Origin of the sequence: Streptomyces sp. NPDC018019 (assembly GCF_044327805.1) — a bacterium.
In the GTDB taxonomy this organism is placed as follows: Bacteria; Actinomycetota; Actinomycetes; order Streptomycetales; family Streptomycetaceae; genus Streptomyces.
Genome location: NZ_JBIRGD010000015.1, coordinates 1 through 113,489, shown reverse-complemented (window position 1 = coordinate 113,489; position 113,489 = coordinate 1). Strand labels below are relative to the sequence as shown.

Annotated in this window: 97 protein-coding genes and 2 tRNA genes (1 of these 99 running past the window's edge); 43 read left to right on the top strand and 56 right to left on the bottom strand. The window is 72.7% G+C overall.

From position 1 onward, the window contains the following. From ACH4FX_RS24425 to ACH4FX_RS24395, 7 genes are all read left to right on the top strand, one after another. Nucleotides 1-1,191, top strand: the 3' portion of a protein-coding gene (locus tag ACH4FX_RS24425; RefSeq protein ID WP_398482246.1) for a DUF6177 family protein. 228 nt of this gene lie to the left of the window's left edge; 1,191 of the gene's 1,419 nt are visible here — the last part of the coding sequence; its start codon lies off the left edge, out of view; its stop codon occupies nucleotides 1,189-1,191. Nucleotides 1,192-1,393: 202 nt separating this feature from the next. Further along, nucleotides 1,394-1,726, top strand: a complete 333-nt coding sequence (locus ACH4FX_RS24420) for a hypothetical protein (protein ID WP_398482244.1) — start codon at nucleotides 1,394-1,396, stop codon at nucleotides 1,724-1,726. A 48-nt stretch (nucleotides 1,727-1,774) separates the two neighbouring features. Then, nucleotides 1,775-2,086 (top strand): pore-forming ESAT-6 family protein, encoded by a 312-nt coding sequence (locus ACH4FX_RS24415; RefSeq protein ID WP_398482458.1) that lies wholly within the window; start codon nucleotides 1,775-1,777, stop codon nucleotides 2,084-2,086. Nucleotides 2,087-2,211: 125 nt separating this feature from the next. After that, entirely contained in the window at nucleotides 2,212-2,664 is a 453-nt protein-coding gene (locus tag ACH4FX_RS24410) for a DUF6507 family protein (protein ID WP_398482242.1), read from the top strand. Continuing rightward, nucleotides 2,661-4,901: a hypothetical protein gene (locus tag ACH4FX_RS24405; protein WP_398482240.1), complete on the top strand. Its 2,241-nt coding sequence runs from the start codon at nucleotides 2,661-2,663 to the stop codon at nucleotides 4,899-4,901. Before ACH4FX_RS24410 ends, ACH4FX_RS24405 begins: the two co-directional genes overlap by 4 nt. A 16-nt stretch (nucleotides 4,902-4,917) precedes the next feature. Further along, a complete protein-coding gene (locus tag ACH4FX_RS24400; protein WP_398482238.1) occupies nucleotides 4,918-5,307 on the top strand; it encodes a hypothetical protein in 390 nt (129 codons plus the stop codon). A gap of 148 nt (nucleotides 5,308-5,455) precedes the next feature. Further along, nucleotides 5,456-6,445, top strand: a complete 990-nt coding sequence (locus ACH4FX_RS24395; RefSeq protein WP_398482237.1) for a hypothetical protein — start codon at nucleotides 5,456-5,458, stop codon at nucleotides 6,443-6,445. A gap of 409 nt (nucleotides 6,446-6,854) precedes the next feature. Here ACH4FX_RS24395 and ACH4FX_RS24390 read toward each other — a convergent pair. From ACH4FX_RS24390 to topA, 6 genes are all read right to left on the bottom strand, one after another. After that, nucleotides 6,855-6,928 (bottom strand) — tRNA-Thr (locus tag ACH4FX_RS24390). Nucleotides 6,929-6,990: 62 nt separating this feature from the next. Further along, the gene (locus ACH4FX_RS24385; RefSeq protein ID WP_398482235.1) at nucleotides 6,991-8,592 is read right to left on the bottom strand and encodes an alpha/beta hydrolase; all 1,602 of its coding nucleotides are present in this window, start codon (nucleotides 8,590-8,592) and stop codon (nucleotides 6,991-6,993) included. Nucleotides 8,593-8,836: 244 nt separating this feature from the next. After that, nucleotides 8,837-10,066 (bottom strand): DNA polymerase III subunit delta', encoded by a 1,230-nt coding sequence (locus tag ACH4FX_RS24380; RefSeq protein ID WP_398482233.1) that lies wholly within the window; start codon nucleotides 10,064-10,066, stop codon nucleotides 8,837-8,839. Nucleotides 10,067-10,420: 354 nt separating this feature from the next. After that, nucleotides 10,421-13,747 (bottom strand): dTMP kinase, encoded by a 3,327-nt coding sequence (gene tmk, locus ACH4FX_RS24375; RefSeq protein WP_398482231.1) that lies wholly within the window; start codon nucleotides 13,745-13,747, stop codon nucleotides 10,421-10,423. Between the two features lie 159 nt (nucleotides 13,748-13,906). Then, the gene (locus tag ACH4FX_RS24370) at nucleotides 13,907-14,167 is read right to left on the bottom strand and encodes a hypothetical protein (protein WP_398482230.1); all 261 of its coding nucleotides are present in this window, start codon (nucleotides 14,165-14,167) and stop codon (nucleotides 13,907-13,909) included. A gap of 13 nt (nucleotides 14,168-14,180) precedes the next feature. Beyond that, a complete protein-coding gene (topA, locus tag ACH4FX_RS24365; RefSeq protein WP_398482228.1) occupies nucleotides 14,181-17,036 on the bottom strand; it encodes a type I DNA topoisomerase in 2,856 nt (951 codons plus the stop codon). A gap of 574 nt (nucleotides 17,037-17,610) precedes the next feature. Here topA and ACH4FX_RS24360 point away from each other — a divergent pair. Beyond that, on the top strand, nucleotides 17,611-18,057 hold the full coding sequence (locus ACH4FX_RS24360) for a DUF2752 domain-containing protein (protein ID WP_398482226.1): 447 nt from the start codon (nucleotides 17,611-17,613) through the stop codon (nucleotides 18,055-18,057). A gap of 134 nt (nucleotides 18,058-18,191) precedes the next feature. On the opposite strand, the gene ACH4FX_RS24355 is transcribed toward ACH4FX_RS24360, so the two are convergent. From ACH4FX_RS24355 to bldG, 7 genes are all read right to left on the bottom strand, one after another. Next, nucleotides 18,192-18,593 (bottom strand): hypothetical protein, encoded by a 402-nt coding sequence (locus ACH4FX_RS24355; protein WP_398482224.1) that lies wholly within the window; start codon nucleotides 18,591-18,593, stop codon nucleotides 18,192-18,194. A 196-nt stretch (nucleotides 18,594-18,789) separates the two neighbouring features. Then, nucleotides 18,790-18,981: a hypothetical protein gene (locus tag ACH4FX_RS24350; protein ID WP_398482223.1), complete on the bottom strand. Its 192-nt coding sequence runs from the start codon at nucleotides 18,979-18,981 to the stop codon at nucleotides 18,790-18,792. Nucleotides 18,982-19,106: 125 nt separating this feature from the next. Continuing rightward, entirely contained in the window at nucleotides 19,107-20,651 is a 1,545-nt protein-coding gene (locus tag ACH4FX_RS24345; RefSeq protein WP_398482221.1) for a methyltransferase, read from the bottom strand. Between the two features lie 272 nt (nucleotides 20,652-20,923). Then, on the bottom strand, nucleotides 20,924-21,505 hold the full coding sequence (locus ACH4FX_RS24340) for a small secreted protein (RefSeq protein WP_398482219.1): 582 nt from the start codon (nucleotides 21,503-21,505) through the stop codon (nucleotides 20,924-20,926). A 204-nt stretch (nucleotides 21,506-21,709) separates the two neighbouring features. After that, a complete protein-coding gene (locus tag ACH4FX_RS24335; RefSeq protein WP_398482217.1) occupies nucleotides 21,710-24,106 on the bottom strand; it encodes a sodium-translocating pyrophosphatase in 2,397 nt (798 codons plus the stop codon). A gap of 1,105 nt (nucleotides 24,107-25,211) precedes the next feature. Next, nucleotides 25,212-25,685: an ATP-binding protein gene (locus ACH4FX_RS24330; RefSeq protein WP_398482215.1), complete on the bottom strand. Its 474-nt coding sequence runs from the start codon at nucleotides 25,683-25,685 to the stop codon at nucleotides 25,212-25,214. Nucleotides 25,686-25,793: 108 nt separating this feature from the next. Further along, nucleotides 25,794-26,135 carry an anti-sigma factor antagonist BldG gene (bldG, locus tag ACH4FX_RS24325; protein ID WP_004571875.1) on the bottom strand — a complete coding sequence of 114 codons (342 nt, stop codon included), beginning with the start codon at nucleotides 26,133-26,135 and terminating at the stop codon, nucleotides 25,794-25,796. Between the two features lie 55 nt (nucleotides 26,136-26,190). On the opposite strand from bldG, the gene ACH4FX_RS24320 reads away from it, so the two are divergent. Next, nucleotides 26,191-28,641, top strand: a complete 2,451-nt coding sequence (locus ACH4FX_RS24320) for a DEAD/DEAH box helicase (protein ID WP_398482213.1) — start codon at nucleotides 26,191-26,193, stop codon at nucleotides 28,639-28,641. A 154-nt stretch (nucleotides 28,642-28,795) separates the two neighbouring features. Here the strand turns inward: ACH4FX_RS24320 and ACH4FX_RS24315 are convergent, their stop codons facing one another. The 8 genes from ACH4FX_RS24315 to ssd form a co-directional block, all read right to left on the bottom strand. After that, nucleotides 28,796-29,095 carry a cupin domain-containing protein gene (locus ACH4FX_RS24315; RefSeq protein ID WP_398482212.1) on the bottom strand — a complete coding sequence of 100 codons (300 nt, stop codon included), beginning with the start codon at nucleotides 29,093-29,095 and terminating at the stop codon, nucleotides 28,796-28,798. Nucleotides 29,096-29,254: 159 nt separating this feature from the next. Next, the gene (locus ACH4FX_RS24310; protein WP_398482210.1) at nucleotides 29,255-29,593 is read right to left on the bottom strand and encodes an Rv3654c family TadE-like protein; all 339 of its coding nucleotides are present in this window, start codon (nucleotides 29,591-29,593) and stop codon (nucleotides 29,255-29,257) included. Between the two features lie 22 nt (nucleotides 29,594-29,615). Then, a complete protein-coding gene (locus ACH4FX_RS24305) occupies nucleotides 29,616-30,047 on the bottom strand; it encodes a TadE family type IV pilus minor pilin (protein ID WP_398482208.1) in 432 nt (143 codons plus the stop codon). Then, nucleotides 30,040-30,276 carry a DUF4244 domain-containing protein gene (locus tag ACH4FX_RS24300; protein WP_398482206.1) on the bottom strand — a complete coding sequence of 79 codons (237 nt, stop codon included), beginning with the start codon at nucleotides 30,274-30,276 and terminating at the stop codon, nucleotides 30,040-30,042. Before ACH4FX_RS24300 ends, ACH4FX_RS24305 begins: the two co-directional genes overlap by 8 nt. 67 nt (nucleotides 30,277-30,343) lie before the next feature. Then, nucleotides 30,344-30,904 (bottom strand): type II secretion system F family protein, encoded by a 561-nt coding sequence (locus ACH4FX_RS24295; protein ID WP_398482204.1) that lies wholly within the window; start codon nucleotides 30,902-30,904, stop codon nucleotides 30,344-30,346. 373 nt (nucleotides 30,905-31,277) lie between these two features. After that, a complete protein-coding gene (locus tag ACH4FX_RS24290) occupies nucleotides 31,278-32,288 on the bottom strand; it encodes a type II secretion system F family protein (RefSeq protein ID WP_398482202.1) in 1,011 nt (336 codons plus the stop codon). Beyond that, nucleotides 32,285-33,508, bottom strand: coding sequence for a TadA family conjugal transfer-associated ATPase (locus tag ACH4FX_RS24285; RefSeq protein WP_398482200.1), 1,224 nt, complete (start codon nucleotides 33,506-33,508; stop codon nucleotides 32,285-32,287). The genes ACH4FX_RS24290 and ACH4FX_RS24285 overlap by 4 nt, the downstream gene beginning before the upstream one ends. Next, a complete protein-coding gene (gene ssd, locus ACH4FX_RS24280) occupies nucleotides 33,505-34,689 on the bottom strand; it encodes a septum site-determining protein Ssd (protein ID WP_398482198.1) in 1,185 nt (394 codons plus the stop codon). The genes ACH4FX_RS24285 and ssd overlap by 4 nt, the downstream gene beginning before the upstream one ends. Nucleotides 34,690-35,125: 436 nt before the next feature. Between ssd and ACH4FX_RS24275 the strand changes: the two genes are divergently transcribed. Further along, nucleotides 35,126-36,010 carry an HAD family hydrolase gene (locus ACH4FX_RS24275; RefSeq protein ID WP_398482197.1) on the top strand — a complete coding sequence of 295 codons (885 nt, stop codon included), beginning with the start codon at nucleotides 35,126-35,128 and terminating at the stop codon, nucleotides 36,008-36,010. A gap of 427 nt (nucleotides 36,011-36,437) precedes the next feature. On the opposite strand, the gene ACH4FX_RS24270 is transcribed toward ACH4FX_RS24275, so the two are convergent. Further along, nucleotides 36,438-37,259: an oxidoreductase gene (locus ACH4FX_RS24270; RefSeq protein ID WP_398482195.1), complete on the bottom strand. Its 822-nt coding sequence runs from the start codon at nucleotides 37,257-37,259 to the stop codon at nucleotides 36,438-36,440. 110 nt (nucleotides 37,260-37,369) lie between these two features. On the opposite strand from ACH4FX_RS24270, the gene ACH4FX_RS24265 reads away from it, so the two are divergent. Next, nucleotides 37,370-38,356 (top strand): ATP-binding protein, encoded by a 987-nt coding sequence (locus ACH4FX_RS24265; RefSeq protein ID WP_398482193.1) that lies wholly within the window; start codon nucleotides 37,370-37,372, stop codon nucleotides 38,354-38,356. A gap of 39 nt (nucleotides 38,357-38,395) precedes the next feature. Here ACH4FX_RS24265 and ACH4FX_RS24260 read toward each other — a convergent pair whose 3' ends face one another. Then, entirely contained in the window at nucleotides 38,396-39,685 is a 1,290-nt protein-coding gene (locus ACH4FX_RS24260) for a hypothetical protein (RefSeq protein ID WP_398482191.1), read from the bottom strand. 327 nt (nucleotides 39,686-40,012) lie between these two features. Here ACH4FX_RS24260 and ACH4FX_RS24255 point away from each other — a divergent pair, with 327 nt between their 5' ends. The 6 genes from ACH4FX_RS24255 (at nucleotide 40,013) to ACH4FX_RS24230 (ending at nucleotide 48,142) form a co-directional block, all read left to right on the top strand. Next, nucleotides 40,013-42,301 (top strand): SulP family inorganic anion transporter, encoded by a 2,289-nt coding sequence (locus ACH4FX_RS24255; protein ID WP_398482189.1) that lies wholly within the window; start codon nucleotides 40,013-40,015, stop codon nucleotides 42,299-42,301. Nucleotides 42,302-42,498: 197 nt separating this feature from the next. Continuing rightward, on the top strand, nucleotides 42,499-44,463 hold the full coding sequence (gene acs / locus ACH4FX_RS24250; RefSeq protein ID WP_398482188.1) for an acetate--CoA ligase: 1,965 nt from the start codon (nucleotides 42,499-42,501) through the stop codon (nucleotides 44,461-44,463). Between the two features lie 383 nt (nucleotides 44,464-44,846). Beyond that, complete coding sequence (gene nhaA, locus ACH4FX_RS24245) at nucleotides 44,847-46,241, top strand: Na+/H+ antiporter NhaA (RefSeq protein ID WP_398482186.1); 1,395 nt, start codon at nucleotides 44,847-44,849, stop codon at nucleotides 46,239-46,241. A gap of 43 nt (nucleotides 46,242-46,284) precedes the next feature. Continuing rightward, nucleotides 46,285-46,743: a phage holin family protein gene (locus ACH4FX_RS24240; protein WP_398482184.1), complete on the top strand. Its 459-nt coding sequence runs from the start codon at nucleotides 46,285-46,287 to the stop codon at nucleotides 46,741-46,743. Next, nucleotides 46,740-47,666 carry an alpha/beta fold hydrolase gene (locus ACH4FX_RS24235; RefSeq protein ID WP_398482182.1) on the top strand — a complete coding sequence of 309 codons (927 nt, stop codon included), beginning with the start codon at nucleotides 46,740-46,742 and terminating at the stop codon, nucleotides 47,664-47,666. Before ACH4FX_RS24240 ends, ACH4FX_RS24235 begins: the two co-directional genes overlap by 4 nt. Nucleotides 47,667-47,944: 278 nt before the next feature. Next, nucleotides 47,945-48,142: a hypothetical protein gene (locus tag ACH4FX_RS24230; RefSeq protein ID WP_398482181.1), complete on the top strand. Its 198-nt coding sequence runs from the start codon at nucleotides 47,945-47,947 to the stop codon at nucleotides 48,140-48,142. Between the two features lie 60 nt (nucleotides 48,143-48,202). Here the strand turns inward: ACH4FX_RS24230 and ACH4FX_RS24225 are convergent, their stop codons facing one another. The 3 genes from ACH4FX_RS24225 to nth form a co-directional block, all read right to left on the bottom strand. Then, complete coding sequence (locus tag ACH4FX_RS24225; RefSeq protein ID WP_398482457.1) at nucleotides 48,203-49,402, bottom strand: MarP family serine protease; 1,200 nt, start codon at nucleotides 49,400-49,402, stop codon at nucleotides 48,203-48,205. 13 nt (nucleotides 49,403-49,415) lie between these two features. Beyond that, nucleotides 49,416-50,120, bottom strand: coding sequence for an NUDIX hydrolase (locus ACH4FX_RS24220; protein WP_398482179.1), 705 nt, complete (start codon nucleotides 50,118-50,120; stop codon nucleotides 49,416-49,418). A 155-nt stretch (nucleotides 50,121-50,275) separates the two neighbouring features. Beyond that, on the bottom strand, nucleotides 50,276-51,265 hold the full coding sequence (gene nth / locus ACH4FX_RS24215; RefSeq protein ID WP_398482455.1) for an endonuclease III: 990 nt from the start codon (nucleotides 51,263-51,265) through the stop codon (nucleotides 50,276-50,278). 437 nt (nucleotides 51,266-51,702) lie between these two features. On the opposite strand from nth, the gene ACH4FX_RS24210 reads away from it, so the two are divergent. Further along, nucleotides 51,703-52,377 carry a Crp/Fnr family transcriptional regulator gene (locus tag ACH4FX_RS24210; protein WP_003981529.1) on the top strand — a complete coding sequence of 225 codons (675 nt, stop codon included), beginning with the start codon at nucleotides 51,703-51,705 and terminating at the stop codon, nucleotides 52,375-52,377. A gap of 228 nt (nucleotides 52,378-52,605) precedes the next feature. On the opposite strand, the gene ACH4FX_RS24205 is transcribed toward ACH4FX_RS24210, so the two are convergent. After that, nucleotides 52,606-53,766, bottom strand: a complete 1,161-nt coding sequence (locus ACH4FX_RS24205; protein ID WP_398482177.1) for an agmatine deiminase family protein — start codon at nucleotides 53,764-53,766, stop codon at nucleotides 52,606-52,608. A gap of 166 nt (nucleotides 53,767-53,932) precedes the next feature. Here ACH4FX_RS24205 and ACH4FX_RS24200 point away from each other — a divergent pair, with 166 nt between their 5' ends. Next, nucleotides 53,933-54,550 (top strand): TetR/AcrR family transcriptional regulator, encoded by a 618-nt coding sequence (locus ACH4FX_RS24200; protein WP_398482176.1) that lies wholly within the window; start codon nucleotides 53,933-53,935, stop codon nucleotides 54,548-54,550. Nucleotides 54,551-54,580: 30 nt separating this feature from the next. Here the strand turns inward: ACH4FX_RS24200 and ACH4FX_RS24195 are convergent, their stop codons facing one another. The 4 genes from ACH4FX_RS24195 to ACH4FX_RS24180 all read right to left on the bottom strand — a co-directional run bounded on the left by ACH4FX_RS24195 (nucleotide 54,581) and on the right by ACH4FX_RS24180 (nucleotide 57,231). After that, complete coding sequence (locus ACH4FX_RS24195) at nucleotides 54,581-55,411, bottom strand: MBL fold metallo-hydrolase (RefSeq protein ID WP_398482174.1); 831 nt, start codon at nucleotides 55,409-55,411, stop codon at nucleotides 54,581-54,583. Further along, nucleotides 55,408-56,442, bottom strand: a complete 1,035-nt coding sequence (locus ACH4FX_RS24190; protein WP_398482172.1) for an NUDIX hydrolase — start codon at nucleotides 56,440-56,442, stop codon at nucleotides 55,408-55,410. The genes ACH4FX_RS24195 and ACH4FX_RS24190 overlap by 4 nt, the downstream gene beginning before the upstream one ends. A 166-nt stretch (nucleotides 56,443-56,608) precedes the next feature. After that, nucleotides 56,609-57,073: a RidA family protein gene (locus ACH4FX_RS24185; protein ID WP_003981535.1), complete on the bottom strand. Its 465-nt coding sequence runs from the start codon at nucleotides 57,071-57,073 to the stop codon at nucleotides 56,609-56,611. Further along, nucleotides 57,070-57,231 carry a DUF4177 domain-containing protein gene (locus tag ACH4FX_RS24180; protein ID WP_003981536.1) on the bottom strand — a complete coding sequence of 54 codons (162 nt, stop codon included), beginning with the start codon at nucleotides 57,229-57,231 and terminating at the stop codon, nucleotides 57,070-57,072. Before ACH4FX_RS24180 ends, ACH4FX_RS24185 begins: the two co-directional genes overlap by 4 nt. A 163-nt stretch (nucleotides 57,232-57,394) precedes the next feature. On the opposite strand from ACH4FX_RS24180, the gene ACH4FX_RS24175 reads away from it, so the two are divergent. Continuing rightward, nucleotides 57,395-58,444 carry an ArsA-related P-loop ATPase gene (locus ACH4FX_RS24175; RefSeq protein WP_398482170.1) on the top strand — a complete coding sequence of 350 codons (1,050 nt, stop codon included), beginning with the start codon at nucleotides 57,395-57,397 and terminating at the stop codon, nucleotides 58,442-58,444. Further along, a complete protein-coding gene (locus tag ACH4FX_RS24170; protein ID WP_398482168.1) occupies nucleotides 58,441-59,904 on the top strand; it encodes an ArsA family ATPase in 1,464 nt (487 codons plus the stop codon). The genes ACH4FX_RS24175 and ACH4FX_RS24170 overlap by 4 nt, the downstream gene beginning before the upstream one ends. A gap of 456 nt (nucleotides 59,905-60,360) precedes the next feature. On the opposite strand, the gene ACH4FX_RS24165 is transcribed toward ACH4FX_RS24170, so the two are convergent. Continuing rightward, nucleotides 60,361-60,753, bottom strand: coding sequence for a WhiB family transcriptional regulator (locus tag ACH4FX_RS24165; protein ID WP_398482166.1), 393 nt, complete (start codon nucleotides 60,751-60,753; stop codon nucleotides 60,361-60,363). Nucleotides 60,754-61,261: 508 nt separating this feature from the next. On the opposite strand from ACH4FX_RS24165, the gene ACH4FX_RS24160 reads away from it, so the two are divergent. Continuing rightward, nucleotides 61,262-63,460 (top strand): transglycosylase domain-containing protein, encoded by a 2,199-nt coding sequence (locus ACH4FX_RS24160; RefSeq protein ID WP_398482164.1) that lies wholly within the window; start codon nucleotides 61,262-61,264, stop codon nucleotides 63,458-63,460. A 316-nt stretch (nucleotides 63,461-63,776) separates the two neighbouring features. On the opposite strand, the gene ACH4FX_RS24155 is transcribed toward ACH4FX_RS24160, so the two are convergent. Continuing rightward, entirely contained in the window at nucleotides 63,777-64,241 is a 465-nt protein-coding gene (locus ACH4FX_RS24155; RefSeq protein ID WP_398482162.1) for a GatB/YqeY domain-containing protein, read from the bottom strand. A 169-nt stretch (nucleotides 64,242-64,410) separates the two neighbouring features. Here ACH4FX_RS24155 and ACH4FX_RS24150 point away from each other — a divergent pair, with 169 nt between their 5' ends. The 3 genes from ACH4FX_RS24150 to ACH4FX_RS24140 all read left to right on the top strand — a co-directional run bounded on the left by ACH4FX_RS24150 (nucleotide 64,411) and on the right by ACH4FX_RS24140 (nucleotide 66,529). Next, nucleotides 64,411-65,349 carry a metallophosphoesterase gene (locus ACH4FX_RS24150; RefSeq protein WP_398482161.1) on the top strand — a complete coding sequence of 313 codons (939 nt, stop codon included), beginning with the start codon at nucleotides 64,411-64,413 and terminating at the stop codon, nucleotides 65,347-65,349. Between the two features lie 278 nt (nucleotides 65,350-65,627). Further along, on the top strand, nucleotides 65,628-66,443 hold the full coding sequence (locus tag ACH4FX_RS24145; protein WP_398482159.1) for a Pr6Pr family membrane protein: 816 nt from the start codon (nucleotides 65,628-65,630) through the stop codon (nucleotides 66,441-66,443). A gap of 12 nt (nucleotides 66,444-66,455) precedes the next feature. Continuing rightward, nucleotides 66,456-66,529, top strand: a tRNA-Pro gene (locus tag ACH4FX_RS24140). 95 nt (nucleotides 66,530-66,624) lie between these two features. Here ACH4FX_RS24140 and ACH4FX_RS24135 read toward each other — a convergent pair. Further along, nucleotides 66,625-67,653, bottom strand: coding sequence for an ArsR/SmtB family transcription factor (locus tag ACH4FX_RS24135; protein WP_398482157.1), 1,029 nt, complete (start codon nucleotides 67,651-67,653; stop codon nucleotides 66,625-66,627). A 269-nt stretch (nucleotides 67,654-67,922) separates the two neighbouring features. Here ACH4FX_RS24135 and ACH4FX_RS24130 point away from each other — a divergent pair, with 269 nt between their 5' ends. Then, nucleotides 67,923-69,101, top strand: a complete 1,179-nt coding sequence (locus tag ACH4FX_RS24130; RefSeq protein ID WP_398482155.1) for an alpha/beta hydrolase — start codon at nucleotides 67,923-67,925, stop codon at nucleotides 69,099-69,101. A 128-nt stretch (nucleotides 69,102-69,229) separates the two neighbouring features. Here ACH4FX_RS24130 and ACH4FX_RS24125 read toward each other — a convergent pair whose 3' ends face one another. The 4 genes from ACH4FX_RS24125 to ACH4FX_RS24110 form a co-directional block, all read right to left on the bottom strand. Beyond that, complete coding sequence (locus ACH4FX_RS24125; RefSeq protein ID WP_398482154.1) at nucleotides 69,230-69,916, bottom strand: class I SAM-dependent DNA methyltransferase; 687 nt, start codon at nucleotides 69,914-69,916, stop codon at nucleotides 69,230-69,232. Between the two features lie 67 nt (nucleotides 69,917-69,983). Next, nucleotides 69,984-70,754, bottom strand: coding sequence for a PIG-L deacetylase family protein (locus ACH4FX_RS24120; protein ID WP_398482152.1), 771 nt, complete (start codon nucleotides 70,752-70,754; stop codon nucleotides 69,984-69,986). Beyond that, nucleotides 70,751-71,488 (bottom strand): GNAT family N-acetyltransferase, encoded by a 738-nt coding sequence (locus tag ACH4FX_RS24115; protein ID WP_398482151.1) that lies wholly within the window; start codon nucleotides 71,486-71,488, stop codon nucleotides 70,751-70,753. The genes ACH4FX_RS24120 and ACH4FX_RS24115 overlap by 4 nt, the downstream gene beginning before the upstream one ends. Before the next feature lie 135 nt (nucleotides 71,489-71,623). Further along, complete coding sequence (locus tag ACH4FX_RS24110) at nucleotides 71,624-72,817, bottom strand: macrolide family glycosyltransferase (RefSeq protein ID WP_398482149.1); 1,194 nt, start codon at nucleotides 72,815-72,817, stop codon at nucleotides 71,624-71,626. A 94-nt stretch (nucleotides 72,818-72,911) separates the two neighbouring features. On the opposite strand from ACH4FX_RS24110, the gene ACH4FX_RS24105 reads away from it, so the two are divergent. Continuing rightward, a complete protein-coding gene (locus ACH4FX_RS24105) occupies nucleotides 72,912-73,655 on the top strand; it encodes a hypothetical protein (protein WP_398482147.1) in 744 nt (247 codons plus the stop codon). Beyond that, nucleotides 73,646-74,809: a beta-ketoacyl synthase N-terminal-like domain-containing protein gene (locus ACH4FX_RS24100; RefSeq protein WP_398482145.1), complete on the top strand. Its 1,164-nt coding sequence runs from the start codon at nucleotides 73,646-73,648 to the stop codon at nucleotides 74,807-74,809. The genes ACH4FX_RS24105 and ACH4FX_RS24100 overlap by 10 nt, the downstream gene beginning before the upstream one ends. A 119-nt stretch (nucleotides 74,810-74,928) precedes the next feature. Here the strand turns inward: ACH4FX_RS24100 and ACH4FX_RS24095 are convergent, their stop codons facing one another. The 7 genes from ACH4FX_RS24095 to fabF form a co-directional block, all read right to left on the bottom strand. Next, nucleotides 74,929-76,362, bottom strand: a complete 1,434-nt coding sequence (locus ACH4FX_RS24095; protein WP_398482143.1) for a class I adenylate-forming enzyme family protein — start codon at nucleotides 76,360-76,362, stop codon at nucleotides 74,929-74,931. 27 nt (nucleotides 76,363-76,389) lie between these two features. Next, on the bottom strand, nucleotides 76,390-76,857 hold the full coding sequence (locus ACH4FX_RS24090; protein WP_398482141.1) for a MaoC family dehydratase N-terminal domain-containing protein: 468 nt from the start codon (nucleotides 76,855-76,857) through the stop codon (nucleotides 76,390-76,392). 11 nt (nucleotides 76,858-76,868) lie between these two features. Then, the gene (gene speB, locus ACH4FX_RS24085) at nucleotides 76,869-77,894 is read right to left on the bottom strand and encodes an agmatinase (protein ID WP_398482139.1); all 1,026 of its coding nucleotides are present in this window, start codon (nucleotides 77,892-77,894) and stop codon (nucleotides 76,869-76,871) included. A gap of 1 nt (nucleotide 77,895) precedes the next feature. Further along, nucleotides 77,896-78,666: an enoyl-ACP reductase FabI gene (gene fabI / locus ACH4FX_RS24080; RefSeq protein WP_398482137.1), complete on the bottom strand. Its 771-nt coding sequence runs from the start codon at nucleotides 78,664-78,666 to the stop codon at nucleotides 77,896-77,898. A gap of 91 nt (nucleotides 78,667-78,757) precedes the next feature. Beyond that, nucleotides 78,758-78,844 carry a class III lanthipeptide gene (locus tag ACH4FX_RS24075; RefSeq protein WP_191094851.1) on the bottom strand — a complete coding sequence of 29 codons (87 nt, stop codon included), beginning with the start codon at nucleotides 78,842-78,844 and terminating at the stop codon, nucleotides 78,758-78,760. A 66-nt stretch (nucleotides 78,845-78,910) separates the two neighbouring features. Then, nucleotides 78,911-81,532 (bottom strand): class III lanthionine synthetase LanKC, encoded by a 2,622-nt coding sequence (gene lanKC / locus ACH4FX_RS24070; RefSeq protein ID WP_398482135.1) that lies wholly within the window; start codon nucleotides 81,530-81,532, stop codon nucleotides 78,911-78,913. Continuing rightward, entirely contained in the window at nucleotides 81,529-82,872 is a 1,344-nt protein-coding gene (gene fabF / locus ACH4FX_RS24065; RefSeq protein ID WP_398482133.1) for a beta-ketoacyl-ACP synthase II, read from the bottom strand. Before fabF ends, lanKC begins: the two co-directional genes overlap by 4 nt. 290 nt (nucleotides 82,873-83,162) lie before the next feature. On the opposite strand from fabF, the gene ACH4FX_RS24060 reads away from it, so the two are divergent. The 3 genes from ACH4FX_RS24060 to ACH4FX_RS24050 all read left to right on the top strand — a co-directional run bounded on the left by ACH4FX_RS24060 (nucleotide 83,163) and on the right by ACH4FX_RS24050 (nucleotide 85,773). Then, nucleotides 83,163-84,125 carry a ribonucleotide-diphosphate reductase subunit beta gene (locus tag ACH4FX_RS24060; RefSeq protein ID WP_398482131.1) on the top strand — a complete coding sequence of 321 codons (963 nt, stop codon included), beginning with the start codon at nucleotides 83,163-83,165 and terminating at the stop codon, nucleotides 84,123-84,125. Between the two features lie 88 nt (nucleotides 84,126-84,213). Further along, the gene (locus tag ACH4FX_RS24055; RefSeq protein ID WP_398482130.1) at nucleotides 84,214-84,459 is read left to right on the top strand and encodes an acyl carrier protein; all 246 of its coding nucleotides are present in this window, start codon (nucleotides 84,214-84,216) and stop codon (nucleotides 84,457-84,459) included. Between the two features lie 84 nt (nucleotides 84,460-84,543). After that, the gene (locus ACH4FX_RS24050) at nucleotides 84,544-85,773 is read left to right on the top strand and encodes a cytochrome P450 (RefSeq protein ID WP_398482128.1); all 1,230 of its coding nucleotides are present in this window, start codon (nucleotides 84,544-84,546) and stop codon (nucleotides 85,771-85,773) included. A gap of 90 nt (nucleotides 85,774-85,863) precedes the next feature. Here ACH4FX_RS24050 and ACH4FX_RS24045 read toward each other — a convergent pair whose 3' ends face one another. The 5 genes from ACH4FX_RS24045 to ACH4FX_RS24025 form a co-directional block, all read right to left on the bottom strand. Then, nucleotides 85,864-87,444, bottom strand: coding sequence for an MFS transporter (locus ACH4FX_RS24045; RefSeq protein ID WP_398482126.1), 1,581 nt, complete (start codon nucleotides 87,442-87,444; stop codon nucleotides 85,864-85,866). Then, nucleotides 87,441-88,343: an ACP S-malonyltransferase gene (locus ACH4FX_RS24040; RefSeq protein WP_398482124.1), complete on the bottom strand. Its 903-nt coding sequence runs from the start codon at nucleotides 88,341-88,343 to the stop codon at nucleotides 87,441-87,443. The genes ACH4FX_RS24045 and ACH4FX_RS24040 overlap by 4 nt, the downstream gene beginning before the upstream one ends. 32 nt (nucleotides 88,344-88,375) lie before the next feature. Beyond that, nucleotides 88,376-90,094: a thiamine pyrophosphate-binding protein gene (locus tag ACH4FX_RS24035; protein WP_398482122.1), complete on the bottom strand. Its 1,719-nt coding sequence runs from the start codon at nucleotides 90,092-90,094 to the stop codon at nucleotides 88,376-88,378. Then, nucleotides 90,091-91,332, bottom strand: coding sequence for an aldehyde dehydrogenase family protein (locus tag ACH4FX_RS24030; protein ID WP_398482120.1), 1,242 nt, complete (start codon nucleotides 91,330-91,332; stop codon nucleotides 90,091-90,093). Before ACH4FX_RS24030 ends, ACH4FX_RS24035 begins: the two co-directional genes overlap by 4 nt. Nucleotides 91,333-91,452: 120 nt before the next feature. Further along, on the bottom strand, nucleotides 91,453-92,748 hold the full coding sequence (locus ACH4FX_RS24025; protein ID WP_398482118.1) for an MFS transporter: 1,296 nt from the start codon (nucleotides 92,746-92,748) through the stop codon (nucleotides 91,453-91,455). A 185-nt stretch (nucleotides 92,749-92,933) separates the two neighbouring features. On the opposite strand from ACH4FX_RS24025, the gene ACH4FX_RS24020 reads away from it, so the two are divergent. After that, complete coding sequence (locus ACH4FX_RS24020) at nucleotides 92,934-94,205, top strand: helix-turn-helix domain-containing protein (RefSeq protein ID WP_398482116.1); 1,272 nt, start codon at nucleotides 92,934-92,936, stop codon at nucleotides 94,203-94,205. Between the two features lie 71 nt (nucleotides 94,206-94,276). Here ACH4FX_RS24020 and ACH4FX_RS24015 read toward each other — a convergent pair whose 3' ends face one another. Continuing rightward, nucleotides 94,277-94,996: a hypothetical protein gene (locus tag ACH4FX_RS24015; protein WP_398482114.1), complete on the bottom strand. Its 720-nt coding sequence runs from the start codon at nucleotides 94,994-94,996 to the stop codon at nucleotides 94,277-94,279. Between the two features lie 663 nt (nucleotides 94,997-95,659). Between ACH4FX_RS24015 and ACH4FX_RS24010 the strand changes: the two genes are divergently transcribed. From ACH4FX_RS24010 to ACH4FX_RS23995, 4 genes are all read left to right on the top strand, one after another. Next, nucleotides 95,660-96,172 carry a helix-turn-helix domain-containing protein gene (locus tag ACH4FX_RS24010; protein WP_398482113.1) on the top strand — a complete coding sequence of 171 codons (513 nt, stop codon included), beginning with the start codon at nucleotides 95,660-95,662 and terminating at the stop codon, nucleotides 96,170-96,172. A 77-nt stretch (nucleotides 96,173-96,249) separates the two neighbouring features. Continuing rightward, nucleotides 96,250-96,801, top strand: a complete 552-nt coding sequence (locus ACH4FX_RS24005) for a toxin (protein WP_398482111.1) — start codon at nucleotides 96,250-96,252, stop codon at nucleotides 96,799-96,801. Nucleotides 96,802-96,845: 44 nt separating this feature from the next. Beyond that, entirely contained in the window at nucleotides 96,846-98,129 is a 1,284-nt protein-coding gene (locus ACH4FX_RS24000; RefSeq protein WP_398482109.1) for an MAB_1171c family putative transporter, read from the top strand. Then, complete coding sequence (locus ACH4FX_RS23995) at nucleotides 98,126-98,584, top strand: NUDIX domain-containing protein (protein ID WP_398482108.1); 459 nt, start codon at nucleotides 98,126-98,128, stop codon at nucleotides 98,582-98,584. Before ACH4FX_RS24000 ends, ACH4FX_RS23995 begins: the two co-directional genes overlap by 4 nt. Nucleotides 98,585-98,634: 50 nt before the next feature. Here the strand turns inward: ACH4FX_RS23995 and ACH4FX_RS23990 are convergent, their stop codons facing one another. After that, nucleotides 98,635-99,624 (bottom strand): helix-turn-helix transcriptional regulator, encoded by a 990-nt coding sequence (locus ACH4FX_RS23990; RefSeq protein WP_398482106.1) that lies wholly within the window; start codon nucleotides 99,622-99,624, stop codon nucleotides 98,635-98,637. Between the two features lie 93 nt (nucleotides 99,625-99,717). On the opposite strand from ACH4FX_RS23990, the gene ACH4FX_RS23985 reads away from it, so the two are divergent. Beyond that, the gene (locus tag ACH4FX_RS23985) at nucleotides 99,718-100,116 is read left to right on the top strand and encodes a VOC family protein (protein ID WP_398482104.1); all 399 of its coding nucleotides are present in this window, start codon (nucleotides 99,718-99,720) and stop codon (nucleotides 100,114-100,116) included. A gap of 67 nt (nucleotides 100,117-100,183) precedes the next feature. Here the strand turns inward: ACH4FX_RS23985 and ACH4FX_RS23980 are convergent, their stop codons facing one another. From ACH4FX_RS23980 to ACH4FX_RS23970, 3 genes are all read right to left on the bottom strand, one after another. Next, complete coding sequence (locus ACH4FX_RS23980) at nucleotides 100,184-100,654, bottom strand: hypothetical protein (protein WP_398482102.1); 471 nt, start codon at nucleotides 100,652-100,654, stop codon at nucleotides 100,184-100,186. Between the two features lie 47 nt (nucleotides 100,655-100,701). Then, nucleotides 100,702-102,477 (bottom strand): cytochrome c oxidase subunit I, encoded by a 1,776-nt coding sequence (gene ctaD, locus ACH4FX_RS23975; RefSeq protein ID WP_398482101.1) that lies wholly within the window; start codon nucleotides 102,475-102,477, stop codon nucleotides 100,702-100,704. Between the two features lie 285 nt (nucleotides 102,478-102,762). Next, the gene (locus ACH4FX_RS23970; protein ID WP_398482099.1) at nucleotides 102,763-103,500 is read right to left on the bottom strand and encodes a response regulator; all 738 of its coding nucleotides are present in this window, start codon (nucleotides 103,498-103,500) and stop codon (nucleotides 102,763-102,765) included. A gap of 418 nt (nucleotides 103,501-103,918) precedes the next feature. Between ACH4FX_RS23970 and ACH4FX_RS23965 the strand changes: the two genes are divergently transcribed. The 5 genes from ACH4FX_RS23965 to ACH4FX_RS23945 all read left to right on the top strand — a co-directional run bounded on the left by ACH4FX_RS23965 (nucleotide 103,919) and on the right by ACH4FX_RS23945 (nucleotide 110,422). Beyond that, a complete protein-coding gene (locus ACH4FX_RS23965; protein ID WP_398482097.1) occupies nucleotides 103,919-105,373 on the top strand; it encodes a globin domain-containing protein in 1,455 nt (484 codons plus the stop codon). Next, entirely contained in the window at nucleotides 105,370-106,947 is a 1,578-nt protein-coding gene (locus ACH4FX_RS23960) for a protoporphyrinogen/coproporphyrinogen oxidase (RefSeq protein WP_398482095.1), read from the top strand. Before ACH4FX_RS23965 ends, ACH4FX_RS23960 begins: the two co-directional genes overlap by 4 nt. A 237-nt stretch (nucleotides 106,948-107,184) precedes the next feature. Continuing rightward, entirely contained in the window at nucleotides 107,185-107,559 is a 375-nt protein-coding gene (locus ACH4FX_RS23955) for a hypothetical protein (protein WP_398482094.1), read from the top strand. A gap of 203 nt (nucleotides 107,560-107,762) precedes the next feature. Beyond that, nucleotides 107,763-109,148 carry a cryptochrome/photolyase family protein gene (locus ACH4FX_RS23950; RefSeq protein WP_398482092.1) on the top strand — a complete coding sequence of 462 codons (1,386 nt, stop codon included), beginning with the start codon at nucleotides 107,763-107,765 and terminating at the stop codon, nucleotides 109,146-109,148. 248 nt (nucleotides 109,149-109,396) lie between these two features. Further along, complete coding sequence (locus ACH4FX_RS23945) at nucleotides 109,397-110,422, top strand: hypothetical protein (RefSeq protein ID WP_398482090.1); 1,026 nt, start codon at nucleotides 109,397-109,399, stop codon at nucleotides 110,420-110,422. A 79-nt stretch (nucleotides 110,423-110,501) separates the two neighbouring features. Here ACH4FX_RS23945 and ACH4FX_RS23940 read toward each other — a convergent pair whose 3' ends face one another. Next, nucleotides 110,502-111,347 (bottom strand): class I SAM-dependent methyltransferase, encoded by an 846-nt coding sequence (locus tag ACH4FX_RS23940; RefSeq protein WP_398482088.1) that lies wholly within the window; start codon nucleotides 111,345-111,347, stop codon nucleotides 110,502-110,504. A 69-nt stretch (nucleotides 111,348-111,416) separates the two neighbouring features. Here ACH4FX_RS23940 and ACH4FX_RS23935 point away from each other — a divergent pair, with 69 nt between their 5' ends. Continuing rightward, nucleotides 111,417-113,285 (top strand): prolyl oligopeptidase family serine peptidase, encoded by a 1,869-nt coding sequence (locus ACH4FX_RS23935; protein WP_398482086.1) that lies wholly within the window; start codon nucleotides 111,417-111,419, stop codon nucleotides 113,283-113,285. The last annotated feature ends 204 nt before the right edge of the window (nucleotides 113,286-113,489 follow it).

The following is a 113,489-nucleotide window of genomic DNA, read 5'->3' as shown; positions in this document are numbered from 1 at the left end:
CCCTACTGGTGGACCGAGGCCCGTGCCACCACCGGCGTCGAGGACGCCGAACGGCTCGCCGGTACCTTCGCGGCCCGGCTGGCCTCGTTGGCCGGCGGTTCCGCCTGGCCACCGGAGGCCGCCGGCTCCCTGGCCGTGGTGAGCACCGAAGGCATGAGCGTCGCGCCCGCGACCGACACCGGCCGGCCCGCCATCGACGTCCTGACCGACAAGGTCGCCGTCGTCATCCAGGACCGCCCGGTCGTGGCCATGACGGCCTGGCTCTCGGACGCGTTCCGGACGGCGGCCGAAGCCGGGCTGGGCCTCCAGATCGTCAGCCCGCCGGGCACCACGCTCTCCCCGGCCGCACGCGACCACCTCGGCACCTGGCCCGCACGTTGGATCGTCCGCGACGAGCGGGACGGCTATTACGACGGCCTGTCCGGAGCCGTACTGCGATGGCAGGACGGGATGTTCGCTCCGATGACGGCGGCCGACGCGACCCCCGACGACCCGCGCACCCCGGTGGCCGCCTCCTTCCAGGAGACCGCCCCCACCGGCGAGCGGCAGCTTGCCGTCACCTTCCGTACCGTCCACCCGGCCGACGACCGGCTGGTGATCGGCGATGCGCTGGAGTCCGTATGGCGCGAGCTCACCGGCGAACCCCCGGCGGGGTGGGGAACCGCCGAACCCGCCAACCTTCCCTGGTCCCCGCGCCAGGTGACCGACCTCGCCTTCGGGAGGACTCCCGAGCCGACCTGGCTCGTCGTGGTCGGCAGCCGGGCACGGCCCGGCCTGGCCACCGTGCGCGTCAGCCGTACGAAGGCAGGCGTGGAGGAACACGTCACGCTGATGTTCGGCTACGAAGCCGACGAGGAGCCACCGGTGCGGTCCCTGCCCGGGACCGCGGAGCTGCTCGCCACCCGCCACCACCTCCAGTCGATGCTCATACAGCTCCGGAAAGCCCGCCGCGACCTCGCGGTACCGCCCCGCTTCGAAGGACCCGGCGTTCCGGTGGCGTTCGTGCTCGGCGCGGAGGAGGTCCGCCGACTGCCCGACGACCGTGCCTTTCGCACCCCGCTGTCCGCGGAGCCCGTCCGCCTCGGCCCGAAGTCCCGTCCCGCGCTGTACTACCCGCTGCCCGGCGACCCGTCGGACCTGTCGGGCTGGCGGGACTTCGAGCAGCTGATGCAGCATCTCAAAGGCACCTGACCACAGGCGGCGCACAGCTCCGGCAGGGACCTCCGTACCCGGTACGCGACAGGCCGCGCCACACGGATCAGCCGTCATCAGCCGTCATCACCGAGCTGTTGTCACACCTTGGTCCTAGGATCAGGGATACGGATTGCACCACTGATATCCCGGTTGATAGGGATGCGTACACACGATCGACAAGTCTGGTGGGGGGAGCCCGATGAAGTTCGACATGGGGGCACAGACGCTCTCGACCCTGAGGTCGCAGTCGCAGGGTTCGAGTACGGAACTGGGCGCCTTGATCCGTCAGCTCATCCAGGCGGCACAGCCGTTGGAGAGCAAGTTCAACGGCGCGGGCAAGGTGGCCTTCGACTCGTTCAAGTCGCGCGCGGACGAGATCACGGCGGCGCTGAACAGCGCGCTGGCCGCGATCGTGGGCGGCCAGTCAGGGATGGAGACGGCCTTCAGCTCCGGTGACCAGGAGCAGGCCGACAACGCCCGCTCGCAGATGGCGGCGGCGAACTTCGACGCGGCCCGTTTCTCGGGCCGCTGACAGCCCGCAACGCGCGGAAACAGGCAGATCTCAGGGGGAGTGATGGCGATGGCCGGCGGTATGGACCGTCGTTCGTACGACACGGGTGCCTCGGCGGAGGCCCAGGGCAACATCCAGGCGGTGATCGCACGCCTGGAACAGGTGATCGCGGAGCGCGACGCACAGGTCAAGGCAGCGATGGCCGACTTCACGGCGGACGGCGTCGCGGACGAGTACCACGGCAAGGAAATGCGCTGGAACCGCGCGTCGCAGGAGGTCAGGAGCATCATCCAGCTGTTGAAGTCGACACTGGAGCAAAACGACGGCACCGCGCACCAGACGCTCGCACGGGCCAAGGCCGCGGTCGACAACATCGGCTAAACCGACCTTGGCGCCGGGGGTGGCAGTCACCCCCGAGGTGCGCCGACCGGTTGACGGGCGTAGTGCGACGGTGCCGCACGGGGAGTGGTGGCGGCGCCACGGATCGGCAGGCAAGGGGGGCGTTCATGGCGTCATGGGACATTCAGCCGCAGGGCGTTCAGGGCCAGTTGAAGGTCGTCGGCACACACGGCGACGACCTGGTGAAGGCTCTCGACACCATGCTCTCGGATCTTCAGAGGGCGGCCCAGGCGGCCGGTACGGCCGTGCCGGGCTCGCACGCCACGACGCTGCCGAACGGACAGCCGGTACTGACGGACTACAAACCGGTGGGACCGGTGTCGCCCGCCATGCTGCCGCAGAGGACGACGGGCCCGGTGGCCGCCGCGCTGGTCGAATACGCGACAGCACGCCGCCACGACATCAAGGCGATGGCCGAACGCGTCCAGGCCGCCGTCCTGGGCGCGGCCAAAGCCACCAATGAGTACGTCCAGGGAGACCTGGAGGCAGCCAGGAACGCGCAGCACGCGGCCCGCGCCGTCCAGTTGGACGCTCTCAAGGACTTCGGGGGGAAGCAGTGAGCGACGCGCCGGTCGATCCGGCCGAGGTACCGGTCTACACCGGCGACCTCGGTGTCCTTCAGACCCAGGTGCAGGCGCTGTCCCAGGACGGCGCCAAGATCGGAACCGCCGGTTCGGACGTCCACAAGTCCTTCGGCGGACTGGCCGCCTTCTACAAGGCGCCCGAGGCGGAGCAGTTGTTCGGAGTCACCGAGCCGGTGGCGCGCAAGGCACACGACCTGAGCGGCGACATGCAGGTCATCTCCAAAGCGCTGAGCACCTATGCCGACGAGATCACGCCTCTGGTCGCGCAGCTCGAACAGCTCAAGAAGGAAGCGGCCAGTTTCCGTACCGAGAAAGCCGCGGACGACGACTGGAACGAGGACGGTGACCTGGCCGAGGAGAACCTCGCCCGCCGCAACAAGATCGCCGAGGTCTGGACCGCCTTCCAGCGGGCGGAACGCGACTGCCACGGAAAGATCGTCGCCCTGGTGGGCGGCAAGCCGCTCAAGGTGAACGACGGCTCCAACCAGAAGAACATGTACGGCTACGACGCCGAAGCCCTCAAGCAGTCCAAGAGCCTGCCCTGGGGCGACGCGGTCGAGGAGTCCGTCCCCTTCTGGCAGGTGTGGGAGCACGCCTACGACTTCGGCAAGGGCTTCATCGTCGACGGTGTGTGGGGCACCATCAAGGGCCTGGGCACCCTGGTCGGCTTCGACGGCTGGGACGCCGCCGGCGAAGCCTGGGGCAACCTGGCCAAGCTCTCCACCGGACTCACGATCACCATGATCCCCGGCGTGGGCGCCCTCTACTTGACCGCCCCCGGCAGCATGCTCCCCTCCTGGCTGCGGGAGTCGCGGAAGACGATGGCCGAGACCGGCAAGGCGATGCTCGCCTGGGATCAGTGGGGTTCGAACCCTTCCCGGGCCGCCGGCGCGGTCACCTTCAATGCCGTCACCGCCCTGTTCACCCGTGGCGGCAGCGCCGCCGTATCGGGCGCGGGCAAGGCGGGCGCGGCGGCCAAGGCCCTGTCGGCCGCCGGCAAGGTGGGCCACGCCATCGACCCGATGACCTACGTCTTCAAGGGCGCCGGCACCGGCGTGTCGAAGATCGGCGACGTCATGGCCCACCTCAAGGCCCTGCGCGGCGTCGAGCTCCCCAAACTCCCCGACGAGGTGGTCGTACTCCCCGACGGCGCCACACTCGCAGCCGACGGCACCATCCACCTCCCCACGGGCAAGAAGATCCCGGACGGCTTCACCCGCCTCCCCGACGGCACCATCAAACCCCCACACGGAACCACCCCCCTCCCCCCGGGCACAGTCCGCCTCCCCACCGACGGCCCCCCACGCTTCCTGTCCGAGGACGGCACCATCTACCGCCTGGACGGCACCATCGACCAACATGCCGAAGCGGCGCCGAGGGACATACCGTCCAAGGCGGCGAACGAGGCTGATCAGTCTCGAACGAACGCGTCGGTCCCCCAGGAAAAACCGACACGGGTCGGCGTCGGCGGACGTGGTGACGCCGTCGCACATCTCAGCCCTGAAAGCTCGGGCCATCTCCGGGCGGGCGACGGTACCGCCGATACTGCTGCGCACGCGGGCAGCCACAGTGACGACCTCGCAACGGGGAGCGCCTCGCACGAGGGGGCCGCAGACTGGGGGCCCCCTCACGAGGAATCCACAGCCAGAGACCATGCGGCGGGCGGGTCCCCCGAAGACACCGCCCTGGCCGATTGGTTTCATGACAAGGGAAACCCGACGCCCAGCCCGCAGACACATTCACTGGGCGAGGAAAGGCCGGGCTTTTCCATCATGCACGAAACGGACCAGTTCTACAAAAATGCCCGCAGAGCGAACCCGCTGCCGGGCCACTATGACGTCGTAGCCCATGGAACCCCCCATGAGGCATTCATGCATTCCACTGACGGGCGGAAGATTTCCGCCCAAGAGATGGCAAACATCATCCGCAGGCGCCCCGACTACGCGCCAGGAACGCCGGTGCGGCTGCTTTCTTGCAACACCGGACACACGGACGGCACCTTCGCACGCCAGCTGGCCCAGAAAATCAAAGCACCGGTTATCGCTCCGGACGGGTACCTCTACAGTAGTCGGCATGGCTGGCTCGGAGTCGATCGTGAGTTGAGCCGCACGATTCGCCCAAGCCAGGTCCGCAAGCTGCCCGGAGACTTCTACCGATACAATCCCGACGGTACTGCAGAAAAGCTGGAGCGGTCCGAGTGGGCCGCCGATTAACGGAGGACGAATCTCCATGAAGATGCTTCCTTTTTTCGAGGAAGTTGAAGCAGAGAACCAGGCCTTGCCGCAACAGGTATCACTCAGACAACTGGCAGACCGGTTGGACCCCGCACTGCGTGAGCCTATGGCCAATTACCTGTCCGACTCTCACTCTCTTCTCGCCGCTGGCAATATTCAAGACCCCATGAATCCGGAAGCAGGGCCGGTTGCCCCCTTCGGGTACAGCACCGACGGAGAATGGACGTGGCCCTCATACTGGGGTTATTTCGTACGGGAGTACGGAGTGCGACCACCCGATGACTTCATTGAGCATGCTCGGAAGCGAAATTTCACCCCTCCCAACCTGACCGAAGAGGAACTGGACCAGGCCGAAGAGGAATTCGAACGACAGTTCTTCGACTGAACAACCCCGACGATTCAAGCATCGGAAGAAAACGCACCCGCAGGAGAACTCCGCAGCGCACGCCGCGCGAAACACGGAACCCTTTTCCGGTCGAGCGCGTTTCGGGGCAAGCAGGCACGCCCCGGTAAGTCCATCCCGGAGGAACGCGGTGATCACGAGTACGCCTGTCGCTCGTTGGACTTGGGGACGGGACGCGCATGGCGAGGACAAGATCGCCATGTGCCTCCGAGAACTGCTGGTCGCCTACACCGTGCTGCTCAAGTACCGCCTCGCGGTCGATGCACCCGAGGTTTCCGTGTCCGTCCATGAAGCCGGGCAGCCGAACACTTTCCTGTATCGGGGAGACTTGAGGTTCGATGCCACGTGGCCCGACCCCGCGCAGCAGTTGGCCGACGCGGTCAAAGCGGGGCTACGTTCAGGGAAGATCGGCTCCGTGTACGCCGATGCCAACAGTGCCGGGGTCATCGTTGACGGGGGCGAGGAGTTTCGTGAAGACGGGCTCTTCCAAGTAGGAGCTTCGGTACTACTCGACCACATCGGCGTCGATTTGGAGACTCCCTCCGACGCGTGGATGCCATACGACCTCAAGGGCCGCGCTCAGCCCTCCGTCCATGCGGCAAACGCACCCCGACTGTCTGCCGCTCTCCGTGATCTGTCGGAAACGCTTGACTCGGAGACCGACCCGGACGATCCCACATACTTCGGCAAGCCAACCGAAACGGGTGTCGACAATTATTTTGATGAAGGCGGCGCCGCGTCCGATGTGTGGTCTGGCTTCGAGATTCCCCGCCGGTACAGCGCATTCAGACACACACCCGGCTTCGGCCGCATCGGCTACAAGCGTTCGGTGGAAGGTGATGTCCAATACGTTCCCGTGCGGGACGAACAGCACGGGATGCTTGGGTACCTCTGGGTCTCCGATGCTCAGAACGGCGCGAGCTTCGAACCACAGGATCTTGACGACGAGGCAAAGTACAAGGCTTCACTCTCGTGGCTCGATCGGCTGGCCTCTGCCTACGACCGGGGTTTGTCTCCCGCACAGGCACTAGCAGAATTGGTCGACCTTGACGAGAACGAAAGACCTGGCGTGATCGAGCTGGACAGGCTGCGCGAGCTCGCGAGTGGAAACCGACCCTGAATGCGGGTGGGGCGATGTAAGCACCAAGGGAGCCCCGGGTGCCGGCGGGAGTGATACCGGGCGGATGGCAGCAAGGAGGCAACGGGCGGTGTCCAGCGGGGCCACAGTGTCACCTGGCAACTACCGTTCCTTCAGCTCACCGCGATCCCGCGGACCAGCCTGACAGCCGTCACGCCCTCTGCGCCAAGCTGCCCTTCTCCATGTTCCTGACCGTCGCCGATCTGAAGTCCACTGTCACCCGATCCAGGGCTGACAAACGCCAGCACTGATCGGGCCCCAGAGGCCCAGACGCCTCTGCAGCTAGCGGCCTGTCCGGGAACGACACGCCGTGGGAGACGCGCTCAGCCTCCGTATGCGGTGAATGAGAAAACCCCAGCTCAGACGAGGTCTGAGCTGGGGTTTCCAACTGAGCCGCCTAAGGGAATCGAACCCTTGACCTACGCATTACGAGTGCGTCGCTCTGGCCGACTGAGCTAAGGCGGCGTGGTGCGGAGCCCAGTCTACACATCGGTTGGGGGTGGTCCGAACCGGGTTTCGTCCGGGGTTCAGGTGCAGTGTTTGTCGGGGGGTGGGGGTGTGGATTCGAGGAGGTAGGTGTTGATGGCGGTGTCGATGCAGTCGCTGCCGCGGCCGTAGGCGGTGTGGCCGTCGCCGTCGTAGGTGAGGAGGGTGGCGGAGGAGAGCTGGGCGGCGAGGGAGCGGGCCCAGGGGTAGGGGGTGGCGGGGTCGCGGGTGGTGCCGACGACCAGGATGGGGGCGGCGCCCTCGGCGGTGATGCGGTGCGGGGCGCCGGTGGGCTTGACCGGCCAGTACGCGCAGTTCAGGGCGGCCCAGGCGAAGCTTTCGCCGAAGACCGGGGACGCCTCGCGGAAGGCGGGCAGGGCGGCGCGTACCTCGTCGGGGCCGGCGAAGGAGCCGGGGAGGTCGAGGCAGTTCACGGCGGGGTTGGCGAACATCTGGTTGGCGTAGGTGCCGTCCGGGTCGCGTTCGTAGTACGAGTCGGAGAGGGCGAGCAGGCCGCGGCCGTCGCCCTTCTGGGCCTCGGCGAGGTATTCGCGCAGGACGGGCCAGGCGCCCTCGTCGTACATGGCGGCCGTCACCCCGCTGGTGGCGAGGGATTCGGTGAGGGTGCGGGCGCTGCCGGTGGGGGCGGGGTGGGCGTCGAGCTGCTTGAAGAGAGCGGTGAGGCGGCGGCCGGCTTCTTCGGGGCCGTTGGTGCCGAGGGGGCAGCCGCGTTGTCTGGCGCAGTCCTTGGCGAAGGCGGTGAAGGCGGTGTTGAAGCCGGCGGTCTGGTCGCGGTTCATCGTTCGGGCGGGCAGGGACGGGTCCATGGCGCCGTCGAGGACGAGGCGGCCGACGCGGGAGGGGAAGAGGCCGGCGTACGTGGCGCCGAGGAAGGTGCCGTAGGAGGCGCCTACGTAGGTGAGCTTGTCGTCGCCGAGGACGGCCCGCAGGACGTCCATGTCGCGGGCCGATTCGGCGGTCGAGACGTGGCCGAGGCGGGCGCCGGAGCGGTGCCGGCAGCCCTGGGCGAAGGTGCGCAGGGCGGTGGTGAGGCGGTCGGCCTCGGCGTCGTCGTCCGGCGTCTGGTCGACGCGGGTGAAGTCGTCCATCTGGGCATCGGACAGGCAGGTGATCGGTTCGCTGCGGGCCACGCCGCGGGGGTCCATGGCGACCATGTCGTAACGGGCCCGGACCGCTTCGGGCTGCGGCGCGTACTGCTGGAGGTAGTCGATTGCCGAGCCGCCGGGGCCGCCCGGGTTGACCATGAGGGAGCCGAGGCGGCTGCCCGGGCCGGTGGCCTTCTTGCGGGAGACGGCCAGTTTCAGGTCGGTGGCGGCGCTGGGTTTCGCGTAGTCGAGGGGCGCCCGCATCGTCGTGCACTCGAAGCCGACGACTCCGCACTCGCGCCAGGTGAGTTTCTGCTCGTAGTACGGGCGGAGGGCCGCGGGGATGGCGGTGGGCAGGGGGTCGAGGGTGGCCGTCGCCGCGCCGGGGACCGCGCCCGGGGAGCCCGTACGGCCGTTGGTCGACTGCCCGGAGGCCGCTGCGCCGCGCGACGGACTGCCCGACGAGCAGCCGGAGAGGAACAGGGCGGTGGCCGTCAGGACGGTACCGGCGGTGCGGAGCAGGCGGCTGGTGGCCATGGGCGGTCCCTCGGTCCCTGAGTCGTCGGCAGCGGCAACGTGCAGTGGCAGTGGCACTTGCAGTGACCGTGACGGTGACTGCGACCACGGCTGCTGGTATGGGACGGAGCGTATCCGTGCCGAGGCGGAGCGTGGGGGTGGGTGCGCTCGTACGGGTGAGGGAGGGAGGGGGAACCGGAGGGGGCTGAGGGCAGGGGGCAGGGGGCAGGGCCGTCGTACGGCCGTGCCCTCACGGAGCGCTCCCTCACCCCTTCCGCAACGCCACCGTCATCGCCTCCACCGCCAGCAGCGGGGCCACATTGCGGTCCAGGGCCTGGCGGCAGGCGATGACGGCTTCTATCCGGCGAAGGGTGCGTTCCGGGGTGGAGGAGGACGCGATGCGGCGGATGCTGTCGCGGACCTCGTCGTTGGCGAGGGGGACCGTGGCGCCCAGTTGGACGGCCAGGACGTCGCGGTAGAAGCCGGTGAGGTCGGTCAGGGCCAGGTCGAGGCTGTCGCGCTGGGTACGGGTGGAGCGGCGCTTCTGCTTGTCCTGGAGGTCCTTCATGGCGCCCGCCGTGCCGCGCGGCAGCCGGCCGCCCGTGCCGGCGGCGGCGCCGAGCGCGGCGCGCAGCTCCTCCGTCTCCCGGGTGTCCACCTCCTCGGCGACCTGCTTGGCGTCCTCCGTCGCGGCGTCGATCAGCTCCTGGGCACCCTTGAGGCAACCGCCGATGTCGTCGACGCGCAGGGGCAGTTTGAGGACCGCGTTGCGGCGGGCGCGGGCCCGCTCGTCGGTGGCCAGGCGGCGGGCCCGGCCGATGTGGCCCTGGGTGGCGCGCGCGGCGGCAGCGGCGGCCTCCGGCTCGATGCCGTCCCGGCGGATCAGGACGTCGGCGACGGCGGCGACCGGCGGCGTACGCAAGGTCACGTGCCGGCAGCGGGAGCGGATGGTGGGCAGCACGTCCTCGATGGAGGGGGCGCACAGCAGCCAGACCGTGCGGGGCGCGGGCTCCTCCACGGCCTTGAGGAGCACGTTGCCCGCGCCCTCGGTGAGGCGGTCGGCGTCCTCCAGGACGATCACCTGCCAGCGGCCGCCCGACGGAGACATCGAGGAACGGCGGACCAGGTCGCGGGTCTCTTTCACACCGATCGAGAGCAGGTCCGTACGGACGATCTCGACGTCGGCGTGGGTGCCCACCAGGCTCGTGTGGCAGCCCTCGCAGAAGCCGCAGCCGGGGACGCCGCCGAGGGCGCGGTCCGGACTGACGCACTGGAGGGCGGCGGCGAAGGCGCGCGCGGCGGTGGCGCGGCCGGAGCCGGGCGGGCCGGTGAACAGCCAGGCGTGCGTCATCTTCGACGTGCCGGACTGCGCTATCGGGTCGGTGCCGTCCACGACCGCGCCCTCGACGGTGACCAGCGCGTCCGCGTCGCGTGCGGCAGCAGCGAGCTGCTCCGTCAGGCGTTCCTGCCCGACCACGTCGTCCCACACAGCCATGTCGCCGCCCGCCGTTCCTGTCCTGTCCGTCCTGCCCGTGCCGTCGTGCCGCATCCTGCGGCGCCCGGTGTGCCGCTGCGCGCCACCGCGGCACCGCACCGCCCGCGCTGCCGTGCCGTCACGCCGCGCCCCGCGCTCGTTCCATTGTGGGGCCTCCCACTGACAGCCCGGACGCCCCGGGCAACGGGCGGGCCCCGGCCGCCGCGATGCGTTCGCGCTGCCGGGGCCCGCTCCGGTCACCTCATCCGCCGTCGCACCGGTTGTTACGACAGTCGTTGCGTCAGTCGGCGCGTCAGCCGTTGCGTCAGTCGGCGCACCGGCCATCACACCAGCCGTCGCACCGGTCCGCCGGTCTCAGCCCCGGCGGCCCCGACGGCCGCGTCCCTGCTGCTCGTCCTCGTCCTCGCGCGGGCCGAGAAGCTCGTCGGCCAGCGTCGGCAGGTCGTCCAGCGGGGTCTCCTCCGCCCACGCCGGACGGCGGCGCGGCGCGGGCTCCACCGGCTCCCCGGTGGCCGGGTCGATCTGCGGCAGCTCCCTCGTCCGCTCCACGCCGGACGTGCCGGAGCCGGCGCGCGATCCCGCCGCACCCGGGTCCGTACGGGCGTCCCGCCGGTCCGTACGGGCAGCCGGCCGCTCCGTACCGCCGTCGCCCTCCTTGCGGAACATCCACGCCGGTACGCGCTCCGCCGGGTCCTCCCCGCGCCGCGCCTGCTCGCGCTCCCGCCAGTCCTGGTGGGCCTCGGGCCGTACGGGCGGCAGCACCGCGGTCTCGTCGGAGGCGCCCGGTGCCTCCCGGTGCTGCGGCAGGACGGCGGTCTCCTCGGCGTCAGAGGAGGAGGACGGAGACGAGGACGGAGACGAGGACGGCGGCAGGGACTGAGACGAGGGAGACGCGTCCGGTTCCGTACGGGCGTGCTGCTCCAGCCCGGGCATCGGCGTCTCGGTCGTGGGCGCCTCGGCGGCCTCCGCCGCCCGTGCCGCCTCTTCCTCGGCCCGGCGCGCTGCCTCCGCCTCTTCCTTGGCGCGCGCTTCCGCCTCGGCCTTGGCCTTGGCCTCCGCCTCGGCCGCCGCGGCCAGCCTCGCCTGTTCCGCGCGCAGCAGGGCCTCCTCGGCCTTGCGCTGCTTCTCCAGGCGGCGTTCCTCGGCCTCCCGGCGCAGCCGCGCCTCCTCCTCGGCACGCTTGCGCAACCGCTCCTGCTCGGCCTGCCGTGCGCGCTCCTCGGCCTCCCGGCGACGGCGCTCCTCCTCGGCGGCCTTGCGGGCCTCCTCGGCACGCTGCCGCGCCTCCTCCGCCTGGCGGGCGGCTTCGCGGGCCTTGGCCTCCTCGATCTCGCGGCGCTTGCGCTCTTCCTCCTCGGCGCGCAGCTTGGCGAGCTGCTCCTGCCGCTCGCGCTCCTTGCGCTCCTCCTCGGCCTTGCGCGCGGCCTCTTCCTCGGCCTTGCGCCGGGCCTCCTCCTCGGCGGCCTTGCGCGCCTCCTCCTGGGCCTTGATCTCGGCCTCGGACAGCGGCAGGACCTGGTCGAGGCGGTGCCGTACGACGGTGGTGACGGCCTCCGGGTCCTGGCCGGCGTCCACGACCAGGTAGCGCGCCGGGTCGGCGGCGGCCAGCGTCAGGAAGCCGGAGCGGACCCGCTGGTGGAACTCGGCGGGCTCGGACTCCATCCGGTCCGGGGCCTCGGTGAAGCGCTCGCGGGCGGTCTCCGGGGAGACGTCGAGGAGCACGGTCAGATGCGGTACGAGCCCGTCGGTGGCCCAGCGGGAGATGCGGGCGATCTCGGTGGGAGCGAGGTTGCGGCCCGCGCCCTGGTAGGCGACGGAGGAGTCGATGTACCGGTCGGTGATGACGACGGCGCCACGCTCCAGCGCCGGGCGGATCACGCTGTTGACGTGCTCGGCGCGGTCGGCGGCGAACATCAGCGCCTCCGCCCGGTCCGACAGGCCCGAGGTGGACACGTCAAGGATGATGGACCGCAGGCGCTTGCCGATGGCGGTGGCGCCCGGCTCGCGGGTCACCACGACCTCGTGGCCCTTGCCGCGGATCCACTCGGCCAGCGCCTGGACCTGCGTCGACTTGCCGGCTCCGTCGCCGCCCTCCAGGGCGATGAAGAAGCCGGTGGGGGCCGGCGCCTGGTCCGGGTCGCCGCCGCGCAGCGCCTCGCGCAGGTCGCGCCCGAGGGACACGCCCTGGCGGTCGTCGACCTTTCCGAGCACCCACGCGGCGACCGGCAGCAGCAGCGCGCCGACCAGCATCAGCGTGAAGGCCGCGCCGCCGTGCGAGAAGACGTTCTTGTCGCCCGCGAGGTGGTGCGGGCCGATGGCCCCGGCCAGCAGCGGCGCGACGATGACGGCCAGCGCGACGACGAGCCGGACGACCGCGTGCAGGTGCTCGGTCATCCGGGCGGCGCGGGGCTCTTCGGTCTCCTGGTCCAGGAGCGTGTGGCCGGTGTTGGCCGCGACGCCCGCCGCCACCCCGGCGAGCAGCATCAGCAGCACGACCGTCGTGGTGTCCGGGACCAGCCCGGCCGCCAGCAGGGCCAGGCCGGTGACGGCCACCGCGAGAGCCAGCAGACGACGCCGGGACAGCGCGGGCAGCACCTTGCGCGCACCCCGGATGCCCGCGACCGGGCCGCCGCTCAGGCCGAGCACCAGCAGTCCGAAGGCGACCGGCCCGCCACCGAGGTCACCGGCGTGCAGGACCGCCACCGAGACGGCCGCGGCGATCGCGCCGGCCACCGCCGCGCAGGCCGGCACCAGCAGCGGTACGGCACCCGTACGGCCCCGGTCGACACCCGCGTCGGTCTTGGGGCGGCGCAGGCCCTCCAGGGGAGAGCGGGGGCGCGGCGTCTGCGTACCGGGCAGTTCGAGGAAGTACAGGATCGAGACGGAGGCGGCGAAGAGGCCGGAGGCCACGTACGAGGCGAGCGCGGCCTGGTGGTCGGCGAACCAGTCGATGCCGTTGGCCAGCAGCTTGGCCACGAGGGTGACGACGATCAGCCCGGTGGCGGCCAGCGGCAACGACACGAAAGCGGTACGCAGCGACAGGCGGCGCAGCGCGTCCAGGTTGTCCGGCAGCGGCCGGACGGCCGGGCCCTCGGCCGGGGAGCCGCCCCGGTCGGCCGGGGCCGGGGCCGGGGGAGGCGCCGGCAGCAGTCCGGGCGCCGCGCTCTCCCGGGCCACGGTCCAGAAGCGTTCGGCCACGCCGGCGACGAAGACCGTCACCAGCAGCCAGATCAGCGCGCTGCCCGGCGTCCAGTCGATCCACAGCGGGGCCACGACCAGCAGCGCCAGCCGCACCCCGTCCGCGCCGATCATGGTCCAGCGCCGGTCCAGCGGGCCGGACGGCGCGGTCAGCGCGGACAGCGGGCCCAGCAGCACCGCCCCGGAGAGCAGGGTGGCCAGCATCCGGGCCGCGAAGACGGCGGCGACGGCGAGGGCCGCGCCCCGGTAGCCGCCGCCGAAGGCCGCCTGGCCGCCGGAGGGTACGTACAGCGCCGCTTGCAGCGTCAGCAGTACGAGCACCAGCAGGGCAAGGGCATCGCCGATCGCCCCGACGAACTGTGCGCTCCACAGCCGCTTCAGTGGGGGGAAGCGGAGCAGGGCTCGCACGGCGCGCTCGCGGGAGTCCGCGACGAGGGCGCCGGATGTGGGGGTCACGACCGTAGGGAGCTCGGCACGCGTCATTCCGCCAGCCTATCGGCCGGATATGACAGGTCCAGCTTCCACCCGAACACACGGACGGGTGGGTCCGGCGGACTTCTGCTGGATCTCCAGGGCCTCACGAGGCCCGGCACGCACCGGACGCCGCTCCGTGCTCCACGGAGCGGCGTCAGAAGAAACGCCCTAGTCCTCCAGCAGTATGTCGTCGAAGATCTCGATCACGACGATGACGAGCAGGCCGTGTGCGACGACGTACTCGATGAGGAGGCCCGGCGCCACCTGTGCCCTGCGGTCGTCCTCATGCGTGCCGACATGTGCCGTGGCTTTGTGATACGGGTCGAGGGCGAGCTTGGCCAGCCCGCGTTCGAGCATGTTCCGCCGCTCCGGCGCCATGGCGTCAGCGGTCGCCTTCGCCTCAACGGTGTAGGTGACGCGGTACGCCAACGTGCTCCCCCCCTCAGCTCTCCACGCTCTCAGCCGCCTTCTCCGCCGCCGCGGTCGTCTTCTTCGCGGCGGTCGTCTTCTTGGCCGCCGTGGTCTTCTTCGCGGTCGTCGTCTTCTTGGCCGCCGTCTTCTTGGCCGGGGCCTTCTTGGCGGTCTTCTTGGCCGTCGTCTTCTTGGCCGGGGCCTTCTTGGCGGTCTTCTTCTTCGCCGGGCCCTTGGCGCGCTTCTCGGCCAGCAGCTCGTACCCGCGCTCCGGCGTGATCGTCTCGACGTCGTCGTCCCGGCGCAGCGTCGCGTTGGTCTCGCCGTCGGTGACGTACGGGCCGAAGCGGCCGTCCTTGACGACCACCGGACGCTCGCTGACCGGGTCGGTGCCCAGCTCCTTCAGCGGCGGCTTGGCGGCGGCCCGCCCGCGCTGCTTGGGCTGCGCGTAGATGGCGAGGGCCTCGTCCAGGGTGATGTTGAAGATCTGGTCCTCGCTCTCCAGGGAGCGCGAGTCGGTGCCCTTCTTCAGGTACGGGCCGTAGCGGCCGTTCTGCGCGGTGATCTCGACGCCCTCGGGGTCCTTGCCCACGACGCGCGGCAGCGACATCAGTTTGAGCGCGTCGTCGAGGGTGACCGTGTCCAGGGACATCGACTTGAAGAGCGAGGCGGTGCGCGGCTTGACCGCGTTCTTGCCGGTCTTCGGGGTGCCCTCGGGCAGGATCTCGGTGACGTACGGGCCGTACCGGCCGTCCTTGGCCACGATCTGGTGACCGGTCTCCGGGTCCGTGCCCAGCTCGAAGTCGCCGCTGGGCTTGGCCAGCAGTTCCTCGGCGTACTCCACCGTCAGCTCGTCGGGCGCGAGGTCGTCCGGCACGTCGGCGCGCTGGTGACCCTCGGCGTCCTTCTCACCGCGCTCCACGTACGGGCCGTAGCGGCCGACCCGGAGCATGATGCCGTCGCCGACCGGGAAGGAGGAGATCTCCCGGGCATCGATCGCGCCGAGGTCGGTGACCAGTTCCTTCAGGCCGCCGAGGTGGTCGCCGTCGCCGTTGCCGGCCTCAGAGGCGGCACCGGCCGCCTCGCCCTCGCCGAAGTAGAAGCGGCGCAGCCACGGCACGGACTGGGCCTCGCCCCGCGCGATGCGGTCGAGGTCGTCCTCCATCTTGGCGGTGAAGCCGTAGTCGACGAGCCGCCCGAAGTGCTTCTCCAGGAGGTTGACCACGGCGAAGCTCAGGAAGGAAGGGACCAGGGCGGTGCCCTTCTTGAAGACGTAGCCGCGGTCCAGGATCGTGCCGATGATCGACGCGTAGGTCGACGGGCGGCCGATCTCCCGCTCCTCCAGCTCCTTGACCAGCGTCGCCTCGGTGTAGCGGGCCGGGGGCTTGGTGGCATGGCCGTCGGCGGTGATCTCCGTGGCGGACAGCCGGTCGCCCTCGGCGACCTGCGGCAGCCGCCGCTCGCGGTCGTCCAGCTCGGCGTTCGGGTCGTCGGCGCCTTCCACGTACGCCTTGAGGAAGCCGTGGAAGGTGATGGTCTTGCCGGAGGCGCTGAACTCGGCGTCCCGGCCGTCGGCCGCCCGGCCGCCGATCTTGACGGTGACCGAGTTGCCGGTCGCGTCCTTCATCTGGGAGGCGACGGTCCGCTTCCAGATCAGCTCGTACAGCCGGAACTGATCACCGGTCAGGCCGGTCTCCGCCGGTGTGCGGAAACGATCACCCGAAGGCCGGATCGCCTCGTGCGCCTCCTGCGCGTTCTTGACCTTGCCCGCGTACGAGCGGGGCTTGTCCGGCAGGTAGGAGGCGCCGTACAGCTGCGTCACCTGGGCACGGGCCGCGGAGATCGCGGTGTCCGAGAGCGTCGTGGAGTCCGTACGCATGTAGGTGATGAAGCCGTTCTCGTACAGCTTCTGCGCCACCTGCATGGTGGCCTTGGCGCCGAAGCCCAGCTTGCGGCTGGCCTCCTGCTGGAGCGTGGTCGTACGGAAGGGGGCGTACGGCGAGCGGCGGTACGGCTTGGACTCGACCGACCGGACCGCGAAGTCGGTGTTCTCCAGGGCGGCGGCCAGCGCACGGGCGTTGGCCTCGTCCAGGTGGAGGACGTCGCTGTTCTTCAGCTGTCCGTTGGGGCCGAAGTCGCGGCCCTGGGCGACGCGGCGGCCGTCGACCGTGGACAGACGGGCGGCCAGGGTGGACGGGTCGCTCGCGTCACCGGCGCGGCCGGTGGAGAAGGTGCCGGTCAGGTCCCAGTACTCGGCGGAGCGGAAGGCGATGCGCTCGCGCTCCCGCTCGACGACGAGGCGGGTGGCCACCGACTGCACGCGGCCGGCCGACAGCCGGGGCATGACCTTCTTCCACAGGACCGGCGAGACCTCGTAGCCGTAGAGGCGGTCGAGGATGCGGCGGGTCTCCTGGGCGTCGACCAGCTTCTTGTTCAGCTCGCGCGGGTTGGCGACGGCGGCCCGGATCGCTTCCTTGGTGATCTCGTGGAAGACCATCCGGTGGACCGGGACCTTGGGCTTGAGGATCTCCTGGAGGTGCCAGGCGATGGCCTCGCCCTCGCGGTCCTCATCGGTGGCGAGGAAGAGTTCGTCGGACTCGGCCAGCAGCTCCTTGAGCTTCTTGACCTGGTCCTTCTTGTCACTGTTGACGACGTAGATCGGCTGGAAGTCGGCGTCGACGTTCACGCCGAGGCGGGCCCAGGGCTCGCCCTTGTACTTCGCCGGGACCTCCGCCGCGCCGTTGGGGAGGTCGCGGATGTGCCCGACGCTGGCCTCGACCACGTAGCCAGGGCCGAGGTAGCCCTTGATCGTCTTCGCCTTGGCAGGCGACTCGACGATGACGAGTCGGCGGCCGCCGCCCTGTGCGGTCTCGCTGGTCGGGGACAACTTCGCTCTTCTCTCCGGTCGACGCTGGGGGTAACCCCCCGGGCCGGAGCTCTGGGGGACACTGCGGTGACGCTTGACGCTGCGGAGTGTGACGGTACATCCCGCCCTCATGTCAAACGGAAAAACCCCGCAACGCCACTCGAACGGTAACCCGACTACATGCCTTCATGCCGCCCGGACCGGACACGCGCCCCGCGGCGGGGCCGGCCCGGGACAGGTGCGCGGCGGAGCATCCGAGGCCGGTGGGGCTCCTGGCCGCCGCGCGGCGCTGGCAGGATGGACGGTGGCCGTATCCGTTCTCATCACGCACTCCGGGGGTCCGCGCACCGATGACGCATCCGTACGCGTTCCCTCCGGCGCCCCGGTGCGCGTCGCCGTCGCGCGGACGCCCCGGCGCAGGTCCCGGCGGCCGGAGCGGGCGGATGCGGGCGAAGACATACGGCGAAGGGCGCGATCGAGCCACGGTGATTGCGGGGCAATCGTCCGGGCAGGTCATGTTCGCCCCGGATCAGGGCGGCTGCTTTGTCCCGGATCGGGGCGACTACGCCAGGTCGCCGGGTACGCGAGCACCCCGATGAACGCACCCGGCGAGCCTCCCGCAGGCGGCCCTCCTGCCCCTGTCCCGTCCCCTGCCACCGTCCGGAACGCGACACTCCGCCGCGCGGCCGTCGCCCTCGTCGCCGGAGCCCTCGGTGCCGTCTATCTATGGCACACCAATCCGCACGAACCGGGGCATCTGCTGATTCCGTGCCCGTTCCGCTGGGCGACCGGGCTGCTGTGCCCGGCGTGCGGTGGGACACGTATGGCGTACGACCTGATGCACGGCGACCTCGTGGCGGCCTGCCACGACAACGCCGTCCTGCTGGTCCTGGGGGTGCCGGCCGCCGCGTACATGACCGGACGGTGGCTGTACGCGGGGCTGCGCGGGCGCCGCTTCCGGGCCCGCCTCGGGGCGCGCGGCAACGTGCTCGTCCTGGGGACCGCCGCGGTGTGGATGCTCGTGCGCAATCTCACTGGCTGACGCGCGGGGCCGGGCGCGCCGGAACGCCGGCCGGAGGGCATACGGGCGGCCCGTACGCCCGCGGCCCTTCCGGAGGTGCCGAGCCGGGGCGTACGGGCCGTGGCCGTACGGAATGCCGGGCCTTACGGTCCGCTTCAGCGCACCGTGACGGTGATCACCGGCGAGACCACGCCGCCGCCGGCCATGCGCAGCTGGTTGACGCCCTTGATGCCCAGCTTCACGCGGAGCGAGTAGGCACCGGTCTTGCCGACGCTCACGCTCGCGGGCAGCGAGACCCACTTGGCGCCCTGCTTCTGCTGGACGGTGACCTTGGTGCCGGCCTTGAGGCCGGTGGAGGTGCCGGAGATGCGGAACTCCTGCCACGCCTTGACCGTGCCGGTGCTCGCCTTGGCGGTGAGCGTGGCCTTCTGGGGGGCCTTGGCGGCGACGGTGTGGGCGACCGGGGCCGCGGGAGCTGCGGAGGCGGCGGCCGCGGTCCCGGCGACGAGAGCGGCGCTGAGAACACCTGCGGCGGCGAGGCGGTATGCACGGTTCATGACGTGTTCCTCCCTGTTGGGCCGGTTGATGGCCTTCACTCAGGAACACGGGCAGATGGCCGTTCCGGTTGCTTCCCCGGCGAGGCGATTTTCGGCTGGGGCGGAGGTGAACGGAGCGGCAATGCAAAGCAGTTGAGTACGCAACGAACAAGGCCGCCGCCACGAACGCCGGACGGCCGGCCACAGCGGCGGTCCGCTACAGCAGCAGCCGGCACCCCACCGCCAGGAACACCACCCCGAAGAGCAGCGCCAGCGCCGTGCCGGTCGACCGGCGCACCCCGTCGGCCACCGGCTCCCCGGACCGTACGCACACACCCGTCCACACCAGCAGGCCGGCGCCGAACAGCGCGAAGGCCACACCGGCGAACGTTTCGGGTCCACTCTCCATGCGGGCAGCGTGGCACCTGCGGACGGCGCACCGGCGAACAGCGGGTGAATGCCGCCCGCCCGGCGCCCGCGATCCTCCCGCTCACCCTCCTGGCCCGGTCACCGCCTCCCCTCCCCCGCTCGCCGTCAGCCCTGCGCCACCGGCTCCAGGAAGCCCTGCCCGACCAGCATCCGGATGGCTTCGGGCGTACGGTCGCGGAGCAACACCGGGTCCTCGCCGACCAGTTGCGCGATGGCGTCCAGGATGCGTCCGGCGGGCAGCGAGCCGTCGCACACCCCGGCGAAACCCGCACCGACCGTGTCCACCTTCGTGGCGCGCCGCATACCGCGGTTCTGCCGGAGGACGACGTGCTCCGGGTCCTCCGCGCCGGGCAGCCCGACCTGCTCCTGCACGACCTCGGGGGCGAGCCGGAAATGCCCGGCCAGCAGCGCCGCGTCGTCCGTCGCGCGCAGATAGTCCTGGCGGGCGAAGTGATCGACGACCGCGGCGCCGAGCGGCTGCTCGACCGGGTGCGGCCACTCCTCGATCGTGATCGACGGGTCCTCGGCGCCGGACTTGCGCAGCGTGATCCACCCGAAGCCGACGGCCTTGGTCTTGCGGGTCTCGAACTCCTCCAGCCAGGCGTCGTAGCGCGCCGCGTACTCCTCCGGGCTCGTCCGGTGGTCGCCGGCGTCCCGCAGCCACAGCTCCGCGTACTGCGTGATGTCCTGGACCTCGCGCTGCACGATCCAGGCGTCGCAGCCGCGCGGCAGCCACGAGCGCAGCCGGTCGCGCCAGTCCTCGCCCTCGACGTGCTGCCAGTTGGCGAGGAGCTGGCAGTACCCGCCGTCGTTCAGCCGGTCCGCCGCCTGCTGGACGAGGGTGCGGCACAGGTCGTCACCGCCCATGCCGCCGTCCCGGTAGGTCAGCCGGGCGCCCGGGGAGATCACGAAGGGCGGGTTGGAGACGATCAGGTCGTACGTCTCCTCGCCCACCGGGTCGAACAGCGAGCCCTCCCGCAGGTCCGCCTCGGGCGCCCCGGACAGGGCCAGCGTCAGGCGGGCGATCCGCAACGCACGCGGGTTCAGGTCCGTGGCCGTGACCTGGGTGGCGTACGGGGAAGCGTGCAGGGCCTGGATGCCGGAGCCGGTACCCAGGTCGAGGACGCCGGCGACGGGGGTGCGGACCGTGATGCCCGCGAGGGTCGTGGACGCGCCGCCGACGCCCAGCACCAGCTGCGCGCGGTCCACGCCCGCGGCCTCCTCGGCGGCCCGGATGCCGCCCGCGCCGCCGACCGCGCACCCCAGGTCGGAGACGATCCACCAGTCCTGGCCCTCGGGACCGCCGTACGGGCGCACGTCCACGCTCGCCCGGACCTCGTCGCCGTCGCGCACCAGCCAGCCGTCGGCGAGGCAGTCCGCCACCGGCAGCGCGGCGGCGGCGCGGTCGTACGGCACCGGGCGCTGGAGCAGGAACAGCCGCACCAGGGTGGACAGCGGGTCCGCGCCGCGGGTGGCGCGGAGCGCGGGGACGGTCTCGCTGCGGGCCAGCGCGGCGTAGGCGGGCGCGCCGAGCAGCTCCAGCAGGCCGTCGGCGGTGAACCCGGCGGCCCTCAGCGCGTCGCGCAGCCGGGCCGTGCGGGCGGCGGAATCGGGGTCTCGAAGATCAGCGGTGGGGAGGTGCGTACTCACCCTCCCATTGTCAGGCCAACCACTGACAAACGGCCACGGCCCGGCCGCGCCGTCGGCGCCGGATCGCGCCGACGGCGTGTCGGACACGGCCTCGGCGCACCTGACGGCCTGCCGGACGCGGCTTCGGCGTGCCTGACGGCGCGTCGGCCCGTGCCGAAGCCGCTGACGGTGGGCCGGTCCCGTACGCAGCCGCTGGCGGCGGGCCGGCTCCGTGCCGAGGCCGCTGACGGCGTGTCGGCCCGGCGCCGCGGCCGGCGTACGTCCCGAGCTACCTACTTCTTCGGCGCGGGCGACCCGCCGCCCTCCGTGGCCTTCTGGTTCTGGCAGCCGGGCTGCCCGGCCATCGCCTTGCCGACGTCGCCGGACTCCAGCTTCTTGAACGCCTGTTCGCTCTTCTTGTTGAGCTTGTTGATGCCGTCCGACAGCGCCCGCAGGCCGTCCGCGAACTTGCCCTTGTCGCCGGTGTCCAGGCCGTCGACCTGCTTCTTGAGGTCGGCGTAGCCCTTGGACAGGTCCTTGAGTTCCTTGACGGCGTTCTTCTGGGACTCCTCGCCGCCGTCGGCGGGCGGCGCGCCCGCCTGGTCCAGCGACTTGGCCAGCGACGCGTAGGCGTCGGAGATCTGCTGGAAGGCCTTGGAGTCGGCCTCCTGGACCTTCTTGGAGTCGGTGCCGCTGCTGTCGGCCGTCTGCATGGCCGTGTTGGCGTCCTGGATCTTCTTGAACTGGGCCTGGGCGGGGTCGCAGAACTTCTTGGCCCAGTCGTCGAGCTTTTTGTTGCCGTCGTCGCTGCAGCCGGTCAGCGCGAGCATCAGTGCCGCGCCGCCGGACAGCGCGGCCACAAGCGTCTTCTTCACCGGATTGGTCCCTTCCATGGCTCTCGGCCCCGGAACATACACGTCCGAAGGCCCCCGGCCACGAGCCGGTCGGCCCGTACGACCCGCATTGCAGCCATTTGCACCAAGCCCCGGCCCGCGGCCCGGCACACGGCGGGGCGGGTGGACGGCGCGCTCAAGGCACGCCGTCCACCCGCCCGTTGAGCGGTGCGGACGCCGGGTCCGTCAGGAGACCACCGCGGGATCGGCGGTCTGCGCCACCTTCCCCGAGTTGTTGTCTTCGTCACCCACCGCGATGCCGCGGCGCTTGGAGACGTACACCGCGCCGACGATGACCGTGACGGCCAGGACGGCGACCACGATCCGTACGCCGATGTTCTCGTCCGCGCCGTAGCTGAACTTCACGACGGCCGGCGCGATCAGCAGCGCCACCAGGTTCATGACCTTCAGCAGCGGGTTGATCGCGGGGCCCGCAGTGTCCTTGAACGGGTCGCCGACCGTGTCGCCGATGACGGTCGCGGCGTGCGCCTCGCTGCCCTTGCCGCCGTGGTGGCCGTCCTCGACCAGCTTCTTCGCGTTGTCCCAGGCGCCGCCGGAGTTGGCGAGGAAGACCGCCATCAGGGTGCCGGTGCCGATCGCGCCGGCGAGGAACGAGCCGAGCGCGCCGACGCCCAGCGAGAAGCCGACGGCGATCGGCGTGAGCACCGCCAGCAGGCCGGGCGTGGCCAGCTCGCGCAGCGCGTCCTTGGTGCAGATGTCCACGACCCGCCCGTACTCGGGCTGCTCCGTGTAGTCCATGATCCCGGGCTTCTCGCGGAACTGCCGGCGCACCTCGAAGACGACCGAGCCGGCCGACCGGGACACCGCGTTGATCGCCAGCCCCGAGAAGAGGAAGACGACCGAGGCGCCCAGCACCAGGCCCACCAGGTTGTTCGGCTGCGAGATGTCCAGGCTCAGGCCCATGCCCCGGGCGGCGTCGCCGACCTCCCGTACGGCCGTGGCGATCGCGTCGCGGTACGAGCCGAACAGGGCCGCCGCGGCCAGCACCGCCGTGGCGATGGCGATGCCCTTGGTGATGGCCTTGGTGGTGTTGCCGACGGCGTCGAGGTCGGTGAGGACCTGCGCGCCGTCGCCGGTGACGTCGCCGGACATCTCGGCGATGCCCTGCGCGTTGTCGGAGACCGGCCCGAAGGTGTCCATCGCGACGATGACGCCGACGGTGGTCAGCAGACCGGTGCCGGCCAGCGCCACCGCGAACAGCGCCAGCATGATCGAGGTGCCGCCCAGCAGGAACGCGCCGTACACGGACAGGGCGATCAGCACCGCGGAGTAGACCGCGGACTCCAGACCGACCGAGATCCCGGAGAGCACCACCGTCGCCGGGCCGGTCAGCGAGGTCTTGCCGATGTCCCGTACGGGCCGCCGGCTGGTCTCGGTGAAGTAGCCGGTGAGCTGCTGGATGAGCGCGGCCAGCACGATGCCGATGGCGACCGCCACCAGCGCCAGCGTCCGCGGGTCACCGCCGCGGGAGAGGATCGCGGGGTCCGAGACGCCGGACAGGTCGGCGTAGGAGGACGGCAGGTACGTGAAGACGGCGACGGCCACCAGGACCAGTGAGATGGCCGCGGAGATGAAGAAGCCGCGGTTGATGGCGGTCATACCGCTGCGGTCGGAGCGCCGGGGCGCCACCACGAAGATGCCGATCATGGCGGTGATCACACCGATGGCCGGGACCAGCAGCGGGAAGGCCAGACCGGAGTCGCCGAAGGCGGCCATGCCCAGGATGAGGGCGGCGACCAGCGTCACGGCGTACGACTCGAAGAGGTCGGCGGCCATGCCGGCGCAGTCGCCGACGTTGTCGCCCACGTTGTCCGCGATGGTCGCGGCGTTGCGCGGGTCGTCCTCGGGGATGCCCTGCTCGACCTTGCCGACCAGGTCGGCGCCGACATCCGCGGCCTTGGTGAAGATGCCGCCGCCGACCCGCATGAACATGGCGATCAGCGCGGCGCCGAGGCCGAAGCCCTCCAGGACCTTGGGGGCGTCGACCGCGTAGACGAGCACCACACAGGAGGCGCCCAGCAGGCCGAGGCCCACGGTGAACATGCCGACGACGCCGCCCGTACGGAAAGCGATCTTCATGGCCTTGTGCGCGACGGCGGTGAGATCCTTTTTCGCCTCGCCCTCGCCCGGTGTGGCTTCCCGGGCCGCGGCGGCGACCCGCACATTGCTGCGCACCGCCAGCCACATCCCGATATAGCCGGTGGCGGCCGAGAAACCGGCGCCGATCAAGAAGAAGACGCTGCGCCCGGCGCGCTGCGTCCAGTTGTCCGCGGGGAGCAGCATGAGCAGGAAGAACACCACGACGGCGAAAACGCCGAGGGTGCGCAACTGCCGGGCGAGATAGGCATTCGCGCCTTCCTGCACGGCGGCAGCGATCTTCTTCATGCTGTCGGTGCCCTCACCGGCGGCGAGCACTTGCCGCACCAGCACCGCCGCGACGGCCAGTGCCGCGAGCGCCACGACGGCGATCACCAGCACGATGCCGCGGTTGCCCGACGTCAGCGATGGCTCGGCCAGGTAAGAGGGGTGTTCCAGCAACTGAGGGGTGTAAGGCCCCGCCATTCGTCCTCCTTGACGTTTGGCACATGGGCGCGCGGATGCACGCTCAGGCGTCCTGAGCAAAGGTGTGGACGGATTGTAGGTAGCGGCACGGGATCAAAACAGGGCGCCTCAAAGGGAATTCGCCGGTGGCGGCCGAGATCGTTCGAAGAACGGACGGAGATCGGACAGAGATCAGGCGAAGAAGCAGCGAAGATCGAAAATAGCGCGGCCGTGGCGGCGTTGTCGCAATTCGCCTGGACGAATGAAAGCGAATAATTTGCTGACCGGTGAATGATGATCTCAGGGTCTTACCTGACGCCGCTGCTCACGGCAGCCGCGGACGGGTGCGGGGCGGGACGCGCACGGGCCCGTGACGGGGTGCCGTCGGCGTGGCGGACGGCAGAGCGCATGGGGGCGCGCACGGACGTACGCGTGCGCTCGGCCGCCCGGCGGGGTGCGGGCCCACGGCGGGCCCGCACCAGCGGCGGCGTACGGGCCGCGGCCTCCGGGCGGCACGGCCACCCCGCACCGCGACGGAAGTACGCACTCCGGTAGGAGCCACGCGGGTCTCCGGGCGACGGCGGACCGTACGCCCGGTACGGCCGGGTGGGGAGGCGGAGGGGGCCGGTACGCGGGGCCGGTGGGCCCGGGGAGCCGCGCGGGTACGGGCGTACGGATGTGGCCTGAAGAGAGGGGTGCGCGGAGTGAGGCCGGCCGGGGCCACGGAGGGAACATCCCGGCCACCGCAAGACCCCCGAAAGAGAAGGGGCGCGTACGGCTGAATGGGGGCGCGCGGGTGGGGTGGGGAGCGCTTAGGGGGGCGCCCGGGGGTGTCTGGGGTGGTGCCCTGGGCCGCTGGGGAGGCGCTTGGGGGTGCGTACGGGCTTACGACCGCTGTCGAGCATCGGTTCGTCGTGGGCGCCTGCCGCGCGCCGTGGAGACGGAAGAACGGCGCCGCACGAGCCTGTCGCCCGTCGCAGCAGCCCTTCGGACGCAAGTCGCCCGTCGCAGCAGCCCTTCGGACGCAAGTCGCCCGTCGCAGCAGCCCTTCGGACGCAATGGGCGAGTGCCGCTCCGCGTCCGGTCCTGCTGCCGCCCCGCTACGTGGGCGGCTTCACGAGGAGCCCTACGGCAGCACCGGCGCCGGCGTCGTCGGCCAGCTCATGCGGATGACACCGCCGCCCTCGCCGGAGGTCACCTCGACGTCGTCGACCAGCCCGCTGATGACCGCGAGCCCCATCTCGTCGTCGCCCTCCGCCGCGTCACCGTTGTCCGAGACGGGTCCGCCGGGCAGCGGCTCACCGTCGGCACCACGGACTCCGGGCACCGCGCCGGCCCCGGCCGGGCTGCCCGGGACCTCGTCGCCCACCTCGATGGAGAACTTCTTCTCGTCCTCGACCAGGGCGACCCGCACCGGGGCGGCGATGCCGTTGGTGCGGTGCAGCCCCACCGCACGGGTGCACGCCTCGCCCACGGCGAGCCGAACCTCGTCCAGCACGGCCTCGTCCACCCCGGCCCGCCTCGCCACGGCAGCCGCGACCAGTCGCGCGGTGCGGACGTGCTCGGGAAGGGCGCTGAAGCGGAGTTCGACGGTGGCCATGCCATCCCCCTCGGTATGCGGGCGTGCGACGCAGGGGGCCGGACCGCCAAGCCCGGTTCCCCCCACTGCTTCCGACCCCGCGCCCTCGGCGCGGGGCCCGGCAAGCCGTCAGTCGGTGGCTGCGACGGCTTCGTCGACCGAGGTGTGAATCGGGAACACCTTGGTCAGTCCGGTGATACGGAAGATCTTCAAAATGCGCTCCTGGTTGCAGACCAGGCGCAGCGAGCCCTCGTGGGCCCGCACCCGCTTGAGCCCGCCGACCAGCACGCCGAGCCCCGTGGAGTCCAGGAAGTCGACACGCTCCATGTCCACCACGAGGTGGTAGCTTCCGTCGTTCACGAGCTCGACCAGCTGCTCCCGCAGCTTGGGCGCGGTGTATACATCAATCTCGCCACCGACCTCGACGACCGTACGGTCGCCAACGGTCCGGGTCGACAGGGACAGGTCCACGGATCCTCCAGCACCTTGCTATCGAGCGGTCGCCCCCCATGGATCGGCAGCCGCGTTGGCATTCAATCACTTACCAGCAGGCGTGCACGACGCCTTGTGCGCATTGTCCGTCACACCGGTGACACACTCGGTGCCGATGGCCTCCAATCAGCTGCCCCCGGACGGGGGCACCAGCCCCTCCCCGCGCACGGTCCTGGACCGTCTCACCCAGGGGGCGTCCCGCGCTACGCGCATCACTCATACGGAGCACTTGCCCCCGCGCATCGGCAGCCATGCGGAATGGCCCGCACGGATCCGCCCGGAGGTGACCGCGGCCGTCCGCGCGGCCGGGATCGAGCGTCCGTGGGCGCATCAGGCCCGTACGGCCGAGCACGCGCTGCGCGGCGAGTCGGTCGTCATCGCCACCGGCACCGCGTCCGGCAAGTCGCTGGCCTATCTGGTGCCGGTGCTGTCCGGTCTCCTGGACGGCTCGGAGGCCCCCAACGGGCGCGGCGCCACCGCCCTGTACCTCGCGCCCACCAAGGCGCTCGCCGCCGACCAGCGACGCGCCGTCGGCGAACTCGCCGCGCCGCTCGGCAGCGCGGTGCGGCCCGCCGTGTACGACGGTGACACGCCGGTCGAGGAACGCGAATGGGTGCGCCAGTACGGCAACTACGTGCTCACCAACCCCGACATGCTGCACCTGGGCATCCTCCCGGCCCACCCGCGCTGGTCCTCCTTCCTGCGCGCCCTGCGGTACGTCGTCATCGACGAGTGCCACACCTACCGCGGCGTCTTCGGTTCGCACGTGGCACAGGTCATACGCCGCCTCCGCCGGGTCTGTGCCCGGTACGGGTCCGAGCCGGTCTTCCTGCTGGCCTCTGCCACCGCCGCCGAACCCGCGCAGGCGGCCGAGCGCCTCACCGGGCTGCCTGTGGCCGAGGTCACGGAGGACACCTCGCCGCGCGGCGAGGTGGTCTTCGCCCTGTGGGAGCCGCCGCTGACCGAGCTGCACGGCGAGCAGGGCGCCCCCGTACGCCGCACCGCCACCGCCGAAACCGCCGACCTGCTGACCGACCTCGCCCTCCAGGGCGTGCGCACCGTCGCCTTCGTACGGTCCCGGCGCGGCGCCGAGCTGATCGCCCTCATCGCGCAGGAGCGGCTGGGGGCGATCGACCGGACGCTGCCGGAGCGGGTGGCCGCGTACCGGGGCGGCTATCTGCCGGAGGAGCGGCGCGCCCTGGAGCGCGCCCTGCACACCGGTGACCTGCTCGGCCTGGCCGCCACCACGGCCCTGGAACTGGGAGTGGACGTCTCCGGTCTGGACGCGGTACTGATCGCCGGTTATCCGGGCACCCGCGCCTCCCTGTGGCAGCAGGCCGGCCGTGCGGGACGCGCCGGGCAGGGGGCACTCGCCGTCCTCGTCGCCCGCGACGATCCGCTGGACACGTATCTCGTGCACCACCCCGAGGCGCTGTTCGACCAGCCCGTCGAGTCCACCGTCCTGGACCCGGACAACCCGTACGTCCTCGCCCCGCACCTGTGCGCCGCTGCCGCGGAACTGCCGCTCACCGAAGCCGACTTCACGCTCTTCGGGCCCACGGCGCCGGGCCTCCTGCCGTCCCTGGAGACCCGCAAGCTGCTGCGCCGCCGCGCCAAGGCGTGGCACTGGACCCGCCGCGAACGGGCCGCCGACCTGGCGGACATCCGCGGGCAGGGCGGCTCGCCCGTACAGATCGTGGAGGCGGGCACCGGACGGCTGCTGGGCACGGTGGACGCCGCCGCCGCGCACACCACCGTCCACGACGGCGCGGTCCACCTGCACCAGGGCCGTACGTACCTGGTCAAGCACCTCGACCTGGCGGACGACGTGGCCCTCGTCGAGGAGGCCGACCCGCCGTATTCGACGACCGCCCGCGACACCACCGCCGTCTCCATCCTGGAGACCGAGACGGAGGCCCCCTGGGGCGACTCGCGGCTGTGCTTCGGCTCGGTCGAGGTCACCAACCAGGTCGTCTCCTACCTGCGCCGGCGGCTCATCACCGGCGAGGTGCTGGGGGAGACCAAGCTCGACCTGCCGCCGCGTACGCTGCGCACCCGGGCCGTGTGGTGGACCGTCACCGAGGACCAGCTCGACGCGGCCCGGGTCAACCCCGAACAGCTCGGCGGCGCCCTGCACGCGGCCGAACACGCCTCGATCGGGCTGCTGCCGCTGTTCGCCACCTGCGACCGCTGGGACATCGGCGGCGTGTCCCTCCCCCTGCACCCCGACACCCTCCTGCCCACCGTCTTCGTCTACGACGGCCACCCGGGCGGCGCCGGCTTCGCCGAACGCGCCTTCCGCACCGCCCCCGAATGGCTCGCGGCCACCCGCAAGGCCATCGCCTCCTGCGAGTGCGAGGCCGGCTGCCCGTCCTGCATCCAGTCCCCCAAGTGCGGCAACGGCAACGATCCCCTCCACAAGCGGGGCGCTGTTCGCCTCCTGACCGAGCTTCTGCGGCGGGCGCCTGGGGTGGGGGGTGGGTGAAGGGGAGTGCGGGCGCGGGGAGGGGCGTGAGGGCTGCCGTCGCCTTCTGCCTCTCCCCCCCCCCCGGGGGCCCCGCCCCCCCACCCCACCCCGCCTCCGCCACCCACCATTCGCTCCCCCGCCCCCTGCCTCCCCCTCGCCCCGCGTCGTACCGTCACGTCGCTTCGATGATCACCAAGGTGCCGCGGCTGCCCGCGCGGACCGCGTGCGGCGTATCCGCCGGGACCAGGTACACCTCGCCCGGCCCCACGGACACGGCCACGCCGTCCACCCACAGCTCCAGCCTGCCGTCGAGCACGAACAGCGCCTCGGCCACGCCGTGGACCTCCTCCTCCCCCGGCGCCTCGTTCATGCGCAGCACCTTCACGTCCGTCGCGCCCACCCGGCCCAGGGAACGGGAACTCCAGGCGTCCGGCAGCGCGTCCGCCGCCTTCCGCACGTCGATCGCCCTCATGGCATGCCTCCCCACGGGCCCCTCCGGTCCTGCCCGGAGGGGCCCGCACATCGCGTTCAGTGGATGTCCGAACGCTATGCGAGCAGGGACGGCGGGTGGTCGACCGTTGGGTAAAAGACCGTTCGGCAAAACCTCCTCCAGGCCGAGGGCGGCCATCGTTTACGTTCCGGAGGTGCCCAGGTCAGGTATGGGCTCCGCGCCCAGGGCCGTCGGCGGGCCCGCGCGGGCGCGGATGTCCGAGGCGAACGGGCCGGTACGGGCGCGGGCCGTGACGTCCGCGATATCGCCCCGTACGGTGCAGCGCACCAGCTGAGCGCCCTGGGCAGCCGCCACCCGGCGGGCGGCACCGCAGGCCGCCGTGGTGCTCTGGAGCGCCCGGTCCGCGGCGGCGAGCGCCGCCAAGTCCGCCGCGCCACCCGCCCGGTGACGCGCCACGACCACCTGGGCCATGGCGATCACCACCGCGAACACCGTGCACAGCGCCATCGCCGCGAACACCGCCCACACCGTGGCCGACCCCTCATCTCCCCACCGTTTCCTCCGCAAGGGCGGTCGCCTCCCCTCGGAGCGTCAGCGTGAGCGGGCCGAGACCGGGCGTCGCCGCGGCCACGCGCACCCGTACCAGGTCGCCCTCCCGCGACAGCGCCACCCGCGCTCCCCGAGGGGCCGCGCCACGGGCCGCCGCGTCGACGGCCGCGGACGGCTCCGACCGGGCCGCCGCACGGGCGCCGGCCCGCGCCGCGTCCACGCATTGGATCTGCGCGCAGGCGGCCATGAGCCCCCACAGGAGCGCTCCCGTGAAGACGACCAACACCGGGATCACCACGGCGGTCTCGGCCGTTACGTATCCTCCGTCTCCTCCGTCTCGTACCCGTACGTCTCGGGGTGCGCGGCTGCGTCCACCACCGTCCCCGCGTCCCTCACCGCGGTCCTCGTCGGCCTCGTCAGACATGGACGCCGAGGGCCTTCCCGATCACCGAGCGCAGCGCCGCTTCCACCGCGCCGCCCGACAACACCTTGTAGAGCACCGCCGCGGCCGCACATGCCGCCAGCGTCCCCACGGCGTACTCCGCCGTGGTCATACCGCGGTCCGCCGTGCCTCCGCGCCGGACCACCACGGCCACGGCCCTGCCTCGTCGGGCCACCGCGTTGAACCGCGTCAACCATCGTTGTACGGACATCGTTTCCCCCTTGGTCGTGTTGTGACAATGCGAATTGAGATGCGTGGATACGTCCGAGAGCCATGGATCAACCGCCCGCCATGAGCCCTTCGGCCAGACCGAGCAGGACCGGGACTACGCCGATCGCCAGGAAGGCCGGCAGGAAACACGCCGCCAGCGGAAGCGTCACCAACACGCCCGCTCTACGAGCCCGTTCGGCTGCCGCGCGATGCGCCGCCGCACGGAGCCCCGCGGCGACCCGGGAGACGCCCTCCACGGCCGGGACCCCCGATATGCCCGCCCGCTCCATGCAGCGGGCCAGTTCCCGCGCGCCGGGGAGCGCCCCGAAGCGTTGCCAGGTCGCCGACGGTTCGGCGCCGAGGCGGAGTTCAGCGGCCACACGCCTCAGCCGTTCACCGACCGGGCCGTCGAACGACCGCCCCACCGCATCGGCCGCCGCACGCGGCCCCGCACCCGCCGCCAGGCAGGCCGCCAGCAGGTCCGCGGCCGGAGCGAGTGCCGCGCGCAGGTCCGCCTCGGCCGCTCGCCGTGCTGCCAGCGCCTTCATACGGCGCTGCCGTCGGCCGACTCCGCACGCCACGGTGAGTCCCAGGACGACACCGATCGCTCCGCCGACGAGAATGGCCACGCCCGCCGCAACCGCCGCGGCCCCCGCCCACTCCCGAACCACCCCGTACCACTGTCTTCGCCCTGGAGCCCGATCCCGATCCCGCCGCGCCCGTTCCCAACCCCGGCCCCGAGCCTGTTCCCGGTCCCGACCCCAGCCCCAAGCACGCTCCCGCTCCCGTCGCCGCTTCGGCGGCGAGCGCCTGGCCCCGGCACCTCCTCCCCCGTCCTCCAGGTCATCCAGTAGCGCCCCCGCCCGACGCCGCGCGTTCCGCAGGCCGTGGACTTCCCGTACGGCCGTGAGCACGCACGCTCCGGCGACAAGCGTCGACAGAACAATCCCCAGGGTGTGGATAACATCCGGGCCGGCGCCACGCGCGGTGTCCCGAAGGACTTCAGCGGACATGTGCGCTCCCCTCCGCCCCCCTGATGATGCGGGCCGTCCAGGCGACCCCGCACCACTCCAGAAGGCCACCGACCAGCAAGCACGCCCAGCCGGCGGGTGTGTGCAGCAACACCCGGAGCGGATTCGCACCGAGGGCGCTGCCCAACGCGAGGCCCCCGGCCGGCAGCAGCGCGAGCATCAGAGCCGTGGCTCTCGGACCCGCCGACTGGGCTCGCAGGTCGTCGCGTTGATCGCGCTGCGCACGCAGCCCGGCGGCGATCCGCTCCAACCCGGTGGCCAGACCGGCCCCGCCCTCCACGGCGACCTGCCAGCAGGCCGCCACACCGACCAGCCCCTCCGCGCCCGGCAACCGCGCCGCCGCCCGCAAGGCCAGCGGCACGTCACCGCCGAACCGCGCTGCCGCCACCACCGCCGTACCCGCCTCGCCGAAGCCCGGAACACCGGCCGCCACGAGTGCCTGGCCGGGCTGGCGACCGGCGCGCAACTCGCCCGCCACCGCCTCGCACAAGTCGATCACCGCATCGCCCCGGCGCTCCCGCTCCCGCGCCCGTCCGCGGGTCCGAAGCCAGCGCCGGACCAGCACCAGCGCGACCACGGAGGCGACCACCGGCAGCACCGATCCGCCCAGCACCCCGAGGGCGATTCCAGCCGGCAGGCACCACAGCTCCCACGGCGCGCGGGCGGCCCCGCCATCGCCTGCCGGGCTTTCTCCGCCCCGCCGGTGGGCCGTTCGGTTCATCCAGCGGCACGCTGCCCGTCGCCTCAGCGTCTTGAGCATCTGTCCGAGTCGTACGGATACTTCGCCGGGCGGGGCCGGCCACGCACCGCTTCCCGAGCGCCCCCTGCCCTGCGGGCTCGTCCGCTCCCCGCCCACGAACAGCAGCCGCGCCCGTCGTACGTCGTCGTTCCGTCCGCCGGACATCCAGACCGCCGCCCCCGCACACAGCACCGCCGCGCACACCGGCACCGACCCGACCTCCGTCAACCCCAGCCCGCTCATTCCGCACCCCTCCCCCGCTCACAGAGACCGATCAACCGGCACCATCCGCCCGCCTCTTGGAAGCCGTCCGGCGCCCACACCGCGGCCGGTACGGTCACCACGAACCCGTCCCGGTCCCGCTCCAGAACGTCCACCTGCGCGAGTCGCCGCCGCCCGGCCCGGTCCCGTACGAGATGCAGCACCACCGACAGGGCAGCCGCCAACTGGCTGTGCAGCGCCGCCCGGTCGAGCCCGGCCGTCGAGCCGAGCGCCTCCAGGCGCGCCGGTACGTCGCACGGGGCGTTCGCGTGCACGGTCCCCGAGCCGCCCTCGTGGCCCGTGTTCAGCGCCGCCAGCAGGTCGGTGACCTCGGCGCCGCGCACCTCACCGACCACCAGCCGGTCCGGTCGCATCCGCAGCGCCTGCCGCACCAGGTCCCGCAGGGTGACCCGGCCGACGCCCTCCTGGTTCGCGGGCCGGGACTCCAGCCGTACGACATGGGGGTGGTCCGGTCTCAGTTCCGCCGAATCCTCGGCCAGTACGAGCCGTTCGGCCGGGCCGACCAGCCCCAGCAGCGAGCTGAGCAGGGTCGTCTTCCCGGAGCCCGTGCCGCCGCTGATCAGGAAGGAGAGCCGGGCGTCCAGCACGGCACGCAGCAGCCGGTCGCCGTCCGGCGGCACCGTGCCCGCCGCGATCAGCTCCGCCAGGGTGAAGGCGCGCGGGCGCAGGACGCGCAGCGACAGGCAGGTGCCTCCGACCGCCACCGGCGGCAGTACGGCGTGCAGACGGGTGCCGTCGGGAAGCCGGGCGTCCACCCAGGGGCGGGCGTCGTCCAGCCGCCGCCCGGCCACGGACGCCAGCCGCTGCGCGAGGCGGCGCACCGCGGCCTCGTCGGCGAAGCGCACGGTCGTGCGCTCCAGGCCGCCGCCGCGATCGACCCACACCTCGTCCGGCGCGGTGACCAGGACGTCCGTCACGTCCGGTGCGGTGATGAGCGGTTCGAGCGGACCGCTGCCGACCATCTCCGAGCGGAGGGCGGACACGACACCCAGCACTTCCGCGTCCCCGAGCAGGCGCCCCTCGGCGCGCAGCGCCATCGCCACCCGCGCGGGCGTCGGCTCCGCACCCGCCTCGGCCAGCCGCCCCCGCACCGCCTCCAACAGCCCGGCGCCGATCCCCGGCCCGCCAGTCCCGAGGGCTCCGTCACTCCCAAGGTCGCTCCCAACGCCGACCGTCCTCATTTCGGCACACCCCCGGCCCACTCACCGGGCCCCACACGACCGGCCCCCTGCTGGACCCGCGCCGCCTCTCGCGGCAGGACCCGTTCCCAGAACGCCGTGCCGAAGTGCCGCAACGGCCCCCGCGCGTCCGCTCCCGGCGGCACGCCGCGAGCCAGGTCGGCCGGAAGGCCGCATTCCCAGCCCAGTTCTCCGGCCAACGGGAGGTCCAGCAAGCGCGCGATCTCTTCGGGGTTCAGCTCGGTGGCGCCGCCGGCGCCCGTTTCCGGGCCGTCGCGCGCCACCACCCGCAGGTCCGGCAGCACCGTACGGACGCCTGCCGCCACCCGCCGGGCCGCCGCGACCGCCCGCAGCCCGGCGGGGACGACCAGCAGGCCCACATCCACCTGCGCGAGGGCTTCCGCGACCGCTTCGTCCAGCCGTCGCGGCAGGTCCACCACCACGGCGCCGCCCCGCCTGCGCGCCGCCGCCAGCACCGCGCGCATCGCCTGGGGCGGGATCGCCACCGCCTCGCCGCGGTCCCAGCTCAGTACGCGCAGGGAATGCAGCCGCGGCAGCGACTCCTCCAGGGCGCCACCGCCCACCCGCCCCCGCGACTCGGCGAAGGCGGGCCAGCGCAGACCCTCTTCCTTCTCGCCGCCCAGGAGTACGTCGAGGCCGCCGCCCAACGGGTCCGCGTCGATCAGGATCGTCCGCCCGTGGTCGCGGGCCGCCGTGACGGCCAGGGCGCAAGCCAGGGTGCTCGCGCCGGCGCCGCCGCTGCCGCCGATCACCCCCACCGTCACGGCCGCCGGCCCGACGCCCTCCACCGCGTCGGCGATCCGGTCCACCAGCCAGCTTTCGCCCCCGGGGAGCACCAGCACCCGTTCCGCGCCGAGGGCGACGGCCAGCTGCCACAGATGCCGCTCGTCCGCGCCCCTGGCGACGAGCACCACCCCGTCCCGGCGGCCCGCCCCGCACAGCCGGGGCGCGCAGTCGTCCCCGATGATCACCAGCGGCGCCGACGTCCAGCCCCGGCCCCGGCTGCGGGCCGTGCCGCCCCGCGCCACTTCCGGAGTCGTGCCGGCCGCCGCGCACAGTCTCAGTAGGTCGTCGAGGAGGTCGTCGTCCTCCGTGACGATCAACGGTCCGCCGGGGCCTTCACCGGCCCCGGGCGGTTGATCGGAAGTCATGCGTCCGGCCACGTTCCGTTCCCCTATCGCTACACAACTCACACATCCGCGAACTCGCGGAGTTTCACCGTGCAGCGATCCGGAAAATCCCGTGGATCTTGGTCCAAAACTGTGGACAACTCAATGGCTGTGAATATCCCAGTCACCTATACCGGCGACCTTGCGGGCTCCCTTAGAGCACCGATACGACTACCCTCAGTAACCTATAACAGGCGTCAGCAAGCCATGATCGAACCGGGAAGAGGAAGCAGCTGATCCGCCTCGGACGGGCAAAAACGCGTCCGGACATGCGACGACCCCCGCCGGGGGGGAGAGCGGGGGTCGTCCCCACGGCCGACTCGGGGGGGGAGGAGTCGGACCGGGTTAGCACGGTCGCGAACGATCCGTGACTTCCATGGTGTACCCGAGAGCCTTCTCAGGCAAACCCACGCGCCACACCTTACGCCGAATGGTGGGCGCCTATGCTCGCCTCGTGGAAAACCACTCCGTGCCCCACTCGGCGACTCACTCGACACCCCGCACAGCCGCGTTCTTCGACCTGGACAAGACAGTCATTGCTAAGTCGAGCACGCTGACCTTCAGCAAGTCGTTCTACCAAGGCGGCCTGATCAATCGCCGGGCCGTACTGCGCACCGCCTACGCCCAGTTCGTCTTCCTCGCCGGCGGCGCGGACCACGATCAGATGGAGCGGATGCGCGCCTACCTCTCGGCGCTCTGCCGGGGCTGGGACGTGGCCCAGGTCCGGGAGATCATCGCGGAGACGCTGCACGAACTGATCGACCCGCTCATCTACGACGAGGCCGCCTCGCTCATCGAGGAGCACCACACCGCCGGCCGCGACGTCGTGATCGTCTCCACCTCGGGCGCCGAGGTGGTCGAACCGATCGGCCGGCTCCTCGGCGCCGACCGCGTGGTGGCCACCCGCATGGTCGTCGGCGCGGACGGCCGCTTCACGGGGGAGGTGGAGTACTACGCCTACGGACCGACCAAGGCCCGGGCCATCAAGGAACTCGCCGCCTCCGAGGGCTACGACCTGGCGCGCTGCTACGCCTACAGCGATTCGGCGACCGACGTACCGATGCTGGAATCCGTCGGCCACCCGCACGCGGTCAACCCGGACCGGGCCCTGCGCCGCGAGGCCGCGAACCGGGGCTGGCCGGTACTCACCTTCAACCGGCCGGTCCAGCTCAAGCAGCGGGTGCCGTCCCTGAGCATGCCGTCGCGGCCGGTGCTGGCCACGGTGGCCGCCGTGGGCGCGGCCGCCGCGACCGCGGGCCTGGTCTGGTACGCGAGCCGGCGCCGCCCGGCTTTTGCCCGTATCGCCCGAGTTTGAAGGGAAAAGTAAAGAACTGCGGCGAGGGGTTCCGCTTCCCCCGCGCCAGGAGTACAAAGGACGTAACGGCCCGCGAGACCGAGGACATCCGAGAGGAAGACCTTCTACGCAGCAAGGCCCCACGGACCGGAAGCACGGAAGCCGGGCACCCACGCGACGCCGACCCGTCGATTACGGGCCAGCCGCACCAGGTAACGGACGAAGTTCTCCGACCTGATCGGCACATATCGAGCACGCTTGGTAACCCGACGGACGTGCCAGCGGCGGTACCAGAAGGATTGGGTACCGCCGCATCCCTTTGTCCGGAGCGGATCAGGCCGCGTACGGAGCGGACCAGGCCCCGCCCGATGCCGCCGCCCCGCCCGCAAGCGTCGTAGCCACGGTCCCTCCCGCACGCCGGCGCCGCGCCCAGGTCAGTTCCGGCGCCTCACGCCGCCCCGCGCTGGAGCGCCTCGCACACCGCCGTGCTCTCCCGCGCCCCCAGTTCCACCGCCCGGCCGCAGTGCGCGATCCACGCCGCCACGCCTTCCGGGGTGCCGGACACGTAGCCCTCCAGCGCCGCCACATAGGCGGCCCGGTCCTGTTCCGCGTGGCCGACCTCCGCCGGGCAGACCGACTTCGGGTCGAGCCCGCTGCCGACCAGCACGATGCGCTCCGCCGCCCGCGCGACCAGCCCGTTGTACGAACCGAAGGGCCGCAGCGCCAGGAGTTCGCCGTGCACCACCGCGGCCACCACCAGGGCAGGCGCCTCGCTGCCGGTCAGCAGCAGCCGCGCCAGCCCGTCCAGCCGCCCGGCGACCTCGTCGGCGTCCGGCAGCGGCAGCTCCACCAGGGGCTCGTCCACCGGCTCACCCGCCAGCCGGGGCCGCCCGACCGAGTCCTGCGACGTACCACCGCCCGCCGCCACCAGATGCAGCCGCGCCAGCACCCGCAGCGGCGACTGACGCCACACACTCAGCAGTTGCCCGGCCTCGGCGGTCAGCCGCAGTGCCGCACCGACCGTCCACGGCTCGCCCTCGACACCGAAGTCGGTACGCCGCCGCACCTCCTCCAGCGCCCAGTCGGCACCGGCCAGCGCCGCGGAGGCCCGCGCTCCGCGCAGTGCCGCCTCGGAGGTGACCTCGTTGCTGCGCCGCCGCATGATCCGGTGCCCGTAGACCCGGTCCACGCTCTTGCGCACGGAGTCCACGGAGTCGGTGACGCCCGGGAGCGAGGCCAGGGTCGCGAGCGGATCGGCTGTCGTACTCATGGGTACGACCCTACGCACCTCATGGGCGGCAAGGCCGAACCGCTCGAAGGAGTGGTCTTCTTCACCCGAACCTCTCACCCAAGGCAACCCGGCGATTACGCTTCGTGAACATGAAGATCGCGTTCGTGGGGAAGGGCGGCAGTGGGAAGACCACGCTGTCCTCCCTGTTCATCCGCCACCTCGCCGCCGCCCGCGTACCCGTGATCGCGGTGGACGCCGACATCAACCAGCACCTGGCCACCGCCCTCGGCATGGACGAGGCGGAGGCCGCCGCCCTCCCGGCGCTCGGCGCCCGGCTGCCCCTGATCAAGGACTACCTCCGGGGCACCAACCCGCGCATCGCCTCCGCCGAGACGATGATCAAGACGACGCCGCCCGGCGAGGGCTCCCGGCTGCTGCGCGTCGTCGAGGAGAACCCGGTGTACGCGGCGTGCGCCCGCCCGGTGCCGCTGGAGGGCGAAACGGTGCGCCTGATGGCGACCGGCCCCTTCACCGGGTCCGACCTCGGGGTGGCCTGCTACCACTCCAAGGTCGGCGCGGTCGAACTGTGCCTGAACCACCTCGTGGACGGCCGCGACGAGTACGTCGTCGTCGACATGACGGCGGGTTCGGACTCCTTCGCGTCCGGGCTGTTCACCCGCTTCGACCTGACCTTCCTGGTCGCCGAGCCGACCCGTAAGGGCATCGCGGTCTACCGCCAGTACAAGGACTACGCGCGGGACTACGGCATCGCCCTCAAAGTCGTCGGCAACAAGGTCCAGGGGCCGGACGACCTCGCCTTTCTCGCCGACGAGGTGGGCGAGGACCTGCTGCTGGCGGTGGGGGACTCGGCCTGGGTGCGGGCCATGGAGAAGGGCCGGCCGCAGCGCTTCGACCTGCTGGAGGCCGACACCCGGCAAGCCCTCAAGGAGCTGCACGCCGCCGCCGACGAAACGTACGAGCTGCGCGACTGGGAGCGGTACACCCGCCAGATGGTGCACTTCCACCTCAAGAACGCGGAGAGCTGGGCGAACGCGAAGACGGGCGCCGACCTGGCCGCCCAGGTCGATCCCGCCTTCGTCCTCGCCGAGCCCACGGGCGCCCCGCAGCCCGCCTGACGGGCCACCCCGCGCGCCGCAGCCGCCATGCCCGCCGTCCTACTCCGCGTCCTGCCGCACCGGCCTGGCCGGACTGGCCGAGCCGGCGGGCCCGTTCGGCGCACCGGGCTTTGCGGAAGGCGCGGCCAGGTAGCTCCCCCAGCCGCCCTTCGGGGCCCCGCCCACCGGCAGCGCGCGCAGCTTGGCCAGCACCTGCGGGTCCTGCGCGTCGAGCCAGTCGGCGAGCTGCTTGAAACTCACGCACCGCACGCCCGCACGGGGGCAGATGGTCTTGATGGCGTCCTCGACGGCGCGCATGTACGTGCCGCCGTTCCAGGACTCGAAGTGGTTGCCGACGAAGAGCGGCGCCCGGTTGCCCTGTTCGGCGCGCCGGAACGCGGCGAGGAGGCCGTCGCGCATCTGCCGGCCCCAGGCGGCGTGCATCGCCGGGTCGCCCTTGGTCGTACCGGACTGGTTGGCCAGGAAGTTGTAGTCCATCGAGAGCGTCTCGAAGGACCGGCCGGGTACGGGGATCTGCTGGAGCGGGAAGTCCCAGACGCCGTCGATCTGCTTGGGCCACAACTGCCGGCCGCCGACGGAGCTGGAGTCGTAGCGGAAGCCCATCGCCTTGGCGGCCGGGATCAGGTTGCGCTGTCCCTCCAGGCAGGGGGCGCGCCCGCCGACGAGTTCCTTGCTGTAGTCGAACGGCAGCGGCTTCTCGGTCTTCAGCCCGGTGTGCGTCTTCCAGGTCTTGACGAATGCCTCGGCCTGCCGGATCTCGCTCTTCCACTCCTCCGGCGACCAGGTGCCCACGCCACCGTCGGCGCCGCAGAAGTGCCCGTTGAAGTGCGTGCCGATCTCGTTGCCGTCCATCCAGGCGCCGCGGATCTGCTCCACGGTGTCCCGGACCCCCTTGACGTCGTTGAAGCCGATGTCGGAGGCGCCCGGGGTGTGCCTGGGCGGGTGGTACACCTCCTTCTTGCCGCCCGGGAGCAGGTAGACACCGCTGAGGAAGTACGTCATCCGGGCGTTGTACTTCTTGCCGACCGCGCGGAAGTGGGAGAACAGTTTCTGACTGTCCTCGCCGGCGCCGTCCCAGGAGAAGACCACGAACTGCGGTGGCCGTTCCCCGGGTCTGAGACGCTCGGCCTTCGGCTGCATGGGCTGCGCCCCGGTGTACGCGGTCGAACCGTCCCCGATGAGCTTGACCGGCTGGGCGGGGCGTTTGGGCACCGCCTGGCCTCCTTGGGCGCCGTTCGGGCCGCTCCCGTCCCCCGCGGCACAGCCGGCGACCGCCGCCAGCGCCATCGCCGTCACGATCCCGGCCGTGACCTTCGTTGCGGCTGCCATCAGCCACCTCGCTCCCTGGTGTACGAACTGCGGAACGGAGAAATCGAAAAAACTGATTAACCGCTCTCAAATTCGCATACGCCATGGAACGGGTCTTAAAGGACAAGCGACTCGTCGTCACATTCACTCGAAGGGCGGAACGATTGCCCCGAATGCCCGAAAAAGCTTCTCGCGGCCTTTACGTGTCATTACGCTTCGTTTACCGATGCTTGAGAGCCACCGAGCCGTCACCAACGTGACCCCGGTCGGCCGGCTCGCGTCCCGCCGCAGCACACCGCCGCCCACGATCGCGCCCCGCGCGACCGCGCCGCCCCGGAGGAGACGGGAATGTCGCAGCTCCAGAAGCCCTCAGAGCCCCTCGCCGCACCGAGCGCCCCGCGCACCGCACCGCCGCCCGGCGCCCGTTCCGCGGCCTGGCGCGGCGATCTGTCCGCCTCGCTCGTCGTCTTCCTGATCGCCGTACCGCTCTCGCTCGGCCTCGCGCTGGCCACCGGCGCGCCCCTCCAGGCGGGCCTGGTCGCCACGGCCGTCGGCGGCATCGTCGCCGGGCTGCTCAACGGCGCACCCCTCCAGGTCAGCGGCGCGGCGACGAGCCTGCTGGTGGTCACCGCCGAGTTGGTGCAGCGCTACGGCTGGCGCGCCACCTGCGCCATCACGGTCCTGGCCGGTGTGGCCCAACTGGCCCTCGGAGCCGTACGGGTCGCCCGGGGCGCGCTGGCGATCAGCCCCGCGATCGTGCACGGCATGCTCGCGGGCATCGGCGTCACGATCGCGGTCGGGCAGCTGCACGTGGCGCTCGGCGGCAGCCCCGACAGCTCGGCGGTCGACAACGTCGCGGCCCTGCCGGACCAGTTGGCGCACCCGCATGTGTCCGCCCTGCTCATCGGCGCCGTCACGGTCGCGGTGCTGGCCGGCTGGCAGCGACTGCCCGGGCGGACCGGCCGGCTGCTGCGCACGGTCCCGGCCCCGCTGGCCGCCGTGGCCGCCGCCACCGCGGTGAGCACGGCCGTACCGGCGCCGCGCGTGTCACTGCCCGACTGGGCGCCGCAGGCGCTGCCCGCCCTCCCGGACGCACCGGTCCTGGCGATCGCCGCGGCCGTCCTGACCGTCACCCTCGTCGCCAGTATGGAGTCGCTGCTGTCGGCGGTCGCGGTGGACCGCCTCGCCGCCGACCGCACCGCCCCGGCACCCCGGCTCGACCTCAACCGCGAACTGGCGGGCCAGGGCGTCGCCAACGCGCTTTCCGGGCTGCTGGGCGGCCTGCCGGTGGCCGGCGGCGCGATGCGCGGCTCGGCGAGCGTCCAGGCGGGCGCGGCCGGCCGGCGGGCCACCGTGCTGCACGGCGTCTGGGTGGTGCTGTGCGCCGGTCTGCTCGCCTCGGTCCTGGAGCTGATCCCGCTGGCCTCGCTCGCCGCCCTGGTCATGGTGGTCGGCGTACGGATGGTGAGCTTCGCCCACATCAAGCATGTGCAGCGGCACCGCGAATTCCCGGTCTACGCGGCTACGTTGGGCGGGGTGGTGCTCTTCGGCGTCCTCCAGGGCGTGGGTCTGGGGATCGGGGTCACGGTCTTCCTGTCGCTGCGACGGCTGACCCACACCCGGGTCACGGTCACCGCCGAGGACGGCCGCCACCGGGTGTGCGTCAATGGGCAGTTGACATTCCTCGCGGTACCGAGGCTGACCCGGGCCCTCGCCCAGGTGCCCGCCGGCGCGGACACGGTCGTCGAACTGGGCGGCTCCTTCATGGACCACGCCGCGTACGAAGCGCTGCGGGCCTGGTCCGACGCGCACCGTGCGGGCGGCGGCTGGGTGACCCTCGGCGGGCGCGCCGGACGCCCGATCGCGGAGCCCGCGAGCGCCCACCACTGCCGGCCGTGGACCCCGTGGCGCAACCACCACTGCACCCGCCCGCCCGAGGAAGCGGTGCCGCGGTCCAGCGGCAGCCAGCTCCTGGGCGGCGTCAGCGCGTTCCAGCGCCACACGGCACCGCTCGTACGGGACGAACTGGCGCGGCTGGCCCACGAAGGCCAGCGGCCCAGCCAGCTCTTTTTGACCTGCGCCGACTCCCGGCTGGTCACCAGCATGATCACATCGAGCGGCCCGGGCGACCTGTTCACCGTCCGCAACGTCGGCAACCTGATGCCGCCGCCCGGCACGGATCTCACCTGCGACTCGGTGGGCGCGGCCATCGAATACGCCGTCGAAGTCCTGAAGGTCGGTTCCGTGACCGTCTGCGGGCATTCGGGGTGCGGTGCGATGCAGGCGCTGCTCGGGGCGGACCACGAGCCCGGCGCGCAGACCCCGCTCGCGCGCTGGCTGCGGCACGGCCGCCCGAGTCTGGCACGCATGCAGCGGATCGGCCGGCTGGGCCGGGGCGAAGTGGCGCTGGCCGAGCGGCCGGTGGCCGACGACGTGGAGCGGCTCGCGCTCGTCAACGTCGTGCAGCAGCTGGACCACTTGATGTCGTACCCGTGCGTCGCCCGGCGTGTCGCCGAGGGCGCGCTCACCCTGCACGGGATGTACTTCCACGTGGCCGAGGCGCAGGCGTATGTACTCGACCGGACCACGGGCACGTTCTGCGCGGTGCGACCCGGGGCGACGGCGGTGACGGCGTAGCGGCCCGGTGACCGGGCGTCAGCCCGCGCCGCGCGTTCACCCCTTCCGGCCCTCTCCCGCCTCACCCGTAAAGGGCACTTGACCTGCGGATGATAGAGGTCTACACCAATTTTTATCCACAGCCCTTGTCAGGCCGGGTGGTGGGCTGATGAGCTATGGCCCGGGACACATCGCACGCCCCGGGATTGGGAGATGACGTGAGCAACGAAAGCCTGGCCAACCTGTTGAAGGAGGAGCGGCGGTTCGCACCGCCCGCGGAGCTGGCCGCGAACGCCAACGTCACCGCAGCGGCGTACGAGCAGGCCGCGGCCGACCGCCTGGGCTTCTGGGCGGACCAGGCCAAGCGGCTGTCCTGGGCGACCGAGCCCACCCAGACGCTCGACTGGTCCAACCCGCCGTTCGCCAAGTGGTTCGCCGACGGCAAGCTCAACGTCGCGTACAACTGCGTGGACCGCCACGTGGAGAACGGCCTCGGCGACCGCGTCGCCATCCACTTCGAGGGCGAGCCCGGTGACACCCGCTCGATCACCTACGCCGAGCTGCAGCGCGAGGTCTCCCGGGCCGCCAACGCGCTGACCGAGCTGGGCGTGGCGGCCGGCGACCGGGTCGCGATCTACCTGCCGATGATCCCCGAGGCGGTCATCGCCATGCTGGCCTGCGCCCGTCTGGGCGCCCCGCACTCGGTCGTCTTCGGCGGCTTCTCCGCGGACGCGCTGGCGACCCGCATCAACGACGCCGACGCCCGCGTGGTGATCACCGCGGACGGCGGCTACCGGCGCGGCAAGCCCTCCGCCCTCAAGCCCGCCGTCGACGAGGCGCTGACCCGGCCGGGTACGGAGAACGTGCGCAGCGTGCTGGTCGTGCGCCGCACCGGCCAGGAGGACGTGGCCTGGACCGAGGGCCGCGACGTGTGGTGGCACGAGATCGTCGGGCGGCAGAGCGAGACCCACTCCCCGGAGGCGTTCGACGCCGAGCACCCGCTGTTCATCCTCTACACCTCCGGCACCACCGGTAAGCCCAAGGGCATCCTCCACACCACCGGCGGCTACCTCACCCAGGTGGCGTACACCCACCACGCCGTCTTCGACCTCAAGCCGGAGACCGACGTCTACTGGTGCACCGCCGACGTCGGCTGGGTGACCGGCCACTCGTACATCACCTACGGACCGCTGGCCAACGGTGCGACCGAGGTGCTCTACGAGGGCACGCCCGACACCCCGCACCAGGGCCGCTGGTGGGAGATCGTGCAGAAGTACGGCGTCACGATCCTCTACACGGCCCCCACCGCGATCCGCGCCTGCATGAAGTGGGGCGACGACATCCCCGCCAAGTACGACCTGTCCTCGCTGCGGGTCCTGGGTTCGGTGGGCGAGCCCATCAACCCGGAGGCGTGGATGTGGTACCGCAAGCACATCGGCGCCGACCAGGCCCCGATCGTGGACACCTGGTGGCAGACGGAGACCGGCGGCATGATGCTCAGCCCGCTCCCCGGGGTCACGGAGACCAAGCCCGGCTCCGCGCAGCGCCCGCTGCCCGGTATCGCGGCCACCGTCGTGGACGACGAGGCCCACGAGGTGCCGGACGGGGGCGGCGGCTACCTGGTCCTGACCGAGCCGTGGCCGTCCATGCTCCGCACGATCTGGGGCGACGACCAGCGTTACCTGGACACGTACTGGTCCCGCTTCGAAGGCAAGTACTTCGCGGGGGACGGCGCGAAGAAGGACGAGGACGGCGACATCTGGCTGCTCGGCCGGGTGGACGACGTGATGCTGGTGTCCGGCCACAACATCTCCACCACCGAGGTGGAGTCCGCGCTGGTCTCCCACCCGAAGGTCGCCGAGGCCGCGGTCGTCGGCGCGGCCGACCCGCAGACGACCCAGGCGATCTGCGCCTTCGTCATCCTGCGCGGCGGTGCGGCCGAGGACGAGGGCCTGGTGGACGAGCTGCGTGCGCACGTCGCCAAGCAGCTGGGCCCGATCGCCAAGCCGAAGCGCATCATGCCGGTGGCCGAGCTGCCGAAGACCCGCTCCGGCAAGATCATGCGCCGGCTGCTGCGGGACGTCGCCGAGAACCGCGACCTGGGCGATGTGACGACGCTGACCGACTCCACCGTCATGGACCTCATCCAGGCCAAGCTGCCCGGCGCGCCGAGCGAGGACTGACCGCGGCTTCGTACGCGGTCCCCGTGGGGATAGTACGGCCCACGGGGACCGCGTACGGAGGACCACCGCGCCGAGACAGCCGGGCGGCCGGCAGCGAGAAGTTCCGCTCGAACGAGCGTTCCCATGACTGGCCGCCGCCCCGGAGGGCACCCGTCCGCAGACCGGCCGGGTGCCCTTCGCCTGTTCCGGGCGCCCTCATCTGTCGAGCGGCCGATCGCCCTATATGCCCTTAAGGTGAAGATCACCGGAATGTTCCTTGTGCGGCCCAGGTAGAGTGTGGTTCGCGTCAAGAACGCGACAACATCACACCGAGGGTGCGCCGGGAAGTCTGGTCGGCAACTGCAACAGCCGTATTCAGCTGCCGAAAGACCGGAGGTCCTCGCGTGAGCGCGCCCCACAACCGCCGATCCATATTCCTCGGGCGGATGTCCCTGCCCGAGCGGAACTACATCGCGGAGGCCCTGCGCGCCGAGACCGTGGGCGGCATCCTGCTGCTCATCGCCGCCGTCGTGGCGCTCGTCTGGGCCAACACCCTGGGGGGCAGCTATGAGTCGGTACGGGGCTTCCACCTCGGCTTCGGCTCCCTCGGCCTGGACCTGTCCGTCCAGCACTGGGCCGCCGACGGCCTGCTCGCCGTCTTCTTCTTCGTCGCCGGCATCGAGCTCAAGCGCGAACTGGTCGCGGGCGATCTGCGCGAGCCCAAGAAGGCGGTGCTCCCGGTGGTCGCCGCGCTGTGCGGCATGGCGATGCCCGCGCTGGTGTACTTCCTGGTCAGCACGGCGGGCGGCGGCTCGGCGGCCGGCTGGGCGGTGCCGACCGCCACCGACATCGCCTTCGCGCTGGCCGTGCTCGCCGTCATCGGCACATCCCTGCCGTCCGCGCTCCGCGCCTTCCTGCTCACCCTCGCCGTCGTCGACGACCTCTTCGCGATCCTGATCATCGCGGTCTTCTTCACCTCGCAGCTCAACTTCCTCGCGCTCGGTTTCGCCGTCGTCGGCCTCGCCGTCTTCTACCTGCTGCTGCGAAAGGGCGTCCGCGGCTGGTACATCTACATGCCGCTCGCCCTGGTCATCTGGGGCCTGATGTACAACAGCGGCATCCACGCCACCATCGCGGGCGTCGCCATGGGCCTGATGCTGCGCTGCCACCGCCGCGACGGCGAGGAGCAGTCGCCCGGCGAGCACATCGAGCACCTGGTGCGGCCGGTCTCGGCCGGTCTCGCGGTGCCGCTGTTCGCCCTCTTCTCGGCAGGCGTGTCGGTGTCCGGCAGCGCGCTGCACGACGTGTTCACCAAGCCGGAGACGCTGGGCGTCGTGCTCGGCCTCGTCGTCGGCAAGACGATCGGCATCTTCGGCGGTACGTGGTGCGCGGCGCGCTTCACCAGGGCGGAGCTCAATCCCGACCTGAGATGGCCGGACGTGTTCGCCGTCGCCTCGCTCGCCGGCATCGGCTTCACGGTCTCCCTGCTCATCGGCGAGCTGGCCTTCACCGACGACCCGCTGCTGACCGACGAGATCAAGGCGGCCGTGCTGACCGGCTCGCTGATCGCCGCGGTGTTCTCCGGCATCCTGCTGAAGATACGGAACGCCAAGTACCGCAGGCTCTGCGAGGACGAGGAGCGCGACGAGGACCAGGACGGCGTCCCGGACGTGTACGAGCGGGGCAACCCGGAGTACCACCTGCGGATGGCGAAGATCTTCGAAGCGAAGGCCGCGGAACACCGCCGCCTTGCCGAAGTGGCCTCCGGCGCGGACGCCGGGGACGATGGTCCGGCATGATCTGAGAGGCTTTGCATCCGGGAGAGACAAGAGGGAGACGTCGATGAGCACTGCCGACGACGGCGCGGACCGCAGCCTCGGGCAGCTGGTGGCCACGGCCACCGCCGAGATGTCCGCGCTGGTGCACGACGAAATCGCACTGGCCAAGGCCGAGCTGCGGCAGGACGCCAAGCGGGCCGGGATCGGCAGCGCCGCGTTCCTGGTGGCCGGCGCGCTGGCGCTGTTCGCGCTGCCGGTGCTGAGCTTCGCGGCCGCCTACGGCATCCACAATCTCGGCCTCGGCCTCGCCTGGTCCTTCCTGATCGTCGGCGGCGCCTTCCTGATCATCGCCCTGCTGCTGGTCCTGGTGGCGGTGGCCAAGCTCAAGAAGATCAAGAAGCCCGAGAAGACCATCAGTTCGGCCAAGGAGACCGCGGCCGTCCTGCAGAACGTCAAGCCGCATCCGCGTCCGGTTCCCGAGGACCACCCGGTCCTGGAGTCTGTGACACGCTCCTCCGTATGACGGTTCCCGACAGTTCCGAGTCGGTCGTCCGTCCCGACGGGCCCTGGACCCACCGGGACGTGGCGGCCAACGGCGCGCGTTTCCACATCGCCGAGATGGGTGACGGCCCGCTGGTGCTGTTGCTGCACGGCTTCCCGCAGTTCTGGTGGGCCTGGCGCCACCAGCTCCCGGCGCTCGCCGAGGCGGGGTTCCGTGCGGTGGCGATGGACCTGCGGGGCGTGGGCGGCAGCGACCGGACGCCCCGCGGTTACGATCCGGCCAACCTGGCCCTGGACATCACCGGGGTCGTACGGTCCCTGGGCGAGCCGGACGCCGCGCTCGTCGGCCACGACCTCGGCGGCTACCTGGCCTGGACGGCGGCGGTGATGCGGCCGAAGCTGGTACGGCGCCTGGCGGTGTCCTCGATGCCGCACCCGCGGCGCTGGCGCGCGGCCATGATCGCCGACTTCAAGCAGAGCCGGCAGAGCTCCTACGTCTGGCGGTTCCAGCAGCCCTGGCTGCCCGAGCGCCGGCTGGTGGCGGACGACGCCGCCCTGGTGGGGCGCCTGATCCGGGACTGGTCCGGGCCGCAGCTGCCCGAGGACGCGGACATCGAGGTCTACCGGCGCGCGATGACCATCCCCTCGACCGCGCACTGCACGGTCGAGCCGTACCGCTGGATGGTGCGCTCGATGGCCCGGCCGGACGGCATCCAGTTCAACCGGCGCATGAAGTGGCCCGTACGGGTGCCGACGCTGCACCTGCACGGCTCGCTCGACCCGGTGATGCGCACCCGCAGCGCGGCCGGCTCCGGGGAGTACGTGGAGGCCCCGTACCGCTGGCGGCTCTTCGACGGCCTCGGACACTTCCCCCATGAGGAGGACCCGGTGGCGTTCTCCACCGAGCTGATCAACTGGCTGAAGGACCCGGAACCGGACCGGTAGGCCGGATTGCCCGGGTCAGTCGCGTCAGACCAGGCCGGGCCGGATCGGGCCCCGAGTCCAGGCCGGAAGACGGCATTCCGGAATCGTGCGGCCGGACCGGCGGGGCGGGACGCGAATGCCCGGTGGGACGACACGCCGAACGGACGCGGATGCCCGGCGGGCGACACGCCGAACGAATCCGAACGCACGTATGACGAACAGCCAATTGCCGCCCGCATAGGCCAATTGACGGCCCGCCGGGCGGTTACGGAGCCCGGGGCACGGGCAGAGTCGTGGGTATGGGCTGGACGCACGACTACCGTGACGTGGCACGCAACCGACGCGGCAGCGCCGCTGCGACGGGCACTCAGGAGAGGGGTTCCTCGGACCTTGTGTCCGGTGGGACCCCCGACCTCGCCCATCCGCTGGGCATTCCGCGCATCCTGCGCCGCCGGGCGCGCTGGATGACCGCGCGCCTCAAGCATCCACGGACCTGACCGCCGGAGCCGCGGGCCCGGACGTCAGGCGTCCGCCGCCCCGGCGGGCCCCGCGTCCCGTCACATCGCACACCCCTGGACGTCCACCGGCCGCTCGGCCGTCCGCCCCTGGGTGATGTCCCCGCGGATCTCGTCGGCGGTCAGCGCGTAGCCGGTGTTGGCATCGTCCAGGGACTTGGCGAAGACCACTCCGTAGACCTCGCCGTCCGGCGTGAGCAGCGGACCGCCGGAGTTGCCCTGCCGGACCGTGGCGTACAGCGAGTAGACGTCGCGGGCGATGGTGCCGCGGTGGTAGATGTCCGGCCCGTCGGCCTTGATCCGGCTGCGGATACGGGCCGCGCGGACGTCGTAGCCGCCGTTCTCCGGGAAGCCGGCGACGATGGCGCCCTTGCCGGTGCCCGCGTCGTCCTGCGCGAACCGCAGCGCGGGCGCCGGCAGCGACGGCACGTCGAGCACCGCGATGTCGCGCTGCCAGTCGTACAGGACGACCTTCGCGTCGTACGTGCGGCCCTCGCCGCCTATCTGGACCGTCGGCTCCTTGACGCCGCCCACCACGTGGGCGTTGGTCATGACCCGGTGCGGCGCGAAGACGAAGCCGCTGCCTTCGAGGACCTTGCCGCAGCTCGGGGCCGTACCGACGACCTTGACGATGCTCTTGCGTGCCCTGGCCGCGACCGGGCTGCCCGCCAGTTTCGGGTCGGGGGCCGGCACCGCGTGGATCGGCTCGTTCGAGAACGGCGTGAAGACCTGCGGGAAGCCGTTCTGCGCCAGGACCGAGGAGAAGTCCTTGAACCAGGTACTGGCCTCCTGCGGCATCACCTGGGAGACGCCGAGCAGCACCTTGGAGTTGCGGACCTCCTTGCCCAGCGTCGGCAGCGAGGTGCCGGCCAGGGCGGAGCCGATCAGCCAGGCGACCAGCAGCATCGCCAGGACGTTGACCAGCGCGCCGCCCGTGGCGTCCAGGGCGCGCGCCGGTGACCAGGTGATGTACCGCCGCAGTTTGTTGCCCAGGTGGGTGGTGAGGGCCTGGCCCACCGAGGCGCACACGATGACGATGGCGACCGCCGCGATCGCCGCGAAGGTGCCCGGTGTGGCGTCGTCGGTGATCTCGTTCCAGATCACCGGCAGCAGATAGACCGCGACCAGGCCGCCCCCGAGGAAGCCGATCACGGAGAGGATGCCGACGACGAAGCCTTGGCGGTAGCCCACGACGGCGAACCACACCGCCGCGGCCAGCAGCACGATGTCCAGGACGTTCACGCCCGCCACCGTCTCACGCGCGCCGGTCGAGCGGGACCTGCTTGGCACGGTCCCACGGCAGCTCCCATCCCGCGTAGTGCAGGATCCGGTCGATCACCCCCGCGGTGAAACCCCAGACCAGGGCGTCCTCGACGAGGAAGGCGGGGCCCACGTGGCCGCTGGGGTGGCGGGTGGTCACCCGGTGGGCGGGGTCCGTGAGATCCGCCACGGGAACCGTGAAGACCCGGGCGGTCTCCGCCTCGTCCACCGCGCCCACCGGGCTCGGCTCGCGCCACCAGCCCAGTACGGGCGTGACGACGAAGCCGCTGACGGGGATGTACAGCCGCGGCAGCACACCGAAGACCTGGACACCGGCCGGGTCCAGGCCGGTCTCCTCCCACGCCTCGCGCAGCGCGGCGCGCACCGGACCCGCGCCCTCCGGATCGCCGTCCTCGGGGTCGAGGGCGCCACCGGGGAACGAGGGCTGGCCGGCGTGCGAGCGCAAAGTACCCGCGCGCTCCATGAGGAGCAGCTCCGGGCCGCGGTCGCCGTACCCGAACAGGACCAGGACGGCGGACTGCCGGCCGCCGCTCTCGGGCGGCAGGAACCGGCTCAGCTGGTGGGGCTCGATCGTGGCGGCGGCACGGGCCACCGGTGCCAGCCACTGCGGCAGGCCGTCGGTGCGGACGGCCGCCTCGTACGCCGCGGTCTTCCCGTACTGCTCCCGTGCGCTCGTCATACGCGCCCCCTCAGGCCCTTGGATCGGTGGGATCGATGGTCGTGCGGCCGTGGCCGGTCCTATTCGGGCTGAGTCCGTTCGCGGCCGGTTCGGTTCCGCTTCCCGTGTGAGGGTTTGGTCCCAGGCGGGGCGGCGGGGGCGGCGCGCGGCGGCGTTCACCGGCCCGCCAGCGGGGGTGCGGGCTGCCCCGGGTAGTCGGCCGGGGGCCGCAGCCGCTGGCCCGGCTGGCCGCCCATCTCGTACTTGAGCAGCTTCTTCGCCTTCTCCGGATCCAGCTCGCCCTCGCCGTACGACGGGCAGTCGTGCGCGATGGGGCAGGCGCCGCAGGCGGGCTTGCGGGAGTGGCAGACCCGGCGGCCGTGGAAGACGACGCGGTGCGAGAGCATCGTCCACTCGCTCTTGGGGAAGATCTCGGCGATCTCCGCCTCGACCTTCTCCGGGTCCTGCTGCTCGGTCCAGCGGAAGCGCCGGACCAGCCGGCCGAAGTGGGTGTCCACGGTGATGCCCGGAACGCCGAAGGCGTTCCCCAGGACGACATTGGCGGTCTTGCGGCCGACGCCCGGCAGCGTCACCAGGTCCTCCAGGCGGCCGGGCACCTCGCCGTCGAAACGGTCCCGTAGCGCCGTCGAGAGGCCGAGCAGCGACTTGGCCTTGGCCCGGAAGAAGCCGGTCGGCCGGATCAGCTCCTCCAGCCGCTCCGGGTCGGCGGCGGCCATGTCCTCCGGGGTGGGGTAGGCGGCGAACAGGGCCGGGGTGGTCTGGTTGACCCGCAGGTCGGTGGTCTGCGCGGACAGGACCGTGGCGACGAGCAGCTCGAAGGAGTTGCGGAAGTCCAGCTCGGGGTGGGCGTACGGATACACCTCGGCCAGCTCGCGGTTCATCCGCCGGGCACGGCGCACCATGGCGGCGCGCGACTCGGCCTTGGCGGGACGCTTCGGGGCGGGGGCGGGGGCGGGGGTGGTTTCGAGGGGCTCGGCGGCCGTCTTCTTGGCCGCGGCCCTCTTGGCCGTCGTGGCCGTCGCCGCTTTGGCCGTCGTCTTCTTGGCGGCGGTCGTCTTCGGGGCCGCCTTCTTCGCGGTCGTCTTGGCGGCGCTCTTCTTGGCGGCGCTCTTCTTCGCGGTCGTCTCGGCGGCCGCCTTCTTCACGGCCGGCTTCGCGGTCGTCTTCTTCGCGGTCGTCTTCTTCGCGGTCGTCTTCTTCGCCGTGGCCCGCTTCGCGGCGCCGGTCCCGGTCGCGGGCGTTTCCGCGGCTTTCTTCCGCTTCGTCGCCTTCCGTACCGTTTCTTCGGATTTCACCGCCTTCGCGGCCTCGGCGGACGCCTGTTCGCCCACAGCGGAATCACGGCCCGCGCTCACTCGCTCAGCCCCCTTGTCCTGTGCTCTCACCGGCGTATTGGACACTCGGCCAGAGTAAGGCCACCCACTGACATCCGGTCCGATCTTCCTGACCCAAGGGTCCAATCGGCCCCCTGCCGTATGGCTTGCGCCACGGGTCCGGCATCCTTGTGATTGATCGCACTGTTTTGCATTCCGGCATGATGGGGACCAAGGTCCCTTTGAGCATGTCGACAAGGAGAGATCTCGTGGACGACGTTCTGCGGCGCGCACCGCTCTTCGCGGCGCTCGATGACGAGCAGGCGGCCGAGCTGCGCGCCTCGATGGGAGAGGTCACGCTCGCCCGCGGCGACGCCCTGTTCCACGAAGGGGACCCGGGCGACCGCCTGTACGTGGTCACCGAGGGCAAGGTGAAGCTGCACCGCACCTCCCCCGACGGGCGGGAGAACATGCTCGCCGTCCTCGGCCCCGGTGAGCTGATCGGCGAGCTCTCCCTCTTCGACCCGGGCCCGCGTACCGCCACCGCCACCGCACTCACCGAGGTCAAGCTGCTGGGCCTGGGCCACGGCGACCTCCAGCCCTGGCTGAACGCCCGCCCGGAGGTCGCCACCGCGCTGCTGCGCGCCGTCGCCCGCCGCCTGCGCAAGACCAACGACCAGATGTCCGACCTGGTCTTCTCCGACGTGCCGGGCCGCGTCGCCCGCGCGCTCCTGGACCTGTCGCGCCGCTTCGGCGTGCAGTCCGAGGAGGGCATCCACGTCGTGCACGACCTCACGCAGGAGGAGCTGGCCCAGCTGGTCGGCGCCTCGCGCGAGACGGTCAACAAGGCCCTCGCGGACTTCGCGGGCCGCGGCTGGCTGCGTCTGGAGGCGCGCGCGGTGATCCTCCTGGACGTGGAGCGCCTGGCGAAGCGTTCGCGCTGACGCGTCCCGGCGGCTGCCGTCGTACACCGCATCCGGCACCGAAAGGGTCCCGCTCCACCAGGAGCGGGACCCTTTCGCGTGAACCGGCCGGACAGGCCCTGGACCCCGACGACCGCCCGGCCGTACCCCATCCGCCCCAACGACCCCACCCGGCCCAGTCCGACCGGCCGAACGGGCTCCACTTCCCAGCAGTCCCGAACGCTCCCCTGGCCCCAGCAGCCCCGCCGCCTACCCCACCGTCGGCAGCTGCTGTGTAGCGCAGTGGATGCCGCCCCCGCCCTCCCCGACCGCGTCGATCGTCAGCTGCCGTACGTCCCGCCCCGGATGGAGCTCGCGCAGGATTCCGGCGGCCCGGTCGTCGGCCCGGCGGTCGCCGAAGCGGGGCAGGACGACCACACCGTTCGCGACGTAGTAGTTGAGGTACGAGGCGAGGAACTCCGGCCCCCGCTCGCCGATCGCGTACGGGTCGGGCTCCGGGACCTCGACGGTCTCCAGCCGCCTGCCCCGGGCGTCGCGGGCCTGCGCGAGGACACCGCGGACCTGCTCGTACACCCGCGTCCAGACGTCCGGGCCGTCCCCCTGCCAGGGGCGGTTCAGGGCGACGACGCCCGGCTCCACGAAGCGCGCGACCGTGTCGACGTGGCAATCGGTGATGTCCGCGCCCCGGACGCCCTCGACCCAGATCACCTGCGTCACCCCCAGGACGCGCTTCAGCTCCCGCTCGATCTCCGCCCGCCGCCTGCCGGGGTTGCGGTTGGGGTTGACCAGCGAGCTCTCGGCGGCGAGCAGCGTGCCCTCGCCGTCGACCTCGAAGGAGCCGCCCTCGGCCGTGATGCCGGCATCGATACGGGAGATGCCCTCGTGGTCCAGCACCTTCCGGGCCACCTCGGCATCATTCGGGTGGCGTTGCTTGCCACCCCAGCCGTTGAAGTGGAAGTCGACGCCGGCGCGGGCGGCGCCGGCCGGCGCGCCGGCGCGCGTGACGAAGACCGGTCCGGTGTCCCGTACCCACAGGTCGTCGACCGGGACCGGCAGGATCTCCACCGACCCGCCGCACGCGCGGCGCGCCCGCGCCTGCTCCGCCGGGCCGGCCAGCAGCACGACCGGTTCGTACTCGGCGACGGTGCGCGCCAGCCGCGCGATGTCGCGCTGGACGGCGGGAGCCTGGTCGCCCCAGAGCGAGTCGGACGGCGGCCAGGCGAGGTACGTCGCGGCGTGCGGCCGCCACTCGGCGGGCATCCGGACCGGGACGGGGGCGGCGGCCGGTGCGGCGCTCCCGGAGGGCCCGGGCGCCCATGTGGCGTACGCGAAGCCCGCACCCGCCAGGGCTCCCAGACCGCCGAGTCCGAGCGCCCGCCGTCGCGTCAGAAGACGTCGTGGTCGGTTCATGACCGGCTGTTCTCCTTCCCGGGTCGGCCGTCGGGTACGGGCCACCCGTTCACTGACTGAATTTTCAGTCAGGGCGTGGGTCGAACGTAGCACCGGGACGGGCGCCCGGCGACCGCTTACCGGCCACCGGCCGCCGGGTCCCGCCCACGGAGTACGGTGGTCGACTGTGTCCGAGCGCCGACTGCAGATCCTGGAAGCCGCGACCCGCACCATCGCGCGGAGCGGCGTACGCGGCCTGCGGGTCGAGGAGATCGCGGCCGCGGCCGGGGTGTCGACCGGGCTGATCTACTACCACTTCGGCGGCCGGGCCGAACTGCTGCGGCGCACCCTCGACTTCATCGGCGAACGCGCCGAGCGCTGCACGGCGCCGGACCCGGAGACCGTGCGTACGGCGGGTCCGCGCGCCCAGCTGGAGGAGATGCTGCTGCGCGAGCTCCAGGACACCCCCGAGATGGTGGAGAACAGCACCGCCTGGGGAGAGTTCCAGTCCAGCGCCGTTTTCGACGACGGGCTGCGGGAGCAGCTGCGCGAGGCGACCCGGCAGTGGACGGACGACGTGGCCGACCTCGTACGGGAGGCACAGGCCGCCGGCACGGCCGACCGCGACGCCCCGGTGGCCGACGTGGCCGAGCGGCTCACCGCGCTCGTGGAAGGGCTCAGCACCCGCTGGCTGACCGGCTCCGTGCCCCTGGAGCGGGCCCGCGAGCTGCTACGGGGCGGTATCGAACGGGAGCTGGGGCCGGCGGACGCGGGCACGGGCGCGGAGGAGCGGGCGAGCGTCTGACGGCCCGCCCCGCCCCGCCAACGCCTCCCGTCAGATCAGCCCGTGCTCCCCCAGATAGTCCAGCTGCGCCCGTACGGACAGTTCGGCGGCGGGCCACAGGGTGCGGTCCACGTCCGCGTACACGCTCGCCACGACCTCCGACGGCGTCCGGTGCCCCGCCTCGACCGCCGTCTCCACCTGGGCCAGCCGGTTGGCGCGGTGCGCGAGGTAGAACTCGACCGCGCCCTGCGCGTCGTTCAGTACGGGCCCGTGGCCGGGGAGGACGGTCGTGACGCCGTCGTCGACGGTCAGGGAGCGCAGCCGCCGCAGCGAGTCGAGGTAGTCGCCCAGCCGGCCGTCCGGGTGGGCGACTACGGTGGTCCCGCGGCCCAGGATCGTGTCGCCGGTCAGCACGGCGGCGTCGGCCGGGAGGTGGAACGAGAGCGAGTCGGCGGTGTGGCCGGGGGTCGGTACGACACGCAGCTCCAGGCCGCCGGTGGTGATCACGTCGCCGGCCGCCAGGCCCTCGTCACCGAGGCGCAGCGCCGGGTCCAGGGCCCGTACGGCCGATCCGGTCAGCTCGGCGAAGCGCGCGGCGCCCTCGGCGTGGTCCGGGTGACCGTGCGTCAGCAGCGTCAGGCCGATCCGCTTCCCGGCCTGCCCGGCGGCGTCCACGACCGCCTTGAGGTGGGCCTCGTCCAGCGGTCCTGGGTCGATGACGACCGCCAGGTCGGCGTCCGGCTCGGCGACGATCCAGGTGTTGGTGCCGTCCAGGGTCATCGGGGACGGGTTCGGGGCGAGCACGCACCGGGCGCGGTCGGTGGCGGGCCCGGCGATGGCCCCGCCGCGGGGCCGGCCGGGGAGGGCGGCTGCGTACGTCATACGGTGGGCTCTCCCGTGGTCGTGGGCGGGTTCTCGGGGGTGTCCATGGGGGCGTTCGCGGGCGTGCGCGCGGGCGCGCTCGCCGGGGTGTGCGCGGGCGGGGCGGCCGGGCCGCCCGCAGGGTCGATGCGCTTGGTGAACTCGTCGTGCCCCGGCCAGCTCAGCACGATCTCGCCGTCCTTGACCTCCGCCCGCGCGAGAACGGGCGTCAGGTCCCGGCCATCGGCCGCGGCAAGGGCCTCGGCGGCGCTCCCGTACGTCTCCAGGCCGCGCAGCGTCGAGATGGTCGGAGGCATCATCAGCAGCTCCCCGCGGTCGTAGCCGGCGGCGGCGTCGGCGGGACGGATCCACACCGCGAGGTCCGCCTCCGAAGAGGTGTCCGGGGCTCCCCCAGCGCTGGAACCGGTCGGCGGCCCCTGCGGGAGGGTGCGCTGGCCGGCGGGCAGGGCCGCCACGAAGAACCAGGTGTCGTAGCGGCGCGGTTCGAACTCCGGGGTGATCCAGCGCGCCCACGCTCCCAGGAGGTCGCTGCGCAGGACGAGACCGCGGCGCTCCAGGAAGTCGGCGAAGGACAGCTCGTGGGCGACCAGCGCCGCGCGGTCCGCCTCCCAGTCGGCACCGGTGGTGTCCGCGACCACGGTCTCCGCCGAGGAACCGGCGAGCAGGACGCCCGCCTCCTCGAACGTCTCCCGGACGGCCGCACAGACCACGGCCTGTGCCGCGGCCTCCTCCCCGGCCCCGAAGCCGAGGCGGGCGGCCCACTCGGCGCGCGAGGGCCCGGCCCAGGCCACCGGCCGCTCGTCCCGCGCGTCCACGGACCCGCCGGGGTAGGCGTACGCGCCGCCCGCGAAGGCCATGGAGGTACGTCTGCGCAGCATGTGGACGGCGGGGCCGCCGGTGTCGGTGTCCCGCAGCAGCAGGACGGTCGCGGCCCGGCGAGGTACCGCCGGGGTCAGCTCGCCCTGCGCGAGGGCCCGGATGCGGTCCGGCCATTCCGGCGGATACCACTGGCCATTGGGGGTCGACGACATGGCCGGATGCTATGCGCTCGCGCGTGGATGTTCGAGGGGGCCCGGGACACGGCGAGGGCCGGGCGGCCCGGTTCCCCGGCCCGCCCGGCCCTCGAAGTCCCCACGGCGTCGGACGCACACGGGCGTCCGGGCTGTGCCGCGATACGGACGGAACGCCCGCCCGCCCTCAGTCCGCGACCTCGACCTGCATCTCGACCTCGACCGGCGCGTCGATCGGCAGCACGGCCACGCCCACCGCGGAGCGGGCGTGCACGCCCTTGTCGCCCAGCACCTCGCCCAGCAGCTCGCTGGCGCCGTTGATGACGCCGGGCTGACCGGTGAAGCCGGGGGCCGAGGCGACGAAGCCGACGACCTTGACGACCCGCACGATCTTGTCGAGGTCGCCGATCACGGACTTCACCGCGGCCAGCGCGTTCAGCGCGCAGGTCGCGGCCAGCTCCTTGGCCTGCTCCGGGCTCACCTCGGCGCCCACCTTGCCGGCGGCCGGCAGCGCGCCGTCCACCATCGGCAGCTGGCCGGAGGTGTGGACGTACGCGCCCGAGCGCACCGCGGGCTGGTAGGCGGCCAGCGGCGGCACCACCTGGGGCAGCTTCAGGCCCAGCTCGGCGAGCTTGTCCTCCACCGCGCTCATGCCTGCTTCTCCCGCTTCAGGTAGGCCACCAGCTGCTCGGGGTTGTTCGGCCCCGGCACGACCTGGACCAGCTCCCAGCCGTCCTCGCCCCAGGTGTCCAGAATCTGCTTGGTCGCGTGCACCAGCAGCGGCACGGTCACGTATTCCCACTTGGTCATGGGGCCGAGCGTAATGCCTGTACGGGCGGCCCGCGGCAGCGGCGGGCGGGCGCGGGCACCGGGCGGCCCGCCCCGCGCGCGGCGCACTCCATCCGCCCCCCGGCGCACAACCCGTCGGCGGTCCCGTGCGTAGCCCGTACCCGGACTGGTTAGGCTCCTTGGCGTGAGCAGGCTCCATGTCGTCAGCGGCAAGGGCGGTACCGGCAAGACCACGGTCGCCGCTGCCCTCGCCCTCGCCCTGGCCACCGAGGGGCGCCGTACCCTCCTGGTCGAGGTCGAGGGCCGGCAGGGCATTGCCCAGGTGTTCGAGACCGAGGCGCTCCCGTACGAGGAGCGCAAGATCGCGGTGGCCCCCGGCCCGGAACCGGCAGGGGCGTCGCGCGGCGATTCCGCCGGAGGCGGTGGCGGGCGGCGGGCGGGCGGCGACGTCTACGCGCTGGCCATCGACGCCGAGCGCGCGCTGCTGGACTACCTCCAGATGTTCTACAAGCTCGGCGGCGCAGGCCGCGCCCTGAAGAAGCTCGGCGCGATCGACTTCGCCACCACCATCGCCCCAGGCCTGCGGGACGTCCTGCTGACCGGCAAGGCGTGCGAGGCCGTGCGCCGCAAGGACAAACGCGGGCGGTACGTCTACGACGCCGTCGTGATGGACGCCCCGCCCACCGGCCGCATCACCCGCTTCCTGAACGTGAACGACGAGGTGGCCGGGCTGGCGAAGATCGGCCCGATCCACAACCAGGCACAGGCCGTGATGCGGGTCCTGAAATCCCCCGAGACGGCGGTCCACCTGGTCACGCTGCTGGAGGAGATGCCCGTCCAGGAGACCGTGGACGGCATCGCGGAGCTGCGCGCGGCGGGCCTGCCGGTGGGCGGCGTGGTGATCAACATGACCCGCCCCGAGGTGTTGGACACCGGCGAGGTGGACATCGCCGCCAACGGGGCCCGTACGGGCATCGCCGAGGCGCTGGCCACCGCCGGGCTGAGCGGGGGCCGCCGCGGCGCGGCCGGTGTGGCGTGGGCCGACCGGCTCATCGACCCGCTCCTCGAAGAGGCCCGCGAGCACGCGCAGCGCGTCGACCTGGAGCGCGCCGAACACGCCGAGCTGGCCGGGCTCGGCCTGCCCACCTACGAGTTGGAGCTGCTCCCGGAGGGAGTGGACCTCGCCGGGCTGTACCGGCTGGCGAGAGACCTGCGGAAACAGGGGCCCATATGACCGCGGACGCACCCACCCAGGACGACGGCACCGCACCGTCCCGGCGCACCGCACAGCCCGCCTCCGGGCCCGGCGCGCTGGACTCCCCCGCCGCCCCCCTGGAGGTCGATCCGCTGCTGGACGACCCGCGCACCCGCATCGTCGTGTGCTGCGGCTCCGGCGGCGTCGGCAAGACCACGACCGCCGCGGCCCTCGGCGTACGCGCCGCCGAGCGCGGCCGCAAGGCCGTCGTGCTGACCATCGACCCGGCCCGCCGGCTGGCCCAGTCGATGGGCATCTCGGAGCTGGACAACGTGCCCCGCCGGGTCAAGGGCGTCGACGAGTCGGCCGGCGGCGAGCTGCACGCCATGATGCTGGACATGAAGCGCACGTTCGACGAGATCGTCGAGGCGCACGCGGACGCCGAACGGGCCCGCGCGATCCTGGAGAACCCCTTCTACCAGTCCCTGTCGGCCGGTTTCGCGGGCACGCAGGAGTACATGGCCATGGAGAAGCTGGGCCAGCTGCGCACCCGCGACGCGTGGGACCTGATCATCGTCGACACCCCGCCCAGCCGCTCCGCGCTCGACTTCCTGGACGCGCCCAAGCGCCTCGGGTCGTTCCTGGACGGCAAGTTCATCCGGATACTGATGGCGCCCGCGAAGGCCGGCGGCCGGGCCGGGATGAAGTTCCTCAATGTCGGTATGTCGATGATGACCGGCACGCTCAGCAAGGTCATGGGCGGTCAACTGCTGCGGGACGTCCAGACGTTCGCCGCCGCCATGGACACCATGTTCGGCGGCTTCCGTACACGCGCGGACGCGACGTACCGGCTGCTCCAGGCGCCCGGCACCGCGTTCCTCGTCGTGGCGGCGCCGGAGCGGGACGCGCTGCGCGAGGCGGCGTACTTCGTCGAGCGGCTGGCCGCCGAGCAGATGCCGCTGGCCGGGCTGGTGCTGAACCGGGTGCACGGCAGCGGCGCGGCGCAGCTCAGCGCGGAACGGGCGCTGGCCGCCGCGGAGGCTCTCACGGACCGGGCCGCCGCCGAGGACGACGGGACGCCGGAGCCGTCCGGTGACCGGTCTGAAAATCTTGGCGGGGACGGCATTGTGGATCTAGCGGACGGGAAGGCTGATTCTCGTACCGCCGACGGCCACTCCCCCGCCGCGGCGGACCCCTCGACAACGGACGATCCCCCGTCGGCGGCGCGGCTCGCCGCCGGCCTGCTCCGGCTGCACGCCGAGCGCATGCAGGTGCTCGCGCGCGAGCGACGCACCCGCGACCGTTTCACCGCGCTGCACCCCGAGGTCCCGGTGGCGGAGATCGCCGCACTGCCCGGCGATGTCCACGACCTGGCCGGGCTACGGGCGATCGGCGACCGCCTGGCCGTACAGGGGCGGGAGCCGGGACGAGAGCCGGTACGTGGGCAGGACCGCGGGCCGGAGGAGACGCCAGGAGAGACGGGGCCCGCGGAGGACTGAGCCGGGAAGGGCAGAGCCAGGGAGCTGCTCTCCGCCGCGGCCTGCTTCTGCTGCGGACTCCAGTGGCGCTGCCTGTATAGGGCGCTGCCTGCATGTGGCACTGCCAGCATGTGGCACTGCCAGCACCTGGCTGCGGGGCTCGTGCGCCCGCTGAGACGCACCGGCACACCGGCGGCAAGCCCGTACCGCCACCGCTCCCTCCCGGCGCCGGAGGCACAGAGAGGCACGGAGAGGCACAGAAGGGCCGCACACCGGGCCGCGCCGAGGCGCAGCGCACAGGCATGGCCCATACGCGCACCGGACGAGTACCGGCCCCGGCCCGCCTGACGGCACACCAAGGGAAGCCGCCGCGCCGCTTCAAGGCGTCGCTTCAAGCGGACACAGCCGACACCGCCGACCCTGCCGACACCGCTGACGCCACCGGACCGTCCGGCCTACGTCATGCGTCCGTCGGGTCTAGCCCACCGCGGCGTAGTTGTCGTACGTACCGTCATAGCGGTTCTCGTACGCGTTGTCGTAGGTGGTCTCGTACGTCTCGTCGTCTTCGCAGCCCACGGGCAGGATGCCCGTGCTGCGCTCGTATTCCGTACGCGCCGTCTCCAGCAGCCGGCGCCACGAGGTGACGGTCGGGCGGCGGCGCAGCAACGCCCTCCGCTCGCGCTCGGTCATGCCGCCCCAGACACCGAACTCCACGCGGTTGTCCAGGGCGTCGGCCAGGCACTCCGTCCGCACCGGGCATCCGGTGCAGACCGCCTTGGCCCGGTTCTGGGCCGCGCCCTGAACGAACAGCTCGTCCGGATCGGTGGTGCGGCAGGCTGCCTGTGTACTCCAGTCGGTTACCCAGCTCATGCTGGCGCCGTCCTCTCCCGAATCGAGGCTCCCCCACGGCGGCAAGCGGCATATTCACCGTTGCCAGTTGAGGACGTTACGGAAGGCGAGCAGGGCGCAACACCCCCTTCGGGCCCAATCTTGAATGGCCCGAACGGACTATGCGTGCGCGGCAGATCACCCAACGGAGTGAGCCGGAGGCATAGGCCACCCACCTGGAACCGTGGGCCCGTCGCCCATGCCACAGCGGGTTTCCGAGGACAGATAGGGACATACGGGGCGCGCTCGATGCCCGGAGGCGGGGTTGACGCATCGGTGTGATCCGTCTGCCGCGCCGGACGGGATCAGGTTAAACGAACAGATGCGCCCCTGTCCGGCGATTGAGAACGTAGCCACTTGGCGAAGTCGGCCCGGCCGGACGCCCACCCGGTCATCCGGCCGGACGTCCGGCCGGCTCCCGGGCCGTACGAACGTCCCGAACCGAGCCCCGCTCCCGCCGGACCTCGCACACGAGGCTTAGGGTGCCCTCATGGGTAAGAAGCGCGACGGCGGGGGTCTGACCAGGACCCAGCAGGCCGCTAAATTCCTGGGTGTCAGCGTGCTGGCCGGAGCGGTGCTGGCGGGCCTGGCCCTTCCCGCCGCCGGCGCGCTGGGCCTCGCGGCCAAGGGGTCCGTCGAGGGCTTCGACGAGATCCCGGCCAATCTGAAGACGCCGCCGCTGAGCCAGCGGACCACCATCCTGGACGCGAAGGGCGGCGAGATCGCCAAGGTCTACTCGCGCGACCGCACCGTGGTCGACCTCAAGGACATGTCGCCGTACATCCAGAAGGCGATCGTCGCCATCGAGGACGCGCGCTTCTATCAGCACGGCGCGATCGACCTGAAGGGCATCCTGCGCGCGCTGAACAAGAACGCGCAGTCCGGCGGGGTCTCCGAGGGTGCCTCGACGCTGACGCAGCAGTACGTGAAGAACGTCTTCATCGAGGAGGCCGGTGACGACCCGGACAAGGTCGCCCAGGCCACCCAGCAGACCATCGGCCGCAAGGTCAAGGAGCTGAAGTACGCGATCCAGGTCGAGGAGGAGCTGGGCAAGCGCAAGATCCTCCAGAACTACCTGAACATCACCTTCTTCGGGCAGCAGGCGTACGGCGTCGAGGCGGCCTCCCAGCGCTACTTCAGCAAGCACGCCAAGGACCTGACCCTGGACGAGTCCGCCCTGCTGGCGGGCATCGTGCAGTCGCCGAGCCGCTACGACCCGGTCAACGACCCCAAGGAAGCCCAGCGCCGCCGCAACACCGTGCTGCAACGGATGGCCGACACCAAGGCCATCACCCAGGCCCAGGCCGACGCCGCGGCCAAGAAGCCGATCAAACTCGACGTCAGCCGGCCCAAGAACGGCTGCATCACGGCAGGTTCGGGCGCCGGCTTCTTCTGTGACTACGTACGCGAGGTGCTGCTGAACGACCCCGCGTTCGGCAAGACCCGCAAGGAACGCGGCAAGCGCTGGAACCAGGGCGGCCTGACGATCCGTACGACGCTCGACCCGCAGACCCAGAAGGCGATCCAGTCGGCCGTCACCGGACGGGTCTACGACAACGACCCGGTCGCCGCCGCGGCGACCATCGTCCAGCCCGGCACCGGAAAGATCCTGGGCATGGGCCAGTCCCGCCCGTACGGCTTCGGTCAGAACCAGACGCAGATGAACCTGTCCGTCGACCAGAAGATGGGCGGCGGCGCGGGCTACCAGCCCGGCTCGACGTTCAAGCCGGTGATCGCGGCAGCGGCCCTGGAGGCGGGCAAGAGCCCGGAGCAGACGTACTCGTCGCCGTACAAGATGCAGTACCCGAGCCCGGTCGCCACCTGTACGGGCCAGTGGACGGGCCGGGACACAGTCCAGAACGAGAACACCTCCGAAGTCGGCCCGTACGGCATGAAGGAGGCGACCGCGAAGTCGGTCAACACCTACTTCGTGCAGATGATCAGCGACATCGGCATCTGCCCGGTGGTCAAGATGGCCGAGAAGATGGGCATCCGGCGGGCCAACGGCAACCCGGTGGAGCAGAAGCCCGCCATCGCGCTGGGCTCCCCCGAGGTGTCCCCGCTGACCATGGCCAACGCGTACGCGACCTTCGCCAACGGAGGCATCCAGTGCTCCCCGGTCGCCATCGAGTCGATCACCGACGCGAACGGCAAGGCGCTGACCGTACCGAAGACCAGCTGCCGGCGCGCGATGTCCGAACAGACCGCCAAGACCATCAACACCCTGCTCAAGGGTGTGGTCGAGGACGGCACGGGCAGGCAGGCCGGCCTCCAGGGCCGGGACAGCGCAGGCAAGACCGGCACCACCGACGACCGGTACGCCGCCTGGTTCACCGGCTACACCCCGAACATGTCCGGCGCGGTCTGGGTCGGTGACCCCGCCCACAAGCGCAGGATGTTCGACATCACCATCGGCGGCACCTTCCACGACAAGGTGTACGGCGCGGACACCCCCGGCCCGATCTGGAACCAGGCGATGTCGGGGGCGCTGTCCGGCCGGCCCGCCCCGTCCCTGCCCACCGTCCCGATCGGCGACTCCGGCAAGAACGGCGACAACGGGAAGAACGGCGGCCGGCACGCCCGCCCGCCCCACCGGCCCGGCGGCAACGGCGGCGGCCACGACAACAAGCCGGGCGGCGGCTGGGACATCCCCGGCTTCCCGGGGCTGTTCGGAGGCACGGGCGGCTGAGGCCGGGCCCGGCCTGAACGCGATGAGGGGCGCTTCCACCGGATGGTGGGAGCGCCCCTGTTCGTACTGGGGGAGGCGTGTCCGCGTGGCGTGGGGGCGGAGGGCCGCGGGGGCTGGGCTGTCGTGGGTGGCCGTTGTGGGGTCGGGCCTCGCGACGGTGCCCGCCGTGGTCCGGCCTCGCGGCGGTGCCCGCCGCGGTATGACCTCGCCGTGGTCTGGCCTCGGTCTGGCCTCGGTCTGGCCTCACCCTGTCCGGCCTCGCCGCGGTGTCCGCGACGAGTCAGGCTCGCCGCGGGCCGGCCCCGCCTCCCCTCTCTCAGCCCGCGAGCAGCTTCTTGACCACCGCGGCCACCCGGCCGCCCTCGGCCCGGCCCGCGATCTTCGGGTTCACGATCTTCATGACGGCGCCCATCGCCTTCGGGCCCTCGGCACCGCCCGCCTTCGCCTCCGCCACGGCCTCGGCGACCAGGCCCTCCAGCTCGTCGTCGGTGAGCGGCTTGGGCAGGTACTCGGCGAGCACCTCGCCCTCCGCACGCTCCCGCTCCGCCTGCTCGGCGCGACCGCCCTTGTCGAAAGCCTCGGCGGCCTCCCGACGCTTCTTCGCCTCCCGCGCGACGATCTTCTCGACCTCGGCGTCCGAGAGCTCGCGCGCCTCGGTACCCGCGACCTCCTCCTTCTGGACGGCGGTCAGAGTGAGACGGAGGGTGGAAGAGCGCAGCTCGTCACGGGCCTTGATGGCCGTGGTGAGGTCGTCCTGCAGCTTCGACTTGAGCGTGGTCATGACGTCGAGTATGCCCGTACGCGGTGCCGAACGCGTCACCATTAAGCGCCGGCGGGACGCTGCGCCATCGGGCGCAGGCGGGAGGCCGCATCGATGAGCGCAGGCGGGCGCGCTGCCCTGGCCCCCGCCGATGGGCGCCACCCCCACTCCCTCTGCAACGATGGGGAACATGCGCGCTCGTTACGGAGTCCCCCTGTCCATCGCCGCGGTCGGAGCGGCGGGCCTGACCTACGCGGCCGGATTCGAAGTCCGCTCCTTCAGACTGCGCCGGGTCACCGTGCCCGTACTGCCTCCCGGCATGCGGCCGTTGCGCGTGCTCCAGGTCTCCGACATCCACATGGTCAGCGGACAGCGCAAGAAGCAGCGCTGGCTCCAGTCGCTGGCCGGGCTGCGTCCCGACTTCGTGATCAACACGGGTGACAACCTCTCCGACCCCGAGGGGGTTCCGGAGACCCTGGACGCGCTCGGCCCGCTCATGGAGTTCCCCGGTGCGTACGTCTTCGGCTCCAACGACTACTACGGACCGAAGCTGCGCAACCCGGCCCGCTACCTGATCGAAAAGGTCCAGAAGCGTCACGGGCTGAACGGCAATCCGCCCGCCGTCGGCGTCGTCCACAACCCGTGGGAAGACCTGCGCGACGCCTTCGACACGGCCGGCTGGCTCAACCTCTCCAACACCCGCGGCCGTCTCAAGCTCGACGGCTCGGCCGGCGGCTTCGAGATCGCGCTGACCGGCCTGGACGACCCGCACATCAAGCGCGACCGCTACGCCAAGGTCGCCGGCGGACCGGAGCCCGACGCGGACCTCTCGCTGGCCGTCGTCCACGCCCCGTACCTGCGTACCCTCGACGCCTTCACCGCCGACGGCTACCCGCTGATCCTGGCCGGCCACACCCACGGCGGCCAGCTCTGCATCCCCTTCTACGGGGCCCTGGTCACCAACTGCGACATCGACACGGAACGGGTCAAGGGCCTGTCCACCCACACCGCGGGCGACCACACCTCCTACCTGCACGTCTCCGCAGGCTGCGGCACCAACCGCTACACCCCCGTCCGCTTCGCCTGCCCCCCCGAGGCGACCTTGCTGACCCTGACGGCACGCGACTGACCGCCGGGCACGCGACACATCTCACAGGGAGGCCCGGCCCTGGGACCGGGCCTCGCGGGACCGTCCCTCCCGGACCGGGCCGCTCGGGTACGGATACGGCGGGTGGGCCGCCGGGGTACGGGTACCGGGGCGGGGCTGTGGGGTACGGCTACCGGGACGGGGCCGCACGGATACGGGGGCCGGGCCGCCCGGCTTCGGCCTCCTCACCCCACAGGCCCCTCCCAGCCGATTCGTACACACCTTCCCCATCCCGCCCGGCTCCGGTCTAGCGTGGGGGGATGATCGACCCCACCAGCGCCCGCGTCCCCCGTTCCCGTCCGCCGCAGGCCACCTCGCACGCCTCCTCCCGCTACGCCCGGGGAGCGGCGTTCGCCTCCGCCCATACCCCGGCCTCCGCGGTCGTACCCCCGGTCCGCCGCCCGCTGGCCGCCGCCTTCCGCCTGCTGATCGCCCTGGCCGCGCTGGCCGGCATCGTCCTGGACATCGCGATCACTCCGGACCTGGGACGCCTCTTCAGCTACTTCACGATCCAGTCGAACATCGCCGTGGCCGTCTGCTTCGCCTGGTCCGCGCACCGCGCCTGGACCGCCCGCCCCCCGATCTCCCCACGGATCACCGGCGCGGTCCTCCTCTACATAGCCATCACCGGTCTCGTCTTCCACTTCGTCCTCAGCAACGACTCCAGCGGCTTCTCGATGACCGGAACCCCTGAGCACGACGGCATCCGCACCGTCTCCACCCACCTCCTGCACACCGCCACCCCCATCGGCGCCGCACTGGACTGGCTCCTGCTCACCGCCCCCCGCGCCTTCCGCTGGCGCTACGCCGCCCAGTGGCTGGCCTACCCCTTCCTCTACCTCCCCTTCGCCCTCATCCGCGGCGCCCTCCTCGACCCCGGCACCGAGGGCCGCTACCCGTACCCCTTCCTCGACGTAGATCTCCACGGCTACGCCGGCATCGCCCTCAACACCCTCGTCTTCGGCTCCGCCTTCTACGCCCTGGCCCTCGTCCTCGTCGGACTCGACCAGGTCAGGCCGCATCCCCGCCGCCCCGAGAACCGGATTTCACCTATGGGGATCGGTCCGCTAAAGTAGAGCTCGTTGCTTCGGGGTGTGGCGCAGCTTGGCAGCGCGCTTCGTTCGGGACGAAGAGGTCGTGGGTTCAAATCCCGCCACCCCGACTGAGAAGTAGCAAGGCGAGGCCCTCTGGGAATGTTCCCAGGGGGCCTCGCTTCGTTGTGGGTGGGTGACGGGGCGGGGGTGGGGGTGTTGTGTGTCACAGGGGGTTTGTGTGGTGGGTTAGGAGGGCTCCTAAGGGGGTTTGCTTGTGGGTTACTGAGCGGCCTGTGCGGGTTGTGGTGAGGAGGCCGGCGGTGCGTAGGGCTGTGGTTTGGGTGGAGATGGTGGGGGTGCTGAGGTTCAGGTGGCGGGCCAGGGCTGTGGTGGTTTGTGGGGTGGCGAGGTGGCGGAGGATTGCGGCGCGGGTGTGGCCGAGGACCGCGGTCAAGGGGTCGTTAGGGGCGGTTGCGTCGGGGGGTGTGAGAGGGAGGCCGGGGCCTGCTGGATAGGTGAGGGCCAAGGGGTGGGTGGGGAGTGAGGGGTTGGCTGGGAGGTTGGGGTGGGTGGGGGGTGAGGGGGTGGGTGGGAGGTTGCCGATGAGGGGGTGGGTGGTCCAGTGGAAGGTGGGGTGGAGGGTCAGGCCCTGGCCGGTCAGGTGGATTTCTTGGGGGGTGGGGTGGGCGGGGAACACCCAGGTGTTGGTGTGGAAGTGAGTGCCGGGGATGAGGTGGGTGAGGGCGTGGGCGGTGCCGTGTTCGGCGGTGGTCAGGGCGTACCGGGTGAATTCGGCTCGGTGGAGGTCCTGGATCAGGTTCCACACGGGGCGTAGGACGGTTTCGAAGGCGGTGTGCTGGGCCCGGCGGAAGAGGTGCCAGGCGTCGGTGTCGCCTTGGTGCAGGGCGCGTATCCAGGATGGTGGCGGGTGCGGGGTCGCGGCGTAGACGCGTTGTAGTTCGGCTCGGATGTGGGTGGGGTGTGACGCCTCAATGGCTTCCAGGGCCTCGGGGAGCGAGTCGTCGTAGGCGTCGAGGAAGGCGGGGGCCCGGCCTGCGGGGGCCAGGTCGCGTAGGGGCCGGACGGCTGGGGGCAGGGAGCGGAAGAGGCGTTGTCGCCAGCGGCCGAAGAGGAGGGGGTCGTCGCTGCCGGCCGCCTTCATGAAGGCGGTGTTGAGTTCGATCAGGGGTGCCGGGCGGGGTGCGAAGCGGACCCGTGCGAGGTCCGCGGCCGTGAAGTGGATGCGGAGCACTACTCCCCCTGGTGGTGTCGCGCCATGGTTTCGGGCTGGGCCTAAAGGGTCGTCGGTGTCTTCCTTCGGGCGTCATTGTCCCGGTGTGGCCGGGCCGTGCGTCGGCACGGGCCGAGGCACAGGACGCAGGACAGGTGACGAGAAGGGCGGCGGACATGGTGGGTGGAGAGGTGAGGGGCCCGGGGCGGCGGGTTGTTGCCAGGGCGGCGGTGGGTTTGGGGCTGGGGGGCCTGTTTGCCGGCTATGGAGGCAGCGGGCAGGCGCGGGCTGTGGAGTCGGTACGGGGCGCCGACGGTTCCTCGGCGCTGACGGGGCGTGGGCGGCACGGTGGCGACATCGCCGTACGGCTGCCGAATCCGACCGGGCCGTATCCGGTGGGGGTTGTGGAGCTGTATTTGGTGGATCGTGGGCGGCGGGATCCGTGGGGTGAAATCGCGGTGCGGGAGGTGGTTGTTTCGGTGTTCTATCCGGCGGGTGCTGTACGGGGGTGTGTGGTGGGGCGGCAGTTGCCGGGCGGGGCCGCGAAGCTGTTCGGGCAGGTGATGCCGGTGGTGCGGCCGGGGTTGCCGAAGTCAGGGGTGGACTGGGCAGGTACCGCTACGCATGCGTATGCCGGTGCGCCGGTGCTGGATGGTCGGTGGCCGGTGTTGCTGTACAGCCCGGGCGGTGGGGACCCGCGCGGCTTGGGGACGTGCGTCGCCGAGGAGACGGCGAGCCGGGGGTGGGTGGTGGTGTGTGTCGATCACCCCGGGGATGCGGTGGCGGTGGAGTTTCCGGTGGGGAGGGCCGGGCGGGAGCTGGTGCGGACGACCGCCTTCCGGGGGGATCCAAGGGCGGATGCGGCGGTGTTCCGGACGATGGTCGGGGCCAGGGTGGAAGATGTGCGGTTCGTCTTGCGGGAGTTGGAGGAGTTCGCGGCCGGGCGGGGGGCGGACGCGGCGGGGCGGACGGTGCCGAAAGGGCTCGGGCGGGCGCTGGATCTGGGGCGGGTCGGGGTGTACGGGCACTCGGCCGGTGGGACCACCGCAGCACAGGTGATGTACGAGGATCGCCGTATCGGGGCCGCCGTCAACTGGGAGGGCTTCCTCGATCAGGCACCAGCTGCTTCCGGGCAGGCCGGGGAGCTCTTGCCGGTGGCCCGGTACGGGGTGGACCGGCCGCTGCTCCTGGTGGGTACGGACGGGTTTCCGAAGCGGGAGGAGATGGCGCGGTCCTGGTCGGCGATGCTCGCTCACCCGGGAGGGCGTACCCGGCAGCGGCGGATCCGGCACGCCGCGCACTGGGTGTTCACGGACTACGCCGCGATGGTGCCGCAGTTGCAGGCCGCTGGGTTGATGACGGCCGAGGCACGGAGGAGGCTGGTGGGTGCGGTGGGGCCGGAGGTGTCGGTGCCGGCCGTACGTCGAAGTGTGCGGGCGTTTTTCGCGCGGTGGTTGCCCCCTCGGTGATCGGGGCGGGGGCACACAGCGCGGGCAGGTACGGGACGGTGCACGTGCAAGGTGCGGGGGCGGTGCGCGAGCGGGTGCGAGCGGCACCCAGGCGGTACGTGGGCTCCGCCCCGCGCGTGCCCGTCCCCTCACGCCACCCGTTGCAGCAGGTCCAAGCGGTACGAGTTCCCGTGGCGGTGGACGGTCCGGCCGTCGATCGGCTGGAGGTCGGCGCGGTCGCGGAAGACCTGGTGGACGCCGTGGCCGGTCACGATGTCCGGTGTGGCGGTCGTGGACGATGTGGCGTGCGTTGCCTGTACGGCGCTTGTGGTCGGTGCGGCGTCGGGTCCGTCATGCACCCAGTGCGCCAGCAACACATGCCCTCCGGGGCGGAGCAGGGCGGTGATGCGGGCGGTGGTGAGGAGTAGGTCGGGGGTTGAGAGGTAGTAGCCGACTTCGGACATCACTATGAGGTCGATGGGGCTTGGGAGGTGGGTGGGGAGGGTTTTGGCGTCCAGTTCGCTGGGGACGCGGAGCGTTTCGAAGGTGAGGTGGGGGAGGTCGGCGCAGTTCTCCCGGGCCTGTCCGACCGCGGCGGCGGAGCAGTCCGTGGCCAGCAGATGGTCGCAGTGCGGTGCCAGCAGGCGGGTGAGGGCGCCGACGCCGCAGCCGATCTCCAGGGCGGAGCGGAAGCGGCCGGCGGGCAGCAGGGACGCGGTGTCGGCGAACTTCTCCTGTTCGTACGGCTTGTGGAGGGTGCCCCACGGGTCGGGCTTGGACCGGTAGACCTTGTCGAAGTGCTCGACCGACACCGACGTGCGGGGGCTGCCCGGCATGGCGGTTCCCTTCTGGGGTTGGTGGGGTTGGTGGGGTTGGTGGCCGAGGGCGGCCGGGGGCTGCCGATCAGGTGCGCGGAAGGGCCAGCTCCCAGATCAGTTCCGATTGCAGGGGACCTGGGCGGCGCAGGAACGGGCCGTGGCCGACCGCCACCGGCGCGAGCTGGGACGTGTAGCTCAGGACGGCGGCGCGTTTCGCCGCCCATTCTCGTTCGTCCAGGCGGATGTCGTGCGCGACGCGCAGGTCGTACGCGGCGGACAGTTCGCGGTAGGCCCCGCCGTACTTGTCGGAGGCGGCCAGCCGGTCGACGGCCGCGTCCGTGCCCCACTTGCGTACGCCACCCGTGTACGGCAGGTCCGCGTACACGTAGGGCGGCAGGCCCGGACGTCCGGCGAGCACCGCGAGGGCCTGGTCGCGGACGGCCGTGTGGTCCGGCTGGTTCGTGCCGAGGGGGAGCAGCACTCGGGTGGCGGGGTGGAGGGCGGACAGGAAGGCGGCCAGGCCGTCGAGTTCGCCGTCGGTGCGGTAGGGACTGTCCGGGTTCGGCAGGGTGATCTGTTCGGCGCCCAGCAGGGCGCAGGCCCGGGCGTCCTCGGCGAGGCGGACGCGGTACGCCTCGTCCGGTGTGGCGAAGCCGCAGCCCGCGTCCCACCAGGAGATCCGGTCCGCCGCCGGGGCACCGCCGTGGACGGTGACCACGGCGGTGGGCCCGGTGGTACGGACGAGGTGGCCGGCGACGGAGAGCGCGGCGTCGTCGAAGTGCGGGGAGAGGACGACGGTGGCCCAGCGGGGACCGCCACCGGGGGTACCCGCCGGAGTTGCGGTCGCTACGGTCACGGCTGAGCGGCCCGCTCGTCCGCGCCCGCGCCCCGCTCGGCTATGCCCCGCTCGGCCGTGCCCCGCTCGGCCGTGCCGACCGAGGCGAGCAGCAGGCCCGCCGATGTCTTGCCGGTGGGGCTGGTGATGTATTCGGCGAGCAGCCGGCGCGCCTCGGCCTTGTCGTCCTCGGGGATGGTGTCGGGGAGCACGAAGGTCGGATCGGTGCGCTTGAGCTCCTCGACCGCCGCGTAGTACTCGTGGCGCAGCAGGCCCCAGACGGCGCCGTCGTGGTGGCGCCCGTCGAGGTAGAAGTACTCCCGCAGGATGCCTTCGAGGGTGAAGCCGACGCCGGTCACCAGACGCAGCACGTTCTTGTTGTAGAGCGCGGTGGTGAACTGCACCCGGTGGGCGTTGCGTGCGTGGAAGAGGTGGTCGATGAGCAGGTCGAACGCCTCGGCGCCGAAGCCGCGGCGCCACAGCTCGGGGTCGCCGATCGCGCCGCCGAGCACATAGCCGCCGACCGGTCCCTGGGCCTTGTAGTGGACCGCGCCCACGGTCCGGTCCTCGCCGTCGCGCACCGCGAACTGCCGCAGGCCGCCGGTGTGGTCGAGCTTGCGGAAGTCCTCGGCGGTGACCACGTCCCCTTCGGTGGCGGCCATCACGGCCGCGGCCGAGTCCGGGCCGAACCACTGCGCCATCAGCTCGTAGTCCTGGTCGGCGGGCCGTTCGAGCCGGACGAGTTTGCCCTGCATCGGTGCTCCGTTCCGGTCCCGCGAGGGACCGTGGTCGGTGGGTTGGGTGGGTTGGGTGGGCTGGGTGGGTTGGGTGGGCTGGGTGGGCTGGGTGGGTCCGTATGTTGGATTGCGCGTGCGGTAGTTCCGGGTCGGTCAGTCCGTACGTACGGGGACGGCCGGCGGGCGGGGTGTCAGGGCCTCGACGCGGTCGGCGGCCTCGGCCGCTCCCCCGGCGCCGCGCACTTGGTCCCGCATCCGTGCGACCGCGGTGCGGATGCCGCCGTCCGTCATGACGCGGGTCAGGGCCGTGCGCAGGGTGGTCACGTCCAGGCGGTCGCGGTCCAGGTGGACGCCGAGGCCGAGTGCGTCGATGCGCGCGGCGACGGCGGTCTGTTCCTGGGTCTGCGGGACGGCCACCATCGGGGTGCCGTGCAGCAGGGCCTCCATCGTGCTGCCCATGCCGGCGTGGGTGACGAACGCGTCGGCATGGCGCAGTACGTCGAGCTGGGGCACGTGCGGGTGCGCCTCGACGTGGTCCGGGAGCGGTCCGATGGCGGCGCGGTCCATGCGCGGCCCGTACGCCATGACGACCTGCCAGGGCAGCGGCTCCACCGCCTCGCCGCACATGCGGAAGAACTCGGGCCAGTCGTAACAGGCCGTACCGAGGGCGATCAGGAGCACCGGACGGCCGTCCCCGGCCGGGCGCCAGCTTCCCTGGAAGCCGCGGTCGCCGGCGCAGGGGCCGACGAAGGCGAACCGGTCGTCGAAGGTCTCGCCGTGGTACTGGAACGCGCGCGGCAGGAAGACCAGGCGCAGGTCCTCGGTGTGGCCGAGGAAGTCGGTGACCGAGAGCGCGGACAGGTCGTGCGCGGCCAGGAACCGGGTGAGTTCCCGGGCGAAGCGCAGCACGCCCGGGTGCAGCGGGTTGTCGGCCAGGAACTCGGCCTCCAGCGAGAAGTGTTCGTTGGAGACGAACGAGGGCCACATCTCCGCCGCAGGCAGCCGCCACCTCGCGGCGAGCACCCGGCCCGCCCAGGCGATCCCGTCGTACGCGATGGTGTCGGGGCGGTCGGCGGACCAGGCGTGCTCCAGCACGTCCAGCGTCGCCCTGGCCTCGCGCAGGAAGTCCATGGGGGAGATCGCCAGGCCGTCTTCGGTGAGCGCGTCGTCCACCGGGTTGCGGTAGACGACCGGTTCGGCGCCGGCGGCCCGTACGGCGGGGGCGAACGCCTCGGTGACCGCGTACGAGACCCGGTGACCGCGCCGGACCAGTTCCGCGACCAGGCCGAGGGTCGGGTTCACATGGCCGTGCCAGGCGATGGAGACGAAGCCGATGTGGCGCGGCAAGGCACCCTCCCACGGAGCGTTATTGACAAAATATGACTCGCGATTCAGCATATTCGACAACTCATGACTGGCGGTAGAGGGGTGGCGCGGCCGGATGACGACAGCGGAGACGGGCCGGGCGGACGCGCGATCCGGCGGGCAGCCGGACGGACGTCCCGGCGGACATCCCGACGGAGTCCGTCGGCCGGACGACCGCCCCGACGAGCACCGGCGGTCGGACGCCCGCCCCGGCGGCCCCCGCCGACCGGACGCACGACCCGACGACCCCCGCCAGCCGGTCACCGTCCGCCACCGCGCCGCCCTCGCAGCCACCGATGCCGGTCAACTGACCGACGCCGTCCAGGCGTTCGGCGCGCCGGACCTCGTCGGCGCCCCGGAAGCGCACACCAAACCGGTGGACGCGGTCACCTGGGCGCTGCGGACCGCGTTCGAGGCCCTGCCGGAGCCCGTACGGCCGACCACCCCGCTGTACGTCCTGTGCGGCGCGTACAGCTCCTGGGCCGCGCGGCACTTCGTACGGCGCTGCCACGACACCGAGCGGCGGCTGCGGCCCTCGGACTCGATCGGCCTGGAGACCTCCGAGCTGGTCCGCCCCTACACGACCGCCTCCGGGCACCGCGGGGGCTGCTACCTGCTCGCGCCGCTGCCGGTGGACGCGCACGAGTCGGAGCGGGCCGCGGGCGCTTCCGGCCCGGCGCGCCCGCCCTGGCCGTTGGCCGCCATGCCGGGCCCGGCCGTCCACCTGGACCTGTTCGTCTCCCCCGCCTCCCCCGCCGGCGGCCCGCGCCCGGCCCACTGCCTCGCCGTCGCCACCGCCTGGAGCGTCACATGCCCCTGAACCACCCCGGGAACGACATCGTCATCAGCGGCCTCGGGCTGGTCACCCCGTTCGGCGCGGGCGTCGCGCCCTACTGGCGGGGGCTGCTCGACGGCCGCTCGGCCCTGCGCCCGGCCCGGCGCTTCGCCGCGCCGCCGTACCGGGGCGAGCCGGTGGGCGAGGTGTCCGGGCCGGGTCCGGCGGCCGGGACGCCCCGTAAGGGCGCCTACGCGCGAGCGGCGATCACGGAGGCCGTGGAAGCCGCCGGGCTGCCGGGCGTGCCCGCGGACGCACTGGTGATCCTGGTCGGCCAGGCGCCCCTGCCGGGCCGGGACGCCGAAGCCCCGGCGACGGGCGGTGACCTCGCCGCGTACCGGGAATTCCTGGGCCCCGACCCGGCCGACGCGCTCGCCCCCGGCCGCGCGCCGGGCCGCGTCCTGCACCTGTCCCACGCCTGCGCCTCGGCCGTCTTCGCGGTCGGCTTCGCCCGTGCCGCCCTGCGTGCGGGCGCCGCGCCGCTCGCCGTGGTGGCGGGCTCGTCGGTGCTCAACCGGTACGAGTACGCCAGCATGGACGTCGTACGGGCCGTGGGCCGCGACGCGGCCACGCCGTTCGACACCGGCCGGGCGGGCATCTCGCTCGGCGAGGGCGGCGGCGCCGTCGTGCTGGAGACGGCCGCGCACGCCCGGTCGCGGGGCCGGGCGGCCGGCCTCGTGGTCGCCGGAGCGGCCTGCCGGGTGGCCGGTGCCAAGGCCGCGGCGTCCGACGCGGAGCTGATCGGCGGGTGCATGCGCGACGCGCTGGAGGACGCCGCGGTGGACGGGCTGGACCATGTGCACGCCCATGCGACCGGCACGGTGCAGGGCGATGCCGCCGAACTCGCGGCCATCGAGTCCGTGGCCACCCTGGCCGGGGCCCGCGCGCTGCCCGTCAGTTCGCACAAGGGCGCCATCGGGCACCTGCTGCACATCTCGGGCGCTCCGGCGCTGGCCGCCGCCGCGCTGGCGCTGCGCACCGGGACCGTGCCGCCGACCGCCGGGCTGGCCCACGCCGAGGCCACGGACCGGGTGGTGCTGCCGACGGCGCCGCTGCGGCTGCCGTCGGCCCGTACCGCCGCCGTGAACAGCTTCGGCTTCGGCGGCAACAACGCGACGCTGATTCTGCGTTCAGCCTGAAAGCACCGTACACGCACGGCAGTTGCCGTAAACGGAGAACGGGCCGGGCGGGCATCCCCTGCCCGCCCGGCCCGACGGCCCACCGACCCCGGTCCGGCCCAACAGCCGGACCTCAGCCCTCAGCCCACCAACCCCACCAGCTCCCGCAACGCCCTCGCGTCCACCTTCCCGTTCGCCGACAGCGGGAAGCTCTCCACGACGTGGACGGCGTTGGGCTGCTCGTACTCCGCCAAGTGCGCGGCCAGCCGGCGCCGCCACTCGGCGGGCTCGCCTCCCTCGGGGTCCGCCACCACGAAGTGCAGCGCGCTGCCGCGCCGGCTGTCCTCCGTGGCCAGCACCTTCACCTGCCGCCCGACGGCCTCCGCCTTACGCTCCAGGCTCTCCGGATAGAGCGTGAACCCGAGCCGGTGCACCGCCTGGTTGCGGCCGACCACGTGCAGGTTGCCCTCCTCGTCGAAGCGGCCGAGGTCGGCGGTCGGGTACCAGACGGTGCGCCGTACGGGTGCGAGCGTGCCGTCCTCCAGCAGGTAGCCCTCCATCAGCCCCGGCGAGTCCACCTCGATCTCGCCCAGCTCGCCGGGCGCGGCCTCCCGGCCGTCCGCGGTGACGACCCGTACCCGTACGCCGGGCAGCGGACGGCCGCAGCCGGTCGGCGCGTCCGGTGTGGCCAGCGCGACGTTGCCCAGCTCGCTCAGGCCGTAGCCGTCCAGCAGCGGGCGGCCCATGGCGGCCGGGAAGGCTTCGGCGAGCGGGGCGGGCAGCGGGGCGCCGCCCACGCCCCAGATGCGCACCCCGGCGAGCGCGGAGCGCAGCTCCGGACGGCGGCGGACGACGCCGAGCAGGGAGTGGTACGTGGACGGCGCGGCGTCCACCGCCGTGACGCCGTGCGCGGCGGCCTGGCCGACGGCGATGTCGAGCCGCTGGTAGGGCGTGACGGCCAGGGTGCAGCGGGCCAGCCACCACAGCAGCACGACGGACAGGCCGTACTGGTGGGAGAAGGGCAGCAGCGGGGCCAGCACGTCGTCGGATCGGTAGCCCATGGCCTCGATGGTGCGCAGCGTGTTGTCGTGCACCGCGGGCCCCGACTTCACGATCCCTTTGGGGCGGCCGGTGGTGCCGGAGGACCAGAGCACCACGGCGTCCGGCCGTGCGAGCCAGGCGGTGAGATCGACCTCGCCGGCCGGTGGCGCGGTGTCCGCGCCGAGGCCGGGGTAGCCGAGCACCCGCTCGGCGGGGAAGGCGGGGTCGGCCGGGCCGTCGGTGAGCAGCCAGCGGGCGCGGGCCTGGCGGGCCGTGGCCCGGCCGTCGGCGGCGGACTGCCGGTGGTCGACCGGGACGAGCGAGGTGTCCAGGTGCATCAGGGCGAGCAGCGCCACGACGTAGTCGACGCAGTTGTCGCCCTTGACCAGGACCCGGTCGCCGGGGCATATGCCGCGGTCGCGCAGGGCCCGGGCGGCGGCCAGCACCCGGCCGGTGAGGGCAGGGCCGGACAGGCCGCCGGCCGCGCCGACGAGCCGGGGGGCGGGGACGGGGGGCGCCATCGTTTCGGTCATGCGGGGATCCGGTCCTCTGATGGAAAGTCAGCTTTTGTCGTCGTTGCCACGGCGGTCCGGCAGCAGCAGGGTGGAGGTCACGGTGCTCACCGGCGTCCCGTCGGCGGCGTGGAAGGCGCTCTCCAGGACCACGGCCTCGCGGCCCGCGCGCCGGGACGCCTCTTTCAGCCGTACGGTCACCAGCAGTTCGTCACCGGCGTACACGGGCCGGTGGTGTACGAACCGCTGTTCGCGGTGGATCGTGCCGGCCCCGTCGGCGGGGACGCCGAGCCCGCGCAGCAGCCGTTCCTCGGCGCGGAGCGTGAGGACGGTGAGGAAGGTCGGCGGAGCGAGGATGTCGGGGTGGCCGAGGGCGCGCGCCGCCACGGGGTCCGTGTGCGCGGCGTCGGCGGTGCCCACGGCCGCGGCGAACTCGCGGATCTTCCCGCGCTCCACCGCGTACGGACCGGACGTGGCAGCCCGGTGCGCGTCCGGCTCCCCGGCCCCCTCCCGCACCCCCGGCTCCGTCACCGGCCGCCGCCCACGCCGTCCCGCCGCAGCAGCGGCACCGCCGGGTCCCACCTGGTGCCCTCCTCGGCGTCGCGCCGGCGGCGGGCGATGCCGGACAGCGCCTCCAGCACGATCCGGTTGCCCAGGTACGCGGTGATGTCGGCGTGGTCGTACGGCGGTGCCACCTCGACCACCTCGACGCCGACGACCGGTAGTTCATAGGCCGCCCGGCGCACCGCGTCCAGCAACTGCCGCGAGGTCAGGCCGCCCGGTTCGGGAGTGCCGGTGCCCGGCGCCTGGCCCGGATCGACCACGTCCACGTCGACCGAGAGGAAAACGCCGTCGCAGTCGTCCATGGCGGTGCCGAACGCCTCGGTCAGGCAGGTGTCGAAGCCCCGCGCGGTGATCTCGCTCATCTCGTACGACCGCATGCCCTGGTCGGCCATCCAGCGCAGCGTCTCCGGGCCCGGCCAGTAGCCGCGCAGCCCGATCTGGAGGAAGCGGTCGCCGCGCACCGCGCCGGACTCGATGAGCTGGCGCATCGGCTTGCCGTGCCCGTACAGCGGGCCGTCCTCGACCTCGCCGGTGTCGGCGTGCGCGTCGAAGTGCAGCATCGAGATCCGGCCGAAGCCGTGCCGGCGGGCGACGGCCCGCATGTCGGGCAGCGCGATGGTGTGGTCGCCGCCGAGCACGACCGGGATCGCGCCCAGCCCGGCGGCCATCCGGACCGCCCCCTCGATGGTGCGGATGCTCTGCTCGATGTCGCCGGAGTAGCAGGGCACGTCGCCCGCGTCGTAGACCTTCAGTCCGGTCAGCGGGTCCACGCCGAGCGCGAGGCTGCGGCGGGCGCCGTTGTGCGGCAGGTAGCACGCCTGGCGGATGGCGGCCGGGCCGAAGCGGGCGCCGGGCCGGTGCGATGTGCCGCCGTCGAACGGGGCACCGAGGATGATCACGTCCGGGTCGGCGGGCGGGTCGTCCAGGTCCAGGCGCGGTACGCCGAGGAAGGTGATGTCCGGGCCGAAGGCCGGTCCGAGGTGGTGCACGTCAGCTTCCGATCATGTGGTGGCCGCCGTCGGCGTGCACGATCTCGCCGGTGGTCGCGGGCAGCCAGTCCGAGAGCAGGGCCAGGCAGGTACGGGCCACCGGTTCGGCGTCCGCGGGGTCCCAGCCCAGCGGGGCGCGCGTCGCCCACTCCTTCTCGAAGGCCGGCCCGTCGCCGCCGATGCCGCGGGCGGCCAGGGTGCGCAGCGGGCCCGCGGCGACGAGGTTGACCCGGATGCCGTCGGGGGCCAGGTCACGGGCGAGGTAGCGGGAGCAGGCCTCCAGCCCGGCCTTGGCCACGCCCATCCAGTCGTAGCCGGGCCAGGCCCGCGAGGCGTCGAAGTCCAGACCCACGATGGAGGCGCCGGGCGCCAGGAGCGGGCGGCAGGCCGTGGCCAGGGCGGTGAGGGAGTAGGTGGAGGTGTGCAGGGTGGCGGCCACGTCGTTCCACGGCGCCGTGAGGAACCCGCCGTCGAGGCAGGCGGCGGGGGCGTGGGCGACGGAGTGGAGGACGCCGTCGATGCCGTCGAGGTGTGCGCCGACACGGTCGGCGAGGGTGGCGAGCTGCTCCGCGTCGGTGACGTCGAGGTCGACGACCGGGGGTTCGCCGGGCAGCCGGCGGGCCAGCCGCTGCACGAGGGTGGGGCGTCCGTACGCGGTCAGCACGACCTGCGCGCCCTGCTGCCGGGCGAGCCGCGCCACGGCGTAGGCGATCGAACTCTCGCTGATCACACCGGTGATGACCAGCCTCTTGCCGTCGAGCAGGCCGCTCATCCGGACTCCTCAGATGCGGTGGTGGGGCGGGAAATGAGTTGAGCTCCGGTGCCCGCCCGCGGGCGGGCACCGGAGCTGGCGCTCAGCGCGTTCAGCAGTGGCTGCTGACGGTGCTGGAGACGCGCGCGGCCTCCTCGGCGGGGACCTCAAGGCCCTGCAGGTCGAGAACGATCGACATGGTGTTTCCTCCTCTCCGCTTTCTCGGTGTTGGGTTTCTCCGGTCGGCCTGGGGCCGGCCGGAAGCTCAGGGGGCGCGGTGGTGCGCGCCGGTGGGCCGGCCGCTCCGCGGGGCCAGGAAGGGCAGGAACCCCCGCTTCCCGTCCAGTGCCGCGGTCAGGGCCAGCAGGATTCCCGGTCCGCCGGTGGCCAGGTCCATCGAGACCCGGCGCAGCTGATGGCCGGGGAAGGCGAGATGGCCGTGGTAGGACAGGGCGTGCCAGTGCAGCCGCGCCAGGTGCCGCTCCACGCCGAGGCCCGGTTCCGGCTCCGGGTCGCGGGCCCGCAGCGCGGCGAGCGTGGCCAGCAGCCCGGCCCGCCCGCCGAACAGGTTCGGCTCGATGGTGAACTCCGGCTCCGCGGCGCGGACCAGCAGCGGCAGTGCCTCCGCCAGCCGCGCGTCGGCGCGGTGGGTGAGCACCTCGTCGGCGACGAGGGCGATGCCCGCGGTGCCCACCTCCAGGTAGGGCAGCCGGCGGAACCCGCCGTCCACCTGGAGCGAACCGTCCTCGCCGGTGGTGCACAGGTCGAGGTCGTGGTGCAGTGCCCGTACGGCCGGGCCGAGGTACGCCGTGTCGGACGTGTCCTCGTACAGCCGCAGGAAGAACAGGGCGGTGCCCGTCCAGCCGCGCAGCAGTCCGGCGCGGCTGCCCCGCCCGGGGCCCGCGGCGATGCCCGGGGCGCTGCCGTCGGCGACGGCGGCGGCCAGCCGGTCCGCCAGGGCCAGGGCCTGGTCGCGGTGGTCCGCGCTGCCCGTGCGGGCGGCGAAGTCCAGCAGGTTCAGGCCGGCGCCCGCCATGCCGCCGTACAGGCCCACCTCTTTGAGCGCGGCCGTGGCCGCCCGGCAGCCGTCGAGCAGGCGCTCGGCGGCGTCCAGGTGGCCGAAGCCGGCCAGCACATGGGCGATGCCGTGCGCTCCGTCGTAGAAGCCGGGCCGTTGCGGCCGGCTGCGTGCGACGGCGTCCAGCAGCCACTGCTCGTACTCGGGGAAGCGGCCCGCGCCGGCGGTGTCCAGTGCCCACAGGACGCCCGCGGCGCCGTAGGCGAAGTTCAGGCCGTCCGTCGTGAACTGCCGTACGTCTCCCGGGAAGAGCCGGTCGGTACGCTGCGGTGTGGCGGACAGCAGCACGGCCTCGGCCAGCGACTTGCGTGCCGCGGCCCAGTCGGGCAGCGAGGTGTCCAGCCGGACCTGGAGCGGCTCGCGCAGCGCCGGGGGCACCCGGTCCAGGGCCGCTTCGCCGGGGGCGAGTTCGCGGCGCAGCGCGTCCAGCGAGCCGGCCGGCAGGGCGAACCTGCGCTCGGCCACGTCCACGTACGCCGCCGCGCGGCCCGGGTCCAGTTCGTTGAGCCCGGTGAGCGGGAAGAGCAGCCACAGCCGCAGCGCGGCCAGCGCGTGCCGGTCGATGCCGTAGCCGGTGCGTCCGGTGCCGGCGAAGCCGGGGTGACCCATGCCGAGCCGGTCCGCCTCGCCGACGGGGACGCACAGTTCGAAGTCGACCAGCGCCACCTCGTCCGCGTCGTCCACCAGGATGTTCGCCGGGTGGAGGTCGCCGAAGACCATGCCGCGCTCGTGCACCCGGGCGACCAGGGCCTCGATGCGGTCGGCCAGGGCCTGCGCCCGGCGCACGTAGGCGCTCAGTGCCGCGGGCTCGGGGCGGGCCTTGGTCAGCGGGTAGTGCCGGGCCAGCCAGCCCTGGAGGGTGTCGCCCTCCAGGTGCTGCACGGACAGGAAGTGGTGTTCCCACACCACACGGTGCTCGTACAGCGCCGGGACGCCCGGCAGGCCGGCGAGGTGTTCCATGGCCCGGCGCTCACGGTCCAGGCGGGCGACCGCGTCCAGTCCCAGGCCGTCCAGTCCGGCGTTCGGGCGGGCCTCCTTGAGGACCACCGTGCGGCCTTCGGTGTCGCGGGCCTGGTAGACGCCACCGCCGTTGGAGAAGTGCAGGGCGCGTTCGACCTGGTACGGGAAGTCCGCCGGGGAGCCGGACGCCTGGCGGGCGGCGAGCTGTTCGGCGAGGAAGCCGGGCAGCTCGACCCACTCGGGCACCTCGAAGACCGGGCGGCGGCGGTCGGGGACCAGCGTGCCGTCGGGGCGTTCGATGGCGGGTACGGCCGTGCCGTCGTCGTCGGTGCAGTAGCGGGTGACGAAGCCGCCGTAGCGTACGTGCAGCGGACCGGCGCCCCACCGCAGGTCGGTGAGGATGTACGGTCCCGCCACGCCGTCGAGGCGCTGTCCCAGCTCCACCAGGGTGCGGTGCAGCTGTTCCGCGTCGGACGGGTAGACCGTGACGAGCTTGCCGCTGGAGGAGCGCGGTGCGTACTTCAGGCTGTGGGTGGTCAGGACGTCCACGCCGCGCAGGAACTTGAACGGCAGGCCGTTGGCGGTGCAGTACTCCCAGGCGGTGTCCACGACGTGCCGGGCGTTGTCCGGCAGGCCGGAGATGTGGATCTTCCAGCCCTGCTGCGGCAGGGCGTGGCCGAGCGGTGTGTGGACGATCCAGACGTCCATCTCCCGGCGTTCCCAGCCCGGGAGGGCGGGGGCGCCGGTCTGCGCGAAGGCGTGGGAGTCGTCGGCGGTGTGCCGGCCGGCGATGTCGTAGAAGACCGGGTCGGCCTGGCAGAACGCCTCGGGCTGCGGTCCGGTGGTCATCGTCCCTCCTCCTTCGGCTCCTGGGCCCGACGGGTGGCGGTGTCCGCCGCGCCGGGCCAGGCGCGGACCACGAGCACGGCGTTGTGCCCGCCGAATCCGAACGAGTTGCTGAGCACCGCGCGGACCGGGTGGGTCCGGGCCCGGTGCGGGACGTAGTCGAGTCCGGTGTCCTCGGGGTCGTCGCAGTTGACGGTCGGCGGGACGGTGCCGGTGCGGATCGTCTGGACGGCGGCGATCAGCTCGACGGCACCGGCCGCGCCGATCATGTGGCCGGTCATCGACTTGAGCGAGCTGATCGGTACGCGCGGGGCGTGGTCGCCGAGGACCGCGCGGATCGCGGCGCTCTCGATGCGGTCGTTGAGCTGGGTGCCGGTCCCGTGTGCCGAGATGTGGTCGATGTCCTCGGGACGCATGCCGGCGTCGTCGAGGGCGTCGGTCATCGCCCGGCGGGCGGCCAGGCCCTCGGGGTGCGGGTGGGTCGAGTGGTAGGCGTCGGTGGTCGCGCCGTACCCGGCCGCCTCGGCCAGGATCGTGGCGCCGCGGCGCACCGCGTGCTCGGCGTCCTCCAGGACGACGATGCCGGCGCCCGCGCCCATCACGAAGCCGTCGCGCTGCCGGTCGAAGGGCCGGCTGACCAGGTGCGGGTCGTCGTCGCGGCGGGAGAGCGCCCCGGCGTTGGCGGCGGCGGCCAGGTCGAGCGGGTTGACCGCGTCGTCCGCGCCGCCGGCGATGGCGACGTCCGCGTAACCGTGCCGGATCATGCGCAGCGCGTCGCCGACGCAGGTCGCGCCGGTGGCGCAGGCGGTGACGGTGGCACCGGAGGGGCCGCGGGCCCCGAACCGGGAGGCGATCTCGCCCGCCGCGCTGTCCAGGGAACCGCCGGAGGCGAGGTAGGGCGTCATCCGGCGGCGGCCGTGGTCCCGCAGGTCGTGGATGGCGGCCTGCATCAGCTGGCCGGGGCCGTAGCCCGAGCCGACCAGGACGGCCGTACGGGTGGCGAGTTCCTCGCCGATCGTCAGGCCGGCCTGCTCCATCGCCTGGAGGGCGGCGGCGAGCCCGAACTGCGCGAAGCGGTCCAGGCGCCGGCCGACCTTGTTCGGCATGTACGGCTTGGGGTCGAAGTCCACGACCTCACCGGCGAACCGGGTGGGCAGCGTGGCCACGTCGTAGCGGGTGATGGGGCGGATGCCGCTGCGCCCGGCGGTGGCCGCGGCCCAGAACTCCTCGACGGTGTTGCCGATCGGGGAGATGGCCCCGCAGCCGGTGATCACCACGCGGCGCTCCGTGCCGGCGGGCCGGGTGCGGGCCGGCGTCCGTGCCGTGTCCTGCGTCGGTGCCATGGTTCCGCCTCCCTTCCGATCGCGTCCGTCGTGGGTGTTCCGGTCGTGCCGGGGCACCGGGCCCCGGTGCCGCGGACGGGGGCGGCCGGCCGTCCGGGTCGCCGTCGTCCCGTCCTGGCGACGACCAAAGATTGACACACCCTCGACTCGCGAGTCAAGAAACATGACTGACGACTTTTCGAAGCCCGTCGGCACCACTGGCTCGCGCGTTGACTGCGCCCCGGACTTGCTGTTCACTACGGGACTTATGGGAAGTCATGAACTTGACTCACTAGTCACGGAGTTTTGATATGCCGCGCTGGAGCACCCTGCTGCTCGATGACGCCAAGCTCGCCGAGATGCCCCGCCTGCCCCTGGACGACGTACTCCGGCACGCGGATCTCGTGACCGAGCAGCAGCCGCACCCACAGGCGCTCTACGAGCGCTGGGAGAAGCAGCAGTGGTCCGCCCAGGCCATCGAACTGGAGCCGGACCGCGAGGACTTCGACAAGCGGCTGCCGCGCTCCGCGCGCAAGGCGGTCGAGGAGTCCATCGCCACCTTCATCATCGGCGAGTACACCGGCCTCGACCTGCTCGGCCCGATCCTCACCGGCGCCCCCGAGGAGCGCGACCACCTCTACCTCGGCACCCAGATCGCCGACGAGACCCGGCACACCCAGCTGATGCTGCGGCTCGGCGAGGAGCTGCTCGGTCTGGACCCGGACCCCAAGCGGATGCTCGTCCAGGCGTGGAACATGGTCACCCCGCCGCACCGGGACCTCAGCCGCCTGGAGACCGAGGTCATCCGCGAACTCCAGGAGCACCCCTCGGACTACCGGCGCTGGCTGCGCGCCGTGGCGCTCTTCCACCTGATCACCGAGGGCGTGCTCGCCCTGGTCGGCCAGCGCGCCATCGTCAACTCGCTGCACGGCGTCCCGCTGCTGGCCGGGGTGAAGGCCGGCTTCACCGCGATGGCCCGCGACGAGTCCCGGCACGTCAGCTTCGGCCTGCACGCCCTGCGCATCGGGATGAAGGAGGGCTACGGCGACGACATCCGCGAGGTCATCGAACAGGCCGCGCCGATCGCCCTGAACATCGAGGAGGGCGGCCAGGTCGACGACGCCCCGCAGGTGCTGACCATGAAGCAGCTGGGCATCGAGAGCCTCTACCGCCAGCTCCGGCTGGTCGGCATCGAGCGGAAGTTCGCGGACCACGTCGTGGCCCTGTCCATGCCCGGGGCCGCTCCCGCCGAGGACGACGCGCCGCGGTCCTGATCCGCCCGGGCGCGCACGCGCCCGCGCCCCCATCGCAAAACCGAGCCCGAACGCAAGCCACACCGCACACCACAGAGAGGTAACCACCATGACGCGCGAAGAGATCATCGCCGGACTCGCCGAGATCCTGAACGAGGTCGCCGACGTCGAACCCGCCGACGTGACCGAGGAGAAGTCCTTCATCGAGGACCTGGACGTCGACTCCCTCGCCATGGTCGAGGTCATCGTCGCCGCCGAGGAACGCTTCGGCGTCAGCCTGCCCGAGGAGGAGCTGAAGGAGCTGCGCCTGGTCTCCGACATCGTGCTCCGCGTCGAGAAGCAGCTGTCGGCCTGAGCACCGCGGCGGCCCGCACCAGACCGGTGCGCCCCGCCCCTGCCCCCGAAGGGGCCGGGGCGCACCTTCCAGCCAGGAGGCACCATGAGCGACTCGGCGGCGGTACGCCGGGCGCTGCGCGCACTGTTCAGCCCGCTGGGCTGCCCCGATCCGTACCCGCACTACGCGGTGCTGCGCGAGCACGGGCCGGTGACCCGGCTGCCCGACGGCACCGTCGTGGTCAGCCGGCACGCCGACTGCGACCGCGTCCTGCGCGACCCGCTCTTCCGGGTCGAGGACGACGCGTACCTCGCCCGTACCTGGCCCGAGGGCCGTGACCACCTCAGCGTCTTCTCGCTGATGGGCGAGATGGTCAACCAGAACTCGCCGCACCACGAGCGGCTGCGCCGCCTGGTGGGCCGCGCTTTCACCCCGCGCCGGGTGGCCGGGCTGCGGCCGGCGGTGGCGAAGCTGGTCGACGGACTGCTGGACGGGCTCGCCGAACGGGCTGCCGGGGGCCGCCCGGTGGACCTGATGGAGCACTTCGCGCTGCCGCTGCCCATCACCGTCATCGGCGAACTGCTCGGCATCCCCGAGGAGGACCGCGCCTGGTTCGGCCCGCGCGTGCAGGCCGTCACCTCGGCGATCGAGCAGAACCTCACCGGGGAGAGCCTGGAGCGCGCGGACGAGGCCACCGCGGAGCTGTGGGACCGGCTCGGCGCGCTGGCCGCGCGCCGCCAGGAGGACCCGCGCACCGACCTGATCAGCACGCTCATCGCGGTACGCGAGGAGGACGGCGACCGGCTCACCCGGCGTGAACTGCTCGCCAACCTGGTCCTGCTCTACTCCGCCGGCTACGAGACCACCAGCAACCTCATCGGCAACGGCACCGCCGTCCTGCTGGACCGCCCGGACCTGCTCGCGCGGCTGCGCGGCGAGCCGGACCGGATCGACGCCTGGGTCGAGGAGATGCTGCGCTTCGATCCGCCCATCCAGATCGCCTCCCGCTGGACCGGCGGGGACACCGAGCTGGGCGGGGTGCCCGTCGCGAAGGACACCCAGGTGGTGGCCCTGCTCGCCAGCGCCAACCGCGATCCTTCGCGCCACGGGGACCCGGACGTCTTCCGGCCGGACCGGGCGCCGGGCGGCTCGCTCACCTTCGGCGCGGGCGCGCACTACTGCCTGGGCGCCGCGCTCGCCCGGCTGGAGGCCGCCGTCGCCTTCCCCCGGCTGCTGGCCCGCTTCCCCACGATCGCGCACGCGGGCACCGGGGCGCCGCGCAACCGTATGACCTCCCTGCGCGGCTACGCCGAACTGCCTCTGCTGCTCTCCTGACGCAGCACCCGGCCCGGTATGCAGCACCGCCGTACGGGCAGCGCCTCTGCCCGTACGGCGGTGGGGTGGGACGGACCGGCCGCGGTGCGCCTAGGAGGACTTGGCCTTCTTCTCCCGCGGCCAGATGGTGTACGACCACGACCAGATCGTGTCGATGACCCAGATGGTCAGCCAGATGCGGCCGATCCACACCAGCGGGCCGCGGTGTTCGTCGGGCACCTCGTCAGCGGTGAACTGCCACACGATCCAGTTGGACTTCAGCGCCCACAGGATCACGTTCCCCACGAGGAACGCCGCCGTGTGGATGAGCCAGTCCCGCCGCTCCTTGCGGGCGTGCTCCTTCGGCGAGAGGGCACCGTCCTTCGACGGCGCCGCCGTGTCCTGCTTCTCCATGTCCATGGGTGTGCTGTCCTCTTCCTCGTACGGGTTATCGGTGGTGGCGGTGGCGACGGCCGTCGCGGCCGTCCCGCCGGTCTCGGGCAGGCCCGTCGCGGGCAGCTTCAGTACGCGGATGGCGTACGGCACGACGACGGCCCCCACGACCGACCCGCCCGCCGCCACACAGCAGGCGGTGACCCAGCCCAGCTGCTCGTAGACCACGCCCATCAGCGCGGGCCCGACGACGACGCCGGACAGCCGCGCGCTCTCGTACAGGCCCATCCCCCGGCCGACGCGCCGGCCGGCCGCCGCGGCGACGGTGGCCTGTTCCACCGGGATCTGCGCCGCGAAGCAGGCCGCGGCCACCGCCCACAGGACGGCGACGGCCACCGGCGTGGACACGAAGCCGAGCCCGGCCGCGAACAGGGCGCTCGCCAGGAAGGCGGCGACCATGGTCGGCGTACGGCCGAGCCGGTCGGTCAGGTGGTGGGTGTGCTCGGGCAGCAGGATGAACACCAGGAATCCGGGCGCGAAGACCATGGCGATCTCGTTGGGCGTCAGCCCCAGATCGCCTTGGAGCCGCAGCAGCAGAAGCATCCACAGGCCGGCCTCGGCCGCTGCCGTCACCGCGGAGACCACCATCAGGGGGAGCAGCCGCAGCCTGTTCCCACGGTCCGGTGGCGCGTCGGTGCCGTCGTCCTCGTCGGCGGCGGCTTCCGGGGCCGTCTCCCGGCCCCCGGACCCCTTGAGCAGGGCGGCCGTCGCCCACACGCAGGCGGCGCAGCCCAGCCAGAACAGCAGCGGATAGCCGCCGCGTTCCAGCAGCGAGAACGCCACCAGGTAACCGACGAAGGCGCCTTGCCCCTCGGCGGACAGCAACTTGCCGTACGCACTCGTGTGGTTCGTGGCGCGCTGCCCGGTCCACGCGCGCAGCCCGACCCAGAACAGCGCACCGCCCGCGCCGCCCACCCCCGACGCGACGAACGCCAGGGGCAGATCGTCGGCCAGGGCGTACCCGGCGAACGACAGGGCGTACAGGAACGCGCCCGCGGCGGCCACCCGCCGCTGGTCGAAGCGGTCGGCCAGCTCACCGGCCAGCGGGCGGACGACCAGGGACAGCACCGCCTCGACGGCGACGAGCGCGCCGACCACGGAAGCGCCCGCCTGCAGCGTCGAGCCGGCCCACAGCGGCAGCAGGAAGTCCAGCACCTCGGCGGGAGCGCTGGCGAACATGGCCGCCGAAAGCACCCGCCGGCCGGCCGGGGTGCCCAGGGCATCGGTGGGCGCGCTCACGCTTCGAGCGCCATCTTCGGCGTGATCACCTTGGTCGGGAAGGAGTTGTTGGTGATCCGGGCGAACATGTTGCGCGGGCCCGGGATCCACACCTCCGCCACCTCCGCCGTCCGCAGACCGCGCAGGATCGTCGCCCAGTGGACCGGCGTCGTCCAGCCGTCCAGCAGGTCCTGCTTGATCTCCTCGGCGTCGGTGAGCAGCCGCCCGTCCACGTCGGAGACGACCGGGATGCCGGCGGTGCGCCACTCGACGGTCCCGTACGCCTCGTCGTGCAGCCGGGTGCGCAGCCCGGCGACGGCGGAGCAGTGCTCGGCCCGGTTCATCGTGTAGAAGGGGAAGCCGCCTTCCTCACGCACCCGCTGCTCGAAGCGCTCCAGGGTGCTCAGCGTCGCGGAGACGGCATGCACCTCCTCGTCGAGCACCACCGACAGCTCGGCCCACTCGCCGCGCTCGTGCACCTCGGCCAGCAGCTGCTGCACCTTCTCGTGCGGCAGCCGGTAGAAGAAGTGGCAGCCCAGCGGCTCGGCGAGGTGGTCGAAGTAGTCCGTCTCGACCGCCACGCTGCGCCGGATCAGCCGCAGCGCGTCCGGGTAGCTGAGGGCGCCGGCCCACACGGCCGCCATGAAGGCGCCGAAGCTCTGCCCGCCGCAGGCGGCCGGGCGTCCGCCGTGCTTCTCGTGCGCCCAGTCCGCGAGCGCCAGGGTCAGCGCCATGAACCCGGCCTCGAACACTTCCCACTCGTAGATCGACGCCTCGCGGTAGGCGTCCGCGAGGCAGTAGCCGAGGACCTCGTCGGCCTCGGCGAATCTCCGCCTGGCGTGTTCGTTCGTGGTGACGAACGGGCTGATGGCGTCGAACCGGGTGGGAATGAGCCCGGGGAAGAAGAGCGCGACGGGCATGCGGCGTTCCTGTTCTGCTGGTCTCGGGTCGGTCATTCGTCCTCACGCAACGGGAAGTCTCCGGCGGGCCCGGCCATCCCCGGCGGGCTGTCGGCGAGACGGACCCCGACCTCCACCACCGCGGCGGTTCCCGACGCGCAGTGCTGCCACGCGGCGGAAAGGACGCGGTCGAGATCACCGGGGTTGTCAACGCGCCAGTACTTCAGGCCGTACGCGGCGGCCAGGCCCGCGTTGCCGGTGGGCCGGTCGGCGGTGAACGCGAAGCGCGAGCCGCTGCCGGACACCCGGTCGAGGTTGGTCTGGAGCCAGCCGTAGCCGCCGTTGTCCAGCACGACGTACAGCACACCGGCGCCCGTGTCGGCGAGCGTGGGCAGTTCGCCGCGGAAGAGGTTGAAGGCGCCGTCACCGGCCACCGACACGACGGGCCGCCCCGGTTCGGCCAGGGCCACGCCCACGGCGGCGGCCGCGCCGAAGCCCAGCGGGGTCTGCTCGCTCGGCACCACCGAGCCGCCGCGCGAGCCGCAGGTCCAGTGCGGGTGGAAGTACGACCACATGTCCTGGAGGCCGTTCTCCTGCACCAGGACACGGTCGGCGGGCACGGCACCGTCGAGCGCCGCCAGGACGCGGCTCACCGGGACGCCGCCGCCCTCCTCCGCCGTACGGCCGGCCTGGCGGGCCCGCTCACCGGCGCGCACGGCGAGCGCGGCACGCAGTTCGCCCACCCGGGCCGTCCAGCCGGTGTCGGGGGTGTGCCCGGCCAGCAGGCCGGTCCAGGCGTGCACGGTGCGTGCCACGTCGCCCAGGACGCCGGTGCCGGGCCGGCCGGTCACCAGGCCGTCCTCGCCGGACACCACCTGGATCACCGGCAGCCGGTCCGCGTCCGGCCAGCCGAAGGTGGCGGTCTCCTCCAGGCGGCTGCCGAGGGCGATCACCAGGTCCGCCTCCTGCCACAGCCGGTCGGCCGGCGCGACCGTGTAGAGGCCGGAGACGCCGCAGAACAGCGGGTGGTCCTCGGCGACCGTGCCGCGCCCGGAGGCCGTGGTGAACAGGCCCGCGCCGAGGAGTTCGGCGAACGCCTCCAGCGCGCGGTCCGCGTTGCGGTGCCGGGCGCCGCCGCCGACGAGCAGCAGCGGGCGCCGGGCGGCGGTGATGCGGGCGGCCGTTTCGGCCAGCACGTCCGGGTCCGGGGCGAGGCGCTGGACGGCGGCCGGGCGCCAGGGGCCGGTACGGGCGACCGGCTCGCCCGCGAGGTCTTCGGGGATCTCCACGTACACGGGTCCCGGGGTGCCGTTGACGGCGATGGCCACGGCCTGGTCGAGGACCGCGGCGAGCCGCTCGGCGCGGTCCACCCGTACCGCCCACTTGACCAGCGGGCGCACCGCGGCGAGCTGGTCCAGTTCCTGGAACGCGCCGGTGCCCACCCGGTCCAGGGGCGTGCCACCGGCGATGAGGACGACCGGCGCGGCGGCGGACCGGGCCTCCAGTACGCCGGTGAGCGTGTTGGTCAGGGCCGGGCCCTTGCCCACCGCGCAGATGCCGGGGCGCCCGGCGGACAGCGCGTAACCGGTCGCCATGAACACGGCGTTGCGCTGGTCGCGGCAGATGACGAAGCGGGTGTCGGTCTCCTCCAGCGCGCCCAGCAGGTCCATGTCGTCGCCGGGCAGGCCGAAGACGGCCGTGGTGCCCAGGTGGCGCAGGTGGTCGGCGACCGCGTGCCAGGCCGTCGGGTAGGTGTGTGCGCGTGCGTTCACCGGCGGGCCCTCGGGTAGTGCTCGGCGACGGCCTTGGAGATCAGGACGGGCTCCGCCCACAGCTCCTCGCCGTCAGTGATGTAGTTGGCCATCCGGCCGTAGCCGCCGAAGGGCGCGTTGCCGTCGTCGATGGACAGCAGCGTGGTGTCGAGGGTGACCGTGGTGCGGCGGCGCAGCGCGGCCACCAGGTCCGGGGCGTCTCCGTACACGCTGGAGCCCAGGGCCCGTTCGGTGAACTGGCCGGTGGTGAGCGTGGCGGCGAGGGCCTGCTCGTCGCGGTAGCCGACGACGTTGAAGACCGGCGCGAAGAACTCCGGGACCTGGGTGCGCGGGGTCACCTCGTCGCCGACGACGACGGTGGGCTCCATCCGCCGGGTGCGGAAGTCGACGTGGCCGCCGTGCGCGATGTGCTCGCGGTTGCGGGCCAGGAACTGGACCGCCTCCTCCAGCGCGCCGTCGTAGAAGACCGGCCCGAAGTCGGCGTCCGGGTCGGTGTAGGGGCCGTAGCGCAGCCCCTTCAGCTCGCATACGAGCCCGTCGAGGAACGCCTCGCGGAGGTCTTCGTGCACACAGAACAGGTCCGGGCCCAGGCAGTCCTGGCCGGCGTTGTGGACGCGGATCTCCACGGCGTCGCGCACGGCGCGCTCCACGTCGGCGCCGGGGGCGACGACGAACGGGTTGACGCCGGAGCCGAGGAACAGGAAGAGCTGCCCCGGGCTGAGCCGGGCCCGGATCTGCTCGGCGTTGTGGTACGCCCCGGTGAACACCACCACGTCGGACGGCAGGACGTGGTCGCGGACGAACTCGCGCTGGCTGGCGGCGGTCAGCTCGATCGGCAGCCGGTGGTGGCCGGCCAGCAGCCGGTGCAGCCGCGCCATCTGGTCCTTGACCTGGCTGGAGGGCCGGAAGACCAGGTGGTCCGCGTAGAGCGCGGGGACGAGCAGGTAGAGCGCGTACGAGTAGAGGATCACGTTGGAGGGCATGAAGACCGCCAGCCGCGGCACCCGGCCCGGCCGGTACGCCTCCACCTCGGCCAGCGCCCCGTCGAGCGTGGCGACGGTCGCCTCGATCTCGTAGCCGGCGGCGCGGTGGGTGGATATCTCGCACAGCAGGTCGTGCACCTCACCGGGGTTCTCGGCCAGCAGGTCCCGCACCGCGCGCAGCGCCGCCAGGCGCCGCTCGGCCGTGGTGCCCTCCGGCACGGTGGCCGCGGCGGGCAGGACGGGAGCGGAGGTCATGCCCGGACCTCGTTTCGCTCGGCGGACCCACGGTGCCTCTGCACGCGCCGCTCGGTGATGCGCTCACTCATGTGTTCCTCCTCGGGGCGTCGTCCATAGAGGGCCAGCGTCAGCCAGCTGTCATGGTTTGTCAAGTTCAGTCAATTCGGTCATGGGCGGTGAGGGAGCGGTGCGCCCGCGCTCCCCGGCGGCGTCCCGGTCGATGTCCCGCAGCGCCGGAGCGGCCCAGCAGCCGACCACCACCAGCAGGTAGACGCCGGCGATCAGCCCGATCGCGGGACGCAGCCCGAGGGCGCCCACCGCGGCGACGGTCAGCGAGGCCCCGAGCGGCACCGCCGCGAGCCCGACCGTGTCGACCGCGGCCGTCACCCGCCCGTACTGCTCGCGCGGCACGCTGCGCTGGAGCACCCCGGTCCGCAGCGGCCCCACCGGGGCGGCCACCGCCCCGAGCACGGCCAGCAGCGCCGCGCCGACCGGCAGGGACGGCAGGGTCGTCAGCGACGCGATCAGGGCGGCCACGGTGAAGCCGGTGCCGAGGTAGAGCCGCCGCCCGCCCACCCGGTGCCCGAAGACGGCGTAGCCGACCGTGCCCGCCACCGCGCCCAGGCCGAAGGAGGTGAGCAGGACGCCCAGGCTCGCAGCGCTCCCCAGGTGCTGGTATGCGTACGTCACCAGGACGACCCCCGCCAGGCCGCTGTCCAGGGCGTTGAAGGCGGTGCCGGATACGGCGACGACCCGCAGCAGCCGGTGTCCGCGCAGCGTGCGCAGACCGGACCGGAGATCGGCGAGGTAGGCGCCGGCCGGGCGCTTGACGGCCGTCCGGCGCCCGGCGGTCACCCAGGTCAGGATCACGGCCGCGGCGAGCCCGCAGGCCAGCGCGTCGAGGAGCAGCACGCTGTGGGTGCCGAGCAGGGCGACCCCGGCGCCGCCCAGCGGTGGCCCGCACAGCTGGGCGACCTGGTGGATGCCGGTGAGCAGCGCGTTGCCGCGCTCCAGCGGCATGCCCGCGGCCTCGCTCAGCTCGGGCACCAGGCCGGTGACCGCCGCGCCGCCGGGGACGTCGAGGGCGTTGGCCGCCACCACCAGGAGGGCGAGGGTGGGGAAGTCGAGCGCGTCCACCGCGTACAGCAGGGGGATGCAGGCGGCGCCGAGGCCGCCGATCAGGTAGGCGAGCACCGCCATCGTCCGGAAGCCCCAGCGGTCGACCAGCGGGCCCGCCGCGAAGCCGACCACTCCGGAGGTGACGGCCCCGATGGCGACCACGATCCCGGTCTGCGCGACGCTGCCGGTCGTCTTCAGGACGAACCAGGGCACGGCGACCACCATCATCGCCTCACCGAGCGAACTGACCGCCACGGCGCCCAGCAGGGCGTGGATTCCCCATCGGTGGCGTCGCTGGAATCCCAGGCTTGTCATACAAATTGACACTAGCATGACTCTGCATTGACCAAGCGGGTTCTTCAAAAGCCCGTAAAGAGCCGGATACGAGCCCATGACAACCGCCCCCGCCTGGCATCCGGACGAGTAGAGTCGCGGGTCACAGCCCGTAAGCTTGTCCATGCTTCCCTTACTCAACAGCGAGCTGAACGCCGAGGAACAGCTTGACGATCGAACAGCCAGCGTTCGGAGAACGCGTCCGGGAGATCCGTCGCGCCCAGGGGATGTCCCAAGGGGATCTCGCCGGCGACGGCGTCTCCCCCAGCTATGTCTCGTTGGTGGAGAGCGGCCGCCGCAGCCCCAGCACCAAGGCGGCCAAGGCCATCGCCGAGCGCCTCGGCATGTCCCTCGAAGAGCTGTGCGCGCCCCGGCCCGCGGACCGCGAGCGCACCCACCGCCTCGAACTGGTCGGTCAGCTCGTCGCCGCCCGCACCAGCCAGGCCGCAGGTGACTGGCCCGCCGCCCGCCGGCAGCTGGAGGCCGTCGCCGAGCGGGCCGCCGACAACGACCTGGACGAGGTGCGCTGGGAGGCCCGCTGGGAGCTGGCCGCCGTCCTCGACCGCCTCGGCGCCGCCACCGACCGCGAGCGGATACTGCGCACCCTGCTGGACGACCCGCTCACCGCCGCCGCGCCCCTGCTGCGCTCCCAGGTCGCCGCCGAACTGTCCCAGCTGCACCGGCGGCAGGGCCGGCTGGCCGAGGCGGTCCGCCGCGCCGAGGACGCCCAGAGCGCCGCGGCGGACGTCGAAGCCACCCGCCCGGCCCGTATCCAGGCGCAGGTGGCACTGCTGTCGGCGTACGTGGAGAGCGGCGAGTGGCACCGCGCGCAGGGCCTCGCCGACACCCTGCTGGACGAGGCGCCCCCGGCCGGCGCCCCGCGGCTGCGGGCGATCGCCCTGTGGGCCGCCGCGGGCGCCCGCTACCTGGACGGCCGGGCGGACTCCGCGCACGAGCTGCTGACCGAGGCGGACGAACTGCTCGCGACCACGGACGACGTGCGGCAGCGCACCCGCCTGGCGCGCGCCCGTACGCTGCTGGCCCTCGCCTCCGGCGCCCCCGCCGCCGACGCCCTGCTGGAGCGCGTCCGGCAGGCCGGGGCGCTGCTCGCCACGCCGGAGACCCTGAGCTGGCTCGCGGCCCTGGAGACCTTGGACGCGCTGCGCGCGTCCGACGCGGAACGGGCCCTGGAACGGGCCACCGCCATCCCCGTCGACTCCCCGGCGCTGCCCGCGCTGGACCAGGCCCGCTGCGTCCTGGTCCGCGCCCGCGCCGAGCGGGCCGCCGGGCGCGAGGAGGCCGCCGAGGCGGACTTCCGCGCCGCGGCCGCCGGGTACGAGACCGCCGGCGCCTACCGGCTGGCGATGGCGACCTGGCGCGAGCTGAGCGATCCCGGCCACCTGACCGGGCCCGACCCGCACCTGGTCCTCATGCCGTAACGGCGCGTGCGCCGGGCGGGCGCCGGGCCGGTCACCCCGCCCGGCGCCCGGCCGGCCCGCGCGTCCGGTCGTCACGTCCCCACCGGCACCGGATACCGCACCCGCCACACGACGGCCTCGTGCACGGGCTGCGAGGCCGCCACGGACGCGGCCGTGTCCGGCGCGGTGGGCAGGTCCTGTACGTACGCGACGCCACCGGCGCCCAGGATGCCGGTCTCCGGCACCACGATCCCGCCGTCCGGCCCCGCGCCCAGGACGTCCACCTCGGCGGCGAACGCCAGCCCGCCGCGGCCCGTCAACCGCAGCGCCGCTTCCTTGCGCGTCCACCACTGGGTGAGCAGGGCCGCGCGGTGGGCGGCCGGCGCCGCCTCGGCACGGGCCCGTTCGGCGGCGCTGAAGGGCAGCCACGCCCAGGCGTCCAGCGACGGCGGCACGGTGGACGCGCTGAGCGCCACCGAGGCTCCGCGGGCACAGGCGATCAGCAGCCCGCCCTCGTCACGGCAGACCGTCACGTTCAGCTGCCCGGCGGACAGCCGCGTCCGGCCGAAGCCGTCCCGTACGGACCGCAGGTCGCACGGGGAGCAGTCCAGCAGCCAGGCCGCCAGGGCGAGCAGCCGCCCCGGCCGCAGGCCGCACGGACAGGAGTCCACGGCATCCCCGAACCCGTCGTCCCCCTCTCGCGCGCACCCCGGTGCGCAGTCCGCCGCCCCGTCCAGGACCGAGAAGACGTGCACCTGTCCCTCGGTGATGGCGGAGGCGTTTCCCGGCTCCCAGCGCGCGCCGCGCAGCACCGGTCCCCGTGACGCTTCCGGTCCGTCGTCCGGACACAGCAGGCCGGTACCGGAAACGCTCCCCCGAAATGTTGCTTGCAATGTTCCCCCGAATTTTGGATTTCACCACGCCGGGAATACGGGGAACCGCGTCGACTAATGCGCGGTGAACAGGCGGAACGTTGGGCCGCGTGGTCGGTTTGCAGCCATTTCCCGAAACACCGCGCCGAGAGTCAACATACGGACCCCAGGCGTACGAAATCGTTGGCGATTCACCTCCGTCCGCCCCGGACCGCGCTGCGCGGCAGGGCAAGCCCACTGCGGGCCGGCACGCCGGGTCAAGGCCGCCGCACCCGCTGTCACCTGCCCCAACACCCCGATGCGGAACGGTCGGCAGACTGTGCGGACCCCAAGGTAGCCAGGTCGTTCACGCGAGTCAACAGCGCTGAAAGACGCCTGACAGGAGCTGACTCGGCATCACAGAGTTGTAGTTCCCACCCACTTGTCGACGTGGCCGAAGCACGGTGTACCGGAACCTTCCGGTCTTACTTCCGGCCACCGTCGCGCACTAGGATGTCCCACCTTCGGACCTGCCTGTACCGGCTCCCCCACGCTCCGCGATCGGCGCAGGCCCAAGGCCGTTCGGAGAGCCGCGACGAAGCGGCGGACGACGGCGTTTCGTCAATGCGTGAGTTTCTCCACGAGGAAGAGAGGGGTGAGTCCAGCATCGTGCAGCACACCCAGGAGGGCAGACCCGACAGCTTGGCCGCCAAACTCAATTACCTTTTCGAGCACACCGTGCTGCCGGACGAGAGCCCGCCGTCCAACCGCCAGGTGGCCGCGTCGATCAACGCGTCGGCCGGCGAGCAGATCATCTCCCACTCCTACATCTCCCTGCTGCGCAACGGGCACCGCGACAACCCCACGTTCCGGCAGCTGGAGGCCCTGGCGGAGTACTTCGACGTCAGCCCGGCCTTCTTCCACAACGACGAGATCACCGCACAGGTCGTGGCGGGGCTGAAGTTCCTGACCTCCCTGCACTCCGGCGATGTCAGCGCCCTGGCGCCGCGCGGGGTGCGCGCCGACGGGCTGTCCGCCGAGATGCTCGCCTACGTCAACGAGGTCATGGCGGAGATCAAGCAGAGCGGGCTGCCCGCGTCCGTACCGCCCGCCGCCGAGCCCCCGCCCCTCTCCTGACCCCGCCGTACGCCCGTCACCGTTCGCCCCGGGTGGCCGCCCGCGCCCGCCGCCCGGCCACCGGTCCCAGGAGTCCCATGCTGAAGCGCGGCCGTCCCTCGCGGCGCAGCATCCGCCGGGAGTGCAAACGCCACCTGGCCGAGATGCCGCTGCCCGACCCCTTCAGCATCCCGGCGTTCGTCCGCGCGATGGAGCGGGCCCGCGGCCGGCGGATCGTCCTCCTGCCACTGCCGCCGAGCGCCCACACACCGGACGGGGCCTGCGGGTTGTGGGTCAAGCTGCCCGAGGCCGACCTGGTCTTCTTCCAGCGCGGCGTCACCGCGGGCCACCAGGACCAGATCATCCTGCACGAGCTGGTGCACGTCTGGGAGGACGACGCCGGGGCGGTGGACCATGCGTACTTCCAGCGCTTGTTCCCCGCCGTCGGCCCCCGGCTGCTGGCCAAGTTCGCCGACGGCCTGCCCGTCACGGGCCGTACCGGTTACGACAGCCCGCAGGAGCAGCGCGCGGAGATCCTGGCGGACCTCATCCAGCTGACCGCCCGCACGCTCCGGGGCCGGCCCGCCGACACTCTGGGCCGCTTGGAGGAGAGCCTGTCCCATCCCGTCGGCCGCCGCCGTCCGTGCTGAAGGAACCCCGTAAGGCCCCGAACGAACGCTGAAGGAACCCCGTTGTGATCGACTCCCTCACCTACGTCGTGGCCGGTCTGCTGCTGCTGACCGCCGTATGGCGGCTTCCCTCGGCCTTCCGCGGCGGCAGCCGGCGCACCCTGTGGGGCGTCTTCGCGGCGTTCGCCACCGCATGGCTGCTGAAGACGCCCCTGGTGGACGGCCTGGTGTCGCGCACCGGCGTCAACGATCTGTCCAGCCTGCTCAAGCACACCGTCGCCATTGTCGGCATCTGCTCCCTGCTGCTGTACGCCACCGCCATGTACGGCAGCGCGCGCCACGAGGGGCCCGCGCCCCGCGATGTCCGCGTCGCCCGGTTCGTGATGCGGGTGGCCGTCAAGGCGTCGTTCGCCACCGTCTGCGCGATGGCCGCGCTGTTCTTCTTCGCCATCGACCGCAGCCGGCCGACCGAGCACTTCCTCACCGGCCACGCCGGGGACCTCGGCCTCACGCTCTACATGGGCGTGCTCTACCTCTACATGGGGTCGGCCGCAGCCGTGTGCGCCTACCAGTGGGGCAACGCCGCCCGGCGGGCCCGGCGCTCGCTGCTGCGCACCGGGCTCACGCTGATGGCGGCGGCGATGTGCCTCGCCGTCCTCTACGCGCTGCTGCGCACCGCCTACCTGGCCGCCGTCACGGTCACGCCGCCGACCGCCGGGTTCGCGGCCCTCCAGGAGACCGTCACCGACGCCGTCCAGCTCGTGCTGTTTCCGCTGCTGGTGCTCGGCGTCGCCGTCCCCGCGACCCAGGCCGCGGTGAACCGGTGGCGTGCCCTGCGGGCCCTGGCCGACCTCCACCCGCTGTGGTCCGCACTGGCGCGGGCCGTGCCCGACCACGTCCTGGACCCGCCCAGCGCCCTGCTGCCCGGCCGCCGTTGCGCCCCCGCGCTCAACCGCTGCCGCGATCTGCTGCGGCTGACCGCGCCCGTCGAGGTACGGCTGCACCGCTGCGCCACCGAGGTCCGGGACGCCCTCCGCGACCTGCGGCACTACGTGCCCGACGACCTCATCGACCGGGCCGCGGCCGTCGCCGGGGCCGAGGGCCACCACGGGGCGCGGGCGCGGGCCACCGCGGAGGCGTACTGGATCGGCTGCGCGCTGGCGGCCAAGGCCGCCGGGGAGCGGCCGTCCCGGCCCGCGGCCGGGTTCACCTCCGGCGCCGACGGCAACCCGGACGGCGAGGTCGCCTGGCTGCGCGCCGTCGCGTGCGCCCACCGCCGGCTCGACCTGGACGCCGTACGGTCGCTGGCCGCCGTACGGCCGCTCGCCCGGCCGGAGGCCACGGCATGAGCGCCCCGCCGTCCCCCGCCATCGACGTCCACCTGATCCTGCGCCGCGCGGACGACGTGTTGCTGGCGCTGCGCCGCGGCTCCTACGGGCACGGCCGGTGGGCGCTGCCGTGCGGCAAGCTCGAAGCGGGCGAGCCGGTCCCGTCCGCCGCCGCCCGCGAACTGGCCGAGGAGACCGGCCTCGTCGTGCCGCCGGAGCGGCTGCGCCTGGTCCACGTGGTGCACGCGGTCCGCGACGACGGCCGCCCCGGGCAGCACCTCGGGTTCTTCTTCCACGTCCCGCACTGGGACGGGGAACCGGCCAACCTCGAACCGGACAAGTGCGCGGAGCTGCGGTGGTTCCCCGTCACCGCGCTGCCCGGCGGCCTCCTCCCGTACTCCGCCGCCGGCCTCACCGGCGCCCTGGCCGACCCCGGCGGCATGAGCCTGTACGGGTGGCCGCCCGGCGCGCCCTAGGTGTGCCATCTTGGCGCGCCCTAGGTGTGCCATCTCCTGGTTCGTCGCGGTCACGCCCGGCGTGCGTAGGACGCGAGGCGGTCGGCGAGCGCGGTGACGCGGTCGCGCAGTTCATCGGGGCGCTCGATGACGAACGGCCGGTCGAGTGAGGCGAGTACCGGAGGCAACCAGTCGAGCCGCTCGGCCCGCAGCTCGACGCGCAGCCAGCGCTCGGCCGCCCGGTCCTGGTCTGCCGCGGGCTCGTACTCCTCCAGGCGCGCGACACTGGCGGGAAGGTGGGCGCGGATCTGCTCCACTGTCCCGTGGATCCGCAAGGTCACCTCATGCCGGTACTCGGCCGTGGCGAACGCCGACAGCACGCGCTGGGCGGGACCGGGGCCGTCCGGCGCTTCGAAGGAGCCGGGCAGGGTCCGCGCGTCTGCGATGCGATCGAGCCGGAAGGTCCGGTCCTCGCCGGTCCGGGCGTCCTGGCCCGTGACGTACCACCGGCCCGCATGGGCGACGATCCCGTACGCGTGCAGCGTGCGTTCGCTGCGCCGTCCGTCGCGGTCGGTGTAGCGGATCGAGGCCGGCCGGTGGTGGCACACCGCATCGGCGATGGTGAGCAGAACCCCGGCGTCCGGGGTGTCGAACTCACCGGGCCGTTCCGTGAAGGCGAGGGATTCCAGCAGTGTGTCGAGCCGGCGGGCGAGGTGCTGGGGCAGCACCCGCCGGATCTTCGCCGTCGCCGTCTCGCTCGCCGTGCGCTCGGCCGTCGTCAGCCCTGCCCGGCGGCCGGCGAGCAGGCCGAGCAGCACGGCCAGCGCCTCGTCGTCGCTGAGCATGAGCGGAGGCAAGCGGTACCCGGGAGCGAGCCGGTACCCGCCGTAGCGGCCGCGCACCGATTCCACGGGCACGTCCAGGTCGATCAGCTGGCCCACATACCGCCGTACGGTGCGCCCTTCGACGCCGAGCCGGTCGGCGAGTTCGGCCACCGTCCGGGTGCCGCCCGACTGCAGCAGCTCCAGGAGTGTCAGCACGCGGCCGGTGGGACGGGGCATATCCGCAGCCTAACGCGAATACAGGACCGATTCTGTCCCCTATTCCACCTAGCCTCCGGCGTGCACGCCTTCAGCACAGCCAAGGAGATTCCCATGGAGTTCGTCTCGATCCGCATCATCACCGGCGACGTGGCGCGCCTCGTCGAGTTCTACGAGCGAGCCACAGGGGCGCGGGCGACGTGGGCCACCGAGGAATTCGCCGAACTCAGGACCGCGGGCGGCACCCTCGCGATCGCCGGCACCCGCACCGTCCCGCTGTTCGCCCCGGGCTCTGCCCGCCCGGCGGACAACCACAGCGTGATCACCGAGTTCCTCGTCGACGACGTGGACCGCGTCCACCAGAACCTGACCGGCTTCGTCACCGACTTCGTCAACGGGCCCACCACGATGCCCTGGGGCAACCGGTCGCTGCTGTTCCGCGACCCCGACGGCAACCTCGTCAACTTCTTCACCCCCGTCACCCCGGCGGCCATCGAAAAGTTCGCACGCTGACGCCACGCACCGCCGCTCAAGCGGGAGCCCCGGGACCCCAGGACTCCCGCTGAACACGCCCCCACACCTAGGCCAGCCGCCCCCGGTCCCGGGCACGGCCCCGGAGACGCCCCGGGTGCCGGGCCGGACGCGGGGCCGGACGCGGGGCCGGACGCGGGGCCGGACGCGGGGCCGGACGCGGGGCCGGACGCGGGGCCGGACGCGGGGCCGGCGGGTGGCCCAGGTGGAGGGCCGACCAGCGCTGTGCCTCCTCCCGCTGCTCCCGGGAGCGGTGGCAGGCGGCGACGATGCGGACCGCCGCCGAGGCGGTGCTGCCGGTGGCCACCGTGGCGGCCAGGGCGGGCCAGGCGGCGGCCAGGAGGAGGAGCACCGCCAGCACGGCGGGGGTGGCCCACAGGATCAGGCACGAGACGGCGGCGATCCGCAGGGCCAGCGGGCGGTCGGGGCCCGCGCGCAGGTCGAGGAGGGCGGGCAGCCACCAGACGCTGCCCGCGGCGGTGAGGACGGCGGCGCCCAGCGCCAGGACATCGGTGGACATGGGGTTCCTGATTCCGGGAGGCGGCGGGACGGGACGGGGGCGACGGGTCAGTTGTGGGCCGCTTCGAGCGCGGACACCTCCGGATGGTGCAGGTCGAAGGCCGGGGATTCGCTGCGGATGCGGGGCAGCGAGGTGAAGTTGTGGCGGGGCGGCGGGCAGGACGTGGCCCACTCCAGGGACCGGCCGTAGCCCCAGGGGTCGTCGACCTCCACCTTCTTGCCGTACTTCGCGGTCTTCCACACGTTGTAGAAGAACGGCAGGAAGGACAGGCCGAGCAGGAACGAGCCGATGGTGGACAGGGTGTTGAGGGTGGTGAAGCCGTCGGCCGCGAGGTAGTCGGCGTACCGGCGGGGCATACCCGCCGCGCCGAGCCAGTGCTGGACGAGGAAGGTCAGGTTGAAGCCGACGGTGAGCGTCCAGAAGGTCAGCTTGCCGAGCCGTTCGTCCAGCATCTTGCCGGTGAACTTGGGCCACCAGAAGTGGAAGCCGGCGAACATCGCGTACACGACCGTGCCGAAGAGCGTGTAGTGGAAGTGCGCGACGACGAAGTAGGTGTCGGAGACGTGGAAGTCCATGGGCGGCGAGGCCAGGATGACGCCGGTCAGCCCGCCGAAGACGAAGGTGATGAGGAACCCGGTGGCCCACAGCATCGGGGCCTCGAAGGACAGCGACCCCTTCCACATGGTGCCGATCCAGTTGAAGAACTTCACCCCGGTCGGCACCGCGATCAGGAACGTCATGAAGGCGAAGAACGGCAGCAGCACACCGCCGGTCACGTACATGTGGTGCGCCCACACGGTGACGGACAGGCCCGCGATGGAGATCGTCGCGGCGATCAGGCCGATGTAGCCGAACATCGGCTTCCGGGAGAAGACCGGGATGACCTCGGAGACGACGCCGAAGAACGGCAGCGCCAGCACGTACACCTCGGGGTGGCCGAAGAACCAGAACAGGTGCTGCCACAGCAGCGCGCCGCCGTTGGCCGCGTCGAAGACGTGCGAGCCGAACTTGCGGTCCATTTCGAGGGCGAACAGCGCCGCCGCCAGCACGGGGAAGACCATCAGGATCAGCAGCGCGGTGAGCAGCACGTTCCAGGTGAAGATCGGCATCCGGAACATCGTCATGCCGGGGGCGCGCATGCAGATGATGGTGGTGATGAAGTTGACGGCGCCCAGGATGGAACCGAAGCCGGAGAGCGCCACCCCCATGATCCACATGTCGGCGCCGACGCCGGGCGAGTGCACCGCGTCCGACAGCGGCGCGTACGCGAACCAGCCGAAGTCGGCGGCGCCCTGCGGGGTGAGGAAACCGGCCGCCGCGATCAGCGAACCGAACAGGAACAGCCAGTAGGCGAGCATGTTCAGCCGCGGGAAGGCGACGTCCGGGGCACCGATCTGGAGCGGCATCAGCCAGTTCGCGAAGCCGGTGAACAGCGGCATCGCGAAGAGCAGCAGCATCACCGAGCCGTGCATCGTGAACGCCTGGTTGAACTGCTCGTTCGACATGATCTGCGTGCCGGGCCGGGCAAGTTCGGCGCGCATCAGGAGCGCCATCAGGCCGCCGACGAGGAAGAAGACGAAGGCGGTGACGAGGTAGAGCGTCCCGATCTGCTTGTGGTCGGTGGTGGTCAGCCACTCCACCGGGAAGCGGCGGCGGACCGGGGAGGCGTGCGGGATGCCGGGGGCGGGGCCGGCCGGGCCCGCCCCGCCCCCGTGCCCGTCCGGGTCCCGGTGGGTACCCGGCTCGGTGGCGGGCCGGGCCGGGGCGCCGGAGCCGCCGTGCGCCCCGGGGTCTGTTTGCGTACGTGTATCCGAACCGTCCACCGGGTCTGTGTCCTTCACCTCTGGCGCATGACTTGAACTCGCCGGGAAGAGCCTTCAGCACGGGGGAGAGAGACCCGGCTCTTCCCGGCCACACCAGCTTCGGTGGCGGCACCTTTGGCGCCATAGGGCCGTGCGGGCCGGGACGGAGGCCGAGGGTCCTCTCCGGAACGGCCGGCCGGACCACCGAACGGCGCGGCCGGACAGGGACGTTGCGGAGGGGGATACGCGTATAGGAACGGCGCGGGGCGGATCACCTCCGCTCCCGCGCCGTCGGCGCGCCCGTCCCTACCGGGCGCCGCGCTGCTCCTGCTGTCCCCGGATGCGCCCGGCGATCACCGCGGCCTGGACGCGCCGCCCCACCCCCAGCTTGGACAGGATCGTGGAGATACGGTTCTTCACCGTCTTCTCCGCGAGGAACAGCCGGTCCGCGATCTCCCGGTTGGTCAGCCCCTCGCCGATCAGCTCCAGGATCTCGCGCTCCCGGGGCGCCAGCCGGTCCAGTTCGGACTGCGGGGACGCCTCGGCCTGCTGCGGGGCGCGCAGCCGCGCCATCACCCGGGACGCCGTGCGCGGGTCCAGCATCGACTTGCCGGCCGCCACCGTCCGTACCGCGTTCACCAGGTCGGAGCCGTTGATCTGCTTGAGGACGTATCCGGCCGCGCCCGCCATGATGGCGTCGAACAGCGCCTCGTCGTCGTCGAAGGACGTGAGCATCAGACAGGCCAGTTCCGGCATCCGGGCGCGCAGTTCACGGCAGACCTCGATGCCCTCGTGGTCGCCGCCCGCCGACTCGCCGCGCTCCCCCAGCCGTACGTCGAGCACCGCCACCTGCGGCCGTACGGCGGGCACCCGGGCCAGCGCCTCGGCCCCGCTGGACGCCTCCCCCACGACCTCGATGCCGTCCTCCGCGTCCAGGAGGTCGCGCACGCCCCGGCGGACCACCTCGTGGTCGTCGAGGATGAACACGCGCAGGGGCGGTGCGTCGGGACCGGTGGGCCCGTTGGACCCGGTGTTCTGGTTCATTCGGCTCTCGATCTGTCGGCCGGGGGCGCGGGACGCCGGTCCGGGCGGGACGGTCCGGCCGGCGGCCGCCCGGGCCCGGTGGCCCGGTCACCGCCGTAACACCCAGTATCCCCGCGCGCGTTGGGCCCCCGTCCGGTGGGGGCCCGGGGGTGACGCGCGCGAGGGGGTGCGCAGGGCATCACACACCCGGCCGGCGGTCCCCCGCGAGGGCCGGAAGTCCTGGGGGAATAGGGCCGTTCGGTCTCCTTTGCCCAGTGCCATACTGGCGCGCCCCATCCCCTTCAGGAGGTCCGCTCATGCCACGCCTCGCGTCGTATGCCCGCACTGCCCGGGCGCTCCGCGCCGTTCCGGCCCTCCCGGTCTCCCCCTCCGCCCCCGCTCCCGCCCCGGCCGCCGTCACCGATCGGGCCGTGCGCTCATGAGTACCGTCAACGACGATTACCACGCCCTGCTGGCCCGTCACGAGGCCATGCGGCTGCGGCGGCGCATCCTCTCGCCGCGCCCGGAGACCGAGTCGGCCGCCCCGCAGCGGCTGGCGTCCGGCTCGGCGGGCGGCCCTCGTGCCATCGCCGGGCCCGCGAGCGCCTCCGGGTCCGGGTCCCCCACCCGGGACGCGGCGGACCTCGATCCCGCCTCCTACGACGGCGCGGCCGACCAGCGCGTCATCACCGAGTACCTGGAACTCGTGACGCCCTTCGGGGAGCTGATCACCCATCTCTACGAGGCGATGTTCCGGCGGTGGCCCTACCTGCGGTCGCTGTTCCCCGAGTCGATGGAGTTCCAGCGCGCCCATCTGGCGCGCGCCTTCTGGTACTTGATCGAGAACCTGCACCGGCCCGACGACATCGCCGAGGTCTTCGGGCGGCTCGGCCGCGACCACCGCAAGCTCGGGGTGCGTCCGGTGCACTTCGAGGCGTTCGAGGCGGCGCTGTGCGAGGCGCTGCGCCGCACGGCGGGTCCGCGCTGGGCCGACGCCGTGGAGCAGGCGTGGGTGCGGATGCTGCGGTTCGCCGTGGCGGCCATGGTCCGCGGTGCCGAAGCCGCCCTGGCCGAACCGCCGTACTGGCAGGCTACGGTGACCGCGCACGAGCGGCGCCGCCCGGACCTCGCGGTTTTGCGAGTGCGCACGAACGAGCCGTATCCGTACCGCGCCGGGCAGTTCGCGGCCCTGGAGTCGCCGCTGCTGCCGCAGGCGTGGCGGCAGTACTCGATCGCCTGCGCGCCCCGGCCCGACGGGGAGCTGGAGTTCCACGTACGGCAGACGTGCACCGGCGGTGTGAGCGAGGCCCTGGTGGCGCGCACCCGGACCGGTGACACGCTGCGCGTCGGCCCCGCGCGCGGGTCGATGACGCTGGACGACGAGCTGGCGAGCGATCTGGTCCTGGTGGCCGCCGACACCGGCTGGGCGCCCGTGAAGGCGCTGCTGGAGGACCTGTCCGCGCGCCGCCGGCACCGGAACGTACGGCTGTTCCTCGGCGCGCACAGCTTCGCCGGCCTGTACGACGCGGGGCCGCCGTCCGAGCTGGAGCGGCGGCGGCCGTGGCTGCGGGTGACGCCCGTGATCGGGGGGCGGCCCGGCACCGCCTTCGGACCGGACGGGGACGGCTGCGACGCACTGGCCGAGGCGGTGGCCGAGGCCGTGACGCGGCACGGTGACTGGTCCGGGCACCTGGCGTACGTCAGCGGCCCGACCGCGGTGGTCGAGACGACCGTCGCGCGGCTGACCGCCTCCGGGATGCCGGCCGGCAGCATCCGGCACGACCCGGTCTCGGACATCCTGCGTCCGTCCCCCCGCACCGCGACCGGCGGACCGGCCGTGGTCCGCGGGGGCACGGCACCGGCGGGCACCGCGTTCGAAGGAGCCGGATCATGAGCGTGCCGACGACCTCAGCCGCCGTACGCGCCGGGGCCGGGCACCGGCCCGACCGTGCCGCCGCCCGTGTCACCGGGGCTTCTCCCGGCACCGGGGTCACCGCCTCGTCCGGATCGGCCGCCCCCGCCGGGCGGGCGCTCGCCCAGCACGTCGTCGTCATCGGCGGCGGCATCGCGGGCCTCGCCGCCGCCCACCGGCTCACCGGCGCCGGTCTGCGCGTGACGCTGCTGGAATCCACCGGCCGGCTCGGCGGCAAGCTGCGCTCCGGCGAGATCGCCGGAACACCGGTCGACCTGGGCGCCGAGGCACTGCGCGTGCCCCGGCCGGAAGCGGTGGAGCTGGCGCGGGAGGTCGGCCTGGGCGACCGGCTGCGGGTCCCGGCCGCGACGGACGCCGCGCTGTGGACACGGGGCGGCCTGCGGCCGATCCCGAGCTGCCGCGGCCGGGACGTCCTCGGCAGGGCCCGCACGGCCGACACCTACGAGGTGTCCCTGCGGGCCGCCGTACCGCAGCTCTTCGAGGCCGCGCGGCGCGACGGCGCGCTGCTCACCGGCGTACGGAGGGTGCGGCGGCGGACGGCCGAGCAGCAGCGGCACCTCGCCGAACAGCGCACCGCGGAGGAACGGCGGCTGGCCGCGGAGCGGGAGATCGCCGAGGAACGGCGCGTCGCGGAGCAGCGGCGGATCGCCGACCGGCCGCGCTCGGGGCCGCTCGTGCCGCGGCCCCGGCCCGAGTTCGCCCGGCCGGGCCCGGGGGCGGGCCGGGCGGGTGCCGGGGTGGCGCACACGATCCCGGACCTGTCCCGCGGCGGCCCCGACTACCTGGGGCTGGACGGGGGCGCGGGCACCCTCGCGAGCGCCGTGGCCGACGCGGTACGCGCCGCCGGCGGGGCGATCCTGCGCAACACCCCGGCCCTCGCGCTGACCCGCTCCGCGTACGGCTGGGAGGTGCGCACCGCCGCCCGCACCCTGCTGTGCGACGGCCTGGTGCTGGCGACCCCGGCCTGGTCCGCGGCCACCCTGCTCGCCGCCGAGGCGCCGCTCGCGGCGGCCGAGCTGTCCGAGGTCGCGTACGCGTCGATGGCGCTGGTCACGATGGCGTTCCGGCGCTCGCACCTGGAGGGGCTGACCGCGTTCGACGGCCGGTGCGGCTTCCTCGTACCGCCGGGGGACGGGCACACCATCAAGGCGTCCACGTTCCTGACGCGCAAGTGGGACTGGCTGTCGGAGCGGGCCAAGGACCTCTTCGTCCTGCGCACGTCCATCGGGCGGTACGGCCAGGAGGAAGTCCTCTACCTGGACGACGCCGACCTCGTGGGCGCCGCGCTGCACGACCTGGCCGAGGCCACCGGGCTGACCGCGCGGCCGGTGGCGACGGACGTGACCCGGTGGATCGGCGGGCTGCCGCACTACGCGGTCGGGCATCCGGCCCGTGTGACCCGGGTCCGCAACGGGCTGTCCAGGCTGCCGGGGCTGCGGCTGTGCGGCGCCGCGTACGACGGGGTGGGCGTCGCCGACTGCGTGGCGAGCGGGCAGCGCGCGGCGGACGAGATCATCGCCACGGCCGCCGCCTGACGGTGCGGGCCGTGCGTCGCGCGCTCACGTACGGCCGGGAGGTGCCGGTGGAGCCGGTGGAGCCGGTGGACAGCGCGTCACCGACGCCGGCCGCCTCCCCTGATGGAGCGTCACCATCCGGCCAGTCGTGCCAAGATGAACTATGCGGCCGCCGCGGTGCGCTCCTGGTGTGCCGGGAAGTCTGGCCGGCGGTCTATTCGGCGTGCGAGCGGGCCCGAGCGTCCGGGGCAGGTGGCCATGGCAGGCATCGATGAGACGCTGCGGGAACTGGTACAGCTCAAAGGCGTACTCGGCGCTTCGGTGGTCGACTACTTCAGCCGTCTCACCCTCGGCGCGGTCGGCGATCCGGCCGGCCCGGACCTGGAAGCGGCGGCGCGCGGGGACACCGACGTGGTGCGGGCGAAGCTGTTCACCCTGGAACTCCTCGGCTACCGCCCCGAGCGGGTCGAGGACATCCTGATCACCCTGGACGACGAACTGCACCTCATCCGCCCGCTCACCCGCCGCAGCTGCCAGGGCATCTTCGTCTACCTCGTCCTGGACCGGGCCAGCAGCGACCTGGACACCGCGCGGGACCGCCTGCGGCAGGTCGAGACGGAGCTGGACGTCTGAGGCGCGCGCCGCCCGGGGGCGCGGGGCGCCACCGTGTTCACGGGTCCGCCACCGGGCGCACTGTTCCGCCAGAACGGGACGGAAGGGGACAGAAGGGGACAGAAGGGGAAGAGGAGGGGAGAGATGCGGAGGGAGCGGGCGGTACCCCCTCCGCATCTCTCCCCCTTCCCCTCTCTCCCCCACACCCCGCCCGGGAGCACCCCATGCCCGCTGTCTCGATCGCTCTGTTCACCTCCGACCTGCGGGTCCACGACAACCCCGTGCTGCACGCCGCCGCGAAGAGCGAGGACGGCGTCGTGCCGCTGTTCGTCGTGGACGACGGCGTACGGGCCGCGGGGTTCGACGTGCCCAACCGCCGCGCGTTCCTGGCCGACTGCCTGGCGGACCTGGACGGCGCGCTACGGGCCCGCGGCGGCCGGCTCGTCATCCGTACGGGAGACGTCGTCGAGCAGGCCGCGCAGGTCGCCGCGGCGGCGGACGCCCGGGACGTGCACATCGCGGGCGGTGTCAGCGCGTACGCGCACCGCCGGGAGGAGCGGCTGCGGCGGGTACTGGAGGCCGACGGGCGGCGGCTGCACGTGCACGACGCGGTGGTCACCGCCCTCGCGCCGGGCAGCGTCACCCCGGCCGGCCGCGATCACTTCGCGGTCTTCACGCCGTACTTCCGCCGCTGGCAGGCCGAGCGCCATCGCGACGTGCTGCGGGCGCCGCGGCGGCTGCGGGTCCCCGACACGGCCGGTTCCGGGCCCGTACCGCGGCGCCACGACGTGTCCGGGGTGTCGCCGGGGCTGGCGGCGGGCGGCGAGACCGAGGGCCGCCGCCGGATGACGGCGTGGCTGCGCGGCCCGCTCGACCGCTACGCGCAGCGGCAGGACGACCTCGCCGGGGACGCGACGTCCCGCCTCTCGCCGCATCTGCACTTCGGCACGCTGTCCGCCGTCGAGCTGGTCCACCGTGCGCGCGAGGCCGGCGGGGAGGGGGCCGGCGCCGCGGCCTTCGTACGGCAGCTGGCCTGGCGGGACTTCCACCACCAGGTGCTCGCGGCGCGCCCCGCCGCGGCGCACGCCGATTACCGGGCGCGGCGCGACCGCTGGCGCCGCGACGAGCAGGAGGCCGAGGCGTGGCGTACCGGGCGCACCGGCTATCCGATCGTGGACGCGGCGATGCGGCAGCTCGCCCACGAGGGGTGGATGCACAACCGCGCGCGGCTGCTGACCGCGAGTTTCCTGACGAAGACGCTGTACCTGGACTGGCGGCTCGGCGCGGCGCACTTCCTGTCGCTCCTGGTGGACGGCGACCTCGCCAACAACCAGCTGAACTGGCAGTGGGCGGCGGGCACCGGCACCGACACCCGCCCCAACCGGGTTCTCAACCCGCTGGCCCAGGCGAAGCGTTTTGACCCGGACGGCGCGTACGTGCGGCGCTGGGTGCCGGAGCTGGCGGACGTACCGGGCCTGGAGGGCGGCGCGGTCCACCAGCCGTGGAAGCGGACGCGCGCCGCGGGGCGGGCGGGGCCGGACTATCCGGATCCGGTGGTCGACCTGGCCGACGGCCTGGCGCGGTTCCAACGGGCCCGCGGTCTCGACTAGGCGATGGGCCGGGTGTCCGGACCTGTAGGTGGCGGGTTCGGGTCCCCGGTCCTGGAGGCCGCCGGGCACGCGGCGGCGCGCGTACCAGGAGCCCAAGGAACCCAGCGGCCACAAAGCCCCCTATGCCGCTCTTGGCCGGGTATCGCGGATGGTTCCGGTCAATCGACCGCTCCGCGTTCTCGGCCCGCGTTCCCGTGGCTAGCCTGTGCGCCGACCTGCTCCACTCGTACGCACGAAAGAGAGCGATCATGGTCGACATCCCCACCACCCCCGGCATGGCCTGGGACGAGGTCACGTCCCTGCACGGGCAGATCGTCGGCAACCCGTCCGTGGCCCCCAACGCCGACGGCCGGCTGCAGGTGTTCGCCCGCGGCAAGAGTGAACAGGCCCTGTGGACGATCTGGCAGAAGCGCGACGGCGGCTGGAGCGACTGGGAGAACCTGGGCGGCGTGCTGGGCAGCGAGCCCAACGCGATCCGCGGCGTGGACGGCCGGATCTCCGTGTTCTACAAGGGAGCGGACGGGCACCTGCACCACGTACGGCAGGGGGCCGTCAACGTCGGCTTCAGCCCGGACGACATCCTCGTGCGCAACATCGGCGGCGACCCGGTCCCCGCCATGAACGCCGACGGACGCCTCGACGTCTTCTTCCGCGGCACGGACACCCAGCTGTGGCACGTCTACCAGCAGAACATCGAGTACGAGAACTGGGTGGCGCCGTCCAGCCTGGCCGGCGGCGTCCAGGGCAACCCGGCGGTGGCCCGGGCCGGCGACGGCAAGCTGGAGGTCTTCCACCACAGCACCAACGGCAACCTCTACGACAACCAGCAGAAGGTCCCCGACTCCAGCGACTCCTGGAGCGGCCACTTCGAGCTCGTACGGAACATCGGCGGCGGCGTCGAGGCCGGTCTCGACTCCGACCAGCGCATCCAGGTGTTCTTCCGCGGTACGGACACCCAGCTGTGGCACATCCAGCAGAAGGCCGGGTACGACTCCTGGACCTCGGCGTCCAGCCTGGCCGGCGGTGTCCAGGGCACCCCGGCGCTGGCGCGCGCGGCCGACGGGCGGCTGGTGGTCTTCCACCACAGCACCAACGGCCACATGTACGCGGCCGAGCAGTCGCGGATCAACGGCGTGGACTGGAGCGGCCACTTCGAGGTGGTGCGCAACGTCGGCGGCGACCCGGTGATCGGCATCAACCGCGACAGGCGGCTGGAGCTGTTCTTCCGCGGCACGGACGACGCGCTGTGGCACCGGCCGCAGAAGTTCGTCTGATCCCGCACCGGCGGGGTGCGCTCCGGGGCGGTGCGTGAGCCTTGCCGGCGGGGTGCGCTCCGGGGGCGAAGCGTGAGCCTTACGGGCGCGTCGCCTTCAGCGAGTACATGAGCGGGACGCGGGGGCGGTCGGCGGGCAGCCGGTAGTAGCCGTCGTCCCCGCGTTCCAGCGAGCCGAAGCGCTGGAACATCGTCATGTCGTGCTCGTGCAGGAACTCCAGGCGCAGGCCCGCCGCGGCCAGCGCGGAGACCACGTCGCCGAGGGTGTGCTGCCATTCGACCCGGCGGTTGTGGACCGTGCGGGCCGAGAAGTCCGTGTACGTACCGGGGCTCTCGTCGATCCAGGCGTCGCGGCTGAAGTAGTCGTGGGCGATGCGCGAGCCGCTCTCGTCGTCCAGGGCGTCGGTGAGCGGGTGGAACTCGGCGAGGTAGAGGAAGCCGCCGGGCGCGACGAGCGAGGCGGCCGTCTCGGCCCAGCCGCGGATGTCCGGGAGCCAGCAGAGCGCCCCGAGGCCGGTGTAGACGATGTCGTACGCGCCGGGGGCCGTGGCGGAGGCGGCGACGGCCGCGGGGGCGTCGTACACGTCGGCCGTGAGGAAGGTGGCGCGGTCCGGGCCGATGCCGAGCTCGGCGGCCAGGGCGCGGGCGGCCTCGACGGCGGGCTCGGAGAAGTCCACGCCGACCACGTGAGAGGCGCCGCGGTGGGCCCAGGACAGGGTGTCCTGGCCGATGTGGCACTGGAGGTGCACGAGCGTCCTGCCGGTGACGTCGCCGACCTCCGCCACCTCGAAGTCGCGGATGACGTCCCGGCTCCGGCGGAAGCCGTCCTGGTCGTAGAAGTCGCTCGCGAGGTGGAGGGGAACCCGCTCGTCCCACATGGCCCGGTTGGCCGCCCGCCAGTCCTCAGGTCCCGTGTGCGTCAGCATGCGCCGAAGTTATCCACAGGCTGGGGGCCGTGTCAGCGGATTTTCTCCGACCCTGCGCAGAATGGGGCCATGACTGACGAGACCACCAACGCCAACACCGACGCTTCCGGGGCGGGCGCCCCGGGGGCGGCCGGCTCCCCCACGGCCGTGCCGGACTGGGAGAAGCGCTTCCGGGCGCCACGGGTCGGCCTGCCCGAGTGGGCCGAGGACGCCCCGGACCGTTCCCTGTTCGTCTCGAACGCGACCGGCACCTTCGAGCTGTACGCCTGGGACCGGTCCAGCGGCGAGCAGCGGCAGGTCACGGACCGTCCGAACGGTACGACGGACGGCACCCTGACGCCGGACGGCGAGTGGATCTGGTGGTTCTCCGACACCGACGGGGACGAGTTCGGCGTCTGGATGCGGCAGCCGTTCGGCGGCGGCGCGGACGAGCCGGCCGCACCGGGGCTGGAACCCTCGTACCCGGCGGGCCTGGCGCTCGGCCGGGACGGCACGGCGGTGATCGGCCGCTCCACGGACGAGGACGGCACCACCGTCCATGTCGTACGGCCCGGACAGCAGCCGGTGGAGATCTACCGGCACCGCGAGTCGGCGGGTGTGGGCGCGCTGTCGCACGACGGTTCGCTGATCGCCGTCGAGCACACCGAGCACGGTGACGCGATGCACTCCGCGATCCGCGTGGTGCGGCCGGACGGCTCGACCGTCGCCGAACTGGACGACACCAAGGGCGGCACCGAGGAGCTGGGCCTTTCGGTGATGGGCTTCGCGCCGGTGGACGGCGACTCCCGGCTGCTGGTGGGGCACCAGCGGCGCGGGCGCTGGGAGCCGATGATCTGGGACCCGCTGTCCGGCGAGGAGAGCGCCCTGGAGATCGACCTGCCGGGCGACGTGGCCGCCGACTGGTATCCGGACGGCTCGGCCCTGCTGGTGGAGCACGAGTTCCGGGCGCGCGCCGAGCTGTGGCGCTACGAGCCGCTGACCCGGACGCTGACCCGCGTCGAGACGCCCGCCGGGACGATCTCCGGGGCGACGGCGCGGCCGGACGGCGCGGTGGAGTTCCTCTGGTCGTCGGCCGCGCAGCCGCCGGAGGTGCGTTCCACGAGCGGGCGGGTCGTCCTGGACCCGCCCGGCATGAAGGCGCCGGCGTCGGTGCCGGTGACGGACGCGTGGGTGGAGGGCCCCGGTGGCACGGTCCACGCGCTGGTGCAGCGGCCGGCCGGTGATGGCCCGTTCCCGACGGTCTTCGAGATCCACGGCGGCCCGACGTGGCACGACAGCGACGCTTTCGCGTCCGGGCCCGCGGCATGGGTGGACCACGGCTTCGCCGTGGTGCGGGTGAACTACCGCGGCTCGACGGGTTACGGCCGTGCGTGGACGGACGCGCTCAAGCACCGCGTCGGGCTGATCGAGCTGGAGGACATCGCGGCGGTGCGGGAGTGGGCCGTCTCCTCCGGGCTGGCCGACCCGGAGCGGCTGGTGCTGTCCGGCGGCTCGTGGGGCGGCTATCTGACGCTGCTCGGGCTGGGCACCCAGCCGGAGGCGTGGGCGCTGGGCCTGGCGGCGGTCCCGGTGGCGGACTACGTCACGGCGTACCACGACGAGATGGAAGCGCTGAAGGCGATGGACCGCACGCTGCTGGGCGGGACGCCGGAGGAGGTCCCGGAGCGCTTCGAGGCGTCCTCCCCGCTGACGTACGTGGACGCGGTGCGCGCGCCGGTCTACATCTCCGCCGGCGTCAACGACCCGCGCTGCCCCATCCGCCAGGTGGAGAACTACGTCGACCGCCTGAAGAAGCGCGGCCACCCGCACGAGGTGTACCGCTACGACGCCGGCCACGGCTCGCTGGTCGTCGAGGAACGCATCAAGCAGGTCCGCCTGGAACTGGACTTCACGCGCCGGTACCTGGGGCTGGGCGGGGACGGGGAGATCAGGGAGTAACCGCTGAGGGGGTGGGGGCGGGGCGGGGTGGGGCGGGGGGGGGGAGGGGGAGGGGCCCCGGAAGAGCCGCCCCCCCCCCCCCCCCCCCCCCCCCCCCCCCCCCCCCCCCCCCCCCCCCCCCCCCCCCCCCCGGGGGCCCGGCCGGCCCCCCCCAACCAGGAGGGCGGCCCCACGACGCCCACCCCCCCACACGGGGCGTAAGGG

Excerpts from the sequence above, each read along its gene's own strand:
- ACH4FX_RS24420 (WP_398482244.1), top strand. The coding sequence starts at position 1,394 with ATGAAGTTCGACATGGGGGCACAGACGCTCTCGACCCTGAGGTCGCAG.
- ACH4FX_RS24415 (WP_398482458.1), top strand. The coding sequence starts at position 1,775 with ATGGCCGGCGGTATGGACCGTCGTTCGTACGACACGGGTGCCTCGGCG.
- ACH4FX_RS24410 (WP_398482242.1), top strand. The coding sequence starts at position 2,212 with ATGGCGTCATGGGACATTCAGCCGCAGGGCGTTCAGGGCCAGTTGAAG.
- ACH4FX_RS24400 (WP_398482238.1), top strand. The coding sequence starts at position 4,918 with ATGAAGATGCTTCCTTTTTTCGAGGAAGTTGAAGCAGAGAACCAGGCC.
- ACH4FX_RS24385 (WP_398482235.1), bottom strand. The coding sequence starts at position 8,592 with ATGGCCACCAGCCGCCTGCTCCGCACCGCCGGTACCGTCCTGACGGCC.
- ACH4FX_RS24380 (WP_398482233.1), bottom strand. The coding sequence starts at position 10,066 with ATGGCTGTGTGGGACGACGTGGTCGGGCAGGAACGCCTGACGGAGCAG.
- tmk (WP_398482231.1), bottom strand. The coding sequence starts at position 13,747 with ATGACGCGTGCCGAGCTCCCTACGGTCGTGACCCCCACATCCGGCGCC.
- ACH4FX_RS24360 (WP_398482226.1), top strand. The coding sequence starts at position 17,611 with ATGAACGCACCCGGCGAGCCTCCCGCAGGCGGCCCTCCTGCCCCTGTC.
- ACH4FX_RS24355 (WP_398482224.1), bottom strand. The coding sequence starts at position 18,593 with ATGAACCGTGCATACCGCCTCGCCGCCGCAGGTGTTCTCAGCGCCGCT.
- ACH4FX_RS24350 (WP_398482223.1), bottom strand. The coding sequence starts at position 18,981 with ATGGAGAGTGGACCCGAAACGTTCGCCGGTGTGGCCTTCGCGCTGTTC.
- ACH4FX_RS24335 (WP_398482217.1), bottom strand. The coding sequence starts at position 24,106 with ATGGCGGGGCCTTACACCCCTCAGTTGCTGGAACACCCCTCTTACCTG.
- ACH4FX_RS24330 (WP_398482215.1), bottom strand. The coding sequence starts at position 25,685 with ATGGCCACCGTCGAACTCCGCTTCAGCGCCCTTCCCGAGCACGTCCGC.
- ACH4FX_RS24315 (WP_398482212.1), bottom strand. The coding sequence starts at position 29,095 with ATGAGGGCGATCGACGTGCGGAAGGCGGCGGACGCGCTGCCGGACGCC.
- ACH4FX_RS24305 (WP_398482208.1), bottom strand. The coding sequence starts at position 30,047 with ATGTCTGACGAGGCCGACGAGGACCGCGGTGAGGGACGCGGGGACGGT.
- ACH4FX_RS24300 (WP_398482206.1), bottom strand. The coding sequence starts at position 30,276 with ATGTCCGTACAACGATGGTTGACGCGGTTCAACGCGGTGGCCCGACGA.
- ACH4FX_RS24290 (WP_398482202.1), bottom strand. The coding sequence starts at position 32,288 with ATGAGCGGGCTGGGGTTGACGGAGGTCGGGTCGGTGCCGGTGTGCGCG.
- ACH4FX_RS24285 (WP_398482200.1), bottom strand. The coding sequence starts at position 33,508 with ATGAGGACGGTCGGCGTTGGGAGCGACCTTGGGAGTGACGGAGCCCTC.
- ACH4FX_RS24275 (WP_398482197.1), top strand. The coding sequence starts at position 35,126 with ATGGTGGGCGCCTATGCTCGCCTCGTGGAAAACCACTCCGTGCCCCAC.
- ACH4FX_RS24270 (WP_398482195.1), bottom strand. The coding sequence starts at position 37,259 with ATGAGTACGACAGCCGATCCGCTCGCGACCCTGGCCTCGCTCCCGGGC.
- ACH4FX_RS24265 (WP_398482193.1), top strand. The coding sequence starts at position 37,370 with ATGAAGATCGCGTTCGTGGGGAAGGGCGGCAGTGGGAAGACCACGCTG.
- ACH4FX_RS24260 (WP_398482191.1), bottom strand. The coding sequence starts at position 39,685 with ATGGCAGCCGCAACGAAGGTCACGGCCGGGATCGTGACGGCGATGGCG.
- ACH4FX_RS24255 (WP_398482189.1), top strand. The coding sequence starts at position 40,013 with ATGTCGCAGCTCCAGAAGCCCTCAGAGCCCCTCGCCGCACCGAGCGCC.
- ACH4FX_RS24240 (WP_398482184.1), top strand. The coding sequence starts at position 46,285 with ATGAGCACTGCCGACGACGGCGCGGACCGCAGCCTCGGGCAGCTGGTG.
- ACH4FX_RS24235 (WP_398482182.1), top strand. The coding sequence starts at position 46,740 with ATGACGGTTCCCGACAGTTCCGAGTCGGTCGTCCGTCCCGACGGGCCC.
- ACH4FX_RS24230 (WP_398482181.1), top strand. The coding sequence starts at position 47,945 with ATGGGCTGGACGCACGACTACCGTGACGTGGCACGCAACCGACGCGGC.
- ACH4FX_RS24220 (WP_398482179.1), bottom strand. The coding sequence starts at position 50,120 with ATGACGAGCGCACGGGAGCAGTACGGGAAGACCGCGGCGTACGAGGCG.
- ACH4FX_RS24205 (WP_398482177.1), bottom strand. The coding sequence starts at position 53,766 with ATGAACCGACCACGACGTCTTCTGACGCGACGGCGGGCGCTCGGACTC.
- ACH4FX_RS24195 (WP_398482174.1), bottom strand. The coding sequence starts at position 55,411 with ATGACGTACGCAGCCGCCCTCCCCGGCCGGCCCCGCGGCGGGGCCATC.
- ACH4FX_RS24190 (WP_398482172.1), bottom strand. The coding sequence starts at position 56,442 with ATGTCGTCGACCCCCAATGGCCAGTGGTATCCGCCGGAATGGCCGGAC.
- ACH4FX_RS24185 (WP_003981535.1), bottom strand. The coding sequence starts at position 57,073 with ATGAGCGCGGTGGAGGACAAGCTCGCCGAGCTGGGCCTGAAGCTGCCC.
- ACH4FX_RS24180 (WP_003981536.1), bottom strand. The coding sequence starts at position 57,231 with ATGACCAAGTGGGAATACGTGACCGTGCCGCTGCTGGTGCACGCGACC.
- ACH4FX_RS24170 (WP_398482168.1), top strand. The coding sequence starts at position 58,441 with ATGACCGCGGACGCACCCACCCAGGACGACGGCACCGCACCGTCCCGG.
- ACH4FX_RS24165 (WP_398482166.1), bottom strand. The coding sequence starts at position 60,753 with ATGAGCTGGGTAACCGACTGGAGTACACAGGCAGCCTGCCGCACCACC.
- ACH4FX_RS24160 (WP_398482164.1), top strand. The coding sequence starts at position 61,262 with ATGGGTAAGAAGCGCGACGGCGGGGGTCTGACCAGGACCCAGCAGGCC.
- ACH4FX_RS24155 (WP_398482162.1), bottom strand. The coding sequence starts at position 64,241 with ATGACCACGCTCAAGTCGAAGCTGCAGGACGACCTCACCACGGCCATC.
- ACH4FX_RS24150 (WP_398482161.1), top strand. The coding sequence starts at position 64,411 with ATGCGCGCTCGTTACGGAGTCCCCCTGTCCATCGCCGCGGTCGGAGCG.
- ACH4FX_RS24145 (WP_398482159.1), top strand. The coding sequence starts at position 65,628 with ATGATCGACCCCACCAGCGCCCGCGTCCCCCGTTCCCGTCCGCCGCAG.
- ACH4FX_RS24125 (WP_398482154.1), bottom strand. The coding sequence starts at position 69,916 with ATGCCGGGCAGCCCCCGCACGTCGGTGTCGGTCGAGCACTTCGACAAG.
- ACH4FX_RS24115 (WP_398482151.1), bottom strand. The coding sequence starts at position 71,488 with ATGCAGGGCAAACTCGTCCGGCTCGAACGGCCCGCCGACCAGGACTAC.
- ACH4FX_RS24105 (WP_398482147.1), top strand. The coding sequence starts at position 72,912 with ATGACGACAGCGGAGACGGGCCGGGCGGACGCGCGATCCGGCGGGCAG.
- ACH4FX_RS24100 (WP_398482145.1), top strand. The coding sequence starts at position 73,646 with ATGCCCCTGAACCACCCCGGGAACGACATCGTCATCAGCGGCCTCGGG.
- ACH4FX_RS24095 (WP_398482143.1), bottom strand. The coding sequence starts at position 76,362 with ATGACCGAAACGATGGCGCCCCCCGTCCCCGCCCCCCGGCTCGTCGGC.
- fabI (WP_398482137.1), bottom strand. The coding sequence starts at position 78,666 with ATGAGCGGCCTGCTCGACGGCAAGAGGCTGGTCATCACCGGTGTGATC.
- ACH4FX_RS24075 (WP_191094851.1), bottom strand. The coding sequence starts at position 78,844 with ATGTCGATCGTTCTCGACCTGCAGGGCCTTGAGGTCCCCGCCGAGGAG.
- lanKC (WP_398482135.1), bottom strand. The coding sequence starts at position 81,532 with ATGACCACCGGACCGCAGCCCGAGGCGTTCTGCCAGGCCGACCCGGTC.
- fabF (WP_398482133.1), bottom strand. The coding sequence starts at position 82,872 with ATGGCACCGACGCAGGACACGGCACGGACGCCGGCCCGCACCCGGCCC.
- ACH4FX_RS24060 (WP_398482131.1), top strand. The coding sequence starts at position 83,163 with ATGCCGCGCTGGAGCACCCTGCTGCTCGATGACGCCAAGCTCGCCGAG.
- ACH4FX_RS24055 (WP_398482130.1), top strand. The coding sequence starts at position 84,214 with ATGACGCGCGAAGAGATCATCGCCGGACTCGCCGAGATCCTGAACGAG.
- ACH4FX_RS24050 (WP_398482128.1), top strand. The coding sequence starts at position 84,544 with ATGAGCGACTCGGCGGCGGTACGCCGGGCGCTGCGCGCACTGTTCAGC.
- ACH4FX_RS24040 (WP_398482124.1), bottom strand. The coding sequence starts at position 88,343 with ATGCCCGTCGCGCTCTTCTTCCCCGGGCTCATTCCCACCCGGTTCGAC.
- ACH4FX_RS24030 (WP_398482120.1), bottom strand. The coding sequence starts at position 91,332 with ATGACCTCCGCTCCCGTCCTGCCCGCCGCGGCCACCGTGCCGGAGGGC.
- ACH4FX_RS24025 (WP_398482118.1), bottom strand. The coding sequence starts at position 92,748 with ATGACAAGCCTGGGATTCCAGCGACGCCACCGATGGGGAATCCACGCC.
- ACH4FX_RS24010 (WP_398482113.1), top strand. The coding sequence starts at position 95,660 with ATGCGTGAGTTTCTCCACGAGGAAGAGAGGGGTGAGTCCAGCATCGTG.
- ACH4FX_RS24005 (WP_398482111.1), top strand. The coding sequence starts at position 96,250 with ATGCTGAAGCGCGGCCGTCCCTCGCGGCGCAGCATCCGCCGGGAGTGC.
- ACH4FX_RS23995 (WP_398482108.1), top strand. The coding sequence starts at position 98,126 with ATGAGCGCCCCGCCGTCCCCCGCCATCGACGTCCACCTGATCCTGCGC.
- ACH4FX_RS23990 (WP_398482106.1), bottom strand. The coding sequence starts at position 99,624 with ATGCCCCGTCCCACCGGCCGCGTGCTGACACTCCTGGAGCTGCTGCAG.
- ACH4FX_RS23985 (WP_398482104.1), top strand. The coding sequence starts at position 99,718 with ATGGAGTTCGTCTCGATCCGCATCATCACCGGCGACGTGGCGCGCCTC.
- ACH4FX_RS23980 (WP_398482102.1), bottom strand. The coding sequence starts at position 100,654 with ATGTCCACCGATGTCCTGGCGCTGGGCGCCGCCGTCCTCACCGCCGCG.
- ACH4FX_RS23970 (WP_398482099.1), bottom strand. The coding sequence starts at position 103,500 with ATGAACCAGAACACCGGGTCCAACGGGCCCACCGGTCCCGACGCACCG.
- ACH4FX_RS23965 (WP_398482097.1), top strand. The coding sequence starts at position 103,919 with ATGAGTACCGTCAACGACGATTACCACGCCCTGCTGGCCCGTCACGAG.
- ACH4FX_RS23960 (WP_398482095.1), top strand. The coding sequence starts at position 105,370 with ATGAGCGTGCCGACGACCTCAGCCGCCGTACGCGCCGGGGCCGGGCAC.
- ACH4FX_RS23955 (WP_398482094.1), top strand. The coding sequence starts at position 107,185 with ATGGCAGGCATCGATGAGACGCTGCGGGAACTGGTACAGCTCAAAGGC.
- ACH4FX_RS23950 (WP_398482092.1), top strand. The coding sequence starts at position 107,763 with ATGCCCGCTGTCTCGATCGCTCTGTTCACCTCCGACCTGCGGGTCCAC.
- ACH4FX_RS23945 (WP_398482090.1), top strand. The coding sequence starts at position 109,397 with ATGGTCGACATCCCCACCACCCCCGGCATGGCCTGGGACGAGGTCACG.
- ACH4FX_RS23940 (WP_398482088.1), bottom strand. The coding sequence starts at position 111,347 with ATGCTGACGCACACGGGACCTGAGGACTGGCGGGCGGCCAACCGGGCC.
- ACH4FX_RS23935 (WP_398482086.1), top strand. The coding sequence starts at position 111,417 with ATGACTGACGAGACCACCAACGCCAACACCGACGCTTCCGGGGCGGGC.